We start from the raw sequence: 106,913 nt of genomic DNA, 5'->3' as shown, positions 1-106,913 counted from the left end.
GCCGACGACGGCGGCCTCTCGACCGACGCAAACGAGCGCCCGCCGGGCGCGGAGGACCGGGGCCACGGCGACGTCCAGGACGAACAGACGCACGACCCGCGCGGCGGGGACGACGTTCAGGACCCGGTTCCGGAGGAGCCACGCGACGCCGAGGAACTGAACCCCGAATCGGGCGCCGACCCCGAGGACCAGCCCTCGACGGGCGAGGCCGCCACCCGCGGGGCCGAGGAGGACGCCGACCTCGGCCGCGACGACGATTCCGACGATCGGAACTAGTCCCGGACGAACGTGACCGGGCAGGGCGCCGAGAGCATCACCTCCTGCGCGGTGCTCCCGAAGACGGCCTTGCCCGTGGGGCTCCGGCGTCGCCCGCCGACGATGACGCGGTCGGCGTCGACCGCCTTCGCGAGGTCGACGATCGCCTCGCCGCGGTCCCCGACGGACCCGCGGATCTCGTAGTCGACGTCGACGGCGTCGAGCGACTGGGCGACCGTCCGGGTCGTCACGTGCCGGGCGGCGACGTCGCTGGGGTCGGGGTTCTGACTCGGCTCGAAGTCGAGGCGGTCGATCACCTCGTCGAACTCCTGGTCGGTGAACACGTGCGAGAGCACGACGCGTGCCCCGGTCGGTTCCGCGATCTCGATCGCGGTCTCCGCGAGCCGTTTCGCCCGGTCCTCGTCCTCCTGGCCTACCGCCAGAACGATCGTTTCGATGGCCATGCCGGGCCGTACACGCCCCTCGGTTATAAACGTGGGTCGACATCGACAACGGCTATGGCGCGCTCGTCCCAACGGCGGGTATGATCGAACCCGACCTCGAGGGTCACACCGTCCTGATCACCGGCAGCGCGAGGGGGCTGGGCCGCGCGCTCACGCTCGCCTGCGCACGGCGGGGCGCGGACGTCGCCGTCCACTACCACACCAGCGGGGACGCCGCCCGCGAGGTCGCCGAGGACGCTCGACGAGAGGGCGTCGAGGCGACCACCGTCCGGGGCGACGTGACCGACCCCGAGGCCGTAGATGGGATCTTCGAGGGCGTCGAGACCGCGCTCGGCCCCGTCGACGTGCTGGTCAACAACGTCGGCGCGTTCGCGCCCGAACACTGGGAGGAGATGGCCGTCGAGACGTGGCAGCGCGTCATGGAGACCAACGTCACCGGCACGTACCTCTGCTCGAAGCGCGCGCTGCCGGGGATGCGCGAGGGTGGCTGGGGGCGGATCGTCAACGTCGGCTACGCCTCCGCCGAGAAGGGGCTGATCAACCCGAAGAACGCGCCGTACTTCATGGCCAAATCGAGCGTGCTGATGTTCACCCGGATGCTCGCCGCGGACACCAGCGAGGAGGGGATCACCGCCAACGCCGTCTCCCCCTACGTGATCGAGAACAGCGAGGTCTTCCCCGACGACCTCCCCCGCGGTCGGCCCGCGGGGTTCGCGGACGTCACCCAGGCCGTGTTCACCTTCCTCGAGGAGGGAAGCGACTACATCAGCGGCGCGAACGTCGAGGTCTCGGGGGGGTGGCTCCCCGAGGACGTGTGAGTTCCCGATGGCTCCCAACGAGTTATACCCGCGCCGGACGAAGGCGACGACGTATGGCTGTCACGCCGAGCGTGGGTCGGAACTCACGGGTATCGGGGGTGAGCCGCCGGTGGGCGATCTGACGGGGCTGTTCTCCCCCGACCGGGTCGCGGTGGTCGGGGCGACTCCCCGGGAGGGGTCGGTCGGCCACGCCATCACGACGAACCTGATCGAGGGCTTCGCGGGCGAGGTCGTCTGCGTCAACCCGAACTACGAGGAGGTGCTGGGGATCGACTGCGTCGGCTCGCTGACCGCGGCGGGCGACCCCGATCTGGCAGTGGTGGTCGTCCCGCCCGACGTCGCACTCGAGGTCGTTCGAGAGGCCGGCGAATGCGGGGTGAAAAACGTCGTCGTGATCACCGCCGGATTCGCCGAGACCGGCAGTGAAGGAGCGACCCGCGAGCGCGAACTCCGGGAGGTCGCCCGCGAGTACGGTCTGAACCTCGTCGGGCCCAACAGTCTGGGAGTGATGAGCACGCCCGTCGGACTGAACGCCACGTTCGGCCCCGATGACGCCCTCCCCGGGTCGCTGTCGTTCATGAGCCAGTCGGGCGCGTTCATCACGGCCGTCGTCGACTGGGCCAATGACCAGGGGATCGGCTTCACGGACGTCGTCTCGCTGGGGAACAAGGCGGTACTCGACGAGACCGACTTCGTCGAGGCGTGGAACGCGGACGACGAGACGGACGTGATCATCGGCTACCTCGAGGGGATCGAGGAGGGTCGGGCGTTCATCGAGGTGGCGAGGGAGGTGACCCGAGAAACGCCGGTCGTCCTCGTCAAGTCCGGACGGACCGACGCGGGCGCGCAGGCGGCCTCCTCGCACACGGGGACGATCGCGGGCTCCGAGCGCGCCTACGAGGCGGGCCTGGAACAGGCGGGCGTCATCCGCGCGGAGTCGGTTCAGGAGCTGTTCGACTCCGCGGGGATGCTCGCGAACCAGCCGCTTCCGGACTCCGAAACGGTCGCCGTCATCACCAACGCGGGCGGCCCCGGCGTGATGTCGACCGACGCGGTCGGGGACTCGCGCCTCTCGATGGCCTCCTTCGGGGAGGACACCCTCGAACGGTTCCGCGAGACCCTCCCCGCGGAGGGCAACGTCTACAACCCCGTCGACATCGTCGGCGACGCCGACGTCGAGCGCTTCGCGGGCGCGCTCGACGCGGCGCTCGCGGACCCGAACGTCGGGATGGCGCTCGTCCTCTCGGCGCCCACCGCGGTACTGGATTACGAGGAACTCGCCGAGTCGACCGTCGAGTTGCGCGAGGAACACGGCAAGCCGGTCGCGGCCTGCCTCATGGGTGGCGAGCGCGTCGCCCCGGCGGCCGAACGCCTCGGGGAGGCGGGCATCCCCAACTACTTCGATCCCGCCCGCGCGGTCGCCAGCCTCGACTCGCTCGCGGAGTATCGCGAAATCCGGGCGAGGGAGTACGACGACCCCACGGAGTTCGACGTCGACCGCGAGCGCGTGCGCGAACTGCTCGACCGGGCCGACGAGCGCGGGGACAACCGGATCGGCGTCGAAGCCATGGGGATACTGGAGGCGTACGGCATCCCCATTCCTGACGGCGAGGTCGTCACCGACCCCGCCGAGGCCGAACGCGTCGCCGAGTCGATCGGCGAGGCGGTCGTGATGAAGATCGTTTCGCCCGACATCATGCACAAGTCCGACATCGGCGGGGTGAAGATCGGCGTCGCGCGAGAGGACGTCCACGACGCCTACGAGGACCTCGTGACCCGGGCGCGCAACTACCAGCCCGACGCCGCGGTCCTGGGCGTACAGGTCCAGGAGACCGTGGATCTCGACAGGGGGGTCGAGACGATCGTCGGGATGAACCGCGACCCGCAGTTCGGCCCCCTGCTCCTCTTCGGTCTCGGCGGGATATTCGTCGAGACCCTCGAGGACGTGACCCTCCGGGTCGCGCCCGTCAGCGAACGCGAGGCGGCGGGGATGATCGACGAGATCGACGCCGCGCCCCTGTTGCGCGGCGCGCGCGGGCGAGAGCCCGTCGACGAAGGCGCCGTGATCGAGGCGGTCCAACGCCTCTCGCAGCTCGTGACCGACTTCCCCGAGATCGTGGAACTGGACATCAACCCGCTGGTCGCCACCCCCGACGGAGCCGTGGCGATCGACATCGCCCTCACTGTAGAGCAATGACCCGAACCGTACTCATCGCCGGCACCGAGGACAGCACAGGAAAGACCGCCATCGCGCTCGCGCTCGGCCAGCGTGCGGCCGACGCCGGCCTGAGCGTGGGCTACATGAAGCCGCGGGGTACGCGCCTCCAGAGCAACGTCGGCAAGACGATCGACGAGGACCCCATGCTCGCACGGGAGCTGCTCGGCCTCGACGCGGAGATGCACGAACTCGAGCCGATCGTCTACTCGCCGACGTTCGTCGAGGAGGCGATCCGCGGCCGGGAGGACCCCGACGAGCTTCGGGAAACCGTGAGGGAGAACTTCGAGGCGCTCTCCGAAGAGCGGGATCTGATGCTGATTGAGGGCGCGAGCAGCCTCGCGACGGGCGGGATCGTCGACCTCACGGACGCCGACGTCGCCGAGTTGCTCGACGCCGAGGTCGTGCTCGTCGCGCCCTACGAGAGCGCGGGCGACGTCGATACGGTCCTCGCGGCGGCCGACCGACTGGGCGATCGGCTCTCGGGGGTCGTCTTCAACGCCGTCGCCGACGCGAGTTTCGACTCGCTGGAGTCGGACGCCGTCCCCTTCCTCGAGGGCCGGGGGATCCCCGTCCTCGGCGCGCTTCCCCGCACCCGGGAACTGGCGGGCGTCACCGTGGCGGAACTCGCCGAGGAACTCGGCGCGGAACTGCTGACGGGTGCAGATACCGATGGATTCGTCGAGCGGTTCCTCGTCGGCGCGATGGGGGGGGACGCCGCGCTCAGGCACTTCCGGCGGGCCCGCAACGCCGCGTTGATCACCGGCGGCGATCGGGCCGACATCCAGACCGTCGCGCTCGAGGCCTCGGGCGTGACGTGTCTCGTCCTCACGGGCGGGTTGCGCCCCTCGAGCGCGGTGGTCGGCAAGGCCGAGGAGCGGGGCGTCCCGATCATGGTCGTTCGATCGGACACGCTCTCGACGATCGACCGCGCGGAGGACGTCGTCAGGCGGGGGCGGACCCGGAGCCCCGAGACGGTCGAGCGGATGGGCGAACTGCTCGACGAACACGCCGACGTCGAGGCGATCGTCGGCGGCGGGTAGGCCGTCGGATCCGTGCGACCCGCCCCTCGGGACGGGTGGCACGTGCAAGCGCACGGTAGATGTCGCTCGCCTCCGATGGTTCGATCATGGAGACGTCATCGCCCTCGCCCTACCCCGGTACCGGTTCGCTCCGGCTCATCACCCACGAGGACGGCGAACGCCTCGACCGCTGGACGTTCGTCCCCGAGGACCTCGACGCCGATCGGCGCTTTACCGCCTGGATCAGCGCCGACCCCTCGACGGTCGTCGACCTCGACGAGCACCGATAGTCACCGGGTCCCCCACGTCACGTGCGCCCACGCCCGCTCGTAGGCGTAGTACGTCCCCGTCTTCAGGAGGTTCGTCGCCACCCCGATGCTGAGCGCCTCGCTCGCCGCCCCGGTCACGAGGAACGCCACCGCCGCCGTGATGACGAACATGAACAGCCGATAGCAGACGGTCTTGACGAGCGCGCGCGACCGGGCCTGGTTGGATCGGCGCGAGAGCGCGGCCGCGGCCATACCCCCGGTGCGTGGACCGGCGCCTTGACTCTACCGGATCCGGTTACGTCTGCGGAGAGAGAAACCGGATTCGGTTACTCGGACCCCGCGGTTCGGTGTGCGCGCTCGACCGCCCCGAGCAGTTCCCCGTGCCCCTCGGCGTACGCCAGATGCGACGCACAGTCGCAATCGGAGGCCCCGAAGCCCGCGATCCCGGCGTCGGGGATCGCGCGGGCGACCGCACACTCGACGTCCCGCTCGGGGGTTCGGACGTCGGTCTCGATCGCCGCGGCGGGGTGGCCCAGCAGGTAGTCGACGTGCCAGTGGCGGGTCTCGCGCTCGCCGCGTGTGAGTTCTCGATGCCGGTCGATCCGCGAGAAGCCGCCGGGGCCGAACGCGCTGCCGGTGTAGGCGTACCACCCCTCCGGAAGGTCGTGAGGGCCGAGCGCGCCGACCTCGATCGTCGCGGGTTCGGAGAGCGAGATCACGAGCGTGTAGGTGCCGTTCATACGGGATCGTCGCCCGCCGCGGACAAGTACGCCCGGACCCGGAGCGCCTATCGGCGATCCGCCACGAACCGCTCGATCACGGCCCCCTCGGCCCGGTGGAGCGTCTCGCTCGCGGTCGACTTCGCGACGCCCAGGTCCTCGGCGAGGTCGGTGAGCGAACACCGCCGGGGCGTCTCGTAGTACCCGTTCTCGACGGCCGCGAGCAGGACCTCGCGCTGGCGATCCGAGAGCACCCGTTCGGCGTCGCCCTCCTCGCGGAGGTACTCGACCTCGAACTCGAGTCCGAACGCCCGCAACTGCTCGCCCAGTTTCGAGAGGCGCTCGCGCGAGGCGGTGACCTCGACGGTCGCCACCCCGCCGCGGATCTCGACGGGGGGTTCGATCGCTATTCCCGACTCGCGCGCCGAGAGCAACAGCAGCGGCTGGGTGGTCTCGAACTGGACGACGGCCCCCCGCTCGTCCCGGCGGAGCACCGACAGCGACGTGACGTCCGTCGCGGCGCGCATCCCTTCGACGATCGCGTCGGCGCCGGGCCCCTCGATCCGCACCAGCCCGAACCCGACCCGATCGTCGGGCATCGCCGCCAGCACCCGGACGGTCGCCTCCGGATGCTCGGTCGAGAGGTCCGCGATCCAGACCCCCTCGGGGAGGGTGATCGAGAGGCGCGCCTCCGTCATCGCCGCCCTCCCCGACCGCGCTCCCGCGGGCGAACGGCCCACGCTAACAGCAGAACATGAACGGGTAGAGCAGCCCCACCCGGTCGCCGTCGACGAGTTCGGTGTCCAACCCCTCGAAGTGCTCGTTGAACCGTCCGTTGATCGTGACGCGGGCGTACGCGCGGGTCTGCTCGCCCTCGGGGTTCTTCTTCCACGTGCCGGGCAGCCTCTCGGGCGGGGTCGCCCAGCCGTGGGCGGTCGCGTCGGCCTCGGTCTCGGCGATCAGCATGTCGGCGATGTCGTACTCGGCGAACAGTTCGTCGAGCAACTCCCTGAGTGTGGTCCCCTCGAACGCGTACGAGAACCGGTGTTTCCCGACCGCGTCGTAGACGTGGCCGGTGCAGACGACGGTGACGGTGGTTCGCGCTGCGCTCGCTCGGGGTTCGGATGTCGTGCTCACGTCGGATCGTAGGCCCCGGTCGACCGAAGCCTCGATCCCGAACATGTTCGGCCATCCGGCCGGGATCACGCGTGGGTCCCTCGGGAGGCATCGACTCCACGCCGGGTTCAGGCGTTCGTCGAGGAGGCGGACTCCTCCTCCTCGCGGTCGCGGGTGAAGAGGAAGACGGCGAACGCGAGCGGCGAGACCAGTCCCAGCAGGAGGACCGCCGCGATCAGGATCAGCGTTAGCTCCACGCGCCCACCCCCGGTCCGTGTGCTCCGACCATACCCGTGTGTCGACCGACCCCCGATATAAGTTTGCCCCTCTACAGCCCGAGATCCAGCGCGCGGTTCGCCAGGAGCGCGCAGACGACCACCGAGAGCAGGACGACGAACACCGAGAACGCGACGCCCCACGACGAGAGGTCGGCGACGGTTCCCACGACCGCGCTGCCGGTCGCGCTCACGATCATGTAGCTCGTCCGCACGAGACCGAAGCCCGCCCCCCGTTCCTCGGCCGAGAGGTGATCCATGAACCGGGGCAGGACCGCTGCGCCCCAACTCATCGCCGTCCCCACGAGCAGGACGGCGATACCGACGGCGACGAGGCCGGAGCCGACGACCAGCAGGCCGTAGCCGGCGATTCCGAGCAGGGCGCACGCCGCCGCCGCCCGGTCGCGGCCGAACCGGTCCGAGAGCGAGCCGATCGCGGGCTGGGTCAGCCCGTGAACCACGAAGTACGCCGAGAACAGCGCGCTCGCCAGCCCGATCGAGTAGCCGTGGTGGGCGACCAGGAACGTCGGCAGGAACGAGGCGGTCGCCTGCCAGACGAACTCACAGCAGATCGCGAGCAGCGCCGTGAAGGCGATACGCGGGCGGGTCAACAGCCCCACGACGGGGCCGAGCGCGACCCGCTCGCGCATGGGCTGGTTCGGGCGGGCGGGCTTCGTCTCGCGCACCCTCCACGCGAACAGGAGGAATATGGGGGCGGCGGTCACGGCCCCCAGCGCGATCGAGTAGCGCCAGCCGACCCAGCCGGCGACCGCCGCGGCGGCCAGCGGCGCGAGCAGGCCCGCCAGCGGCGCGCCCGAGTTGTGGATCCCGATGGCCGCGCCGATGTCGTCGAACTCCTTGGTCAGCAGCGTGGTGGCGACGCTGTAGTGGAGCCCCGCGACGCCGCCCAACAGGACCGTCAGGACGAGGAAGGCGTGGATCGACGGCGAGAGCGCGAGCGCCCCGCTCGCAAGCGCGGTCAGGCCCACCGCCGCGAGGATCACCCGGCGCTCGCCGAACCGGTCGGCGAGGATCCCCGAGGGGAACTGCGCGAGCGCGTAGGCCATCCACAGCCCCGAGAGGGCGACCCCGACGATCCCCGAGGAGACGCCGAACTCGTCGACGATCGCGGGGACGACCGGGCTGATGACGAGGCGGGCGACCATCGTCGCGAAGAACGCGAGCGTACACAGCGTGATGACCGTCGCCCGATAGCTCCACCGTCCCATCGGGCTAGGCTCGATGGCCCTCCCCGAAGTCCCCATCGGTCCCGGAAGCTATGGCGCCCCGTCCCCTACGGGGGGCATGAACGTCGTCACGCTGCTGCCCTCGGCCACGGAGATCGTCTCCGCGCTCGGCGTCACTCCCGTCGGGGTATCGCACAGCTGCGACCACCCGCCCGGGGTCCGCGACCTCCCGACGATCACCCGGTCGAGCGTCGACGCGAGCGCCGACAGCGCGACCATCGACGAGCAGGTACTCGAAGCCGAGCGGGCGGGCGGCGTCTACGAGATCGGGCTAGAGGAACTCGAACGCGCCGATCCCGACCTGATCGTCACCCAGGGGATCTGTGAGGTCTGTGCGGTCGACACGGTCCTCGTCCGGGAGGCGATCGAGCAACTGGGCCTCGACTGCGACGTGCTGACGACCGATCCCCACGGTCTGGAGGACGTGTTCTCCGATGTCGAACGGATCAGCCGGGCGCTCGGTCGGGAGGAGCGCGCTGGAGACCTGGTGGCCGAGTGCCGGGCGCGTGTCGAGCGGGTCCGCGAGCGCGTTCCCCACGGGAGGCGTCCCCGCGTCCTCGATATCGACTGGATGGATCCCGTGATGGTCGGCGGCCACTGGGTGCCCGAACTGGTCGAGTACGCCGGCGGGGAGTACGGGCTGGTCGAGGCCGGCGAGGCATCGACGCCCGTCGAGTTCGAGCGGGTACTCGAATACGACCCCGAGGCGCTCGTGGTCGCGCCCTGCGGGTTCAGGATCGAACAGACCACCGAGACCGTCGGGGACCTCGTAAACCGCGCGGGCTGGTCTAACCTGACCGCCGTCCGCGAGGGGCGGGTGTTCGTCCTCGACGGCTCGGCGCACCTGAACCGCCCGAGCCACCGGCTGGTCGACTCGCTCGAAGCGCTCGCGGGCGTCCTCCACCCCGAGCGCTTCGACGCCCCGCCGACGGACGCGGTCCGCCGGCTCGCCACCCCTCCGGCGGAGTGATCACCCGCGAAGGTGCTCGTAGAGCGGCGTTCCGACGAGGAGGAGGCCGACCACCGCGAGGACGAGGACGGCCCCGGCCGGCAAGGCGTCGAGCCCCTCGGTCGTGAGCGTCTCGAGTTGGGTGCCGACGAACACCAGTCCGAGCAGCCACGGCAGGTCCCCGAGGAGCGTCCCGAGCGCGAACGCCCCCGGTCGGACGTCGGAGACGCCCGCGCCGTAGGAGACGGCGTCGGCGGGCAGGGGCAACAGCCGCGCGCTCGCGACCGCCCGCGTCTGGCCGGTCGCCTCGGCGACGCGCTCGCCGACCTCGCCGAGCCGTCCGAACGCGCCCGAATCGCGGCGCAGGTACCGGCCGACCGCGAACGGGGGCAGGCTGGTCAGCGCGAGGCCGACGAACGCGACGACGGCTCCCCCGACGAACCCGAAGTAAAAGCCCGCGGCGACCGGAAACGGGCTGTGCGGCCAGCCGACGAAGGGACGCAGGAGGTACAGACAGAACAGGAGGGGGACGAGCCACGGCGACTCCCCGAGCGCGAGGAGGACGGCGACCGCCCGCTCCGGCCCGAGGAGGGCCGCCGCTGCGAGGATCGCCCCGAACAGCGCGATCCCGAGCGCCCCCTGGAGCCGCCGCCGCTCGATCACGCCCTCCCTACGCGAACGGGTCGGATGAAACCACTGGCCCTTCGAACCGGACCCTACCAGCGATCTGCCGTGACACGGGCGCGGCGTACGCCGCGCCGCGAACACCTCGCCGAGGACGGAGATGGACGCGGTCCCGCCCCTCTCGATGAGCGTCGCGAGCGAGAACGCTCCGACGGCTCCGAATCCCTTCACGCTAGTCGGAGGGAGAGCCGCGTTTCGCCCCCGTGATACCCGTCAGTGGCGGGCCGGATCCGAGCACGAACCGCCCGCCGAACCGTCGGGAGCTATCGGATCGATGGGGTGGGATCGACGCGACGGGGGAGCTGGCTGTCCGAGACGCCTCGTCGCGCCGTTGGATCGCCCGCCGCTCGCGGTCGGGTGGGTCCCGATCCGGCGTACCGCGGACGGGAGGTACGCCGCTTTCGCTACTCTGGTGCCTCTGACGTGCGTGTCGCAACGGACACGCCACTCGAACCCGACTACGGCTAGCCACGAAAGGGTAGGCTGCAACCCGTTGCGGGACGGCCGAGCCGCGATGCAACTGGTTGCACTCACTCGAGCAGCGCGTCGAACGTCGCCTGTTCGGCCGCCCGGAGCGTGCGGTGGAACGTCGAGCGGTTGACCCCGAGGCGTTCGGCGAGTTCCGCGCCCGTGATCCGCCGGGGCGTCTCGAAGTAGCCGCTGAGGTGGGCGATCTCGAGGATCTCCCGCTGGCGGTCGGTCAGCCCCTCCGTGGCCTCCACGCACCGCTCCTCGCGGGTTCGTGGCGGTCGCTCGCGGTCGCACCGCCGGACCAGTTCGGCGTCGTATCGCGATTCGAGCGCCTCCGAGAGCGCCCGCACGTCGGTCTCGGCGACCGCGGCGGTGAGGGTCACCTCGCCGCCGCTCGCCGTCAGATCGGCGATCGTCGCCCCGTGCTCGACGAACGGCGAGAGCAGACACGGCGGGTGGACGACGCACTCGATCAGCGTCGTTCCATCGGTGACGATCTCCTGGAAGCCCTCGACGCGCTCGGTTTCGGCCACCGTCTCGCGGACCCGCTCGACCGGGGCGTCGACCGCGACGAACCAGCGGATCGAACCGTCCGGCCGCGGGACGAGCCCCCGGTGTTCGAGGCGAGCGCCGGCCGCCAGCCTGGCGGGCAGCGCCTCCCGATCCGCGATCGAGAACCGGAGTTCGGTGACGCCGTCGCTCGCCAGCGCCGTTCGCGTCTCGACGGCGTCGATCGCGTAGCCGACCGTCCCGCCGAGTTCCGCGAACACCTCGCGTTCGTCCTCGCGGAAGGCGTCGTCCCGGTCGGCGTAGACGCTCAACACGCCGTAGGTCCGATCGCGGTAGGAGAGGGGGACCGCCGCCACCGACCGGTAGTCTTTCGAGAGGGCGTCGGCGCGCTGGTCGGGGTGGGCGGCGTCGAGCAGGTCCCCGTCGATGGCGGGTTCGCCGTCCTCCAGTGCGCGCGCCGCCGGCGGTTCGTAGCCCGATTCCGGGCGTTCGATCGCCGCGAGCGCCGACTCGGTGATGCCGGCGCACGCGGTCGGGGTCCCCGTCTCGTCGCCGATCCACGCGAACCGGTAGCGCTCGGCCGCCGCGAGGCGCTCACAGACCGTGGCGGCGATCTCCTCGCGCGAGGTCGCCCGGACGAGCGCCGCCGTCAGGTCGCGCACGAGGTCGTTGACGTCGTTGAGCCGTTCGAGTTCGGCGTTGGTCCGCCGGAGCGCCTCGCTCTGGGCGCGCAGGACGCCCTCGCGGTCGGTCCGGTCGAGGGCCGCCTCCGCGTTGTCACAGAGGACGCGCACGAGCGAGAGCGCCCCCTCGCTCCTCCCGACGAGGACGAGCACGCCGTGTGAGCCGAGCGCGATCGCCGTACACTCCCCGTCGCGCTCGACGCCCCCGCCGACGAACGCCTCCCAGATCGGCCCCCCGTCCTCGACCCGGTCGTGCTCCTCGACGAACCCCGCGGCCTCGGGGCTGTGGGCCACCGGTTCGAGCGCGTACCCGCCCGGATCGAGGCGGTAGCACGCGACCCGCGAGAACGGGAGGGAGTCGTCCACCGTCGAGACGGCGACCTCGTAGATCTCCGCGGGAGACTCCGCGCGCATCATCTCCCGCGAGGTCTCGTGGAGCGCCGACAGCGCCCGCTCGCGGCGCTTCCGCTCGGTGACGTCCTCGATGGCGAACACCGCGCCGTCGAACTCGGCGCCGTCGAAAAGCGGCGCGCCGTTGATGCTGAGCCACCGGAACTCCCCGCCGATCCACGCCGGATACTGCAGGTCGTAGACCGGTTCGCCGAGCTCCCTGACGAGGGCGAACGGCCGTCGATCCGGCGGTACCGCCGCCCAGTCGTCGGGCCAGGGCCGGTCGTCCGGGCTCCCCCCGGACGAGTCGTCGCTGCGCAGCAGTTCCCACGGGAACTCCTCGAAGGGCGTCCCGGCGATGTCCTCCACGCCGGCCATCGCCGTCGCCCGCTCGTTCGCGAACGTGATCGTCCGATCCGCGTCCATGACCAGCAACATCACCGGGGTCGTCTCGACGACCCGCTCGATGCGGTCGCGCTGGCGGCGAAGCTCGGATCCGATCCGCTTTCGCTCCGTGATGTCGGTGGCGATCCCGGCGACGTTGACGAGGTCCCCCGCCGAATCGCGGACGGGAAACCCCCGGTCGTGGATCCAGCGGACCTCGCCGTCGGGACGCTGGATCCGGTAGGTCTCGTCGAACTCGCCGCTCTCGTACTTCCGATCGATCGCCCGCTTCACCCGCGTTCTGTCCTCGGGGTGGATCGACTCGATCAGGACCCCGTGGTCCTCGTAGAACCGTTCGCATGGACGCCCCCAGACCTCCTCGAACGCCGGGTTGACGTAGACCGCGCCCTCCCGATCGGGATCGGCGATCCAGAACACCTCCGTGGCGTTCTCGGTGAGCCGTCGGAACGCCCGTTCGTGTTCGCGGAGGCGCTCTCGCTCGCGGGCCACCATCTCATACCCACTCCCTCGCCGTACGTCCGGGCATGATCGTCGCCACGGGCGACAGGTCCATAAGCGCTCCCCCGGGTTTTTGCCGATCCGGCCCCCACGTCACCCATGATCGAGGTTTCGGACGTCGACCACGTCGCGATCCGCGTCGGCGACGTCGAGGCGGCGCTCGCGTTCTACCACGACCTGCTCGGCCTCCCGATCCGGGACCGCGAGAAGTTCGAGAACGACGAACTCCCGTTCGTCGCGGTCGTCGCCGGGGGTCGCCACCTGCATCTCGTGCCGACCGACGAGGCCATCGACGTGGGCGGCGAACACGTCTGCCTCCTGCTTCGCTCGGACGATACGGACTCCCGGGGGGCGATCGAGGGCTACCTCGACGACCTGCGCGAGGCGGGCGTCGACGTCGAGGAGGGCGAACCCCGCGAGCGCCTCGGTGCCTACGGCCGCGACTGGGCGGCCTACGTCCGCGACCCCGACGGCCGGCGGGTCGAACTCAAGTTCCACTGAGATGGCTCCCGGCACCGAGACGCTGACGCGCGTCCCCCGCGAGGAGGTGATCCGGGCGTGGCTCGCCCGCGAGCGCGGCGGGTGCGCGGGGTCCCTCTCCGAGCGCGAGGCGTTCGACGCGCTCCTGGCCGAGAACCCCGGCGCGGCGGCCTTTCTCTGGCGCGACGCCCCCCTCGCCTGCTATCGGTTGCTCCTCTCGCGGGCGCGCTTCGACCGTCTGCACGTCGTCGAGGGGCCCGCGGAGTTGCGCTGGGGGGCGCTCTCGCCCGACGGCACGATCCGGGGCTGCGCCCGGCGGATCGATCGGGACGATCCCCGAGAACTGGCCCGCGAGACGGGCGTCGACGTCCCCCTGATCGAGCGTCTCGCGCGCGACCCCCCCGCCGCCGACCCACTGGTGCTCTCGACCCGGCGGGGGGCGGTGCCGTGGCACGTCGCCGACGGCAACCACCGGGCGGCCGCGACGGCGCTCGCCCTGGAGCGGGGCGCGACCTACGAACCGCTGCCGGCGTACCTCTGTGTCGGCGCGAACCCGGTGCTCGAACCGCTCGTTCAGCGCGTTCGCGGGCTGGCACGGCGCGTTCGCTCCCGGTGGGACGTTTCCGAAACGCAATAAGGTCCCGGGCCCAACGACCGTCATCGTGACGAGGACACAGATCACGCTGGTCCAGATCGACAACTACGGGCCGTGGACCGTCACCCCGGAGCCACGCCGGGAGGTCGATCTCCAGACGCTCCAGTCGCGGCTGTACGCCGACCTCTGTCAGCAGATCGGGCGCGAGGGCGGGTACGTCTTCTTCACCCGCTTCGACAACATGATCGCCGTCACCAACGGCCTCGACCGGGCGGACCATAGACTGATCCAGGAGTCGATCGCCAACCGCTACCCCGTCTCGGTCAGCATGGGGATCGGCAACGGGGCCAGCCCCCGAGAAGCGCTCGCCGACGCGACCGCGGTGCTCCAGACCGCCGGAAGCGCGCAGGACCACACGCGAACGGGGATCCTCGGCGGGGACCCCCTCGCCGCGGACGAACGCACCGACGAGGACGTCCAGATCGCCCACTTCGACGTGATCGACGTCACGGGCACCTACACCGATCGGGTCGACGCCTTCGAGACGTTCATCGCCATCGAGCAGGGCTACGCCGCGCTCATGCGCCACATGTACGCCGAACACGACTCGCTGTCCTTTTTCGTCGGCGGCGACAACGTCATCGCGACCTGTCCCGGTCTTCCCGAACCCTCCTACGAGGAGGCCATCACCCACGTCTCCGGCGAGGTCGGCGTCGACCTCCAGGTCGGGGTGGGTCGCGGCGCGAGCGCCCACGACGCCGGCATGGCCGCGAAACACGCCCTCGAGGAGTGTCGCCACAACGGCACCCGCGTCGAGCGGACGGCCGCCGCCGACGACTGATGAGGCCTGTTGTAACTGGTCACCGGTGATCGCTGACCCGCACGGGCGATCACCGGTCAGAGACGACAACAGTCCGTATGACCGCGCCCTCGCGGACGACCGATCGACCGACCCCCGACAGCCCCGGCTGCGTGCGATCCGACCCCGTACAACTCTTATTCGGATCGTAGTTAATCACCGAAACGACTAAGTCCCATGCGCTACTGTACCACACCATGAGCACCTACGAGACCCCCCGAACGGCGAGCGTCGAGGACCGCCTCGCGATCCTCGAGACGCTCAGCCGACAGAACAACGTCCGCTTCAGCGACCTCACCGAGCGCCTCTCGCTGGACGAGGCCGTTGCCTACGACGCGCTGACGGACCTCCGGAACGCGGATCTGGTCTCAACGTGCCCGCTGCGCGGCGAGGACGACTCGATCGTCGCGTCGCTCCCCCGACTGCGCGCCCAGGAGCGCACGAAGCTCCACCGCCTGCTGTACAACTGATCGAACCGCTCGGCGGCGACCGGGCGTCCCGGCTTCCCGCTCGTAGGCCCCGTCTTCGGATCCGGATCTCGATGGAGCCGAACTATTTACTCGCGGGGTCCGAACCCCGGCCCATGTACACCGTCACCGTCTCGACCGACTTCGTCGCCCAGCACTTCCTTACCGTGCCTGATCCCGGCCCCGAGGGCGAGGTCCACTCGCATCACTACGAACTCGCCGCCGAATGCGCGGGCCCCGAACTCAACGAGTACGGCTACCTGCTCGACATCGACGATCTGACGGCGGCGCTCGACGCGGTCGAGGCCCGGTATCACGACGAACTGCTGAACGACCTCGAGGAGTTCTCGGGGCTGAACCCGAGCGTCGAGCACTTCTGTCGGATCGTCGCAGACCGGCTGGCCGCCGACCTCGCTAGCGAGGTCGAGACTCTCCGGGTGACGATCCACGAGGACGAGATCGCGTGGGCGGCCTACGAGCGGGCCCTATGAACGTCGGGCTGGTCGTCTACGGCGACCTCGAACCCCGGTCGGGGGGCTATCGCTACGACCGCCGGCTCGTCGAGGGGCTCGGGGCGCGGGGCGACCGCGTCGAGGTGATCTCGCTGCCCGAGTCGAGCAGGGCGTGCAGTCTCGCGCACAACCTCTCGCGGCGGCTCGTCCGCGACCTCGACCGCCCGTTCGACGTGCTGTTGCAGGACGAACTCTGTCACCCCTCGTTGGTGGGACTCAATCGCCGTCTCGACCGCGAGTACCCGATCGTCTCGATCGTCCACCACCTCCGGGCGAGCGAGGTCTCGGGGATCGAGCGCCGCCTCTCGCGCGAACTCGAGCGGGCGTACCTCTCGACGGTCGACGCCGTCATCTGCAACAGCCGGGCCACACGGGCGGCGGTCGCCCGACTGACGGACGCGCCGGGGATCATCGCGTGGCCCGGCGCCGACCGATTCGAGGGGCTTCCGACCGAGGCCGAGATCGTCGAACGCGCCCGCCGTGACCCCTTCGAGGTCGTCTTCGTCGGCAACATCGTCCCGCGCAAGGGGCTCGACGCGCTGGTCCGCGGCCTCGCGCGCGTCGAGGGCGACTGGCACCTCACCGTCGTCGGCGGGGCGGACGACCCCGAGTACGCGAGCGCGGTCCGCGACCGCGTTCGCCGCGAGGGGCTCGCCGACCGCGTCGACTTTGCGGGCTGGCTCGACGACGACGCCCTCGCCGCGCGGCTCGAAGCGGCCCACCTCATGGCCGTGCCCTCGACCCACGAGGGCTTCGGCATCGTCTACCTGGAGGGGATGGCGTTCGGACTGCCCGCGCTCGCGGCCGCCTCGGGCGGGGCGAGCGACCTCGTGACCGAGGGGACGACCGGCCACCTCGTCGATCCGGGCGACGAGCGGGCCATCGCCCGCGCGATCGCGGGGCTCGCGGGCGACCGCGACCGGCTGGTCGGGATGAGCCTCGCCGCCCGCCGGCGGTACGAGCGCCACCCGACGTGGGACGAGACCGCGACACGGGTCCGGACGTTCCTCGAATCGAGGGTCCGGCGGTGACGCGCCTCGCCGTCGTCTGCGGGACGACCCACACCGCGGGGATCGAGGGGATCAGCGCGGCGGGCGCGAGCCCCGACCTGATGGCCCGGACGCCGGCCGCAGACGCCGAGATCCTCGTCTACGGCCGTCCGGCGGGGTCGATCACGCCCGTGAGCCCGACCGGCTGTCCGACGCCCGCGATCGTCACCCGGGCGGCCCGCGAGCGTCTCGGGTTCGACCCCCTGATCGTCGACGCGGGCATGGCCGCCGCGACCGCCGCCCCGACCGTCTCGGTCGGCGATCGACCGGGCGGGGACGTCCGCGAGGGGGCCGCCGTCCCGAACGCCCGGCGGGTCTTCGAACGCGCCCGCGAGTTCGGATCGCGCCTCCCGGACGAGGAGCTCTGGATCGGCGAGACGATCCCCGGGGGGACGACCACCGCGATGGCCGTGCTCCGCGCGCTCGGGGAGGACTGGGGCGTCTCCTCGTCGCTTCCCGACAACCCCGTGGCGCTGAAACGCCGGGTCGTCCGCGAGGGGCTGGCCGCGAGCGGCCTCGACGGGGGCACGAGCGATCCGCTGGCGGCGATCGAGGCGGTCGGCGATCCCGTCCTCGCGGGCGTCGTCGGCCTCGTCGCCGGGACGGTCGGGACCGACGCCCGGGTGACGCTCGCGGGCGGCACCCAACTGCTCGCGGCGGCCGCCTGCGTTCGCGGTCTCGGGATCGACGCCCCGCTGGCGCTGGCGACGACCTCGTTCGTCGCGCATGACACGCCCGCGATCCGCGAGCGCGCGCGGGCGCTCGAGTGCTCGCTCACCGTCACCGATCCCCGGTTTTCCGAGACGCACGTCGCCATGGAGCGCTATCTGGCGGGCGAGGCCAAGGAGGGCGTCGGCATGGGCGGGGCGCTCGCGCTGTTCGCCCGCGAGGGCGGCGAGTGGGAGCGCCTCCACGACCGGATCGAGGCCGTCTACGACCGCTGTGCGTAGGGAATCGGATCCTCGCTTCCCGCGCGCTCGAACGCCTCCCGCCGGTAGGTACACGAGTCACACGTCCCGCAGGCCGGTTCCTCCGTTCGATAACAGCTCCAGGTGTGCTCGTAGGGCACCCCGAGTTCGAGCCCGCGTTCGGCGATCTCGGTCTTGCTCCACTCGACGTAGGGCGCCTCGATCGCGACCTCTGTACCTGGTTTCGTTCCCGTATCGACGACGGTCTGGAACGCCTCGAAGAAGGCGGGCCGACAGTCCGGATAGCCCGCGAAGTCCTCCGAGTGCGCGCCGATGAACACGGCCTCGGCGCCCCGGGCCTCGGCGTAGGAGACCGCCATCGAGAGCAGGTTCGCGTTCCTGAACGGGACGTAGGTGTCGGGGATCTCGTCGCTCCCCGTGGCGTCGCCGATCTCGCGGTCGTCGTCGGTCAGGCTCGACCCGCCGATCGCTCGGAGGTGGTCGGTCTCGACGTGCAGGAAGTCAGTGGCGTTGAGATCGTCGGCGAGCCAGTGGGCACACTCGTACTCCTTTCCCTCGGTGCGCTGGCCGTAGGAGGTGTGCAGCGCCGCGATCCCGTAGCCTCTCTCCTTCGCCTCGTAGGCGGCGGTCGCGCTGTCCATGCCCCCCGAGAGGAGGACGACGGCTTCGCTCATGAACGGGTGGAGGTGTTGGGTATGGATAGACTCCTCGGAAGCGAATCCCGCATAGGATTACGTCGACGGCGGTCGTAGCGACCACGCATGATACGGGCGATCGTCGGTCTCGTCGGCGTCCTGACGGCGCTGTTTCCGGACGAAACGATCGCCGTCTTCGAAGCGGCCGCCGTCGAGCACCCCGCGGAGTACCGGCGGCGGTCGGGGATCGGGTCGGGGATACGGGCGGAGGGTCTCCTCGTGGCCGTGGCGAGTCTGGTCGGCGGGCGGGCGTACGGCCGGATGATGGACCTCACGGGGGCGTTCGGTGCCGTCCTCGTCCTGTTCCCGGAACTCTACCGCGAGGTCGCCGCCGCGCTTCTCTACGAGCGACCGGACGAGGTCGAGTGGCACGACCGATTCACCGACCGCGTGCGGTTCATCGGCGCCGTGTACGCCGTTCTGGCGGCGTGGGAGTTCGCCAAGCGGCGCGCGAACGACTGATCACGTCCCCGGCGCGTCGTTCCAGAGGTCGACGTGCAATCGGGGGGTGTAGCGAAACCCGTACTCCATCGCCAACTGGGCGACCGCGTTGCGGGTCTCGTCCAGCCGCTCGCGGGTCGCGCCCTCGGGCATCAACAGCACGTCCTCGTCCCGCACCGCGACCCGCTCGCGCAGGCGCGTGAGAAGGTCCGTGATCTCGGCCATATCGTCCGGGCCGGTGACGACGAACTTCAACTGGTGGTCGTAGCGCTCGCAGATCCGGGAGAGGGTGTCGAGGTCGATCCGTCGATCCTCGTGGCGTTCGGCCCACTCGCCGTCGCCCTTAGGATCCCGCTCGGGGGTGGGCGTGCTACTTTCAAGTTTCGGGCTGACGCTCGCCAGATCCACGGGCGCGTCGGGAACCACGGTGCCGTTGGTCTCGACGGTGGTGTGGTAGCCCCGCTCGGCGAGCCGTTCCAGTAGGACTTCACTCGCGTCGTGGATCAGCGGCTCCCCCCCGGTGAGGACGACGTGGTCCGCGCCGCGCTCGTCGACCTTCCCGACGATCGCCTCGACCCCCATCCAGTCGCCCGAGGGTTCCCACGAGGTGTGATACGAGTCGCAGAACCAACACCGGAGGTTACAGCCGCTCGTGCGCACGAACGTCGAGGGGGTGCCCGCCAAGCGCCCCTCGCCCTGCAGCGAGTAGAACAGTTCGTTGATCGGGAGCGCGGGTTCGTCCTCGGGTTCGGCTCCGGCGGCCTCCCGCGAGTTGCTCATACCCGGTCGAGGCACCCGGCGGGCGTGAGGGTTACGGCTCGGCCGGACCGCCTGCACTTTTAAGAACGTGACCGCTGTGGGTAGGAGTATGGCACTGATCGAGATCACCGTCGACCACCCGTCGCTGATCAGCACCGGCGACGACCAGCCACGCGCAGACGAGACCGCCGAACCGACGGACAGCGACGTCGAGAGCGACCCCCAGACCGGGTCCGAGACCCCCGACGACGGCCTCGGCGACACGCTGAAGACCGTCAGCACGATCCTCACCGCGGTGACGACGATCGCGGGCGTCCTCAAACGGCTCCGCTCCGAGGACGAGGAGGCGACCGAGGCCGACGCGGAGGACGCGGGCGAGGCGGAGGCCGAGTCCTTCGTCGAGAGCGTCGTCGGCGACGACGTGGACGCCGAGGAAGACGGGGAGGAACCCGAGGTCGACGAGGCAACGGAAGCGGAGGCCGCGGACGAGGACTCGGGGCGCGGACCGGGCATGAAGGTCGCGTTCGTGCTCGTGGTCGCCCTCATCGCGCTCGCGCTCTGGGCGCGCGGCGATGGCGAGGAGAGCGTCGAGGACGACTGGGACTGAGGGTCGGTTTTCGGTTCGTCACACCCTCGGATTCTCGTCGCCGGTCGTGTCTCACGAGTCACCGGTAGCGAGCAGTTCCGACGGATCGACCAGCAAATATCCCCCGTCCCCTCACGCACCCATCGATTCTCACGGCAAGCGGGCCGGATCCAGGATAGACTTAAAGCGCGGGGCGAACCACCGAGCGAGTATGGCCACCGAGGCGACGGTTACCGTCCCATCCGAGGCGTTTCCGCTCGGAACCGTGTTCGAAGCGCTCCCGGGCGTGGAGGTCGAGATCGAACGGATCGTCCCCGGCGTGGACGTGGTGATCCCCTATTTCTGGGTCCGGGGTGTCGCCACGGACAACATCCAGGAAGCGTTCTCAGCGCACCCCGGGGTGAAGGATCTCCGCCTGATCGACAGCGTCGAGGACGAGTACCTCCTCCGCGTGGAGTGGGAGCCGGAGTACGTCGGGATCCTCACGTCGCTCACCGAGACCGGCGTCCCGCTCGTCGGGGCGGTCGGAACCACCGAGCAGTGGACGTTCGATATCCGCGGGGACACCCGGGACGACATCGCTGCATTCGTGCGGCTGTGTCGGGAGCGGGATATCCCGATCACGCTGACGGCACTCCACGCACTCACGCCCGTCGAGACGGCGACGGAGTCGGCCCTCACGGACGCCCAACAGGAGGCACTGGAACTGGCCTACGAACGGGGGTACTTCGAGTCGCCACGCCAGGTGACGATGGAGGACCTCGGCGAGGATCTCGGCATCTCCCAGCAGGCGGTCGCCTCCCGACTCCGACGCGGAACCCGGGCCATCCTCGGACGGACGCTCTCGGCCCTGAACGGGGAGTCGTCGGGTACATAAACGGGTTGTATACCCAGAAGTCAGATTCACCGTTCTGTAACGAGATCCGTGATGTATGATGACGCCACAGGGACGCGCTTCCGGCCCCGAGAGTGGACCAGCACTCGAGACGGAGTTCAAGTGGATCTGCCCCTATTGTAGGAAATCGAGGATCGAACGATACGCGCAGGGGAGGAGAGGAGAAAAAGAGGCGATCGCGGCGCTGCGGTCACACATCGTCGACTCCGAGGGCGACGGCCACGGCCCGCGAAACGAGGCGCCTGTCGACACGGAACGAACGGTCTTCGAGTACGTCTGCCAGGTGGGCAGGACACGGTGAGTCAGTTTTCGCGGTCCATACCGATACACCTCCCAGCCTCCGATAAAGTCCCTGCCCCGGGCGTTCCTACCGGTCCTTTCGAGAGCGCTCGCGCCACCTCGCCTGCTGGTGTCGCTCGTGGAGGTGGGGCGTGCCCTCGGCGAGTTCCTCGCGGACGTCGCGCTCGAAGGCGGTGACCGCCGAGAGCATCCCGCTCTGGAACGCCTCGACGAGCTCGTAGGTCCACACCTCGTCGACCGCCCCCGCCGGCAGGTGCTCGTCGCGCAACTCGTCGGCCAGCGCGTCGTGGCCCAGCGCGCGCAGTTCCCGCTCGGCGACCGCGAAGCGGTCCATCGCGTGGCCGACCCCGTGGTGGAACGTCAGCAGGTTCCCGTACGCGCGGTAGAGGTACTCGATCGCGAGCTGACACTCGTGGAGCACGGCGAGCTCGCGCTCGTCCACATCCTCACGTTCGATCATGTCGGTTACTGGTGGGGCCGACGGAATAACCCTTTCCCGGCGGGGTCGCCCATGGCAGGGTTTATGCACGTCTCAGCCCGTAGGGGCTCCACAGATGGCCCCGCCCGCCCGCTTCCTGCTCCGGATCGATCTCGCCGCCGAGACGGTCTCACGGGAACCGATCCCCGAACGGTGGCTCCGGCGGTACGTCGGCGGGAAGGGGTTGGGCGCGCGCTACCTCTACGAGGAACTCGATCCGGGGACCGACCCGCTGGGTCCCGAGAACGCCCTGCTGTTCGTGGTCGGGCCGCTCACGGGCCGTGCCCCAGGCGAACCGCGCTACGCCGCGATCACCAAGTCCCCGTTGACGGGGGCGTTTCTCGACTCCTACAGCGGCGGCGAGTTCGCTGGCGCGCTCGCCGGCGCGCTCGACGACTGTCTCGCAGTCCTCGTCACGGGCCGGGCCGACGAGCCGATGTCCCTGACGATCGAGGACGGCGAGGCGACCCTCGAACCCACGGAGACGTGGGGCGACGACGCCGCCGTGACCGCAGAGGCGTTCGAGGGACACGTCGCCTGTATCGGTCCGGCGGGCGAGAACCGGGTGAGCTACGCGACGATCGCCGCCGACGGCGGCGACCACCACGCCGGCCGGGGCGGCGCGGGCGCGGTGATGGGCGCGAAGCGGCTGAAGGCCGTCGTCGCCCGCGGGGTGGTGCCCGAGGAGCGCTCGGATCTCCGGCGGATCTACGAGGAGCGCTTCGCCGACGACGACACCGGCCGCTGGCAGGCCGCGAGCGAGACGCTCGAATCGGTCGACTTCGCCGACGCGGTGGGCGCGCTCGCGACGCGGGGCTGGCAGGAAAACCGGTTCGACGGCGTCTCGGGGATCGGCATCGAGGCCGCCCGTGCCGCCGCGACGGGCCGCGAACACGAGGGCGCGATCCCGGGCGGGTTCGAGGTCAGCACCGAGGAAGGCGAGAGCGTCCCGCGGGGAGCGACCCCGATGACGCTCGGCGCGGGGCTGGGAATCGACGAGTTCGACGCCGTCGCGGCGCTCGGCGCGCGCTGTGATCGGCTGGGGATCGACGTGATCTCGGCGGGCAACGCCGTCGCGTGGGCGATCCGCGCGAGCGAGGCGGGGCTGATCGACCGAGCGCTCGCGTTCGGCGACCACGAGGCCGCCCGCGACCTGCTCGAGGAGATCGCGGCCCGGGAGACGGAGTTGGGGAACGCGCTGGCCGACGGGGTCGAGCGCGCTGCCGAGGAGTTCGGCGGCGAGGCGTTCGTCCCCGCGATCAAGGGGATGGAACTGCCCGCCTACGACCCGCGGGGCGCGCGCTCGATGGCGCTGGCCTACGCCACGAGCGACCGCGGGGGCTGTCACCGACGGGCCCGCCCCATCGAGGACGAACCCTTCAGTACCTGGACCGACGAGGAGCGCGTCCGGCGGGTGATCGCCGAACAGGACCGCCGAGCCGCCCTCTGGAGCCTGATCGTCGACGACTTCGTCGGCGAGTCGTTCGCCGACCTGGGCGCGGCGTGGCTCTCGGAACTGGGCTACGACCTCTCGTCCACTGACCTCGCGACCCTCGGCGAGCGCGTCTGGACGCTCACCCGCCTGTTCAACGTCCGCGAGGGGTTCGACAGGGGGGCCGACCGGGTGCCCGAGGCGCTCACCCGACCCTCGACGGCGGACGAGGCGATCGACCCCGGGGAGTTCTCGAGACTGCTCGATCGCTACTACGCCGCCCGCGGGTGGGACGAGCAGGGTCGACCCACCGCCGAGACGCTCGACCGACTGGACCTCGCCGAACTCGACACGCAATGACCGACAGCATCGACCTCGACGAGATCGAGACCGAATCGGAGGACGAACCCCACCCGAACCGCGGCGACTGGTTCTGGCGTGGCGAGGGCGATTTCGAGGAGGAGAACGAGACGCTCGGTACCGACGGGACGGCGACCGATTCGGAACCGAGGTCCGGCCCGGAACCGACGCCCGATCCCGGAGAGACAACACCCCACGTCCCCCACGAGAACCGGGACAAGCCGGTCGGGCTCCCCGAGACGCGGGGCGGGGCGGGCGGCACCTCGGCGCGCGAGGCGGCCGAAGGTCGGGAGACGGGCGGCGTCCCCGAGGAGGCCTCGGGGCCCCACGGCGGCGGGGCCGACGACATGACGATGGCACTCACCTACGAGGCGGCCAAACGCCTCGCGGACCCGGGGCTCGTCTTCGCGGGCGCGACGTTCGCCGACTGGATCGGCATCGTCGGCGAGGTCGACGCCCACGTCATCAACGCCTTCCAGCGCTCCCACGGCGTAGACGCCGACTTCTTCAACGGCACCGGAACGGGACCGGGGGAACGCCTCGCGGAGATCACGGAGATGTCGATGTTCTTCGCCGAGCGGATGGTCGTGCTCGGCTGCGAGGGCGAGGAATGGATCGCGGAGGAGGCCGGTTGGGAGTTCGTCCCGATCGAACTCGCCGCGGAGAAGGCCGGTTGGGAACTCGATTAGTCGTCCTTGTCCCTGCGGTCCTCGGGATCGAGGTCGAACGAGACCTCGCCGTCGACGACGCCGGTGTTGATGACGTGCGGACCGGTGTGCGACCACGTCGCGTGGCCGTCGATCTCCTCGATCGCCGGTCGGGTCTTCAGGTCGGTCTTCTCGATCTCGTGGCTCATACCTCGACAGTACCGCTCGACCGGCTTATACCCTGTCCCTACCCGTCGAGGAAGACCCGCGAAAAGAGGTTCACGTACAGTTCGAGGACCGTTTCCCGATCGATCCCCGCGGCGGCGGCCTGCTCGTCCAGAAACGCCGCGAGGTCCTCGCTCGGTTCGTACCGAATCGTTTCGCCCTCGACGACGAACTCGACCTCCGTTCGGCCGGAGACGAGGTGTTCGATCTCCAGGAGCGCCTGTTCGGCCTTCGTGTGGATCGCATCCTCCTCCTCGAGCATTCGGCGCTCGCCCCACTCGCGTGCGGCCTCGAGAAATCGCTCGCTCGGCTCGATCTCGATCGTTTCGAGACTCTCTTCGACCATCAGCGATCGGGGGGGAAGCTCTCGGGTGCGGGGTCGGATTCGGCGAGTTCGGCGTAGAGATAGACCAGCAGCACGCCGAGGACGAACAGCACCGCGAGCCCCACTACTCCGCCGGGTCCCGAGTGGCCGATCCACTCGGCGCCGGTCACGGACCCCATGCTCGAGGCGACGTTCAGCGTCGTGAGCGCGAGCCACCCGCCGAACAGCAGGAAGCCGATCGTGAGCACGGGGTTGTGCTCGAGCGCGGTCTTGAGCGCCATACTCGATTGGGAGCGTGTGTCACGACAAAAACGTTGTGCCTTCAGGCCATCTGGCCCGCGAGTTCGTACTCGAAGGCGACGACGCCCGAGAGGAGGCGGCCGACCGCCTCGTAGAACGCGCCGTCGGCGTACTCGACGATATCGCCCGCACAGTCGTCGATCCAGTGGGCCATGTGCTCCTCGAGGAAGACCCGCTCGTAGCCGAACGCCTCCGCCGCGCCGCGGCGCTGGCGCTCGATCAGGTGCCGGAGGAAGGCGAGTTCCACGGCGAGGAAGTCCGCCTCCTCGGGGTAGTCCTCGGGGGGGTTCCAGCCCGCCGCGGCGTAACTCGCCTCGACCTCGGCCTTTCCCTTCCCCAGGAAGTCCATCTCCTCGCGGTAGTAGCTCTCGTGGGCCATCACGGGGGGTCGCGGGCCGACGAACACGCGGGTGTACTCGCGGTTCAACTCCCGGTGGACCACCTCCGCGTCGCGACCCTCGTTTTCCTCGATGAAGGTCCGCAGTCTCTCGAAGCCCGCATCCAGATCCTCGCCGACGCTTTCTGGAACCCTGATCTCGCCCGACAGCAGGGTTCCGACGAACTCCTCGCTCGGAGTGTCCCACAGCGCCTCGATCAGGAAGTCGACCAGTTCGAGCCGGGCGGCGTAGATCTCCTCGTCGCTCATGCTAGTTCCCCCGGTCATACAGCAGGAAGGCCCGGCAGTCCGGACAGTACTCGAAGACGCTCCCCTCGGCGCTCGGGGCCAGCCCCGCCACGAGGTCGCCGACCTCCTCCTCGATCTTCGCCGCCGAGCGCTCGCTCGTGAAGGGGTCGCCACACCGAACACACTCGAGCATCTCGCCCTCGAACGTCCGGGTCCAGGCGGGATCTTCGCCTTCCTCGGTTTCCTCGGCGCGGTTCTCCGGCAACAACGAGAGGTCTAACCCATCTCTCATCGTGATCGCGCTCTCGGGACAGCCCTCCTCGCAGAGCCCGCAGTTGACGCACTTCTCGTGGTTGAACTCGAGGCCCGTGTCGGTCCGCCGAATGGCGTCGGTCGGACAGAGGTTCGAACACGTGGGGGTGAGCGTACACGCGTCCGAGACCTCCATCCGACCGAAGTCCTCTAGTCCACGAATCACCTCGCGTTCGGGTTCGGCGTAAGCGAGGATCGCCCGCACGCTCTCGAGGGTCCAGCCGTGGTTGTAGAACTCGGGGTTCTCGTGCTCGCTGTGGAGCAGGGTGCCGTCTGCGCGGTGGTCGCCCTCCGGCACCGGCGAGGGTTCGAGGGAGTCCTCGAACGCCGAGAGCGACTCGACGAACCCCTCGGGGTCGCCGGCCTCGGGCGCGAAGAAGCCCACGCGCTCGCCGAGTCCGAGATCCCGCGTCGCCCGATTGAGCCGCTCGACGAGGTCCTCCTTGGGGTCGGGTCCGGAGTGTCGGCAGTCACATCCGCATCCGAGGACCGCGACGCCCGCCGCGCCGCAGGCCAGCGCGTGAGCGACGTGCGATTCGCCCACGGTGTCCGCGCAGTTCACGCCCACGGGCAGGATCGGGGGGTACTCGATTTCTTCACCTGCGGCGGCGCGTTTGCCGTACTCCGAGAGGGCGTCGTCGGCGCGCTCGCCGCAGACGAAGGCGATTATCGGGTTCTCGATCCCCGCCGAGCCCCGCGAGAGCCAGCCGCCCTGATCCGCCCCCGTCGAGAGCAGCGCCTCCACCTCGCGGGCGATGCGTTCGTTCGAGGGCTCGCGCAGGCTCACCGCGCCGGTCGGACAGGCGCTGGTGCAGGCCCCGCAGTTCCGACACGCGATCGGATCGATCTCTACCTCGTCGGGCCGGGGTTTCGCGACCGCGTCGTGGGGGCAGGCGTCGTAGCAGGCCCGACAGCCCTCCTGGTTCGACTCGCCGGAGGCACAGACGTCCATCTCGAAGTCGAGGAAGTCGGGCTTCGTGATGCCTCCGAGAAGGCTCTCTGCGGCGGCCATCGTCGCCGGCCCGGCGTCGGTGTAGTAGCCGATCCGTCCGCCCCTCGCTTTGGGATCGCCGCCGGGGTGGATCACCTGATCGACCTCTACCTCCCTTTTGACGCCGTCCATCTCGATGGCGTCGGTCGGGCAGACCTCGGTCCACTCCCCATCGGGTGCGTCGGGGTCGATGTCGACCGGGCGGCGCGTGATCATCCCATCGGGACCCTCGTGGACGCACTTCATACACGAGATGCAGTCCTCCGTTACGCGGGCCTCGAGCCCGATTGAAAACTCGCCGAACTCGCCGGCGACGCCCGTGACCCGCCCGCGCTCGATGGTCACGTCATCCAAGCCGTCTACCCCGGCGAACTCCTCGCCGTTCGCGATCAGCGTCACCTCGGCGTCCTCGCTCAGGGTGGCGGCGGCCTCCGCGTCGCCGACGACCGCCACGCGCTTTCCGGCCTCCCGCGTTCTCGTGCGGGCGATCGCCTCCTCCTCGAGGCCGGCACGGTGGGCGTTGACCAGTCGGCAGGTCTTGTCGGTCGCCTCCGCCTCGGGGTGGACCCAGCCCGCGTCCTCGCGCTGGTCGACGAAGGAGACCGCGTCGGGGTGCAGGCCGTGCTCCTCCGCGACGCCCCCGAACTTCTCCTGGACGCCGGGTTCGGGACAGGTCACGAGCAGTTGGTCGAGGTCGTACTCCTCGATGACCTGCTCCATCGCCGGCAGCCCGTCCCCACAGAGCAGCTCGGAGCTGGCGGCGACGTCGACCCCTTCGACCCCCTCGCGGGCGGCCTCGAGGTCGACCTCACAGGTGCCAGCACACGAACAGACGAACGCACCGGTCTTCATTAGCGGGTCGGTAGTGGGGGGAACGCAAAGGTCTTGCGTCCGACCGAAACCTGCTTCCCTTGCCGGGTTTTTCGCTGACAAGCACAACGTTAATGTTGGTTTGCTCGTAGGCTTATGTCATGCGTGTATCTATCACGATTACGGGGCGATACCACGCCGTAAACGGCACCGCGAGGGGTGGTGTCGGCGGATGAGCGCCGAACCCGTCTCTCTGGATCTCGATCGGCGGTCGTTTCTGAAAGCCAGCGCCCTCGCGGGCGCGGTCGCCCTCGGCGGCGGTGCGGCGGGCCAGACCCTCGCACAGAACGACGAGGAGGAGAAGCCGGGAACTGGCCCCGACGCCGAGATGTCGAAGACGATCTGTAACTACTGTGCCGTGGGCTGTGGGTTCAGAGGTGTGAGGGACGGCGACTCCTTCGTCGGCATGGAGCCCTGGCACGAGAACCCGATCAACAACGGCTCGCTCTGTTCGAAGGGCGCGGGGATCCTCGAGACCGAACACTCGGATCGACGCCTGAAACACCCGATGCGCCGGGTCGACGGCGGGTGGGAGAAGATCTCGTGGTCCGCCGCCTACGACATCATCGAGGAGAAGTACGCCGAGATCGTCGAGGAGTACACCCCCGAGAGCGTCATGATGATGGGCAGCGCCCACTTCGCCAACGAGGAGGCCTACGCCTTCCGGAAGCTGGCGGCGTTCATGGGGACGAACAACTGCGATCACCAGGCGCGGATCTGTCACTCCCCGACCGTCACCGGGCTGGCGAACACGTGGGGCTACGGGGCGATGACCAACACGATCAACGACTACCGCAACTTCGATCTCCTCATCATCTGCGGGCAGAACCCCGCCGAGTCCCACCCGATCGCGATGCAACACATCCTCGAGGGGCAGGCCCGAGGGGGCACGATCGTCTCCATCGATCCGCGATACACGAAGACCTCCTCGCACGCGGACAACTACTACCGGATGCGCCCGGGCACCGACGTGGCGCTGCTGATGGGGCTGATGAACTACCTCCGACAGCAGGGCGAACTCGATCAGGAGATGCTCTCGGGGCGGGTCAACGGCTGGCCCGACGCCGAGGCCGAACTCGATCAGTACGACCTCGAGACGGTCGCCGACATCACCTGGATCGACGTCGAGCAGCTTCAGGAACTGGGCGACCTGATCATCGAGAACAAGCCACGCATCCAGATCGAGTGGGCGATGGGCGGCACCCAGCACAACAACGGCACCCAGAACATCCGCTCGTACGCGCTGCACTCGCTGGCGTCGGGCAGCGCTGCCCGCAGTGGCGGCGGCCTGCAGGTGATGCGCGGGCACGCGAACGTCCAGGGCGCGACCGACCTGGGCGTCGACAGCACCATCCTGCCGGGCTACTACTCCGTGGGGGCACCCGGCTCGTGGGTCCACTGGACGAACGTCTGGAACCAAAGCCCGTGGACGAGCGGTTCGACCGACTTCTGGGACCTCTACGACCGCTTCGCGCTGATGCCCGAGGACATCTGGCAGCAGCTCTCCGCTGGCGGGGGCGGCCCGCCCTCGGCCGGGGAACTCGAGTCCGCGGAGGCAGACCAGAGCGCCGCCGCCGACGACACCCACGAGGCCGAGGACACCGGGGCGGGCCCGAACTCCCAGTCCCCGACCGAGGCCGACTCCCAGGTGGGCGATCCCGCCGCCGAGGGCGGCTCCGGCCAGGACGGCGGGGGCGATCAGGGCGGCACCGAGGACGGCGGCTCCCAACGCGAGGTCGATCCGCGGACGATGATGCTCCAGGACGGGCTGTCGGTCGCCCGCTGGTACGAGGCCGCCCTCCAGCAGGAGGACCGCCTCCACGAGTCGAACCTCTACCAGCCCGACCCGCTGAAGATGGCGTTCTTCTGGGGCCACTCGGCCAACTCCATCACCGAGATGGACAAGATGAAGAAGGCGATGGAGGCGCTCGACCTGCTCGTGGTCGCCGACGTCTTCCCCGCGGTCGCGGGGACACTCGCGGACGCCGAGGCTGACAACGTCCTGTTGCTTCCGGCGTCGAGCCAGTACGAGCACCACCGCTCGGTGACCAACTCGCATCGATCGGTCCAGTGGAGCGAACCCGTCTCCCCGCCGGCCCACGACTCGAAGCCCGACCTGCAGATCATGCAGGAACTGGCCGACCGATTCGGGTTCGGCGAGCACTTCGACTGGGGGAGCGGCCCCGAACTCTACAACGGCAAGAGCACCTACGAGGACGCGCTGCGCGAGATCAACCTCGGGGTGCGGACGGTGGGCTACCAGCAGGACCCGGAGCGCCTCCAGCGACAGAAGGAGTACGACGACGCCTTCAGCACCGAGACGCTGCGCGCCGACAGCGAGGGGCTCCCGGTCAGCGGCGAGTTCTGGGGGCTGCCCTGGCCCTGCTGGGGCGACGGCCATCCGGGGACGCCGATCATCTGGCGCGACGACGTCCACCCCGCCGAGGGCGGCCACGACTTCCGCGCGAACTGGGGGATCGACGCCCCCACGCCCGAGGAGTGGGAGTCGACGGGCGTCGACAAGGAGTACCCGCTCGCCGAGACCGTCGCCCAGGAGGGCGAGGCGGGACTCGACATGCTTCGCGAGTCCTACCAGCCCGAGTGGTTCGACGGCGAGGTCATCGGCGTCCCCCAGTATCCGGGCTTCACGACGACGCTCCCGGAGGACCCGGCCGACGCCTCCTCGATGACGATCCCGATGGAGTACGCGCTGCGCGAGGACGTCTCGATCTACGACTGTGCGGTCGCGCTGAACGAACAGCGGGGCCACCAGCACGACCTGGAGTTCTACGAGCAGTACGACAACCCCCAGCCCGACCCGCCGACCGGGCGCGGCCGGGCGCGGGCGGTCGTCTGGAACTTCATCGATACGGTCCCGAGACACCGCGAGCCGATCCAGAGCCCGCGGCCCGATCTCGCCGAGCAGTGGCCCGCCAACGGCCAACAGACCAACTTCTTCCGGCTGGATCAGAACAACGCGGCGACCCAACAGGAGGCGACCCAGCGCGCCTACGACGAGGGGATGGACGTCATCCTCACCACCGGCCGGCAGGTCGAGCACCAGGGCGGCGGCGCCGAGACGCGGAACAACCCCTACACGGCCGATATCCAGCCCCACATGTACGCGGAGATCCACCCCGACATGGCCGAGGACCTCGACCTCGTCGGCGGCGAGGACCACGTCATCATCACCTCCGCGGACGCCGACAAGGGCTCGATCCTCGTGAAAGCGAAGGTCACCTACCGCCCGCAGGGCCCGGACGAGGTCTTCCTGCCCTATCACTGGGGCGGGGTCGCCCACGGAAAGAACATGAGCGAGAAGTATCCCGACGGCTCGAAACCGCTCGCGATCGGCGACAGCGCGAACTTCATCACGTCGAGCGGGTTCGACGCGGAGACGCAGATGCAGGAGACGAAGGCGGGGCTCGTCCGGGTCGAGAAGGCGACCGAACAGCGCATCGAGGAACTGAACATGGAGTTCATCGACTACCCACAGGACGAGGCCGGCATCGGCGACTCGTACCAGTGGGACGTCAGAAATCAGAGCATGCATCCACAGACGGGGGACGATTAGAATGTCAGCGAACGAATCGACGCGTGAGCGACTCAGTCAGGGCGTCATGAGCATCGGGGACGGGATGCGGATCTTCCCCGACGTCGAGGCGTGTATCGACTGTGGGGGCTGCGTGGTCGCCTGCAAGCGCACCTGGGACATTCCGGTCGACGACCAGCGCATCGACATCACGACGATGCTCGAGGGCGTCGAGGGCGAGAGCGGGTTCAACGGCCGACAGGTCAGCGCGATCGAGGAGGGGATGAACCCCGGCGAGACGAGCCTCCCGATGCAGTGTTACCACTGTGAGAACGCGCCCTGCGTGTCGGTCTGTCCGACCAACGCCCTCCAGAAGAAGGACAACGGCTTCGTCGAGGTCGTCGACGACCTCTGTATCGGCTGTCAGTACTGCCTGTCGGCCTGTCCGTTCGGCGCGCCGCAGTTCCCCGAGAGCAACGACGGGCTGAGCGCGGTCGTCGGCTCGGGCGGGGTCATGGACAAGTGTACCGGCTGTGAGGAGCGCCAGGACGTCGGGCAGGGGCCCGCGTGTGCCGAGGAGTGTGCGACCGACGCCATCCTCGTGGGTTCCTCCGGCGAGATCGCGGACGAGTTGGAGAAACGCGACAGCGGGGCGTTCTTCAACGACACCGCTCTGGAGATAATCTTCGGCGACGACGCGGGGATGTTCGACCGATGAGCGACGATTCCCAGCCGTCGGCCGAGCGGACCGACCGGTCGGGCCACGACGAGGGGGCGAGCGGGAACCGCGGGCTCTCGGATCGGGCCGCGTTCTGGACCAGTGCCGTCCTCGCGCTGGCGCTGGCGGCCGGGTCGGTCTGGCTGATCGGCGTCCGGGCGGTCCAGTTCGAGGCGCTCCAGCGCGTGCGCCCGACCGTCGAGGGCGGCGGCGTCGGCACGGGGTGGATCCAGGGCAACACGATGCCGGCCTTGGACTGGCTGATCACGCTCGTCCACTTCGCGGACGTGATCATGGGCGTGTTCATCCTCGTGATGGTGTTCGTCCACTGGATCACGTTTCGCCGCCTCGCCGCTCGGATGCGCCCGCCCGACGCCCCCCGCCGGAACGGCGAGGCCGTCGCGACCGACGGGAGCGGAAACGCCGGAGGTGACGCCGAATGACCACCCTCGACCACGGGAAGTTCTCCCGCGTGACGACGATGTTCCACTCGCTTCTGGCGCTGACGGTGTTCATGCTGTTTTTCACGGGCTACGCCGTCGCGTTCAACAACGAGCTGTGGTGGCTCGTCGAACTCATGGGCGGCAATACGGGCGTGCTCGCGGTCCACCGGGTCGCGGGCTTCGCGCTGATCTTCCTGACCGCCTTCTGGGTGCTCTACATGCTCCTTCGCCTGGGCGGTTCGGCCGGCCTCACCGATGTGTTACCGACGCCCGGCGACGTCGCCGCGTTCGTCCAGGACCTGAAGTTCGCCGCCGGCATGGCCGAGGAGCGCCACCCCAACGCCCGGCAGTTCGCCGGCTACTCGGCCGACGAGATCCCGCTGCTCTCGTACGTGGGCAAGGGCGTCATCGCCATCTTCACCGTCGAGTTGATCCTGCTGATGGTCTCGGGACTCCTGATCTGGCAGAAGACGGTGCTGATCGACTTCTACAACTCCCAGTCGGTCGTGATCGCCTTCGTCGGCTTCCACGGCCTGCTGGGCGTCATCATGATGATGGGGGTGATGTTCCACACGTTCGAACACACCGCCCATCCGGCGTTCTACCCCGTCGAGATGAAGGCGTTCCTCCCGAAGTCCGACACCCCCGAGTTCCACGGCGAGGCCGATGCCGACTCGGCCACGGGCATCGAGCGCCTCCGTCTCAAGCCGAGTTGGGGCTGGGTGACGAACGTGCTGGGCGTGCTCACGGTCATCGGGATCGTCAGCGTGCTGATCACGAGCATGGACTACGGCGGCTACCCGATCAGCGAGACGCTCGTCTTCGGCGAGGGCAGCCTCCTCCGGACGGTCGGCATCAACATCGGCGTTCTCGTCCTCTTCATCGGGCTGTTCCTCTCGATGTACGGCAACGTCCTCCGGGCGCGCTACATGCGCCAGCGCCGCCAGAAGGCCCGGACGACCGCGACGGACGGCGGTGAGCGATCCAACGGATCGCGATCCTCGTCGGATCGGTGATCCGGCGGCGGTGAGCGCGAGCAAAGCGAGCGCGAATCCCGTCGGGCCGCGGAGCGGCCCGATGTCGGTGAGAGAACCGTCGATTCCCGAACCTCGGAGGACGAGTAGCGCGAGCCGTCCGTATTCGTCGGTTTTCCCGAGCGTCGTAGCCACTCCGGAGGAGGCGTTTCGTCCCTGATGGCCCGGTACGGACCGGACAGCGATGCGGGAGCGGGTCCGTCGTCAGGCGCCGAGTTCCCGCTTGAGCAGCGAGACGTTCCACTTGTTCGCCTTCCAGACCGCGTCGAACAGCGTCCCGAGCACCGGGATCGAGCCGATGACGGCGTCCGCGGCGACCAGCCCGATCATGACCGCGAGCGTCGACTTCGAGACGCCGACGCGGGCGGCCTCCCCGATGATGTACAGCGAGATCACCGTCCCGATGGCGTCCCCGCCGACGGGAACGATCCCGAGGAGGGGATCGAGACCGACGCGGTAGTTCGTTCCCGGTATCGTGACCGCCTCGTCGAGCAGGTCGCCTACCCACTCGATGCGTTCGAGCGTCGCCTCGACGTCGCCCGACAGGGGGAGCTCCTCGAGGTTCCACTCGAACTGCCCGTTGTCGTTCCAATCCGATCCATCGTCGTTCGGCCCGCCACCCTCGTCTTCCATGCCCGCCCTATATGCGGCGCGGATAAAGGCCCTCGCCCCGCAGCAGCAAGCCGATCTCCGAACCCCCTCGACCCCGGTCACGGCCACGCGAAACGACGCGGCCGTTTCCCTACCCGACCAGTTCGGTCGACTCCTCGGAGAGGTCGACCATCACGTCGTTTCTCGTCCGGCCGTCGATCTGATCCAGATTGCGGGTCAGGACCTCGAGGACGTCCTTCGGTTCGGGGTATACCAACATATTGCCCTCGCCGTCCTCCATCACCAACTGGGTGTCCGCGAGGTTCACCCGGTTGCCCTCGATGCTGGCGACGATGGTCGGAAGGGCCTCCGCGCCGCCGGTATCGCCTTCCTCGACCATCGTGATGTAGAGGCTCTCGAGGCCGATGAGGTCCTTGTACTCGCGGACCTGTTTGGCACACTCGACCATGTCCCGCGTGACGGCCGTCTTCGACGGGTTGCCGTGCTCGCCGTCGAAGCAGTGTTTGCACACCCGCAGTTCCATTCGCATGGCCCGGGCTACTCGGTGAGGAGCCATTACGGTGTCGACGACGCTCGACCGACGCGGCCGAGCGTGGCCTCCCAAAGCGCTTAGTGGGGTCGCTCCGATGGCGCAGGTATGGCAGGACTGCTCAACCTCGTCTACGTCGCGCTGGTCCTCCTGGTGACCGTCGGGGGACTGCTCGCGCTCGCCGTTACGACCCGCGACATCCGCGGGGAGAGCGGGTTCGCCCTCGACCTCGCCTCGGCGCTCGTCATCGGCGCCTTCATCGTCGTGCTCGCGTGGACGACGGTACTCTGATCGTCTCGCCCACCTCTGGCGCGCTCGCGTCGTAGCCCGCCTCGCGGAGTTCGGCGGCGAACCCCCCACAGCGGTCGCCGTGGTTCACCAGTATCGGGGTGTCCTCGTACCCCGACAGGAACTCCAACAGTCCCTCGCGGTCGGCGTGTGCCGAGAAGTCGTAGGACTCGACACGTGCGGCGACGGGCATCACCCGTCCATCGATCTCCGCGCTCCCCGTTTCGAGCAGTTCGCGCCCCGGGGTGCCCTCGACCTGATAGCCGGTCATGGTGATCTTGTTGGCGGGATTTCTTCGGATCTCGGGGATGTACGTCATCGCCGGGCCGCCCGAGAGCATCCCGCTGGTGGTGACGACCGCCGCGTTCTGCTCTGCGATGCGCTTTCGCTGGCCGTCCCGACCGGTGACGAACCGCGCGTGGGACGTCGCCCGCCGAAGCGCCTCCGGATCGCGGACGAACTCGGGATACCTCCGAAGCATCCTCGTCACCCCCTTGCCCATCCCGTCGACGTAACACGGGATGTCGTGTTCCTCACAGACGAGCAACATCTCCTGTGTTCGCCCGATGGCGAACGCCGGGATCACTACCGTGCCGCCCTCCCAGAGCGTCGTCCTCACGCTCCGTACGAACCGCTGTTCGACCTCGGCGCGGGGGTCGTGGGTCACGTCCGAGTAGGTGCTCTCGCAGATCACGACGTCCGCGTCGGGGCGGGCGGTCGTCTCCGAGACGAGCCGTTGATCGTCGGTGTGGAAGTCACCCGTGTAGAGCAGGCGGGTTTCGCCGTCGTCGCCGGACTGCGTCCGGCCGCTGGCGGGACTCCGTCCCGCTTCGGTGACGAGGACGTGCGCGCTTCCGGGGATGTGGCCCGCGTTAGAGAACGTGACCTCGAAGCCGGCGGCCTCGAAGGGCTCTCGATACCCGTGGGTTCGTGAGACCTGCGTGAGGCGTGCGAGTTCGGTTTCGGTGAAGGGACACCGGTAGCTTCCCCCGTGGAGTTTCAGCGTATCGCGCGCGAGCGTCATCGCGAGCTCTTCTGTAGGACCAGTCCAGTGAACCGGTGGACGCGCCTCCCCCGAGAGCAACGCGGGCACCGCCCCGGCGTGGTCGAGGTGGCCGTGGGAGACCACGACCGCGTCGGGATCGCAGTCGAGCGGCAGGCGCGGGGGGTTGTCGGTGCTCATCCCGAAGTCAATGAGGAGGGTGTCGTCGTCGACGCCACTGACGAGGATCGCGCTGCGACCGATCTCCCCGGCCCCGCCGAGGAACTCGACGTCCATTACCTCCTCTCTGGGAGTCGGGCGGTTTGGTCCCGTCGATACGTCCGAACGCCGGTCGATTGGGTCGGTCCCGGTTCAACACCCTTTTTACCCGCGCCCGTCTGATTTCGGGCATGGCAGACTTCAAGGTCGTCGTCTCGGACCCCGAAACGGGTGCGACCTACCAGCGCGACGTGGATGGGCAGGACGCGAACCGGTTCCTCGGCATCGACCTCGGCGAGGAGGTCGACGGGGGCGCCGTCGGCCTCTCGGGCTACTCGCTCGAACTCACCGGCGGCTCGGACAACGCGGGCCGACCCCTCCGCTCGGACGTTGCGGGGCCGAACCTCAAGCAGGTGCTCCTGACCGGCGGGACGGGCTACAAGCCCAAACGCGACGGCGAGCGAAAGCGCGTTACCGTCCGCGGCCGGGAGATCAGCGAGGAGGTCGTCCAGATCAACGCCAAGATCAGCGCCTACGGCGACGAGAGCGTCGAGGACCTCTTCAGCGAGGGCGACGAGGACGCCGACGACGAGTAATCCCCTTCTCATGGACCGCATCTCGAGCGAGAACCCGGCAGTCGAGACGCTCCGCGCGCGCGTCGCCCGCCACGGCGCGCGCCGAAAGCGGATCGACCTCCCGGAGGACTCGCTGCCCGACGGCGAGGTCGTTCGACTCGTCATCGACGGCACCACGTATCACGCGCGAATCGAGGGCGGGTTCGCCGACGGCCCGCACGTAAGCGGCGCGTACGAGACGCCCGAGATGGCCCGCGAGGGCTCGGGACCGAACCGCCTCCAGACGTGGCTCGAGGAGGTAGAGCGCCCGGTCGGCGGCTCGGTGCTGCTGGACGTGATCGAACCCGACTTCGCCTACGGGCTTCGCGAGCCCGGCGAGGAGGCGGTCTACGAGGCCGTCGAGAAGCCCAATGAGAGCCTCGCCGAGATCGCCCGGAACCTGGAGGACTCGTGAGCCGCCGCGAGGGGTTCCTGGCGGGCGAGCGTCCCGAGGACGTCGCGATCTACCTCGCGGAGGACGTCGTCGACGACCTCGGCAAACTCGACGACTACGGCGAGGAAGTAGGGGAGGGGATCGTGCTGGTCGTCCCCGGCGAGAGCGGGCGCAACGCCTTCTCGAAAGTCGCCGGGCAGGACGCGATGGCGTTCGCCAAGGAGGCGATGGACGAGGAGGGCGAGATCGACGCCGACCTCGCCGGGGGGACTTGTCCCGCCTGCGGCGCCGACGATCTCGACTACGTCTTCGCGTTCGCCGAGGAGCGAAACGAGGAGGTCGGCGGCATCTACGCCGAGGGCGACGTGATCCACGCCTACGCCCGGTGTGGCTGTTCGGGCGCCTTCTCGGACCGCTGGGTCGCCGGCGAGCGCTGAGACCGTCGAGAAGCCTATTCGGCTCCGGCGGCTAGTTCGGCCATGTCCTACGAGACCGGCGGCGAGACGCGCCGCGGTCTGCTCCTCTCGGCCCGCGAGTGGAAGGCCGTGTTCGTCGCGACCGCGCTGGTGGTGCTGAACGTCGTATTGATGGCCGTTCTCGCGACCACGCCGCTCGCGGCGATCAACGCGGCGCTCTTTGCCGCGCCGATCCTCGGCGTGCTCGTCTACGGCGCGGCGCTGTTCGTCGGCCAGTGGGTCGCCGAACGCGGCGTCACGAACGGCAACGGCCCGCTGGCGTTCGTCGGGGTGGTGATCTTACAGGGCGCCTTCGGCACCTTCGGCGCGGGCGTCCTCTCGTTTGTGCCGCCCGACCTTCGAGTGCCTGCGCTTGCGATCACCGCCGCCGTCACCGGCGCCCTCACCTTCCTCGTCGCACTCTATGTCCACGCTCGCTCGAAGTCCTTCGCCCGCTGGTCGACGTTTTCTACTGTTTCGTTCCTGCTCGGGATCGTGGCCATCGCCGTCGGCACGTTCGTCGCACCCGTGCTGTTGCTCGCGGGGTTCGTTCTGGTCTTCGCGGGCTTTCTCTTCCGACTCGGCTGGGAGATCTGGCGCGTACGCGAACGCCGGGACCTCTCTACCATTCTCGCCGGGGTTGGGATCTACATCGCCGTGATGGGCGTGTTCGTCCACGTCCTCCAGATCATTCTTCGAATCCTCGCCCGCCGCGAGTGAGCGCGAGGTTTTTCGTCCGCCGTTTCGAGGGACGGGTATGACGCCGACGCTTCGGCCCGCGACCCCCGACGACGCGCCCGCGGTCCGCCGGATCTACGCCCCGTTCGTCGAGGACACGGCGATCTCCTTCGAGACCCGCCCGCCGACGAGAGCGGAGGTCGAATCCCGGATCGCGACGACGACCGAACGCCACCCGTGGCTCGTCTGCGCGCTCGACGAAATCGTCGGTTACGCCTACGCCACCTCCCACCGAGAGCGCGAGGCCTACCGCTGGTCGGTCGACGTCTCGGTCTACGTCGACCCCGCCCACCACCGCCGCGGAATCGCCCGCGCGCTCTACGCCGCGCTGTTCGCGTTGCTGAAAAAACAGGGCCTGTTCAACGCCTACGCGGGGATCGCGCTGCCGAACCCCGCGAGCATCGGCTTCCACGAGTCGATGGGGTTCGAGCCGGTCGGCACGTATCACGCCGTCGGCCACAAGGACGGGGAGTGGCACGACGTCCGGTGGTACGAACGCGCGCTCGACGAGCGACCGGCGGATCCCGAGGTGCCGATCGCGTTCCCCGATCTCGAGGCCCCGACCATCGAGCGCGCGCTCGACGCCGGCGCGTCACTCCTCGAGGACTGATTCGTCCCCTTCGGTCCCGGCGTCTTCCTCCTCGGCGAGCGTCCGAAAGGCGTCGAGGATCACCTGTTTGGTCGTCGCGCCGCGACTCGTCCAGTGGTGCGCGTAATCGAGCATGTCGTCGTAGATGTCGGGCTTACAGCCCGCCGCCTTGGGGTGGCCGCCGCCGTTTACCTGCCCGGCGACCTCGTGACACCGCTCGAAGTTCTCCGTACCGCGAATGGAGGCCGACCCGGCGGGCTTGACGATCACCGAGGCGTCCGCGCCCTGCTCGCGCATGGCTTCGGCGACCTCGTTCTGGGAGCATCGCCCGTAGGTGACGCCCACGTTCCACGGGCCGATCTCCTTGGTCTCGCCGCGTTTGACCGCCAACTCGATCAGCGCCTCCTTCTCGACGCGCCTCTCCGCGAGGAACTCCTGTACCTCCGTGGGCAGGTCCGCGCCGTGTTCGGCGACGGTTTCTACATAGTCTTCGGGTTCGGACCAGTACGAGAAGTCCGCGAGATCGTCGCTTCGGGGGTCCTCGCGGATCCAGAGGTCGTGATCGCGCGTCACGGCGGCGAGTTCGACGAGGTGGCGCGGGATCTCGGCGTCGAGCGCCCTGATCGCCACGTCCGCGGTACACTCCTCGTCTGAGTCGCCGACGACGAGGTCCGCGCCGGCCTCGCGGACGCTCGCGGCCACGTCGTCGTCCCACTGGTGGTGGTCGAACCAGCGGGTCTCGCTCGCGGTCTCGACCGCGGCGTCGAGTTCCGACTCGACGTACTCGTACCTGTCCGGACAGAGGTCACAGACGAACAGTCGGAGGCCGTCCTCGCCGTACTCCGCCACCCGTTCGAGGGAGTCCTCGATCTCGTGGGGGCCGGTCGGGAGCAGCGCGGCCGTACCGTACACTTCCCGGAGGATCGCGACGCAGGCCAGGCCGTCGGCGTCGGGATCGGCGATCACCGCGCAATCGACGCCTGCGAGCGCCTCCTCCGCGGCGGCGTCCTCGGCGGCCTCCTCGAACTCGTCGGGGTAGAAGAAGCCCGCGCCCGGCAACACGGATTTCCGGGACAGCGGGAGGGTTTCGTCGTCGATGAGGGTCTCGTCCATACGACGACGAGCGCGCGCGAGGGGAAAGGGTCCCCGGTTCCGCCTCAGGCGTCGGCCCCGGTCGCGCCGTCTTCGAGTTGGCGGACGGTCAGTACGGGCACGGGGCAGGTTCGGACGACGCCCTCGGCGACGCTCCCGAGGAGCAGGCGGTTCTCGCCGTGGCGCCCCCGAGTGCCGGTGGCGACGGCGTCGACGTCGTGTTCGCGCGCGTACGCACAGATCTCGCCGACGGGCCGGCCCTCGCGGACGCTCGTTATCACCTCGCCGCCGGCGGCCTCGCGGACGCCCTCCAGCGCGCGCTCGCCCTGTTTTTCGAGGGCGTCGTGCAGGTCCTCCCTGAGCCCTTCCGGCGAGGCGTCGACCTCGGCGGAGTCGACGACGTACAGCGCGTGGACGGTCGCCCCGAAGCGCGCGGCGAAATCGAGCGCTACGTCGACCGCTCGCTGGCCGCTCTCGGAGCCGTCGGTGGCGATGACGACGCTATCGAACATGGCGGCGATACTGTCCCCGCGAGAATAAAACCATCCGTTGAGAGGTGGGTTTTTGACGCGGGGTGACACAGGGATACCTATGAGCGAGCCACTCACCGTCGAGACCGTCCTCGTCCCGGTCGACGGCAGCGACGAGTCGGTCACCGCGATCGAGTACGCCGTCGCGATCGCCGAGCAGTACGGCGCGTCGATCCACGTCGTCTACGTGCTGGGCGAGGAGATCGTCCGCGGGATCGAGACGGACACCCTCGACCGCGAGGCGGTCGCCAGCGAGGCCGAGTCGTTCGTCGAGACCGCGACGGGGATCGCCGACGAGGCGGGCGTGACGGTCACGAGTTCGACCGCCTACGGCTTCTCGACCACGCAGAAGATCCGCCACCCCGGCAGCGCCGTCCTCGACTGTGCCGACGAGGTCGACGCCGACTTCCTCGTCATCCCCCGCGAACCCTCGACCGACGGCCCCGGTGACGTCCTCGAACGCGCCGCCGAGTACGTCCTGCTCTACGCGAGCCAGCCGGTCCTCTCGACCTAGTTCAGCCGGAGCGTCATCTCGAGTTCGAAGCTCTCGACGCTGCTGGCCTCGAATCCGACCGCCTCGTAGAGGTTGACCGCCGGGTGGTTCCAGCGCTCGACGGTGAGCCAGACCTTCTCGACGCCCTCCTGAGCGCCGTAGCCCAACAGCGCCCGGATGAGCCGCGAGCCGATGCCCGCGCCCTGGTAGTCCTGGTGGACGAAGATCGCGAGTTCGACCGCGTCGTCGCCGTCGGGGACGAGCGTCGCGTGGCCGACGACCCGCTCGGCGTCGGTATCACCGGACGTATCCGCTTCCGGTTGATCTCCGGGTGCGTCGCTCCCGGAGATATCGACCGCGACCACGTCCTGGCCCTCCTCTAAGATCACGTCGAGCCAACTGCGAACGCGCTCCTCGCGGGCCGGCGGGATCCCCTGTGCGCGATCCGCGGGGTCGAACGTGTCGTACATCTTACACAGCGCCTCGAAGTCGGCCTCGTCGTAGACGCGGATCTCTATCGGGCGACCCTCGCGGTCCTCGAACTCGATTGGGGGTGCCTCGAACGGGCCCGCGGCCTCCTCGGGGTAGTCGTAGTCGGCCATCTATCTCACGAGGGTGACGCTGGTTTCGGCGTTCAACACGACGAACTCCGCGACCTGTCCCACCCTGATCTTTCCCATCGGGCTTCGTTGACCGCCGCCGAGAACGATCTGGTCGTAGCCCTCGCCGTCGCCGATCTCGACGAGCATCGCGCCGGGGTCGCCCTCGACGTGGCGCACGTCGGCCTCGAGGTCGTACTCGGCGAGGGTTTTGTCGACCTTCGACTCGATCTCGTCGGGCGTCATCTCCGAGTCGGGGTTCTCGAGGATCGCCACCGTGAGCGAGTCACCCGCGTTGGCGGCGCGCTCCGCAGTTCGCGAGAGCGCCCGCCAGGAGTCGTCGCTCCCGCCGATTCCCAGCAACAGTTTCATGGGCGGCACTTCGGCGCCTCCTCGCAAAAGCCTACCGGGCGATACGCTTTTTCCCCCGGATCCGAAAGCCACCCCATGCCCGATCCCTCGCCCTCCGATCCCGAGACGACCGACGACGAGCCTCGCGACGCCGGAGCGAACGCCGACGGGCCCGGCGGCAGCCCGGGTTCCGACCCGGCCGCGAGCGCGGACGAGGAGGCGCCCGAGATCCCGGCAGACGTCCGCCGGTACGCCCGCTTTACGAAGATGGACGGGGCGGCATACGACCGGGTCAACGGCTTCCTGCGGGACCGGACCTACATCACCGCCCGCGAGTGGGCCATCGCCCGCCTGTGTGCGGACTTCCGGACCGAGACCGGCGTCGAGATGACCAAGATCGGCGAGAACCTCCCCGAACTCGTCCCGTTCATGACCGACACCTACTCGCCCCAGGCCGTGAACCAGGCCCGCGCCTCGTTCGAGGAGAAGGTCACGAAATCCGGCGCGACGTTCCTCTACGGGGCGATGTCGGGCTTCTTCACCGCCGAGGAACTCGACGACCTGATGTACGAGGTCACGGAGGTCGCCAAATTCCTGCTGGAGGTCGAGGGAGCGGACCTCGCCGCGAACGAGGAACTCGACGTCGAGGACCGCATCTCGGAGGTGATGCGCGACGTGCGGCGCTCCAGCGAGCGCTTTCGTGCAGAGGAGACCGGCCACGACCACGAGGTCTGCCCGCACTGCGGGGAGGAACTGGAATAGAATCAATACGTTTTGACGACGAGTTCCGGTATTCGCTCGAAATCGCTCGTGTTCCGGGTGAGCACCGGCTCGTCGAAAACTAGGCCGGTCGCACCGATGGCGGCATCCCCCTTTCCGAGCGTCAGATCCTCGGTTCGCAACCGACCGATGATCCGTCCGGCCCGCATTGCGATCGTCTCGTTCATCTCGACTTTCGGCAGCGAGTCGACGACGCGCCGGACCTGTCGCTCTTCCTCGCTCGTCTCCGCAACCTTCTCGACGCCGATGTAGAGTTCCAGCAGGACCATCGCTGGCACTCTCAAGACAATCCCCCCCTCTTCGATCGTTCGTGCCTTTTCGATCGCACCCGGGTCCCCGTCGATCAGGTCGATGACGAACGCGGTATCGAGGATCATTCGAACCGCGAGGCGATCTCCTCTACCTCCTCGCGATCGCGCTCATCGCTTTCCTCGACCGCCTCGCGTAGCTCCTCGACTTGTTCGTCCGAGAAGGCGCCGACGAGATCGAGCAACGACGGCCCACCGACCAGCCGGTCGATCGCCTCCGAGAACGTCTCGTCCTCGCGCTTGTGTGCGCTGATCCGCTCGTAGACGTCCTCCCGGAGCCGGACGGTTCTCGTTCCCATGTGTGTACGGACGTATACGATCGGCTTCAGCGTTTCGGGCCTTCAGGGGCGGAATATCGCGGGATCGTCGTGGCTGAAGACGACGGTCTCGCCGTTCAGCTTTCGGAGGTAGGTGTTCAACTCCCCTTCCTCCCGTGCTCGCTCGAACACCCCTTCGCTTTCCGCTCGGCCGTAGTACGCCGGGAAGACCACCACCTTTTCGGCGTCGGGGTCGCGCATGACCACGACCAGCAGGACGACCTCACCCTCCTCCCGACAGTAGACCTCCGAGCGCGGGAATTCGACTCCGTCCGCTACCCACTCGGCGAGGGGGTCGTACTGGTTTCCGGGGACCAGCACGTCGAGCCCGCAGCGATCGCGCTCGGAAACCGGTGTGACGGTTCCGGACTGAACGACGAGCGTCTCCCAGCCCTCGTCCTCGAACTCAGCCGCGAGCGCCCGGCTTTCCTCCAGTAGCGTCTCCCAGTGCGCGCCTGCGACCCGCGTCGCCCGGTCGGCCCCTCTCATTGCCCGAACGCGGGCGTGCGAGCGGGAAAAGCGGTTCGCTATCCTCTGACGTTCCTCCCGACGGCCTCGCCGAACTCCCCGTCTCCGTCTCCGCGCTCGTACACCACCGTCCCGCGGACCAGCGTCAGTTCGGGAAAGACCCCCTCGAACCCCTCGAACGGCGTCCACCCCGCCTTCGAGTGGAGGTCCTTCCCACGGATCGTCACGATCCGGCCGGGGTCGTAGAGCGCCAGGTCCGCGTCCATCCCTTCCCTGACTTCCCCTTTCCGCGGCAGGTCGAAGACCCGCGCGGGGTTCGTCGCCGTGAGGTCACGGACGCGCTCGCGGGCCAGTTCGCCGCGTTCGGCCGCCGCGAGCAGGAGCGGAACCATCGTCTCGACGCCGGGCACGCCGCTGGGGGCCTCCCGCACCCCCGCATCCTTCTCCTCGCGCGTGTGGGGCGCGTGATCCGTCGCGACGATGTCGACGGTGCCGTCCCGGACCCGCTCCGCCACCGCCGCCCTCCGTTCCTCGCTCCTGAGCGGCGGATTCATCCGTCCGAACGTACCGAGATGGCCGAGGTCGTCGCGCGAGAGGAACAGGTGGTGGGGACAGACCTCGCAGGTCGCGCCCGCGTCGGCGGCGATATCGATCCCCTCGGGCGTGGAGGTGTGGGCGACGTGGATCTCGGCGTCGCTCTGAGTGCCGACCTCGCAGGCGCGCTCTATGGCCGCGGCTTCGGCCTCGGCGGTCCGGTAGGCGCTCCAGGCGTCGGCGTCCGCCTCGCGGCCGACCCCCTCGCCCGCGTCGTCGAGCGCGTCCTCGTCGAACAGCGTGGCGTCCTCGGCGTGGACGGTCACGACCACGTCCTCTCTCGTGGCTCGCTCGACCGCCTCCTCGAACAGTTCAGTACTGATCCCCATCCCGCCCGTCGAGTCCGCGAGGAAGACCTCCCCCAGGGCGAACAGCGGGCGCTCGAACAGTTCGTCGGGCTTCCATCCCTCCACTACGCCGCCGTTGATCCCGTAGTCGACGAGCGATTTTCGAGCTAGTTCGGCCTTCTCGTCGAACCCCGTCCCGTCGATCGTCGTCGGGTCGGTGTTGGGCTGGTCGGCGACGGTGGTGACCCCGCCCGCGGCGGCGCTCCTCGAACCCGTCTCCCACGTCTCCTTGTGGGGGAAGCCGGGTTCGCGGAAGTGGACGTGGGCGTCGATCGCGCCCGGCATGAGGAGTTTGCCGGCCGCATCCACGTCGGGATCACCCCCCAGGGAACCGACGGCGGCGATCCGTTCGCCCTCGACCCGCACGTCGACCGTCCGCCCGTCCGCGAGCGTGGCGTTCGCGATGAGCATACTCCCCCTCTCGCCCGCCACGGCCTACGGCTTTCGGTCGACCCGCTCGATCTCCGTCCGGGCGTCGCCGACCAGTTCCCCCTCGATCGCGCGGGCGACCGGTTCGGGATCGCTCTGCCCGCCCGCGCGGGCGACGCTACCCACCGAACGGGGATCGAAGGGAATCGAAAGGGCATCGTAGACGGGTCCGAGAACGCCCGCGATCGTCCCGTGATCGGCGACGACGACGATCCCGGAGACGAGCGCGGCTCTACTGGTAACGCGCTGGGCGATCCCGACGACCTTTCCGTCGCTCGACAGCGAGTGTGTCCCCGGACAGAAACTGTCGGGGGGCTCCCCGGGTGTGACGTCGACCCCGATGTCGGAAAGCGCCCGCCGAACCCGCTCGCTCGCCCCGTCGTACCGGGCGTTCAGCCCCTCTCGGGGGTCCTCGATGGGAATCGCGTGGGCGAACGCGAGCGTCCGCCCGGTGTAGGCGACCGCCCGCCCGCCGACGCTTCGCTCGACTGGCGGAAACCCCCGCTCCGCGGCGACCCGGCGCGCCCTTCGGTAGCCCGCCTCGTTCGAATCCCGCCGGCCAAACGCGAGTTGTCTGTGGGGGGTCCAGACCCGAACCGCGGGTTCGCGCTCCTCGCCCGCCGTATCGAGCATCCCCGCCGTCACCTGCCGGTCGGCCTCGATCGACGCCGCCCGCCCCCGGAGCACGCGCATGGGGCGGGTTGGAGCCGACGAGGCTAAACCCCCGCGCCCGAACCCCCGGTCATGGCCGTCACCCTTCCCGGAGCGCTCCTCGCGCGCTACCCCCGGTTTTCCCTCTATAACTCGCCGTACCCCGCCCACGACCGGGGCCGCGCGATCGACCTCTATCCGAGCGAGGGCGCGCCGAGTCCCGTCGCGGGCGAGGTCCTCGACGTCCGGACCGTGCGCGCGCCGCCGAAACCCTACTCGCCCGAACACGACCACCTGATTCTGGTGGACTGCGGGGAGTACGTCGCCCGGATCCTCCACGTCGATCCCGCCGTCTCGCCGGGCGACGACGTCGAAATCGGCGATCCGCTCGGGACCACGATCAGGGCGGGCTTTTTCGCGCCGTGGGTCGACGACCACATCCACCTGGGATTCCGCGCGCCCGACGCGAACCCGTATCGGGCCTCCGGATCGGCTCCCGTCGAACTCGACTGCGACGTGACACCGGTCGCGTGGGACGGCACCGGGCGCGTCAACGCGGTCGGCGAGACGTTCGTCGTCCTCGACTCGCCCGCCCACCCCGAACCCGGCGAGCGCTTCGCGGGGATCGCCGACGACACGGGCGGGACGGCGCTCGACGGCGGCCTCCCCCACTACGCGGGGGGCGGGGCGTTCGCGGGGGCGTCGGGACCGCTCTCGGTGCTGGGCGAGCGCGTCGGCACCGCGACGGGGCACGACGTCGAGTGGGACCCCATCGAGGTGTGTGCGAACGGCGAACCGATCACGGGGATCTCGCTTTTCGCCGGGCGCGAGACGCTGGGCGCGAAGCTCGTCCGTCCGGGCCACGACTTCGCGATCGGCGAGCGGATCGAGGTCTCCATCCGTCCCGTCGACGCCGAGTGACTCGGATGAGCGCGGCCATCGCCCCGTGACGGTTGCATCCTCCGCGCCCCGGTCGACTCCCACCGACCGAGTTATGTGGCGGTATGCGGTTACGTACCGTGATAATGGTCGTCATCGTTCGTTTTTACGTTCCGGCGGACGCGTTCGAACTCGGGGGGATGATACCGACGGGGGAGGGGACGACCGTCGAACTCGAATCGCTGGTCCCCAGCGGTGGCCGGGCGGTTTCGCTCCTCTGGGTGGTCACGCCCGACCGCGCACGGTTTATCGCCGCCGTCCGGGACTACCCGGGGGTGACGGCGGTCGCGGAAGTGGAGTCGTTCGAGGATCGCTCCCTGATCGCGCTCGAGTGGGACATCGAGTCCGACCGCCTGTTCCGTGGGATCGCCGCGGCCAACGCGCACGTCCTGCGTGCGGTGGGGGCAGACGGATCGTGGCTGTTCTCCGTTCGGTTCCCCACCCGGGAGTACCTCGCGGGGTTCCGACGCCACTGCGAGGGGGAGGGAATCGACTTCGAGGTGGAGACGGTGTTCTCCGCGACCCGGCCCGATGTCGGGTCCGGATACGGCGTGACCGCCCGTCAGCGCGAGGCGCTCTTGCTCGCGGTCGAACGGGGCTACTACGCCATCCCGCGCGAGACCGGTACCGCCGACCTCGCCGTCCGGTTGGGGATCTCGAAACAGTCGGTGACCGAGCGACTCCGCCGGGGGACCGCGAACCTCGTCAGGAACACGCTCGGCGGGTCCGAGTACGACCGCTGACATGAGTCAACCCTGACCCGTCAGGTCCTATGGCTATGACGTTACCCCGCGTCCTCCCTACTGGAAGCGATACGAGGGGGCTACCGGGGGGTAGCAGCAATCGGATCGGCTTCGAGAGGCACAACTCATGAAACAGTATCAACTATCCGAGGAGCACGGCAACCTGGCGGACTTCGGGATCACCCGCCGGAACGTCCTGAAGGCGGTCGGTGTGACGGCGGTCGCGGGCGGCGCGTTCGCCGGGTCGGCGGCGGCCTACCACAACGAACAGAACCCGTGTCCCGAGTACGTAGAGATCATGGAGGCGAATCCGGGGTGTACCGACTACAACCACATCGACGTGGAAGACGGGACGCTGTCGATCGACGAGGACGGTGTGAGCCTCTCGCTCGATCCCGACGACCCGTCGGCCGTCCTCATCAGCGGGGACGGCGTCAGGGCGATCGCCCTCAAGTCGGCTCGGAACTGCTACGTCTTCGAGAACCCCGGCGACCGGGTCAGCACGGAGAGCGGACAGGACGTCAGCCACGTTCACGTCCTCATCTGTGAGGCGGAACCGGGCTGTGAGTGCCCCGAGGGGCTCGACGGCGTCAAGTTCGAGTTCGAGGACGGCGCGTTCCTCGCCGAGGACGGGTCGACCCCCGAGGAGTACGGACTGACCCTGGAGGTCGTGGGCGACCCCACCGACCCCAAGGAGGTCCGCGTCCTGAGCACGCAGGAGGACTGCGAGTTCGACCTCGTGGCAAGCGTCAAGGCGGGCAACGCCGACGAGAAGCAGGACGTCACCACCGGCGGCTCGATCTACGGGATCGAGATCACGAATCCCCGGGGCAAGTCGGTCGTCAACGCGATCAGCCACGTCACTTTCGAGTGCAAATGACGACGCGCTGACTCGCGTGACTTCCGATTTCGAGACGACGGGCGCGCTGCGGGACGGTAGCTCTACCGTTCTCGGTATTTTCGAAGACAGATCCAATGACCCATTTCACCACACACATCGACCCGATCCGAAAGCCCGAGTACACCGGGGAGAACCGCTGTACCCTCTGTACCGTCGCGAACGTCCTCATGGCTGTCGCCGCGAGCGCCCTCCTCGCCCTCGCCTCGCCGCTGCTCGGGGTCGGTACGCTCCCGGTGTTCCTCGGGCTGATCTACGCTCGGGGCTACCTGGTTCCGGAGACGCCCCGCCTCACGAAGCGGTACTTCCCCGACTGGCTGCTCCAACGGTTCGAAAAGGGCACGACGTCGATAGCGGACGACGGAGCGGTGGTGCCGGGCGTTTCGATCGATCCCGAGGTCGTACTGCTTGCAGCCGATGCGATAGAGGAGTGCGAGTCGGGCGACGATCACCGTTTGACCGACGGGTTCCGCGCGGCGTGGCTCCGCCGAATCGAGCGCCTCCGCGGGACGGCAGACTCGCCGCGGGAGCTAGCGCGATCGTTCGTGAGTCCGTCCGAAGAGCCCACCGTGATCCGATACGGCGACGCGTTCACCGTGGCGGTCGACGGAGAGCGAGTCGGCCGGTGGGAGTCGCTCGCCGTCGCCCTCGCAGACGCAGCGGCGGCCGCCGAACTCCACGAGCGGTCCGAGGGGTGGCGGACGATGTCCGCTCCAGAGCGGAGTACCGTCCTTCGGGGCCTGCGCGTCTTCCTCGACCGCTGTCCGGCCTGCGACGGGCCGATAACGGCGAGCAAGCGAACCGTCGAGTCGTGCTGTCGTTCCCGGACGGTCCTCGGGGTGGGGTGTTCGGGCTGCGACGTCCGGCTCCTCGAGTTCGATCCGACCACGGTCAGGTCGTAGCCGTCCTTTTCTCGCCATCCGGCGACCCGGTAGCCGGCCGCCGCCCGGACCGGTGCGTACAAACCGCCGCCCGTCCACGTTCGATCATGGCGGATCAGTTCCCCGTCGACGACGGCTCGTTCCTCCAGGCGTACATCGACGACCACCACGACTTCCTCTCGTGGCTCGGTACCCGCGTCGCCTCGCTCGAACGGGGCCGGATCGTCATGTCGGTCCCCTACGACGACAAGCTCACCAACACCCACCCTGGCGGGAGCGAGGGTCGCCCGGAGATCCACGGCGGGGTCGCCGCGACCCTGATCGACACCGCGGGCGGGCTGGCGCTTCGAACCACCCTCGACGAGCCCTTCGAGGGCGGCGTGGCGACGATCAACCTCAACGTCAACTACCTCCAGCGCGCCACGAACGACCTCACCGCCACCGCCGAGGTCGTCCGCGCCGGTGGGTCCGTGGGCGTCAGCGAGATCACGGTCGAGAGCGAGACCGAAGAGGGCACGCGGCCGGTGGCCACCGGACAGGGTGCCTACCGGCTGTTTCGCGGCGACTGAACCCTCTCAGGCCTCGCTCTCGCCGCTCTCGAGGTCGTACTCCCAGGCGTCGTAGCCCCCTTCCATGCTCGCGACCCGCTCGGCGTCCTCGACGCCCTCGTAGCTCCCGATGAGTTTCGCGGCCTGCACGGAGCTCTTGCCGATCGGGCAGGCGACGACGACCTCCCCGTCCCAGTCGTGCTGGTCGATCTCGCTCGGGAGTCGGTTCATCGGGACGTTGATCGCGCCGGGGATGTGCCCCCGCTCGAACTCGCGTTCGGGTCGGATGTCGACGACGCGAACCTCCTCGTTCTCAACCTTCTCCTTTACCTCCTCGGGGGTGAGTTCCTCGACCATGGATGTCCTCCGGGATCGAGCCCCGTTAGGCTATCGCTCCCGTGGGATCACACGGACGGTCTCGCCCTCGAACCCGGCCTCGCCGTTCCAGCGCCACGCGCCGACGAACGGCTCGCCGTCGAGCGCGACGATCACGTAGCTCTTTCCCGGCCACGCCGCCCGCTCGGCGTCGGTCTCGCTCGGCCCGGTCGGCCCCGCCGGGTGCGAGTGATAGAACCCCACGAGGTCCTCTCCTTCTTCGATCCTTTCGATCAGTTCGATCGCCTCCGCGGGGTCGATGGCGTAGCGCGTTTCGGGATCCTCGGCGGCGTTCTCCGCCCGACGAACCGTCCGCACGCGAGAGCGCCCCCCGCCGCACTCGCCGCCGAGAACGCCACAGACCTCGTTGGGGGCCCCCTCGCGGGCGTGTCGGACGACCGCGTCGTAGGCGTCGCGCTCGAACTCGATCACGCCTCGAACTCGATCCCCCCTCTCGTCGTCGCCTCGCCGAACAGCCATTCCGAGTGCTCGACGGCGTACTCCAGATGGCCCTCCTCGATGTAGCCCAGCGCGTCCTCGATCACGACGGGCCGGAAGTCCCGCAGGCCGGCGCTGGCGGCGGTGTGGAACACGCAGACGTTGGCGAGGGTGCCACAGATGAGCAGGTCGTCGATCCCGCGGGCGCGCAGCCATCCCTCCAACTCGGTGTTGTAGAACGCGTCGTAGGTGTGTTTCTCGACGACGTGGTCCTCCTCCTCGGGGGCCAGTTCCTCGACGATCTCCGCCCCCCACGAGCCCTCGACGACGTGTTCGCCCCAGCGCTCGAACTCGTCGTAGTAGTGGGCGTCCTCGAACTGCTCGGGCGGGTGGACGTCCCGCGTGTAGACGATCCGCGCGCCGGCCTCGCGTGCGGTCTCGATGGTCTCGCCGACGGGCTCGATCACGTCCGCGCTCGCGGGCGCGTGGAGGCTCCCCTCCGGGTGACAGAAGCCGTTCTGCATGTCGACGACGACCAGCGCCGTCGTCTCCGGGTCGAAGCGCATACCCGTAGTTTGGCCTCCGAATACAATAACCCTGCACGTCGGCGGGTCGTTTTTTACCCCGGTCGCGCCTACCGTGGACCATGCGTCGTCTCGCGGTGTTCTCGCTCGTCGTGCTGGTCGTCCTCTCCGGGGTCGGACCGGCCGCGATCGGCCCCAGTACGCCCGTCGAGGCGCAGACACAGCCCGAGTCGGGGGCCGACTGGCGACAGTACGACGCCGACGAGGAACTCGACGTCGACGCCTCGGACGGGCTGGACGAGGCGGAACTCGAGGCGGTCGTCTCGCGGGCGATGGTCCGCGTCGAGGAGGTGCGGGGGGTCGAGTTCGATGAGCGCCCGCCGGTCCGCGTCGTCACGCGCGAGGAGTTCCGCTCCGAGCGGGCCGATCGCGGCGGTCCGGGCGAGGAGGCCGCGGCCTTCCGGAACGGCAAGTACCAGGCGCTGTTCCTGGTCGGCGACGACGAGGACGCGACCGCGGTTCAGGCGGAGAACATGGACGCCGCGGTCGCCGGCTTCTACGAACCCGCGACGGGCGAGATCGTCGTCGTCTCGAACGAGGCCGAACCCCGGCTGAACGAGCTCACCCTCGCACACGAACTCGTCCACGCCTATCAGGACCAGCGCTGGGGGCTCGCGAACTACGACGCCCGAACGCAGGACGGCTCCGGGGGACAACTCGGGCTGATCGAGGGCGACGCCGTCTACGTCGAGACGCGCTACGAGGAGCGCTGTGGGACCGACTGGGAGTGCGTCACCCCCGGCGGGAACTCCAACGAGGACCCCGGCGAGCAGGGGCCAGGACGACCCGCGAACTTTGGCGTCCTGATCCTCGACTTCCTGCCCTACGACGCCGGCCCCGCGTTCGTCGAGGCGGTCCACGGGGCGGGCGGCTGGGAGGCCGTCGACGCCGTGTACGACGACCCGCCCCGGAGCACCGAACAGGTCGTCGTCCCCGAGCGCTACCCGGACGACGACCCCCGCGAGGTGTCCATCGAGGACTCCCAGTCCGAGGGTTGGGAGCGCCTCGACCCCGAGGGCGGGCCGGATCACGACCGGCTGGGAATGGGCGCGATCACGACGATGTTCGTCAACCCGCTGTACGACAGCAACGGCCGGGAGTGGGTGGTCCCCGCCGACGACTGGTTCGCCTACGAGGGCGACGAGCCGCCTCCCTACGGTATGTTCGACTACGGGAGCGAGTACGCCGCCGGCTGGGACGGCGACCGACTGCACGTCTACGAGAACGGCGACGAACTGGGCTACGTCTGGAAGCTGGCGTACGAGTCGCCCGCCGACGCCGAGACCTTCGCGGGCGGCTTCGACGACCTCCTCGCCTACTGGGGGGCCGAACGCGTCGAGAGCGACACCTACGTCATCGAGGAGGGCGGCTACGACGGGGCGTACCACGTGAGCGTGGAGAACGACACGGTGACGATCACCCACGCGCCCGACGTCGCCGCCCTCACCGCGGTCTCCGCGGACGCCCGGCCCGGAACGACCGAGGGCGCCCCCGGAAACGATGGGAGCGCGGACGGGGGATCGGGCGAGGACGCGGAGGACCTGCCCGGCCTCGGGATCGCCGTGGCGCTCGCGGCGCTCGTCGCGGCGGCGTACCTGCTGGTTCGGCGGCGCTAACCACGTGATCACAACACATAATTTGTACTAAATGTGTAGCATTTATTGATATTTGTAGACATATCTACGATTCATGTCTGAATTCTAATGAATCTACTTTACTTTCATCCGGTCTATGCAATGTAAAATACCACCTACAGACTCCTTTTGTACATTTCTTAGAGCAGTATCTGCTGTCCTCATGAAGTCTCTCCACACGACATCATCTTCATTGAAGATAGGATAATCACGAATATCGTGTATTGATTCTTTTATCTCATATTCCACTCCACCATAGGTGTTTGATCTAGAACTATTTGATTTAGTGGAAAAATATTCTTCCGCCTCGCGCTTTTCTATTTCCTCACACTTCTCTCGTGCGTTTTGAAGGGCCATCCTCGCATAACCAAAATCCAAGCGTACATCAAGGCCTACGGGAAGATCATCGTCTAATGCCCAATTTATCGCTGTTTCAAGATCTGAAACTCCTACCGTGAAAGAAAAGTCATCTAGTTCACTATAAGAAGGGAATGGCCCATTATAGGTATAGAATGTCGATGGAACTCTCCTAATAAATACGTCAATATCAGTATTGTTGTATCTGAAATGTGATTTCAGTTCATTACTGTACACTATTGGAGACTCTCGATATCCTTCAGCGAAGGAATACCTAGCGCCAATAACGTACAATAACATTGTCCTATATGGATCCGGCCCAGGCTCGTCCAATATCCGTATTATGTTATTCTCAAGAACAGAAACATAGTCGTTTATTCGGCCCACTTGCTCTTTGAGAATTTCTTCATTTGACTTTCCTATAGAATACTTACTGTTCTGACGTTTATTCATCTCAGAAATAGCGCTATCTGACTGAGAATCTATATCTATGTATTTGTTGTTATCTTCCCATTCTATGTTTTCTTCGTCAGATTCATTTTCTGTACTCACGTTCTCCTTGCTGATAGTCGAATTGTCAACATCTCTATCAGTCACCAATTTCATCCCTAATCCAAATCTAATTGCTACAGATATTGAGACAGTTGGCCAATATGGAAATCCAAAAATTCCTGATATTGTGTTTCCAATAGCACCCCCAATTATTACAAATAACATCGTAGATATTGAGTATTTAACAAGATTGCTAATCTCAATCATTTATGTCATAGATCTTGTTCGTGGCTTATAAATTCATGCTGATCTGGAAAATACGAACATAGTGTTTTAGCCGTAGAGGACATAAGGGAGTGCCGCAGTGTCTCTAGGGATAAATACGAGGTATATAACCTCAGATAATACTATGTGAGTTTCCTTGTACACTTGTTAGAAGCACCTCCTGAGAAAGAAAACAGGTTGCCCCAACGAGTGCCACGGATTCCCGAGAACCACGTGGTTTTTTCGAGGTCGCCCCCCGAATCCGGCACATGGACAACCCCTTCGAGACGCTCTCGCCGGAGGCGATCCGCGAGGGCACCGCGACCGACGCCTACTTCCTGCGGACCGAGACGACGCTCGAGTATGCGGATAAAAACCCCCGCGTCGTCGCGGAGGTGACCGCAGACCAGTTTCCCACGGGGACCTTCGAGGCGTTCGGCGGCGTGAAGGACGTCGCCCACCTGCTGTCGGGGCGTGACCTCACGGTCCACGCGCTCCGCGAGGGACGGCTGTTCGACGGCGGGCCGGTCGTGCGGATCGAGGGGCCCTACCTGGAGTTCGCGCGCTTCGAGACCTCCATCCTCGGGTTCCTCTCGCAGGCCAGCGCCTTCCTCAGCGCGGCGCTGGACGTCCGGCGGGCGGCCCCCGACTCGCAGGTACTCTCCTTCGGCGCGCGCCACCTCCACCCGATGCTCGCGCCGACCGTTGAGCGGGCGGCGCTGGTCGCCGGCCTCGACGGCTTCTCCCACGTGGCCGCCGGCGAGGTTCTGGGGAGAGAGGCCGGCGGGACGATGCCCCACGCGCTGCTGCTCTGTTACGGCCGGGGCAATCAGGGCGACGCCTTCAGGGCGTTCGACGAGGCGGTCCCCGACGCGGTCCCCCGGATCGCGCTCTGTGACACCTTCTCCGACGAGATCGAGGAGGTGCTCGGCGCGATCGAGGCGCTCGGCGACGACCTCGACAGCGTGCGCATCGACACCACCGGCTCCCGGCGCGGCGATTTCGAGCACATTCTCAAGGAGCTTCGCTGGCACCTCGACTCGCGGGGCTACGACGACGTGGGGATCTTCGCCTCGGGCGGCCTCGGTCCCGCTGACCTGCGCGAACTCCGGGACGTCGCCGAGGGGTTCGGCGTCGGCGGCGCGATCACGAGCGCCGACCCCGTCGACTTCGCGCTCGACATCGTCGAGATCGAGGGCGAGGCGATCTCGAAGCGGGGAAAGCTCCCCGGCGTCAAGGAGGTCTACAGGACGGCCGAGGGCGGCCACCACGTCGCCCTCGCGGATCGGGAGGGTGCGGACGGGGAGGCGCTGTTGGAACCGCTGATCGCCGAGGGCGAGATCGTCCGCGAGTTCGACATCGGCGCGGCGGAAGAACGGCTGCGAGAGGACGCTGCGGACGTGTTATAGGTTCGAGAGGTGCTCGACCGAGCCGTTGGGTTCGCGCTCGCGGAACACCTCGCCGCCGAAGAGGACGACCATCGCGTCGTCGTCCCGCCAGGCGGTCGGCGCCAACCCGGCCTTCCGGCAGGTGCGATCGAGGTACTCGTTGGCGCTCCAGTCGTTCTCGACGGGGATCGTCGGATAGAGCCAGCCGCCCCGGTTGCCGGCGTCGATCGCGACCCCGTGCCGGCCGAGTTCGAGGTCGGCGAGCGGGTCGTCGGTGAGGAGGACCTCGCGGACGATGCAGGCCGAGACCGCCACGCTGCCGAGTTCGGCGGCGTTGAGTTCCGACCCACACGAGTCCTCGCTGGCGGCGGCGATCGCGGAATCGACGATGACGTGGCCCAACTGATCGCTCGACTGATACGACCCGGCACAGCCCCGCAGGCTACCCCGCCCGCGGGTCGATTCGATGCGCACCAGCGCCCCGGTCCGCTGGTAGAACGCCTCGCGCATGCTGCCCGGCTGTTCGCGCTGGCCGTGACGGACGTAGGACTCGATCGCTTCGCGCGCCAGCTCGACGGCTCGAAGGCCGTCCTCGTAACTGAGGCGTACGGTCTGGGCCTCGGACATATCCCGTATGTGGGGTGTGTCCGCCTTCAAGCCTTCTGTTTGGGACAGAGCGTCTGACACCCTCGGGCGAACGACTTATCCCCCGCAACCGAGTAGGGAAAACCGGCAGAGGGAGCCCGGCCACCGTGTCGTGCCCTGCGGGCACGCAAACGAGGAAAGTCCCCCCACCGTCCGGGCAGGCGACCGGGCGCAAGCCCGGGGCGGGAGACCGCCGGCACTGGAACAGAAACGAGACCCCTCCCCCCGAGCGATGAGGTCCGCGAACCCGGCCCGAGAGGGCGGGGAGTCACCGACCGAGCGTCGACGGGGGAGAACGGATGGAACGGCCACCCTCGCCGGTGCAAGCCCGCGCCCCGACGCGAGAGCGTCGTATGGTAGCCCGGACGCTACCGAGCACGGCTCGGTACGCCCCCGGATGTGATCCGGGGACACGGGCGCGGGCGCTCAGCCGAATGCCGGGCCGAACAGAAGGGGGCTTACTCCCCTCAGTCACGTTCTCACCGCCGTAGCGACGGCGTTCGTCGGGACCGGACGCGGAGTCCCAGCCGAGGGTTCGACAGCGGTAGACTTAGGGTTTCGGCGCGTCTAATACGGTCGATGATGCTCAGCGCCGTCATGGAGGACTACCTCAAGGCCATCTACCAGCTCCAACACGAGGGGGATGGCGAGCGAGTGCGGACCTCGGCGATCGCGGAGCACCTCGACGTGACGCCGCCGACCGTGACGAGCATGCTCTCGAAGCTCGAGGAACGGGGGCTCGCCGACCGCGAGAAGTACAAGGGCGTCAGCCTCACCCCGGAGGGCGAGCGCGTCGCCCTCGAGGTGATCCGCCACCACCGCCTGCTGGAGGCCTACCTCACCGAACACCTCGACTTCGCGTGGAGCGAGGTCCACGACGAGGCCGACAGGCTCGAACACCACATCAGCGAGGCCTTCGAGGAGCGCGTCGCCGCGACGCTGGAGGACCCGACGGTCGACCCCCACGGCGCGCCGATCCCGAACGCGGACCTCGAACCGCCCGCCGAACCCGTCGGCGACGCGCTCGCCGAGTACGACGCGGGGACGACCGTCGAGGTACGGGAGGTGAACGACCGGGACCCCGAGATCCTCGAGTACCTCTCGGAGCGCGGGGTCAACCCCGGCGTCTCCCTCGCCATCGAGGAGGTCGCCCCCTTCGGAATGGTGACCGTCCGGCCGGAGGAGGGCGAGCCCGTCTCGCTCCCCGAGGACGTCGCCCGACACGTCCGGGTGGCGCCGGTCCCCGAAGCGGCCCCGTAGACTCGCCCGACGATTCCTCTCGTAAGGCATTTATTTTAGACCCGTCTAATCAGAGCAAATGATTCGTCTAACTTCAGGTCACTCGGTGGAGGGCGACTGATGGGATCGGTTGACCTCTCCGCGGTCGACCCGCCGCGGTGGCTGCTCGCGGTCGGGCCCGTCGTCGTCCTCGCATGCGCGGTCGGGACGCTGTTTCTCGCCTCGCCGTTCGGGGATCGGGCGGCGATCGCCGACGCGAGTTCGCTCGAGGTGTTCTGGTCGCTTTCGGTGATCGGCTTCTTCGCCGGCGTCCTCCCCGTCGTCATCGGGATGCTCTGGTTCCCCTACATCAGGACCCTCGACGGTCACCTGGTCCACGGGGTGCTCGCGCTCTCGGCGGGGATCCTGACGTTCGTCGGAGTCGAAATCGTCGCCGAACTGTTCGGGTTCGTCGCGAGCGTCGAGACCGCGTATCTCGGCGAGGCCGTTGCTCTCGTGGCCTTCCTCGGCACCTTCCTCGCGATGTACGCCGTCGGCGTCTGGCGACGTCGAACCGTCGCCGCGGGCGGGTCGGGCGACGGCCTGCACGTCGCGTATCTGGTCGCCGTCGCGCTGGGACTCCACAGCCTCGGCGAGGGGCTGGCCATCGGCAGCGCCTTCGCGCTCGGGCAGGATGGTCTCCTGACGCTGCTGGTGATCGGCTTCCTGCTGCACAACGTCACCGAGGGACCGACGATCATCGCCGCCGTCGCCCGCGACGCCGAGGCCCCGCCGATTCGCCACTTCGCGCTCATGGGCACCCTCGCGGGCGGGACGGTGATCGTCGGGGGCTGGGTCGGTTCGCTCCTCGTCTCCCCGATCGTGGCGACGGTCTTCTTCGCCGTCGCGCTCGGCGCGATCGCACAGGTGATCCTCGAGGTCGCCCAGCTCGTCCGGGAGGACGCCGGGCGGGTTCTGACGCGGCTCAACGCCGCGACGTTCGCGCTCGGGGTCGGCCTGATGTTCCTGCTGGAGGACGTGATCGTCGGTGGACTCCTCCTCTGATTCATGGAGATTATCGTAGAGACCCATCGACCGTCTGCCCGGTAAGCGACCGCAGTAGGCGCTGTGGCCTGAAAACGCCATCCCGTTGGCTACGATGATCCCTCTCAGATCTGGCGGATCCAGACCCCGTCGTCGTCGACGCGCTCGATCGCCGCGTCGCCCAGTTCGTGGGAGCCGTCGTCGTCGTCCCAGCCGAGTTTCTCCTTGATCGCGTCGGTGATCCCCTCGTCCTCCTCGACGCTCGCCCGGCCGTCCCGGACGTCCGAGACGGTTCCGACTCGCTCGCCGTCGACGACTCTCACTGGCTTGTCGCGGTCCTCGTCGGTGAACTCGTGTGCCATGTGCGCGACGAGACGTCGTGACCCCGTTTGACTGTGGTCGGCGATCGCAAGCCCGTTTTCACCCGTTGGCCGTCATCCCTCGAACCCGTCCTCCCAGCGGAACACCCCGTTTCTCTGAACGACCTCGCCGTCGACTTCCATCACTCCGTCGCTCATGTCGGTGATCAGGTCGACGTGGACCGCCGACTGGTTGCCCGCCTCGCCCTCGGGCAGACAGGCGTCGTAGGCCCGCCCGAGGGCCAGATGCACGGTATCGCCCATCTTCTCGTCGAAGAGGACGTTGTCGGTGAAGCGGTCGATCCCGCGGTTCATGCCGATCCCTAGCTCCCCGAGACGGCGCGCGCCCTCGTCGGTGTCGAGGACCGTTTCGAGTTCGTCCTCGTTGGCTTCCGCCGAGAAGTCGACGACCTCGCCGTTCTCGAAGGTCAACGAGACGTCCCGCAGGCGCTTACCGTTGACCGTTATCGGAACGTCGAAGAGGACCTCGCCCTCCGTCGCGTGGGGCGCGGTGAACACCTCGCCCGAGGGCAGGTTGTGCGAGTCGTACCTGACGGACGCGGCGGAGTTGACCGCCGTCCGGTTTTCGATCGACATCGCCAGATCCGTCCGCTCCCTCTCGATGCGGACCTCGCTGCCCGCGTCGAGGACCTCTTTCATCTCGGCCATCTCCCCGGCGAGCGACTCCCAGTCCCTGAGAACGGCGTCGTAGACGAACTCCCGGTACTCCTCGTAGGCCATCCCCGCCTGCTGGGCGAGCGAGCGGGTGGGGTGGACGGTCGAAACCCAGTCGGTTTCCATGCGGGCCTCCCGGAGCGGCGCGGTCGCCCTACTGTGGGCCTGGCGAGCCTCGCCGGGCACGTCCGCGAGCGCGCTGGTGTTTCGCCCGCCGCCGAGCCGGAGGTAGACGTCCGCGTTCTCGACCATCGCGAGTTCGTGCTCTCCCGTGCTGAACTCCCCGTCGTGGGCGGCGAGATACGCCCGGCTCACCTCGTCGGAGTCGTAGGTCACGAGGGGGTTCGCGCCGCGCTCTCCCAACTTCTCTGCGACGGCCACCGCTAGGCCGTGGGCGCCCTCCGCCACGGAGACGACCACGTCGTCGCCCGCCTCGACGCGCGCGCTCCAGTCGACCAGCACCTCGGCGTGGTCGTGAACTCGTCGGTCCATGCCGGGAAAGCGGGCGATGGCGGGAAAAGCGCGGCGGTCGGCGGGCTATCGCTCGTCCGGCGAGTAGCCCGGCGACTGGGCCTCGATGACCTTCGCGGCCTCCTCCAACTGTTCGGCGCTCGTCGCGATCAGGTCGTCGAGCGAGACGATCCCCGCTAGCTTCCCCCCGTCGTCGACGACCGGGAGCCGCCGCACCTTCGCCTCGCCGAACCGCACGGCGAGATCGTAGGCCTCGGTGTCCGCCTCGACGGTCTCGGGGTCCTCGCTCATCAGGTCCTCGGCGGTCTGGCTCGCCGGATCGTCCTCCTGCCCGACGGACAGCCCGATCGTCCGGTCGGTGACGATCCCCACCGGTTCGTCGTCCTCGACGACGACGACCGAACCGACCCGCTCGTCGTCCATGGTTCGAGCGATCTCGGATACCTCGGTGTCCCGCTCGACCGTTACGACGTCCTCCTGTGCGAGATTTTTGACGGGCATTGCACTCCGGGGTACGACGACTCGATCGGTAAACGGCGGGGTTGCAGACGCTATGGCTTTAGGAGGCGATCGACCGTGCCCGGTCCGAAACGGGTCCCCGCGAGCGTCGCGACTCAGGGGAAGACGAGCACGGTCGCCCGCTCGGTTTCGAGCACCGCGACCTCCTCGCCGCTTCCGGCGCGGTGCTCCTCGCGCACGGAGACGGCCTCGGGCGCGAGCGTGACGGTCTCTCCCTCTACCTCGAGTTCGATCTCGCCGGTCTCCTTTTGAGCCTTGACGACGGCGGGGTCGGCCTCCGAGAGCGCGCCCAGCACCGCGCCCGCCCGGTCGCGGAACTCGGGGCCGATGACGCTCCGGTCGGGGTCGACCTCGACGGGGACGAGTTCGACGTCCGGCCGGCCCGCCTCGATGTAGACGGGGGCGTTGACCGTCCCGCTCAGGTCGTAGGTGTCGAGCCCTTCGATGTCGTCGGCGTAGAGTTCGACCCGATCGAGGTCGGCGTTGAGCGCCAGCCCCGACTCCGACTTCCACCCGCGGATCGTGCTCGCGACGTCGGCGATGAGTTTTCCCTCCCTGATGGCCTCCTCGGGATCCCAGTCGACGTCGACCGCGGGCCAGTCGGCGACGTGGATGCTCCCCTCGGTGCCCGGAAGTTCCCGGTAGATCTCCTCGGTGAAGAACGGCGAGAACGGCGCGAGCATCCGCAGCGAGGCCGACAGCGCGACGTACAGCGCGTGGCGGGCGGCGTTTCGCTCGCCCGGACGGCCCTCGTAGAGCCGACCCTTGATCAGTTCGAGGTAGTCGTCGGCGAGGTCGTGCCAGACGAACTCCCTGATCCCCCTGAGGGCGGCGTCGAACCGATACGCCTCCATGTCGCGTTCGACCTCCCGCAGCACCGAATCGAGTTCGGTGAGGATCCACCGGTCGGCGTCGCGGTACGCGGGCGCGTCAACCTCGGGCGTGCGCTCGTCGAGGTGGTTGTCCGCGAACCGACTGATGTTCCAGAGCTTGGTGAGGAATCGGGAGGCGCTCGTGACCTCCTTCGACTGGAACTGGATGTCGCTTCCCGGCTGGCCGCCGAGCGCGATCGCCTGTCGGAACGCGTCGGCGCCGTGGTCCTCGACGACCTCCTCGGGCTGGACGAAGTTGCCCCGCGACTTCGACATCTTGTGGCCGTCCTCGCCGAAGACCATCCCGTTGATCAGCGCCTGCTCCCACGGGATCTCGTCCTCGAGGGCGGCGGTCCGGAGGATGGTGTAAAAGGCCCACGTCCGGATGATGTCGTGGCCCTGCTCGCGCAACTGGACGGGCGAGAACTCCTCGTCGGGCCAGCCCGCGACGTGCAGCGCCGAGATCGAGGAGTCCATCCACGTGTCCATTACATCAGTTTCGCCGCGCCAGTCCTCGGCACCGCACTCCGGACACGCCGTCTCGGGCGACTCGCTCGTGGGTTTGACCGGCAGGTCCTCGACGCTCGCGACGTGGACGTACTCACACTCCCCGCAGAACCACGCCGGGATCGGGGTGGCGAAGACGCGCTGGCGGCTGATCACCCAGTCCCACTCCATTCCCTCGGTCCACTCCCGGAGCCGAGAATACATGTGCTCGGGGATCCACTCAACCTCCCGAGCTTTCTCGAGGATCTCCTCCCCATCCACGCGGATGAACCACTGCTCCTTCGAGAGGATCTCGATGGGCGTATCACACCGCCAGCAGGTCCCCACCGACTGCTCGACCGGCTCCTCGTCCTGGAGGTTCCCGCTTTTCTGGAGCGCCGAGGCGATCCTGTCTTTGGCCTCGTCGACGGTCAGCCCCTCGAACTCGCCGGCGCGCTCGTTCAGCCGGCCGTCCTCGGTCAACACGGTTCTGAGAGGGAGGTCGTACTCCGCCCACCAGTTCACGTCCTGTTTGTCGCCGAACGTACAGATCATCACCGCGCCGGTCCCGAACTCCGAGTCGACGTCCTCGTCGGCGATGAGGTCGACCTCCTGGCCGAAGATCGGCACCTCGAACGTCTCGCCGACCCGGTCCTCGAATCGGTCGTCGTCGGGGTCGACCGCGACCGCGACGCAGGCCGCGAGCAGTTCGGGGCGCGTGGTCGCGATCTCGATCGGGTCGTTCTCGACGCCCGCAAAGCGGATCGTAAAGAGGGTCCCCGTCCGGTCCTCGTTTTCGACCTCGGCGTCCGCGATCGCCGTCTCGCAGCGCGGACACCAGTTGACCGGGTGTTCGTCGCGGTAGACGTACTCGCTCGCATGCATCTCGACGAACGAGCGCTGGGTCTTGCCCCAGTAGGCGGGGTCCATCGTGCGGAACTCGTGGTCCCAGTCCTGGGAAAATCCCAGAAGGCCCATCGTCTCCTTCATCGCGTCGATCTGGGATTCCGTGTGTTCGACACACAGTTCGCGGAACTCCTCGCGGGAGACGTCGGTGCGGTGGATGCCGTGGTTCTCCTCGACTTTCACTTCAGTAGGTAAACCGTGACAGTCCCAGCCCTGCGGGTAGAGCACGTCCTCGCCCTGCAGACGGTGAAAGCGGGCGGCGAAGTCCATGTAACACCAGCCAAGGGCGTTGCCGATGTGGAGGTTGCCCGTCGGGTACGGCGGGGGCGTGTCGATGACGTAGTCGGGTCGCTCCTCGTCCCCCTCGTAGCGATACACGTCCTCGTCTGCCCAGCGCTCGCGCCAGCGCGCCTCGATCGCGCCGGGGTCGTAACTGTCGTCCATGTCGTGAGTCTCTCCAGTGAGCGTAAGTGGATTGCGTTGTCGAAGCGAGAACTACCGACGTACTACCGACGACGCCACGCTCATACTCGAACGGAGCGACCGGGTTTTGATAAAGCTTCGCGTCCCGATCGCCCCGTCGAACCGCAACCGGTATGCCCGCGCCCTCTCGACGACCCACCATGCAACTGGGCGTCGTCGGACTCGGACGGATGGGGCTGATCGTCGCGGACCGCCTCCTCGAGGGAGGCCACGACGTGGTGGCTTACGACCTCGACAGCGAGGCGGTCGAGCGCGCCGCCGAGGCGGGAGTTACCCCCGCCGACTCGGTCGAGGATCTCGCGGGAAAACTGGGCGACGAAAAGCGGATCTGGCTCATGGTCCCGGCGGGCGCGGCCGTCGACACCACCCTCGCCGATCTGGATCCCCACCTCGGGAACGACGACGTCGTCGTCGACGGGGGCAACTCGCACTTCCAGCGCTCGGTCGAACGCGCCGAAGCGACCGACGCGGCCTATCTCGACTGCGGGACCTCCGGCGGGCCCGCGAGCGCCGATGCGGGCTTCTCGCTGATGGTCGGCGGGCCCGAGTGGGCCTACGACGACCTCGTCCCGGCGTTCGATGCCGTCGCCACCGGGCCGGCGGGCCACGACCGGATGGGGCCCGCCGGGTCGGGCCACTACGTGAAGATGGTCCACAACGGCGTCGAGTACGCGCTCATGCAGGCGTATGGGGAAGGGTTCGAACTGCTCCACGAGGGTCGCTACGACCTCGACCTCGAAGCCGTCGCCCGGACCTGGAACAACGGCGCGGTGATCCGGTCGTGGTTGCTCGAACTCTGCGAGGAGGCCTTCCGAGAGGAAGGGACGGACCTGGGCGATGTCGACGACTACGTCGCCGGCGGCTCGACCGGCACGTGGACCGTTCAGGAGGCCCTCGAACAGGAGATCGCGCTCCCGTTGATCTACCAGGCGCTCTCGGAGCGGTTCGGCTCGCGCGCCCCCGAGGAAGGGCGGTTCTCCCGACGATTGGCGAACCGGCTCCGCTACGGCTTCGGTCGCCACGAGGTCGCTCGACGCGAGAAGTAGCTACGCACGGTAGACCTCGCCGCGCTCGTACTCCAGGGTCGTCGCCACCGTTCCGGCGAGTTCCTCGCCGATCTCCCGTTCGACGAGCCACAGCGCCAGATCGATCCCCGAGGTGACGCCGCCCGCCGTCAGTACGTCGCCGTCGTCGACGACGCGAGGCATCGCCTCGCTCGTGCGGCCAGAGGAACCGCGTTCCTCGCCGTCCACGACGCGGGGCACGGTCCCATCGGTAGTCCCGATCACTTCGGCGTCCGTCTCGCGCAGGTCGCCCAGCGCGCTCGCGTGCGTGATCGCAGGCCGTCCGTCGAGCAGTCCCGCCCGTTCGAGCAGCATCGCGCCGGTACAGACCGAGGCGACGGTCGCCCCCCGGTCGTATCGCTCGGCGATCAGCGGCGGGAGGTCGTTTCGCTCGTACTCGCCCCACGTTCCGCGCTCGTTTCTGGAACTCCACCCGCCGCCGGGCACCACGAGCAGGTCGGGTTCGCCGAGAACGCCGTCGGGTTCGACCCGCAGGCCGTGGCTCGCCGTGACCCGCTCCGCGGGGTCGGGGGTGACGAGCGAGGCCGAGAGGTCGCCGCCGGCCTCGGCCGCGGTTCGAAAGACCTCGTAGGGGCCGATCGCGTCGAGTTCGTCGAACCCCTCGTACAGCAGGATCTCTACCTTCATACGCGGGGTTCGCCGAGAACCGCCATAGCCGTTTCCCGAACGAAACGCCGAAACCCCTTCATATCACACCCCTCGGACGTGAACGATTCGCCCTCCAGACCGTTCGTCGGCGGCCACGGTCGGCTGCTCTCGGTCCTCTCGGCCGGCGTCGTGACGCTGCTGGCCGGCCAGCTGGTGGTCGCGCCCGCGCTCCCCGCGATCATCGCGGAGTTCGACATCGCCCCCTCGACCGCGGGCGGGGGGCTGACGCTGATGTGGGCGTGTGCCGCCCTCGCGATGTACCCCGGCGGGCGCTCGTCCGACCTGCTCTCGCGAAAGACGGTGCTCGTCTCGAGCATCGCGGTGCTCGTGGTCGGCTTCCTCGTCGTGGCGAGCGCCCCGACGTTCCTCGCCTTCCTCGTCGGGCTGGCGGTCGTCGGCGTCGGCGTGGGGCTGTACGAACCGACGAACATGGCGCTGGTCTTCGAGTCGTTCGGGAGCCGGCGCGGCCGGGCGCTCGGCGTCATCGCCTCCGCCTACAGCTTCGGCAGCGCGCTCGCCGGCGGGCTGGCGGTCGCGGCCACCGCGATCGCGAGTTGGCGCGTCGCCTTCCTCCCCGTCGTCGGTGCGCTCGCGCTCGTCGGCGCGTCCCTCCACCGCTGGGGCGGGGAGCCCTACGTGTTCTCGCTGGCACGCCTCGACGGCCGGCGGACGGCGAGCCGGCTGTTCGACTCCGCGGAGGTCCGCCGCCTGCTGGCGCTGTTCTGCCTGTACATGCTCGTCTGGCAGGCCTCCGTCGGCTTCCTGCCGACGTTTCTGCGGCTCTCGAAGGGGCTCTCGCCGGCCGCGGCCAACGGCGCGTTCGTGGCCGTCTTTCTCGTGGGCCTCGCCATCGGCCCGACGATCGGCGGCCTCGGCGATCGGTTCGGCCACCGTCGCGTGGGCGCGAGCGCCCCCCTGATCGGCGCGGTCGGCCTCTCGGCACTCGTCGTCGGCCAGGATCCGTTGGTCGTGGCGGCGGGGATCGGCCTCTTCGCCGTCGGGCTGATGAGCTTCTGGCCCGTGATGAACGCGTACCTGATGGCTCGCCTCGCCCCCGACTCGCTCGGCGGCGACTACGGGCTGAGTCGGGCGGTCTTCTTCGGCGTCGGCAGCCTCGGCCCGCTGTACACCGGTCTCGTCGCCGACTACGCGAGCTACCGGGCGGCCTACGCCGGACTGGTCGGGTGTTTTCTCGCCAGCGCCGTCCTCGTGCGGTTCGTCGAGTAGCCCGGCTGGATCACAATATCCTTAACCCATCCCTCCGTAGCCCCGCGCATATGGTAGACGTATTCGCCTTCTCGATCGGAGCCTTTCTGACGCTCGTGGTGGTCGCGCTCCACTTCGCGAAGGGCACCGAACGACCCGCCGCCGACGACATCGTGGAGGAGGTCCTCGAGCGGCGTGCGGCGACCGTTCCCGAGACCGACTTCCCCGAGCCGATGAACCGGGCGATCGGCGGTGGCGGCGGGGCCGCCGCGGCCGTCGCCGGCGGCGGCGAAGCCGAGGGCGAACTCGAGGAGGGCGGCACGGAGGAGGCCGCGGGACCGGGCGACATCCCCGAGGACGAGATCGAGTACTACGAGGTCGAGTTCGTCAAGGAGGGCGAGACGATCGAACTCGCGAACAACGAGCCGATACTCGATCAGGGCGAGGACCACGGCTGGGACCTGCCCTACGCGTGCCGGCAGGGCCAGTGCGTCTCGTGTGGCGCGCGCATCACCGACGGCCCCTCCGAGGACTACGTCGTCCACGACAACCAGCAGATGCTCGACGACAACGAACTCGAGGAGGGCTACACCCTGACCTGCGTCGCCTACCCCCGCGGGGAGTTCTCCATCGAGACCAACGAGACGCCCTGACCGATTCCAGAGTCTACTTAGCGCTCCCCTTCGTTTCGAAACGCAGTGGCAGACTCGTCGAGTTCACTCACCAGCGGCGGGCTGATCCGCCCAATGGTCCGGCTGGCCTGGCCAATCGTCGTCTTTCAGGTGCTCCAGGTCGCCTACAACCTCGCCGATACCCTCTGGCTCGGCCAGCTGTCGGCGGACGCCGTCGGCGCGATCAGCCTCGCCTTTCCGCTGGTCTTCCTGTTGATCGCCATCGCCGCCGGCTTCACCACCGCCGGGAGCATCCTCGTCGCCCAGTACACCGGCGCCGAAAGCGACGCCTCGGCGGGGCTGTTCGCCGGCCAGACGCTCGCGTTCGTCGGCCTGCTCGCGACCGTGCTGGGTGTTCTCGGGTACTTCTACACCGATCCCGCCCTCTCCCTGCTCCCGAGCGATCCCCAAACTACCGCGCGGGTGATCCCGCTCGCGGCCGACTACATGCGGGTGTTCTTTCTCGGCCTGCCCTTCCTGTTCGGGTTCTACGTCTTCGAGGCGCTGATGCGCGGGTCGGGCGACACCCGGCTCCCGATGCGGCTCATGTTCGTCAGCGTCGTCCTCAACGTCGCCCTCGACCCCTTCCTGATCTTCGGGTTCGACGGCAACCCCCTGTTCGCGTGGCTCTCGCTGTCCTCCGCCGAGGCCCTGCTGTTCTCGCTGACCGGATTTTCGGGCTACGGCATCGAGGGGGCGGCCGTCGCGACGGTGTTCTCGCGCGGCGTCGCGAGCCTCCTCGCGTTCTACGTCCTCTTTCGGACCCCCTCCGGTCCCGACGTTCGACTCGAACACCTCCGGTTGGACCCCGCGAACGTCTGGGAGATCACCCGACTGGGGGTGCCGACCTCGCTCGAACAGTCGGCGAACGCGCTGGCGCTCGTGGTCCTGACCGCGATGGTTGTCTCGTTCGCCCCGCCCGTCGTGGCCGCCTACGGGCTCGGGAATCGCCTCATCTCGCTGGTCTTCCTGCCCGCGCTCGGGCTCTCGAAGGCCACCGAGACGATCGTCGGCCAGAACCTCGGGGCCGAGAAGCCCGAGCGCGCCGAGCGGGCGGTTCGGCTCGCGGCGGGCGTCGGCGGCGGGGTGATGATCGGCGTCGCCGCCGTCGCGGTGGTCTTCGCCCGCCCGATCAACGCCGTCTTCCTCGGCTCCGACGTGCCCGGCGCGGCCGAGACGATCGCGCTCGCGACCGACTACCTGCGGATCCGCGCCGCGGAGTTCGCGTTCATCGGCGTGATGCAGGTCGTGCTGGGCGCGTTTCGCGGCGCGGGAAACACGAAGACCGCGATGGCGCTGTCGTGGCTCAACCTCTGGGGCGTGCGGGTTCCGGCCGTCTACCTGCTCGCCTTCACCGCCGGGTGGGGCGCGACGGGAATCTGGGTCGGGATGACGATGGGTCACATCGTCGGGGCGGTGCTCGCCGGGACGTGGTTCCTGCGCGGGACGTGGAAGGAGTCGGTGATCGAGGAGTCCGCCGGCCCGACCCCGGCCGTCGAGAAGTGATCGCGGTTCACAACGGTTAAACGACCGCCGCCAGTACTCCGGGTGAGGGCGCGTAGCTCAGTGGACAGAGTCCTTGGTTCCGGACCAAGATGCCGCGGGTTCAAATCCCGTCGCGCCCGCTCGAAATAATGTCGCACACCATCCGATAGGCCGCGTCGGGGTGGTTATAAGGAGCGCACTATTCGACCGTTTGCGCTCGTTTTCGGTTCGAACGGGGGTCGGCGTCGTCATGCGGTTCGCTAGGAGCTAAATCATCTGATAGGAATATAACCATTTTGGTGGCTATATCAGGTAGCTAAATATTTAGTTCACATCCATCTCTAGGCTTACTTGGTTAAGTTGACTCTCAGATAGCAGGCGACTCGGGAATGGCCACGCTGTGATAATCTATTAAAAGTGGTACTTTTTTCTGGAAACGTGTCGCGCGAGTTGGTGATTGACAGGCTGACGGGTATTCGAACAACCGATAGAATCGCTCGTCGAGAAGTTTCGTCTCAGTCAGTGGGATATTCCCTTTAGGGAGTGTGCCTACGGGCACAAAAAATACGCTCCTAGTGCTCGCGATCTCTTCGGGTTAACCCTACCCGTCAATCGGATTAAAACTGTCGTTACATTGTTATTATAATTACGGTAAGAAACGTCATGATATACTCAAGGTACCCTTAGATCATCGACTGACGACTTGTCGTAATGGAAGATTATTCTCTTCTCTATTTTCTCTACGTACATTACACAAGGTCACCGCAATATCTCTGAGTGACGCGTACTCACTCCTAAGCGTCACCCGCTCGTGACTATCGATCATGTCTTCCTACCAAATCTATGCACTATGATTGAATTAGAAGGTACGACCACTGAGCTACCCATCACAGAGAGCTCATTTTGAAAGTGGCCACCACTCTATGGAAGCATTTCGTTCACGTATCCGATCTTCCGAGAGGTATACGTCTTCCGGAAGATCAAGCTTCTTTCCATCTCTTTCGAGTAGAGTTCGTCGAAGCCAAGAGTCGTTGGCCTTGAACGCGGGATTTACTCGGAGACGTAGATCGGTATCAAGGGTAAAAATCCCGCTGTCGAATGCAACATGATGGGTCCAGTTCAGGAGCATGACATTTGTAATATCCTCTGCATATCCAATTTCGTCACTTCTTGGTACAATGTGAGACAGTGTTACGAGCGGGCTTTCTTCGATTTCGGTAAGAACACATTTGTTTTCATATAACTCAAAGGCCCTCCGCCGGAAGGCATCGCTGACCTGTATTTGAGTGACTTGGTATTCGTATATCGTTCCCTTATAATCATTCTCTCGTCCGGTATTATCGGGTTGTATATCAGATCCAATTCTACGGCGACGCTCGATTTGGCCTGTCAACTTCCATTTCTCCCAAACATCTGGATGATAAGTATCGATCCCTTCCGCAACTCGACCATGAATCCATTCCAGAGGAACAGTGTCGGTATCCATGATGGCGAGATGAAAGAGATAGTTCGGCGTCCAGACCTGAGTATTCTCGAATGATTGTTTGTATTTGTCCCGACTCACATTCTCAAGTACGCAGAGGCCGCGGAACCGGACATAGCCGGATCTCTCTTTTTGAAAAAATAAGATGGGTGCTGTCTGTTCGAACCTTTCTTCTTCGACTTTTTCACCTTCTGGCAGAAGATGCTTGTTACCGTAAAATTCGTCAATCGCAATCTCCTCGTCAGGCTCTTGTCGCTTCGCATCACCCCAGTATCTTATTTCTCCTTGGTCGAGCTCTAGCTGGTCTGGATACACCTTGTCCCTGTTATCTGATACAAGGATGAAGGCCGCTAATCTCCGATTTTGCTTGAGTCAGAATAGGTCCGGAGGGGCTTCATGGCCTTCATCGGAATAAAGGCGGGTTCCCCCTGCGGGACTGGTTCAGTCAGCCACGATTGAAACTGATCTCCGGACTCCGTCTTGTATTTTACACCGTTATCCCTGTATTCCGTACCAACCTCAAACGATCGGGACATAGTCTATTAGCATCATTGGCCCATCATAAAGTACCACGATGGATCTGATTCTACACCTGTTCTTCGCTTTTTCTTTCTGCAAAATAGATGCAGCAGCTGTTCAACGGACATAGTTCACACTCTGGCCGAGAAGTGGTACATATGATCGCACCCAGATCGATCAGTGCAAGATTAAACGCTCGGGCAAGATCGGAATCGGTCGGGACAAGACATTCCATCAGTTTGTACACTTGGTCGCTCTTGTGAGGTTGAGTAGGCATATTGTAATCAACAACACGCTCGATGATCCGTGCGATATTCGAATCAACAAGGGCCAGTGGATCACCGAATGCAAATACAAGACAGGCACGAGCAGAATATGGCCCAACACGCCAAGGACGTTTTAACTCCTCGAGATTATGAGGGACGTTTCCGCAGTGATCTCGGTGGCACATCTCTGCAACTTCTCGCAAAGTTCTAGTGCGTTGATTACCGAAACCAAGATTATCGACGCCAATTCCCCCAATCCCGTCTATCGATTTTCTCCACCCTTCTCGTCACCCCAATTTCACCCCAATATACTCACTCCGTCTTGCGATTTCAGCCGGAGACCTCACCCCAATCCCAATTAATTGGACAAGTTATATACTAGGTCCTGTACTGGGCGGCCATGTCCCCTGATAGGACAAAGGCGGTCGCAACCCGCCTGCCAGCAGAGAAAGCAGCCCTCCTTGAACAGGTCGTCGACGATCATGACGTCACGACTGCAGCGGCGTTCGAAGAGCGATATCGCACTATATCGAGACCAACCCCGACAGAATTCGAGCGTTCTATCCTGACGACTCGCTCGCGGCGTTCGTGGAGGAGTTGTACTGATGTCCGGATCGATCGACCCCTCGGAACTACCGGTCGACGAGCGGATGACGAAAGCCCTCCAGGAGTTACTCGACGAGGTCAGTCCCGATCTCGAATCAATTGAGCCGGAGCGCGCCCTCGAACTCTACCTCGACGATAAGGCACGGGAGTGCCGGAAGTCCACCATTAGCTCCCACAAATCACGCCTTGGATCCTTCATCGATTGGTGTCGCGACCAGGGCCTCGACGATCTCACGGAGGTATCGACACGCGATGTCCGGAAGTTCCAACTTCATCGTCGCGAGGAGGTCGGCGTGAACACCGAGAAGACCCTGATGGATACCCTCCACGTGTTCCTCCGGTGGTGCGAGCGAATCGACGCGGTACAACCCGGCCTCTGGAAGTGCGCCAATCCCCCGAACGTTCCCGACGAGAAGAAGGCCAGTGACCGGGTACTACACCGAGAGGAGGCCCTGCCGATTCTCGATCACCTCGCCAAGTACGAGTACGCTAGCATCGAGCACGTCGCTTGGCTCCTACTCGTTGAGACCGGCGTTCGCCTTGGTGCGCTTCGAGCGCTCGACGTCAAGGATTACCAAAGCGACTGTGAACCGTCATACGTGGAGATCGTCCACCGACCCGAGACCGGCACTCCGATCAAGAACGGATCCGAGGGTGAACGGTGGATCGGGCTCTCCGAAGAGGCGTGTGAGATCGTCGACGACTATCTGGCACACCAACGTCCGGACGTGACCGACTCGTACGATCGCGAGCCGCTGCTCGCGACCGCACAGGGTCGGGTCGCGAAGACGACGATCCGCAAGTACATCTACAAGTGGTCCCGACCGTGTGAGATCGGCCTCGAGTGTCCATACGATCGCGTTCCAGAGGAGTGCACCGCCGCTACCGACGTCGATCGAGCGTCGAAGTGCCCGTCGAGTTTGACGCCTCATCCCATCCGCCGCGGGTACATCACCTACCTGCTCCGATCAGGCGTTCCGATAGCGGTCGTTAGCGAGCGGTGTAACGTCTCACCAGCCATTATCGAGCAGCACTATGACGTTCAATCCGAGGAGGACAAAATGCGCCAGCGTCAGGACATTCTACACGAGATCTTGAACCAACCAGTAATTACTCGATCCGTTCCGGATATCCGCGATACGGATCTACAATAATAACCTCTCGGCCGACTATGCTGGTACCAACTAAGCAGTAACACCTAACTCAAACGTCTAATCACGCACACCTAACCTTCAAGATCTGTCTGTCTGATTTTGGGTGGTAATGGATGAGCCAGCAACGTACACAGGTGAACTCGCAGAGCTGTTTGCAGATATTATCTCCGACGTTGACGAGACGATTGGCGAGAACAAAGATTATGGTACAGGGATCGGCCCCCATGACGAAAATGATCAGATTGATGCGCTTGTTAACGAGGTAAATGCTCAGGATACATTTAACGGAATAATCTATACGGCAAAGTCTAATCCAGCAAATGTTCGGTATTCAGGTGGTCAATCTTGTGATCTGGTTATCGAGGCATATAACACAATGGAATACTGCGAAGCCAAGTTGTTTCGTTTTCAGAGAGCTGATCAATGCTCTTCGCCACAAGGTTTCAGCAAAGTATTCAATCCATATCAGGATCGTAATCCGCGATCATTCCTACACGACGTCAACAAACTTGCCACAGCTGATGTTCGGGTGACGAAAACGTTCCTCGGCATTTACTATCGACCGGTTGCTGGTGCTGGTACGGAAATTACGAGCGAAGACATTGCTACAAAGTTCACCAACGAAGTAGGCCAATGGACTGAACACATAATCAACGTGGATACGATCGCTCCTTTTTCGGGTCTTCGACACGATGTGCATTGCCGAGGCGCGATACTCGTGTGGTCCTTAGACGAGCAACCGAAACAATACTTCTGAGTTAACGCTCCCTGATAGGACGAAATACCTCCTGGAGATCAGTTAGGAACGTTCGATTCAGCCACGGTGACGGCTCCTTGATTTTCATTTTACTTACCGACACACCCCTCGTACCGAGTGAGAAACCGAACCTGCGATTCCTATCGTGTAACCTCACTCGGTACAAGGGGTAGCGTCAATTGGAGATCGGATTTATTCGCCGTTTAGCGCACCGAGGACGATATCGGGATCTCGAATCAACCGATGCTTGAGATAGCTGCCCTCGCCGGGGCCGCCTCCCGTATGTTCGCTTTCCGTGATCCCCAGAAACGACTGCTCTTTGAGAAGACGAGCAACGCGGTCGTACGATAACGGATCCGTCTCTTCCGTCTCCGCGATTCGCTCGTAGAGGTCGTAGATCTCCGCTGTTTTGAACCGGCTTTGTTGTTTGTCCTCGGTAAGCAATGCCAGCGCCCGGAGGATGTGCTTGACGTGAGGGGTCTGGCCGCTGACGAGGCGTTCGAACCGGTTGACCTCCGCTTGGGTGATGGCATCGTCCACGTAGTCGACCGTCACTCTCGATGCATTCGCCTTCTCGGCGAGACGCCCGGCTTCGTAGAACGTCTCGACGGCTTTGCGTGCGTCCCCGTGTTCTCGAGCCGCTAGAGCGGCCGTCTTCGGAATCACGTCGTCGTCGAGGACATCCTCTTTGAAGGCGTCCTTTCGATGCTCGAGAATGTCCTGTAGCTCCCCCGCATCGTAAGGATCGAAGATCAGTTCGTTGTCCTGCAGGCTAGAGTCTACCCGCTCGTTCAGCCGCTCGCGGTACGCGATTTTGTTGCTGATGCAGATGACGCCGATGAACGTATCTGACTTCCCACTCTCTCGTGCTCGGGAGAGACTGCGAAGCAACTGATCGTCGCTGAGTTTGTCGATCTCATCGAGGATTACGACGAACGAGTCGACGGCGTACTTCTCGAGGAGCTCCCACGTGATGTCCCGATAATCCGCAGCGCTGATTCCCGTTCGAGGAACTGACTCATCCGTTCCGAGGTGCGATATGAGCTCACGAGCCATCTCGCGGCTCGCCTGCGTTTCCGACTGATAGTCAGAACAGTCCACGTACGCGTACTGCAGCGATACGTCGTTTTCCTCTGCCCGACGATTAGCCTCCCGAGTGACGCATCGGGAAACGAGCGACTTTCCCGTGCCCGTCTTCCCGTAGATGATCGTCGTCTCCGGGGGTCCGCCGCGAGTCGCTGGACCGAGCGCGCCTCCGACTTCGTTGATCTCGTCGTCGCGACCGACGACGCGACCGAGCTCGGGTACGTGTCCAACCCGTACCAGCTCGCGGTTGGCAAAGATATCCCCGCTTTCGAAGATGTCGTGCGATCGCGAAGACGATTGTTCGGACATATCGTGTGAGATCTTTAGCCTGTCTATTAATTCTATCGAACCCCGTACGGAGTGAGATGCTGAATACAGGCTCAATATACCTCACATAGTGGGAATAGATCGATATTTTAAGGAATATCGATAGAACACCCACTCCCTGTACCGAGTGACGAGTATTAGTCTGTATTCTCTTCTCGTGATCGATTATTCTTTCTCCGTTCACTCGGTATGAGGGGTGTCTCCCGAGACAGAATCTCAACTCCTCCTTCGTGTTTGTCACTCGGTACGAGGGGTGTGGTGGACATATAATCTGTTCAGATATGTATTCTTCAAATCGGTGCTTACCGATGAGCCGCCTCACTCGGTATGAGGGGTGTCTGGATTATTCGAATGATCCAGGGCAGTCATCTCTTCGGCCTTTGAAAATGGCTAATCCCTATAGAAAATAGATCGATCTGGAACTAGGAGAGTTCTATCCCTAACAACACGTATGACAACGACTTCCCGTGTGAATCAATACGGAGCGACGTCGTTACACCACCGGCAAGCGCGTTGTAGAGAACGAAGTTGAAGGATTGTAGCTCTGGGAGAGTGTATCGCTCTACTGTCCCTGAGATCAATGGATCAAACGTTTCCTCGACTATCTCCGCTGTGAGCTCTTCTTCCAGTCGTTCGAACGCCTCCTGATTATTTGCGAAAACAGCAATGTTGAGTGTATCACCCTTATCACCAGCTCGGGCGTGCGCCAATTCACGTACTTGAGTCATGTTGAATCCCCGATGATTTTGGGAGCTACCCTCTCTCGCGGAATCGTTGTCGAGACGATGCCGACGATTTGGGAAGTGTTCATCGTCGCTCCTCCTCCTCCAGCGGGTCCGTTCGTATACAGGGTCTGGACTTCACGTCCGATCCATTTCGCTTCGTCCCGGGTCGAGCATTTTCCGGCGACGCGCACTCGCACCTCGTATGGAGATTCGGAGTGATCAACGCCGATTTCCCCATGAAGTGAGTCTCGACCGATCAGGTCTATCCGTATCTCTCGGAGCTCGATATCACGTGATTCGAGTCGGGATTGGACGATATCCGCAGCCAACTCCGCTCGTTCTTCCGCCCCCGGGCCTGCATACGATATTTGCCCTTCTCCTTGATAGCTCTCTACGTAGCCGATATTGACCTTCAGCGTCTCTGGAGGCGGTGCGGCCACTGCTCCTGTTACGGTTACTACGTCTTCCTCCTCTTGGGTAAACGAGACACCGGTAAAATCAGCGATCCCGTCTGGAGTGATGTACCGGCTTGGATCATGAATCTCGTACAGCAGTTGCTCTTTGCAGGTTCGGATGCTTACCTCACCGCCCGTCTCGGGGAGCTTCGTAATCCGAACATCCCCGCTTGGGCTCGCCTCCGCGATCGGGAAACCCAATTCATCGAGGCCATCGATGTCCTTGTAGCCGGGATCAGCGAAGTAGCCGCCGGTGATTTGGCCAGCACACTCCATCAGATGGCCGAGAACGATTCCCTGGCCGAGATACTTCTCGTGATCTGCGTCCCGTTTCCAATCGAACTCGTGAAGCAATGGTCCGAGATAGAGGGACACGTCCGCGACTCGACCCGTAACGACGATATCGGCACCTTTAGCTAACGCATCGACGATCCTCCCGCAGCCGATGTAGGCGTTCGCCGAAACCGCACTCGATCGATATTCGCTGATCGATTCCCCATCGAACGACTCCTCCTCGAAGTGATCGAACTCGTCTACCACGTCACACCCGACAACACCTGCGACCGATAGTTCGAGGTCCAACTCCGAGACGATCTGTGTCGTCTTTTCGACCGCTGCGGGCACATTTGCAGCACCCATGTTCGTGACGATCCTCGTCCCGTTTTCGGCACAATGAGGCAAGACTGCGTGAAATCGTTCCTCTAACAGGGAATTGTAACCGCGATCCGTGTCCTCTAACTTCTCCATCTGGGCGAGTGCGGTCGTTCGTTCGGCCAGTCCCTCGAAAATCAAGTAATCGAGTTCACCGTTCCGAGCGAGTTGTACTGCTGGCTCGATCCGATCACCTCCGTATCCTGCTCCAGCCCCTAATCGAATAGTTTGAGTACTTACCATATAGTTGATCGTGCCTATATCGGTCTTAGATGGGAGATCATCAATAAACTATCTCCCAGAAAGATAGGGGATCGTATCCGGCTTCAAAGTCGGGAGCTCAAAGGTTGAGATAACGCCTAAATGAGCGGAATGGCGCCCGTGAGGATCGCTACGACCAACATCACCAGTGAGACGAGCCAGGCCCACAGGAACGTGAATTTGATGTGTTCACCCAAGTCGACGTCTGCGAGGCCGATCAACAGGTACGTTGCGCCGGTTAACGGTGAGATTGGGAACCCAACCGTCATCTGACCGATGAGCGATGCACGAGCAACGGCTACTCCAGGGATTCCGAACGCCTCGGCAGTCTCGGCTAATACCGGAAGAACCCCGAAATAATACGCATCAGGGCTGAAGAGGAGGCTCATTGGTGCTGCGATGAGCCCTACGAGAACGGGAATATACGACCCCATCCACTCGGGAATGAGGAGAAGGAGGATGTTCGCCATTTCGGTGATCATGCCTGATTCACCTAATACGCCGAGGAGAATGCCCGCTGCGAAGAGGATCCCGACGTACGTCATCACGTCCGATGAGTACTCCTCAAGGATATCCCGCTGCCGGTCGTAGTCCCGAACGTTCACCAAGATTCCGACGACCAACCCGACCATAAACACGACCGCTGGACTGGTAATGTCCGCGATTAATGCGGCCACGATCACGAGAGTGAAGAGGAAGTTGAAGTACCATTTGGCATCTATCGTCACTTCATCCCCACTGATGGCCTCTTGAACGAGTTCTGTCCGTCTTTCTGCGCTGATCTCCTGCTCCTGCTCGATACGCTGGCTGAAATAATAGGCTATGGCAAAGACGGTAACAAGGCCGGCTATTTGTGCGGGGATAAGGGGATTGTAGACGTTCGCGATAGTCGCCTCGTCGAGCGAAGCGACTGCTCGAACCGTAACTCCGCCCCACGGCACTAAGTTCATCGTACCGGCTCCCAGAGCTGCTAGAGCAGCCAGTATCTTCGTGTTTACGTCGAGCGCGAGATAGAGCGGTAAGAGTGCTGGAATCGTGATGAGAAACGTAGTTGCGCCCGTTCCATCGAGATGGGTCGCGCACGCCAATACCACCGTGCCGATCGTGAGGAAGGCGGGACGACCCAGTACGGTGTTGATGACCCGTTTGACCAGTGGATCGAATAGGCCGTAGTCTCGCATGATCGCAAAATACCAAACGGCGAACGCGAACATGGCCGTGATTTCGACGATTCCACCCAATCCCTCCGCTGCAAACTCTCCTATCTCACCTGGACCGAATCCAGCTACTAACGCACCAAGAACTGGAACAATGATGAGAGTCGGAATCACATAGATCAGCTTTCCGATGATGAAGATGAGTATCAGTGCGATTACGATATATCCAATAATCCCGAGTGTGATTCCTTCTACCTGCATCGGCAACGCACTCGACAATTGTGTGATGTTAGCTAACACGGCAATAATGGGCTTCTGTTGTGCCCCTATTAGCATTAACGATCATCGAGATTAAACGATGATTTTTGATGAGATAAGGAAAGAAAACAGGCTGACACAATGACAAATATTAGCGCTTGCGTTCTTCAGATGTTGTTGAGGTACTTTCGACGCTGTTGCATCTTGTCTCGCTTCGATCGCTGGTCGTAGTGCTGGTCGAGCACCTCTTTGCTGACGTTCGCTCGATCACTGACCGCGGTCTCCGGCACGTCGCTGTTCAGGTAGTGCGTGATCGATCCACGTCGAAACGCGTGCGGACTGACGCTTGAGGGACACTGTGAGGCGTTATCCGGTTCATTCGCGTCGCAGTCGTCCGGATTCCGATCGTGCGGGCATCCGTCGCCATAGACGCACGGACGCGTACATTGATAGCAGTACTTTCGGATCGTCGTCTTGGCAACCCGACCCTGGGCAGTCGCGAGCAGTGGCTCGCGATCGTACGAGTCGGTCACATCGGGTCGTCGGTCCCTGAGCCAGTCATCGAGCAACAGACACAGCTCGCCGGAGAGGGCGACCAGTCGCTCCCCATGTTTCTTGTTCTTGATTGGTGTCCCGGTCTCAGGGCGATGTCTGAGCTCAAGGCATTGATCCTCCGGATCGTAGTCCTCGACGTCGAGGGCGCGGGCCGCACCCAGCCGCATCATCGTGTGCCAGAGGAGCGATACCGTCACGTGCGGGAGCGACGCGTACTCGTACCGGCTGTAGTACTCGAGCATCGGCTTCGCGTCGTCCGCGTCGAGCATCACCTCTCGAGTGTTCTCGTCCGCGGTGACGTTCGGCGATCGGACCTTGAGGTGGAGGTCCTGTTCGACGGCGTCGATGGACTCGAGCCACCGAACGAAGACCCGAACGGTATCCATCTGAGTCTTCTCGCCGGCCTTCGAGAGCTCGCCGACGTTGCGTCGCCACAGCCGAAACTCGTGGAGACGTCGGCCGGTCAGTTCGTTCAGATTCTCGATGCCGCGTTCGTCACACCACCGGAGGAAGAAGCCGAGTCGCGATCGATGTGAGTCGATCGTCGCCTTCGCCGCTTCGGTCTCCTTCTCCGCCAGGTACAGTTCGAGTGCAGTCTCGGGATCGATTGGTTCGAGGTTCATGGTTCGCTCTGTGGCGAACCGCATGACGATGCCGATCGGTCGATCGAGGCGAGTCCCGTGATCGCGAAACCCCCGAAATCGGCGTTGCTTCCCAATTTTCTCCGGGCTCCGCCGTGCTCCCGTCGCGCCCGTGAGTTCTGCCGAGCGAAGCGAGGCGAACGGGCGCTCCTGAGTCCCGTTCGCTGTCGCTCACTGGACTCCCGTCGCGCCCGCTGCTTTTACGACGTCATCGGACTGCTGAGCAGTCCGATCGGCAAACAGGATCGCATAGCGATCCTGTGACGAACGGGTGTGTGGAGCGAAGGCGCCAGTGCTCGTCGATATCGGGTTCGTCCCTCGAAATCCGCGATCGGCCGCGAAAAGAATCCCGCAGGCGCTCGGCCGCGATTATTCGAGGTCGAAGCGGTCGAGGTGCATCACTTCGCCCCACGCGTCCACGAAGTCTCGCACGAACTTCTCCTCACCGTCGTCGGCCGCGTAGACGTCCGCGATTGCCCGGAGCCGGGCGTTCGACCCGAAGACGAGGTCGAAACGGGTCGCCGTCCACTCGAGTTCGCCCGTTTCGCGGTCGCGGATCTCGTAGACGGCCTGGGCGTCCGAGGGCGCTTCCCACCCCATGATGTCCTGGGATTCGTCGGACGCCACCCACTCGTAGTCCATGTCGAGCAGGTTCACGAAGAAGTCGTTGGTCAGCGTCCCCGGCCGGTCGGTGAGGACGCCGAGGTCCGAGTCGTCGTAGTTCGCGGAAAGCGCGCGCATGCCGCCGACCAGCGCCGTCATCTCGGGGGCCGTCAGGTTCAGGAGGTCGGCCCTGTCGACCAGCAGTTCCTCCGCCGGTTCGTCGTGGCCGGTCCCGAGGTAGTTGCGGAACCCATCCACTTCCGGTTCGAGCACCTCGAACGACTCGACGTCGGTCTGTTCCTGCGAGGCATCCGTCCGATCGGGTTCGAACGGGACCTCGACGTCGTAGCCGGCCTCGGCCGCCGCCTGCTCGACGGCCGCGTTGCCGCCCAGCACGATCAGGTCCGCGAGCGAGACGCGCACGTCGTCGGACCGCGAGGCGTTGAACTCCTCTCTGATCTCCTCTAGGGTGTCGAGTACGGTCGCCAGCTTTTCGGGCTCGTTTACCTCCCAGTCCCGCTGGGGGCGAAGGCGGATCCGGGCCCCGTTCGCGCCGCCGCGCTTGTCGCTGTCGCGGTAGGTGGAGGCCGACGCCCAGGCGGTCTTCACGAGTTGAGGGACCGACAGGTCCGACTTGAGGATCTTCCCCTTGAGATCGGCGATTTCCTCCTCGCCGACGAGTTCGTAGTCGGCGTCGGGGAGGGGGTCCTGCCAGAGCATCTCCTCGTCCGGGACCTCCGGGCCGACGAGCCGGGACGGCGGGCCCATGTCGCGGTGGATCAGCTTGTACCACGCCTTCGCGAACGTCTCCCGGAACTCCTCGGGGTCCTCCCGGAAGCGCTCGATGATCTCGCGGTACTCCGGATCACGCTTCAGCGCGACGTCCGTCGTCAGCATCATCACGTCCTCCTTTTCGGCGGGGTTCTCGGTGCCCGGCGCGACGCCGTCGAGCGAGCCGTCCGTCGTGGTCCACTGCCACGCGCCGCCGGGACCCCTCTCGGGCTCCCACTCGTGGTCGAGCAGGTTGTCGAGGTAGCCCATGTCCCACTGGGTCGGCGTGGCGTTCCACGGGCCCTCGATGCCGCTGGTGATCGTGTCGGCGCCCTTGCCGGAGCCGTGGCTGCTCTCCCAGCCGAGGCCCTGCTGCTCGATGGGGGCCGCCTCGGGCTCGGGCCCCATGTGCTCGTCGGGGTTTTCGGCGCCGTGGACCTTCCCGAAGGTGTGGCCGCCGGCGATGAGCGCGGCCGTCTCCTCGTCGTTCATCGCCATCTGGCCGAACGACTCCCGAATCCGTTCCGCCGACCACTCCGGATCCGGATTGCCGTCCGGCCCCTCCGGGTTCACGTAGATGAGCCCCATCACGGTGGCGGCGAGCCCGCCCTCGAGCGTGTCCTCCTCGTCGAAGCGCTCGGAGGCCTCCCACTCGTCCTCGGGCCCCCAGTCGACGGCCTCGTCGGGCTCGAAGTCGTCCTCGCGCCCGCCGGCGAAGCCGAACGTCTCGAAGCCCATCGACTCCAGGGCGACGTTCCCGCTCAGGACGATCAGGTCGGCCCACGAGAGCCTGCGGCCGTACTTCTGCTTGACCGGCCAGAGCAGCCGGCGGGCCTTGTCGAGGTTCGCGTTGTCGGGCCAGCTGTTCAGCGGCGCGAAGCGCTGCGTGCCGCCCGAGGCGCCGCCGCGGCCGTCGCTGGTGCGGTACGTGCCGGCGCTGTGCCACGCCATCCGGATGAACAGCGGCCCGTAGTGGCCGTAGTCGGCCGGCCACCACTCCTGGGACGTCGTCATCACCTCCTCGATGTCCGACTTCACCTCCTCGAGGTCGAGTTTCTGGAACTCCTCGGCGTAGTCGAACTCCTCGTCCATCGGGTCGACCGGACGGGAGTTCTGGTCGAGGATCTTCAGGTTCAACTGGTTCGGCCACCAGTCCTGGTTGGACCTACTCATGATCGGGGAGTTGTCGTTCTCGTATGTTAAAATTATCCATTTGTAATGAAGTCTTCGCTGCAGCCCAAGAAATTCATCGAATTCATGAATTTCATCGGTGCTGGATTCGCGTCCCGTTCAACACGGGTTTGCGGTCCTCTCGGTGACGAGGTTTCACCGAGGCTCGAAGAGGTAAGCCAGCGGTTATCGAAGTGTTGCCGCTCTCCGGATGGCGATCTCGTCGAGCGAGTGTGGCTCCCGTATGGGAATCGAAGTCCGCCGATACCACGTCTCACGGGCCGATTCGTTAGCAGCGTGAGCGAGCGCCCGCCGCGCCCGCTCGCGTTCTCCGGGCCCCTTCTTTAGGTCCCCGCCGTCCTGTCGGTTCCCATGACGGTCGCCTTCAAACCCGGCAACGCCTCCGAGGGGGTCGACTGCTTCGACTTCCGGGAGTATGCGGGATCGTCCTGCGCAACGAGGACGGCTACAACATCGGCTACGTGCCCCACGAGATCCTCAGCCACGTCGAACCCCATCCCGAGGAGGTCTCCGTCGAGAGCGACGGCAACGGGAACCCCGAGTAGCCCCCGACCTACAGGCGCCGGTACCGCGTCTCGTCCCCGTCGCCCTCGACCCAGATGGCTCCCGTCGTCCCTCGACGGAGGACCTCGTCGGCCTCGTCGGTCACGTAGATCCCGTAGCCGTCGATCTGGGAGTGAAACGTGTTCAGGAGTCGGGCGCGCTCCTCCCGGGACAGCGACTCGCACAGGGCGCTGTAGGAGTCGACGAGCAGGTGGATCCGCTGTGCGGGCGACGTCGACAGCGCCTCGACCAGTTCGGTGATCGACAGCGCGGTCCGTTCGATGTCGCTGTCGGCGGCCGTGTAGTGGATCGGGCGCTCCCGATAGACGTCCTCGACATACTGGCCCGCCGAGCGCGTGTCGACGATCCCGATTCCCGCCCGTTTCCCGGCCGCGGGCTCCGTGTACGCCCGGAGGATCTCGGTCGCGCTTCGCTCGGTCGTGAGGACGATCACCCCGTCGACCGGCGGCGTGTTCCGGTAGACGGCCCGGAGGAACCGATTCACCCCGTCGGCGGACGGACCGCTCGCCGTGACGGTCTGGCCCTCCCGGTACACCGCCGGCGGGAGGACCGCGTGGCTTCGTGCTCCGTCCTCGTCCGACGGGCCGTCGCTCGTGGTCCCGCCGTCGGATGGGTCGGGCTTGGACGCCCGTGGGGCGTGGTCGTCGGCCCCGTATCGCTGTCGACCGCCGCGAGTGGTCGCCCCCGGCGTGGTCCTCTCTCCGGTGGTCGTCGGTGCGTTTCTACAGTCGATTGAGTGGGAGGGTGGGTCGTGAGTCATATGGTCCTCTGGTCGGGAACCGTCTTCGCGGTCCCCCACCCGGAAACTCCGGACTGGGGCTCGAACGAAGCGTGTCCCGCGTCGGTGTATCCGTTGAGAACGCCGTCGGTACACCGCAGTACCCACGCCGCTTGTCACGCCAGCGGCATGAATCTTGTCCTGTCGTCCGCCGGTCGGATCGACGGGATCGTGTCCGCGTCGGACGAATCCGGACCGCTCTCCCGGTGAACACGTCGCGGACCCCGTCCACAACATACAAGCGCTCCTGTTCCGTACGCCCTCACGAGTCGGCCCGATGAGACCGGCGTGGTCGAGGGCGATCCGAAACGAGGCCGCGTCCGGGGACCGCCCGGAGTACTGGACCTGCTTTTGCTGGCGGCGCTCGGACGCCGTCCCTCCGTCGCGGATCGTGACCCGTCGGAACCCGACGCCTGCTCTCCGCGAGCGCGGCGTCCCGTAGACGTCCCCGGTGGCGACGCTGGAAACGTTTTTCAGGACACTCGGTATATCGCTCGCATGGACGACCGGCTCGTGGCGCTCGCCAGCGGCACGCTGGCAACGGCCGTGATGGTGCTGGTGCTGTACGCGATCGACGCCGGTAGCGACTACCAGTTCCTGGCGTACGAGTCCCTCGCGTCGCTGTTCGGTACCTCGGCGACCGTCGGGTTGGTACTGTTCGTCGCGAGCGGCGTCGTCGTCTGGCCGCTCGTCTTCCTCGTGATCGGGCAGCACCTCGCACCCGACTCGGAGGTGGTGCGCGGGATCGTCCTGACGGAACTGCTCTGGATCGCCTTTCTCGTCGCGTTCATCCCGATCGCCGACGTCTGGAACATGCTGTACTTCGTCGTCGCCAGCGTGATCTCGCACCTCGTCTACGGGGCGGTCCTCGGGTTCGCCTTCGGACGACTCGGCGGCAGCCACCGGGAGGTTCGTCGCCACTGGCCGGGCTGATCGCTCGCGTTCGCGGGGCGTAGCTTTATTTCTCCGGCCGGTCCCGTACCGGGTATGGGAAGCGTCGACGACCTCGACGAGATGAAGAGCTACCTGACGCCGCGCGAGGAGAACGAGGCGACCGCGAGCTACCAGAACACGACGGCCATCGCGTGTCCGGTGTGCGAGGAGTCGTTCGACTACCTCGTGGTCTGCAAGCACGACGAGACCAGCCTCTCGCTGGGCAAGGTGATGAACCTCTGTACCGTCACGAACGACGACGGGCGGCTGTTCCTGTTCACCCACGAGTAGCCGGTAGCGTCCGCTCTCGACCGCGGTTTCCTCCTCTCTCGCTCAGACTGTCGGTCATAGCGACGTGGGTCGACTCTCGCCGAGACGGGCAAGAACCGGGCCGTTGCCCGTCGCGTCGTGCCACCGCAGGTCGTGCTCCCACGACCGACGGTATCAGTAGTCGTCGCGCTCGTCGTCTATCGTCCGCGGCTCGTACCCCGGGGTCTGTAACCGGCGGAACTCGATCACGAACCCGCGAACGAACGCGTAGAGCACGTACGCGAGCGCGGGAACGACGAGCGCCAGCACGACCACGAGTATCGGCAGCTGAAACATCGTTTGCTGATCCCCCGATACCTCGTTCACCGTCCTCCGTGATGAACGTACCGTATCACTGACATTCTAGATAACTCAACCCTCGATCTGCTCGTATTCTCCACCCGGTTCGGCGATCCGTCCTCCGGCGGGTTCGACGGCTGGCATCGGGTGGGCGCTCGCGTCACCGTCGACGCACGATCGCGGTCCACGTCGGCTGGCACTCCGGTTGGACCCTCCCCTTGGCCGTCGAGCGGTATGAATCTGCGGCCGGTTCGATCGCACCTACCCCGAATCACTCACGGCTCTCGATGCGTTCGGGAATCGCACCGAGTTGTTTCAGGAGGCTGTAGACGTCGTCCATCGCCCAGGCCTCGACGAGCCGCCCGTCGTCGACCCTGAAGACGACGATACCGGCGGTCTCGACCGCCCTGCCGGTCGCCGGTACGGAAAGGACCGGCCCCGTCTGGGTCCCGGTAAAGCGGTATCGGACGACGACCCTATCGCCGGCTGCGATCACGTCCTCGATCTCGTTTCGGGCGTCCGGAAACGCCTCGTGCCAGTCGGCCCACGCCGTCCGGAGGTCGTCGACCGAGTAGGTCGCGTCCGTCCCGTGGTGGAGCACGTACCCGTCGCTCACCGCGTCGGTGTCGAACGCTCCGAGGTCCCTTCCGTTCCAGACGGCCTCGAAGTATCCCCGGACGACCCCCTCGTTTCGCCAGGTGGTCGCCCCCTCTGGAGCGCCGTCGTCCGGCGGGAGTCGCCCCATCAGGCGCTCGGGCGTGGCGCGACGTTCGCGTTCGACCGAAAGAGGTTCTCCGGGTCGTATCTCGACTTGATCTCGGCCAGCCGCTCGTAGTTGTCGCCGAAGAGCGCCCTCGCGGGGTCCTCGTTCATCCCCGGGAAGTTGCCGTACCGGCCCGAGGCGACCGAGAGGTCCTGCGTCTCGGCGATCCCGTCGCGCGCCCAGTCCACGTTGGCGTCGTCGTCGGCCGGGTCCTCCCAGTTGGCCTCGAAGGTGATCATGTAGGGCTTGTCCCGGTGCCAGAACGCGGTCGCGTCCCGGGGAATCTCCGAAACCGCGCCGTCGAGGTGCCAGAGGTCGACCGTCGAGAGGGGCGAGGGTGCCGACCCGTTGTACCTGAGCAGGAGGTCGACGACCTCGTCGGTGATCGCCGTCAGGTAGACCGACTTCCAGTAGTAGCGCAATCCATCGGGATAGTCCTCGTCGAGCATCGACTGTAACTCCGTGTACGCCATCGACCCGCTGAAGTCGACGAGGGGCGTCAGACCCTCGACCAGCGGTCCGAAGACTGCCCCGGCGTCGTCGAGGTCGCCGCGATAGGAGCCGAGCATGGCCACCGTGGGTTCGCCCCAGTGCTCCTCGGGGAACTCCTCGAGGTCGGGGACGTGCGCGGCGAACGCGAGCACGCCCGCCTCCCGCGGGGCGGTCGCGGTCCATTCACGGTAGCGATCCATGGCTTCCCTCGAGTCGTCGGCGTGGAACCAGACGAACAGCGCGTACACCTCGGGGCCGACCTCGTGGAGCGCGTACTCGAAGGAGGTGACCACGCCGAAGTTCCCGCCCCCGCCGCGCACCGCCCAGAACAGGTCGGCGTTCTCCGCTTCGCTCGCGGTCCGGACCGTCCCGTCCGCGGTGACGACGTCGACGCTGCGCAGGTTGTCGAGCGCCAGCCCGTACTGCCGGCTGAGGTGGCCGTAGCCGCCGTTGAGCGTCAGGCCCGCGATCCCCGTCTGCGAGACCGCGCCGAGGGCCGTCGCGAGGCCGAACAGCTGCGTCTCGCGGTCGACGTCGCCCAGCGTGGCCCCGCCCTCGGCGCGCACCGTCCGGGCCTCGGGGTCGACGCGCACGCCGGTCATCGCCGAGAGGTCGACGACGATGCCGCCGTCCGCGACGGCCGTCCCGGCGACGTTGTGGCCGCCGCCGCGCACTGCCACCGGCAGGCCGTGTTCGCGTCCGAACCCCACCGCTTCGACGACGTCCGCGACGCCCGAACACCGCGCGACGATCGCGGGATGCCGGTCGATCATCCCGTTCCAGACCGCCCGTGCCTCCTCGTAGCCCTCGTCCTGCGGGAACAGTAGCTCGCCGTGGAACCCCGCCTCGAGCGATTCGAGCGCCTCGCTCGATAGCCCGGCGATCGCCTCCTCACCCGGTGACCGACCTATCGTGGCCATGCCGGATAGCTACGCTTCCCGTGGGCAAGAACGTTTAGTCGTGTTAACATACCTGTCGGACCCCCGGCAGCCGGGTTCCGAGTACCGGGACCGCCACGGGCGGTCGATCCCCCCGTTTGCGCGTCCTTCGGGAACGCCCCCGGCTCGCTTTGCTGCGCGCGACTGGTAGGGTTCAGAACCTCGCTCGTCCATTTTCGTCGCTCACAGCGTTCGCGTCGAAAATGGGCCCGCTCGGATTTGAACCAAGGACGAGTCGGTTATGAGCCGACCTCTCTAACCGGACTGAGATACGGGCCCTCGCCTCGGGATACTGAATCGCCGACCAAAGTTCTGCCGGATGCCGCCGTCCGGTTCGACGCTGATCAGGAGAACAGCCGAACGAACCGGTTGGTCCCGTGGTCGGTGCCGGCGATGACCAGTTCGTCGCCCGGACGCAGGCGGAACTCCGGGCCGATCTCGGTGAGGACGGCCCCGTTTCGCTCGACGGCGACCACCGTACAGCCGGTCCGCTCGCGGATCCGGGCGTCCCCGAGCGTCCGCCCGTCGAGGGCGGGCGCCGTCGTCCGGACGATCTCGAGTTGGGTGTCCACCGAGAGGATGTCCTCGGTGTCGAGGACCGTCCCCGCGATCGCCCGGCCGCTCACCGTATCGAGCGACAGCACGTACTCCGCGCCCGCCCGGTAGGTCTTGGTCGCTGCCTGTTCGGTCTCGGCCCGGGCGCTGATCACGGCGCTGTCGTTGAGGTCGCGGGCGATCAGCGTCGTGAACTCCGTGGCCGTGTCGTCGGGCAGCGTGAGCACGACCGATTGGGCGCTCGCGACCCCCGCCTCCCGCAACACGTCCGGATCGGTCGCGTCGCCGACGACGTCGACGCCGTCGACCGACCGCTTATCGACGACCGTGTACTGGTAGCCCGAGTCGTCGAGTTCGTCCGTCACGGTCTTGCCGACCTCGCCGTACCCGACGACGACCGTCTCGCCGCGGCCGAACGGCCGAACCGTCGACTGGGTCCCCCTCCTGAGCCGATCGATCTGGTCGGCTCCACCCGTGACCAGGAGGACGGTCCCGCTGTCGAGCACCCGATCGGGCGCCGGTCCGGCCTCGAACCGGCCGCGGTGCCACACCCCGACGATGTTCACGCCGTAGCGCTGGCCGATCCCGCTCTCGGCGAGCGTCAGCCCCGCCAGTTCGCTCCCGTGATCGACCGGCACCTCGACGAGGTCGAGTTCGTCGCCGAGCCCGACCGTCCCCCCGAGGTCCGTTCGGACGGTCGTCGTCTTCTGGGCGAGCCCGTGGCCGAGCAACTGCCGCGGCGAGAGGACGACGTCCGCCCCCGCGAGCCGGTGGTACGGTTCGAGCCCGGCGTCCTCGACGATGCTGACGATCCGGACGCTCTCGCTGACCTCCCGCGCCGCGAGGACGATGCTCGCGTCGACCGTGTCGGAGACGTCCGCGACGAGGGCCCGCGCGCTCTCGAGGTGGAGCGATTCGAGATCGGTCACCGCCTCCGGATCGGCGTGGACGACGGGGTAGTGCTCCCGGAGTTCGAGCGCCCGCTGTTCGTCGGGTTCGACGAGGACGTAGTCGACCCCGTTCGACTCCAGTTCCGCGATCAGCGCCTCCGAGCGCGGCGTGTACGTACAGATGACGACGTGATCGTCGAGGTTCCCGTCGACGGACGTGGGCGCCGTCGGCGCGATGGCCTCCCGGAGCAACGGGAAGAAGACCGCCGGCAGCGCGAGGAAGAACAGGCCGACGCCGATGACGTCCAGAAGCATCACCAACAGGTTCATCTCGGCGCTCGCCCACGGCGAATCCGATCCGTAGCCGGTCGCCGTGAACGTCTCGACGACGACCTGCATCGAGTGAAGCATCGACACCTCGGTACCCTCCGGCGGGTACGGCCCCGGCTCGAAGGTCCGCATCCCGACGTCGTAGACGACCGTCGACAGCGCGATCAGCACCACGATGAAGACGAGGTAGGCCGCCGCCCGCCTCCGTACGCTCCACATGGCCGTGGCTCGTCGCGCTCGCGGGATCACTCTACTGGTTTACGAGCCACCACGACGGGTCGATTCGGGGGCCGCGACGGTCGCAGAACGGTCACGCCGCCGCCAGGACTCGTACTCGGTCGTTTCGTTCACCGACGCCCACTACACCCGCACGTCCCCGTCGGATGGCGTGTTTGGTGCTCACGGACGACTCGCTACACTCGTCGTCGGATTCGCAGAAATCGACGCCGCTGCCGAAACGCTTGCGTTCCGGTTGCGCGTGAATTTCTACAGAAATTCACGCCGTCGCGGAACTCGACGAGATCCCGCGGACCGTAAAATCCTACGCCGCCGCCAGGACTCGAACCTGGGACAACCTGGGTAACAACCAGGTGCTCTACCAACTGAGCTACGGCGGCTTCACTCCCACCTAACCGCACTCGTCAAATAGGGCTTTCGTTTCCGACCGACCCATCGACACCCTTTCGCCCGCTCCGGCGGAACCCCCGGCAATGACCGACGCCCTCACTTCCGTTCTCGCGACCGTCCGCGAGCGGACGACCCCCTCGGCGGACGAACGCGAGCGCCTCGCGGACGCGACCGACCGTCTCGTCTCGCGCACCGAGTCCGCGGCCGCCGACCTCCCCGTCGAGACCGACGTCGTTCGCGTGGGATCCACCGCCCGGGGAACGTGGCTCCCCGGCGACCAGGACGTCGACCTGTTCGTCCGGTTCCCCCCCGGCCTCCCGCGCGAGGACCTCGAATCGATGGGGCTGGAGGTCGGCCGCGCGGTCCTGCCCGACGGCCGCGCGGAGTACGCCGAACACCCCTACACGACGGGCGAATTCGACGGCTACGACGTGGATCTCGTCCCCTGTTTCCGGGTCGAGTCCGCGACCGAGGCCCGCTCGGCGGTCGACCGAACCCCCTTTCACACCGAGTACGTCGAGCGCGAACTCACGCCCGACCTCGCAGCGGACGTGCGCGTCCTCAAGCGGTTTCTCACCGCCCGCGGGGTCTACGGAAGCGACCTGCGCACCGAGGGGTTCTCGGGCTATCTGACCGAACTCCTCGTGATCGAGTTCGGCGGCTTCCGCCCGCTGATCGAGGCGGTCGCCGACTGGCACCCCCCCGTGGAACTCGACCCCGAGAGCCACGGAGCCCGGGATTTCGACGACCCGCTGGTCGTGATCGACCCCACCGACCCCGAGCGAAACGTCGCGGCGGTCCTCTCGACCACCAACCTCGCGCGCTTCCAGCACCACGCCCGCGCCCTGCTCGACGACCCTACCGAAGAACCGTTCGCTCCCGACGACCCCGATCCGCTCTCCCACGGCGATCTGGAGACCCACCTCGCGCGCCGCGGGACGACGCCGCTCGCGCTCCGGTTTTCGGCCCCCGATATAGTCGACGACCAGCTCTACCCCCAACTCGAGAAGTCCCGCTCGAACCTCGCCGACGAACTGGACCGCCACGGCTTTTCGCCCCTTCGCTCGGCGGCGTTCGCCGCCGACCACGCGCTCGTGTTGATCGAACCCGAACGCGACTCGCTCCCCGCCGTCGAACGCCACGCCGGCCCGCCGGTCCACGTCCGTGACCACGCCGACGCCTTCTACGAGAAGTACGCCGAGGGCGACGCCTACGGGCCGTTCGTCGACGAGGGTCGCTACGTCGTCGAACGCGAGCGCGAGTACACGTCGGCGGCCGGGTGTCTGGAGGGCGAACTGTTTTCGGTGGCGCTCGGCCCGGCCGTCGAGCGCGCGCTCGAATCGGGGTACGACCTGCTCGTCGGCGACGAACTGCTCGATCTCCTTCCGGAGTTCGGGGTCGAACTCGCGCGCTACTACGGGCCCAGTCCGTGACGCTCGCGGAGGTCGGCGACGATCCCCTCGACCTCCTCGTCGGGTTCCGACTCCGTCTCGACGGGGACGTGACCGTCGAAGACCTCGTGGACCATCGCCACGCCCTCCGAGAGGGTGTCCAGCCCGTACCCGCCCTCGAGGACGAACGCGATCGGCGCCTCGACGTCGTCTGCGATCTCCCGGAGCGCGATCGTGAGGTGGCCGAAGCCGTCGGTCGAGACGCGCATCCGCGAGATGGGATCGTGGCGGTGGGCGTCGAAGCCGGCGCTCACGAGGAGGAGGCCGGGGTCGAACCGCTCGATGGTCGGCGCGAGGACCTCCTCGACGGCGTACAGATACCCGCCGTCGTCGGTTCCGGCGGGGAGGGGAACGTTGCAGGTCGTCCCCTCGCCCTCACCGGTCCCGATCTCCTCGGCGTCGCCCGTCCCCGGGTACAGTCCGTCCTCGTGGAGCGAGGCGTAGAGGACGTCCGACCGGTCCTCGAAGATCTCCTGGGTGCCGTTGCCGTGGTGGACGTCCCAGTCGACGATCGCCACCCGGTCGACCCGATCGAGTGCCGTCTGGGCGGCGACCGCCGCGTTGTTGAAGAAACAAAAGCCCATCGCGTCGTCCGACAGGGCGTGGTGGCCCGGCGGCCGGCCGATCGAGAAGGGCGTCTCGCGCCCCTGGTTCCCGTCGAGGGCAGCCGTAGCGGCCCACTGGGCGAGGCCGGCGCTCTCGAGGGCCGCGTCCCACGTCTCCTCGACGGCGACGGTGTCTGGGTCCCAGTTGCCCCCGCCGGAGGCACAGAACTCCTCGACGGCCGCGACGTACTCGGGGTCGTGGATCGCCTCGACGGCCGCGACGCTCGCCGGATCGGCCTCGACGTACTCGACGCCGTGTTTCCGGGTGAGCCCGCGTTTGATCGCCCGGAGTCGGTCCGGCGTCTCCGGGTGGCGTCCCCCCGTGTCGTGTTCGAGACAGGTGTCGCTGTAGCCGAATTTCATGTCAGTTCCCCGCTCCCGCAGCGTTCATTCGACCAGTTCGGTGTACGTTCGGATGTCCTCGGCCTTCACCGTCCGGCGGTCGGCGTGACGCGCGAGCGTCGTCGCCGCCTCCGCGATGTCGTCGGCGTAGGCCTCCAGTAGCTGTGCCAGCGCGATCCGCGCGTCCATCGAGACCCGGTAGCGGTCGTCGATGTCGAGGCGGGCGATCCGGTCGACCGGCGCGATCGGCAGTTCGAGCGCGTCGGGATCGACCACCTCGCTCACGCCGAAGTCGCCGGGCATCAGGGTCTTTCTCCCCTCGGCGTCGGCGCGCTCGGTCGCCCCCGCCGCGAGGGCCGCCCCTCGGCGCTGGATCAGTTCCGCGAGTTCTTCGGCCGCCTCGGCACTGACGCGCAACCCGCCGGCGTTGCGCCGGATGATCGTGTCCACCGGCGCGAACGGCAACTCGACGCTCATACTCCAAACCGTTCTCAGGGACGCTTAAGCGTTTTCGTCGTTTCGACCGAACGCCACTTCGATCGCCTCCCCGAGCGCGTCGACGCCCGCGGCGATCTCCTCGCGGCCCGCACACAGCGGCGGCGCGCAGATGACCTGCGTCGCCGGCCGGCCGGTCCCGACGAGGACGTTTCGCTTCGCGGCCTCCTCGACGACCGTCTCGACGGGGTTCTCGGCGTCGGGGTCGACCCACGGGTCGACGAACGGCTCGTCGCCCTCCCTGAACGTGACCCCCCAGAGGAACCCTCGACCGCGCACGTCCGCGACGGCGTCGTACTGCTCTAGATCGCGGAGTTCGCGCTCGAACGTCGGCGCGAGGTCGCGGACGTTCTCGAGGAGGCCGTCGCGGTAGACCTTGAGGGCGCCGAGCCCCGCGGCACACGAGACGGGGTGGCCCCCGAACGTCTGGCCCAGGTCGTACCCGCCCTCGCGGACGTTCCGGGCGATCTCGGGGCCGACGAGCACGCCCGCCAGCGGGGCGTACGCGCTCGTGACCCCCTTCGCGAACGTGAGCACGTCCGGCTCGACCCCCTCCGTCTGGATCCCGAACCACTCGCCACACCGCCCGAAGCCGGTGATCACCTCGTCGGCGATCAACAGGATCCCGTACTCGTCACAGATCTCGCGCACCCGCTCGAAGTAGCCCTCGGGGGCGGGATAGGCGCCGCTGGTGCCGCCGACCGGCTCCATCAGCACCGCGGCGACCGTTTCCATCCCTTCGTTTCGGATCACGTACTCCAGGTGATTCGCCGCCCGCTCGGCCAACTCCTCGCCCTCGGCGTCGAACACCTCGGGAAGCGGCGGGAGGAATTTTCCAGTCGAAGTCCCGCCGTAGGGTTCGAGCGCCGCTCTGGTGGAGGGGTCGCCCGTCAGGTTCCCCGCTCCGTAGGTGCCGCCGTGGTACGACTGATACCGGGTCAGCACCTTCGGCGCGCCGGTGTACTCGCGGGCGATCTGGACCGCCGCCTCGTTGGCCTCGCTGCCGGAGATCGAAAAGAACGTGTTCGAGAGCCGTCCCGGCGCGATCCCGGCGAGCTCGTTCGCCAACTCCTCGCGGGTGTCGTTGTGCTTCGCCGAGGAGACGTACGCGACCCTCGAGAGCTGCTGTTCGATGGCCTCGTTGATCCGCTCGTTTCCGTGGCCGGCGTTGACGCAGTAGAGCTGCGCGATGAAATCGAGGTACTCCTCGTCCTCGTCGTCCGTGACGTAACAGCCCTCGCCCTCGACGATCGTCGGCGGGTCGCCGTCGGGGCTCGACCAGTGAGCGAGCGCCGCACTCGACGCCTCCACGCGCTGTCGTGACATACCGGACCATCGGACCCGGCGGTCAAAAAGGGTTCTAAACGACGTCCTCGGCGTCGATCCGCCCCTCGCGAATCGGTCCCCGCACCGTGACCTCCTCGCCCAGCGAGAGCTTCTCGCTCGTGAGGACGGTGACGGTCTCCTCGCCGTCGTCGAGTTTCGCCGGATCGCCCGGCTGGACCACCGTCCCGGTGAACTCGACGACCTTACCGTCGCCGCCGGTATCGGACCCGGCCGATCCGGTCGCCTCCGGCGCTCCCTCGGACTTCGACGGTTCCTCGGCGTCGGTGGCCGGCCCGTCGCCGCCGAACGACGAGAGGTCGGCCGAACCCGAGTCGCCTCCGCCGGCCGCCGGGCCCGAAGTGGGGGCGGGCCCGGAGCCGGCGTCGGTGACCGTCACCGTCGAGCGCCAGCCCGCCGAGGCCTCGATGTCGTCCTGCCAGCCGTCCTGGATCTCCACGTCGGCGAACTGGACGGTGTCTCCGGGACCCAGGTCGATGTCGGCCTTCTCGCCCCACAAAGCGACACGGATATCGCCGGTCTCGTCCTGGATCCGGACGTTTCTCACTTGCCCGTCCGAGCCGTCGTCGCGGTCGAACGTCCGCTTGGGATCCGCCGATCGGACCACGCCGCCGATGTCCGCGACGTCCTCGATCTCGAGGTCCTCGATCGGCGTCGTCTCGGGGACGTACTCGATCTCCTCGTCTATCCCCTCGATCGCGCCCCGATTGCCGACGTGGAGTTCGAGGTCGTCGTTTCGCTCCCGGACGTAGCCGTCGACGACCTCGACGGACTGGTTGGGAGACAGTTCCTCGACGGCCGCGGTGCGCTCGTCCCAGAGGGTCACGCGGATCCGCCCGGTCTCGTCGCCGAGCGTGAGGTTCGCCACCCTCCCTTCGGAGCCGTCGTCCCGGTCGAAGGTGCGGATCGAGTCGGTCGCGAGCACCTTTCCCCGGACGTCGACGTCCGACAGCCCCATCGAGAGGTCCTCGATCCGGTAGGTGTCCTGAATCTGGACGTCGACCTCGGCGTCGGGGTCCTCCTCGGCCTGGGTGACGCTCACCTCGAGTCCGTTGTACCCCTCCTTGGGGCGGCCCTTCACCCGGAGGATGGTGCCCGGCTCCATGCCCTCCTCCTCGATCGCCTTCGCCTGTTCGTCCCAGAACGCCAGCCTGACCGAACCGGTCGCGTCCGCGGCCTCGACGTTGATCACCATGCCGTCCTCGTCGTCGTCGCGCTCGAAGGTGCGCAGCTCGCCGACGCCCGTGACCTTCGCGAGGAACTTCGCTTCGTCCATGCCGGGTTCGACGTCCGCGATCCCCTCGACCTCCTCGTCGCGCAGTTCGTGGGCGATCAGCATCGCCGCGGTCTCCTCGTCGGCGAGCCCGCCCATCTGCTCGACCTTCGCCTCGACGGCCTCCTCGAACTCCTCGAGGGAGACGTCCGTCTCGAGGTCCGAATACACGTCCTCTATCGCGCCCATTCTCGTGAAAACGGTGTCGTGGCGCGCGCATAAGCGTTGTCGTTGCCCCGCGAACCCGGTCTAGTCGGCCGGTTTCGCTCCTATCTGACGACGGTGACGGGAACGGGCGAGCGACGGGTGACCGTCTCGGCGACGCTCCCCAGGAGGACCCGCGAGGCCCCCGACCGGCCGTGCGACCCCATGACGATCGAGTCGATCGGGTTCTCCTCGGCGTACTCGACGATCTCGTCGGAGGGTCTCCCCTCGCTGCTGACGGTCTCGAGCGCGACGCCGTGTTCCGCGGCGAGTTCCTCGGCGTGGGCGAACAGTTGCTCGACCTCGTCGTCGGCCTTCTCGTCGCGCTCGCGCCACGCGAACCCCTCGCCGTAGACGGGTTCGTGGACGTGTAACGCGACGAAGGTGGCGTCCTGGTTCCGGTCGAAGGCGAACTCCATCGCTTCCGTCGATCGGTCCGAGTCGTCGATCGGGACGAGTATCCTCTCTGCCATGCCGGTAGCTACGAGGGCCCACGGCAAAAGCGCGGGGGCTGTCGGGAGCGGTGCGGTGGCCGGCGCGAGTGCGGGCGGCACGTTCGGCGGCCGCACTCGCGGGGCGGGGGAGGGCAGGTCCCCTGAGAGCAGCCGCTCGATCGAGCGGCTGCGGTGCGGGCCTGGCGGTCATAGAAAATCGGAGATTTTCTTGATCTCGCGGGAACGTAGTTCCCGCGGACCTCGCGATGGCTCCGCCATCGCTCAGCCCGAAAAGACCGCTCTGCGGTCTTTTCTTGGACATGCAAAGGGCGAACGAGGCGCGCCAGCGCCGAGTGAGGGCTTTCCTTTTCAGAGCAGGAGCAGCGGCGAGACGCCCACCAGCACGACCCCGAGGACGATCCGAAGCAGGTGGGGATCGACCAGGTGGGCGACCTTCCAGCCGGCGACGACGCCCACGAGCTGTGGGACCCCGACCACGAGCGCGACGGGGATCGACACCGCGCCCGAGAGCGCGTAGCCGACGGTCGCGAACGACGAGATGAAGATCGACTGGACCTGCGCGACGGCGACCGCGACGAGCATGGGCACGCCCAGGACCACCAGCACCGGCACGGCGACGACGGGACCGCCGACGCCGAGCAGACCGCCGAGCACGCCGATTCCGAGGCCGACCCCGCCGACGAGTATCCGGCGCTGGCGGTCGGGGACGACGTCGAGCCGGTTCGAGGGCTTCAGTCCGACCCGCTCGCGGTAGACGATCACCGCGCCGATGGTGGCGACGAACAGCGACAGGAGGTAGCCGAAGACGCGCTCGGGCAAGAGGAGGTTGAGCTGCGAGCCCGCGAGCGCCCCGACGATGCTCGTCGCGCTCAGGACGATCGCCATCTCGCGGGCGTACCCCTGTGCGAACTCGCCGGACTGGAAATAGACGAGGCTCCCCAGCAGGCCGGTCGCGACGAACGTCGCGCTCGCGGTGCCCGCGACCTCTGCCGCCGAGAGGGGCGCGAGCGCGAACAGCGCGATCGTCACGAAGACGCCGCCGGGTCCGATCGCGGTGATGCCGACGCCCGCGAACAGGGCGATCAGCGCGAGGAGCGCGGCGAGTTCTAGCGACACTATCGGGCGAAAACCGCCGGGGATCGTAAGTCTGCTGATCGACGCCGACGCGTGTGGCGCTCGCGGTTCGCGACGTCTCGGACCCGAATCGACGGCAGGCGGCGGCCTACAGCCCGCCGCCGAAGAGCATGCCGATGAAGTCCCGGATGGAGAGGGCCGCGAGCACGACCGCGAGCAACACGAGCGTCGCGTTGACGAGGTTGAGCTTCAGGGTGTTGGTGTACTCGCCCATGGTCCCGCGGTCGTTGACGGCCCAGAACAGGAGCACCGCCGCCAGCGGCAGCGCGAAGATGCCGTTGTAGGTCGGAAAGAGGATCACCATGTCGACGACCGAGAGGCCGAGCGCCGCCGAGATGACCGGCGAGAGCACGCCCAGTCCCGTCCCGGCCGCGAAGACGAGTCTGAACAGCCGCCCGTCCTTGGTCGGTTCGTGGCCGAGCGCCTGCGGGACGATGTAGGCGGGCGTCCACATGATCGGGATGATGCTGTTGAACGCCGCCGCCGCGGCCCCGGCGATGAAGAGAACCATCGCCCACGCGCCGAACACCTCGACGAGCGCCTCGCCGGGCGTCATGAACGTATCGAGCGCCGTGTAGCCGAGCGCGGGCAGGATCGCCGCCGAGACGATCAGGATCGCCATCGTCGTGACCCCGCCGACGGCGTAGCCGACCGCGAGGTCCTTTCGCATCGTCGGGAGGTCCGACTCGTCGGTCCAGCCCTTGTTCTCGACGAGGATCGACTCGAGGAAGAAGTTGGGCCACAGCGCCGTGGTCCCCAGCAATCCCGCCGCGACCGTCAGCGCCGCGGCGTTCTCGACGCTCGGGACGAACCCCGCCGCGACCGCCGTCGGGTCCGCGCCGCTCGGGAGCATGACGACCAGGTAGATCACCATCAGCGCGAGCATCATGGCGATCATGACGTTCTCGACCATCTCGTAGTCGAGGAGGCCGACGCCGATCGCGACGAACGTCGTGGCGACCGCGACGGGCTGCCAGGCGATCGCCCCGCCCGAGAGGAACTGCACGCCGGCACCGACGGCGGCGACCAGCCCGAGCGTCCAGGCGACACACCCGATCGAGAGGAACAGCGCGACCGCCGTCGCGCCGCCGCGTCCGAGTTTCGCCCTGATGAACTTCATCAGCGAGGTGCCGTGGATCCCCAGTCGGGCGCTCATGTCCTGGGCCATGAAGCCCAGCAGCGCCGCGCCGACGACCGCCCACAACAGCGTGTAGCCGTGGGCGACGCCCGCCTGGCTCGCGATGAACACCGATCCCGACCCGAAGTAACTCGCGACCATCACGAACGCCAACCCGTACTCTTTGATCGCTTCCGATACCTCGGCTAGCCTGCTCCGTCGTGCGTGATCTGTTGCCATCTATATCGACGTTCCGCATCCGTAACCGTCCCAAAACTCGTCCGAATGATGCGTCGATCACACCTATGGGAATCGGAGAAATAAACCCTCTGCTTGCCCGGCCCGTTCGGTCGATCGGGGCGCTCGACGGCCGAGGAGTGGTCGTTTCGACCGGCTACTGGGGGTCACAGCCGCGAACTACGGGCCGTTCGTCTCGGGGCGATCGCGTCGGCTGGCCCGCCCGCGCCGAACCGCGTAACTCGCGCCGATCGCGCCGAGGGCGGCCGTCCCGCCCACGCCGGTCGCGAGGGCCGCCCCTCCGTCGTCGATCGTCACCTCGTAGCGTTCGGTCTCGCCCGCCGCGATCGAACCCTCGATCGTCTCGTCGAGGAACTCGTGATGCTCGCTGCCGGCGTAGACGTCGAGGGCGTACTCGCCGCCGTCCTGGCCGGTCAGCGCGATCGTGTAGGTGCCGGTGGACGCCCCGTAACGGTAGTGAAGCGGTTCGGGGCCGGTGGTGTGTTCGAGTCGCCGCCCCGTCGGATCGACGACGCTCGTCCCGACTGCGGGATCCGCCGCGACGAACAGCGTCGTCCCGAACACGCGGTCGTAGAGCGCTCCCCCGTCGGCGAGCGGTCCGGAGGGGTCGCGTCGGGCCCGGATCATCCGGTCGTACTCGTTGTGAATGAACTGGTCGTAGCGCGGTCCGTACTCGACCGGCAGGGGGACCGGACTCGGGCCTCGGGTATCGATCTCGACGGTGTAGGTGAACTCCTCGTAGCTCTCGGCGGTGTAGTTCGGGTTGTACGCGCGCAGGACGACCCGACCGGGCCGGCGCTCGTAGTCGTAGACGAGCACCTGGTGCGAGCGGGCCGTCTGCTCGGAGAACAGCGTGATGGCGGCGGTGCCGAACGCGTCGACGGCCGCCAGCAGGTCGGCGAGTTGGGCGTCGTAGTCGATCAGCGAGGCATCGAGCAGGGCGTACCGGCCGAGCCACGCGTGGGGATCGGTGTACTGTGCGGTCTGGTACTCGACGAGGTCGTCGAGGATCGGCGTCCCCTCGACGGACTGGGGTGCGTTCGGGTGGGTGATCCCGCTCGCCGTCTCGAAGTCGGCGGGGATCGTCTCCGGGCGTTCGAAGTACCGCTGGGCGGCGAAGATCATCCCGTAACAGTAGCCGTTGGTCCGGACCGCCTCGAGCAGTCCCTCGCGGGCGTGCCGGGAGAGCCCCTCGACGAACCCCTCGGGGAGGTCCGACAGCGGTCGATCGAACGCACGCTCGAACGCCTCTCGCCACCCGTCGTCGACGGTTTCGGTGCGCGTCCCGGGGTACGGCCCCTCGCTGACGCGCCAGTTATAAAACCCGAAGCCGTGGCGGGTCGGATCGAACGCTCGCTCTGCGTCCGTCGATCCGATCGTACCCGTCCTCGACCCGCCCAGCGCCGGGGTGATCGCCGTGGCGGCCACCGAGACGGCGGCCAGAACCGACCGGCGTGTCACACCACGACCATCCTCGGTGGGAGGAGTACACCGTCCCGGCTCAGGACCGCTCACGATCGATCACGGCAGAAACAAAACGGAATTAATATATAAAATTACGATAACTTATGGGTTAGTCCGGGCGGTCACGCCGTGGTAAGACGGGGTCGGATCGTAACCCCTTTAACCGGAACCGGCATACGTCGGGATGAGTCCTGGTAGGGTAGTGGACCATCCTACGGGCTTGCGGAGCCTGTGACCGGAGTTCAAATCTCCGTCAGGACGCTCACTTCGTTCGGTCCTGACGTGCCTCACACTCGCTACGCTCGTGTGAGACTCCGTCAGGACGTTCATTTCATCCGTGGCCTGACTTGCACCACACTCGCTTCGTCACCGGCGGCTTCGCCGCCGGTCGTCGGCGGGACGTTCGGTTCTGTACGGTTCGCGACCGGACGCACGTTCCTCACGAGGTCGCCTCTCACTTCATCGAACACGTTTCGGGCCACGAGGGGGCGGGCGACACGGGTAGCCCCCTCTTGACGGGGTCCGATCCACGCTAGGACGGTCTTACCGGGATAGGGGAGCGTTCCTCTCGAACGCGGGTTCGGACGCCACGACGACCGCGCGAGCGACCGCGTCTCGACCCGCTCATGTCAGTTTCGTCAAGTAAAACATTTACCGTGGTAACGCTAGACACATGTGTATGCAAGAGCACTACTGTGGGTGGTGTGGAGCGAAGACCATCGGGTCATACGATGGGGAGACGTGGACCTGCGGTATCTGCCACGGCGCGGACCACATCCCCGGACGATCGGGTCACTACAGCCTCTCGTAACCCCTGTGGGGCCGGCGCCTCACAGGAGGAACGAGACGACCGCCAGGACCAGAAACGCGATGACCAGCCACTTGGCGATCGTCATCGACATTCCTGCGATCCCGCCGGCACCGAGAGCCCCGGCGACGATCGCGAGGATGAAGAACAGGATCGCGAGTTCAAGCATGACTCACACCTTCCCGTTCGTTCGCGACGCTCGTCCGTACGTGCGCCGTCTGTCGACCGACATGAGTGATGTTCATGCCACCACTATCAAATACGACATATCGGAGATAGGCGGCGCTTGCTAGTGCAGGCCGGTTATACCGGGACCGACCGACAGACGCTACTCGGCGCGGGGCGAACGAGTCGTATGGACCGACCGCTGCGAGCGGGGATCGCCCTCTACAACGCCGGCTTCCATCACGCCGCTCACGACGCGTGGGAACCCGTCTGGCTCGACTGCCCCGAGGGCGACGACGAGCGCCTGCTCCACGGACTGATCCAGTACACCGCCGCGATCCATCACGCCCGGACCCGCAACTGGGCGGGTGCGACCGGACTCGCCGAGAGCGCCCGCGGGTACCTCGCCGGCCTCCCCGACGACTACCGCGGCGTCGACCTGGTTTCCGTCCGGAGGGCGCTCGCCGCCCTCGGAGACGACCCCGAGTGGATCGAACGGGCGCGCCCGCCGCGACTCGTCCACCGGGGAAACGTCGTGTCGCTCCCGGACCTCGATAGCGAGGAGTGTCTGCTCGTCGCGCCGATCCTGGCGTCGGCCGGGGGCTACGACGCGTCGCTCGTCGAACGGGCCCGCGAGTACGCGAGCGAGGCGCTCGAGGCCGGCGAATCGAGCCCATTTCTCGCGCTCTGTGTCGATTTCGTCCGGGAGCCGACCCATCGCGATCTGGTCTACGGGCGACTCGCGGATCGCGTCTCCCGACGGCGGTCGCGCGAGCGCGACGTCGAGGGGCTGTTCGATCCCGGCAGGTGACGGCAACACGCCGAAACGGATCCGGCCCCAATCCAGGGGTATGCGCTACAGCACGGCGGACGGCGACGAGATCCGCGTCTTCACGACGGTCGGGGAGATCGACGACGACCCCGACCGGCGCGTCGAGTTCGAGGAGGTGACGGTCTCGGTCAGTCAGAACGAGATCGAGGGGCGACTCCGGAGTCGGACCGACGAGGAGGCGGTCGCCGACCTCGCCCGGAGCGACCGGCCGGCCCGGATCGAGATCGAACCCCACGACGGTGCCGAGACGCGGGTGATCGAGGCCCGCGTCAGGAACCCGGCGGGCGAACTCGAGATCACCGGCGTTCAGTCGGTGTAGTCGGCGGAGTTGTCCCGCGGGTCGTAGCCGAGCACCTCGCGGGCGCGCTCGATCGAGTAGTACTTGCGGTCGTTGTCGGAGATGCCGTAGACGATCTCGTAGTCGTACTCGGCCTCGAGACAGCGCTCGAACAGGTGGGCACAGTCCCTGTGTGAGAGCCACATCGCCTGGCCGCGCTCGTAGTCCTTCGGCGGGTGGCCCTTCGTGAGGTTGCCGATCCGAACGCAGACGACGCTGAGGCCGTGTTCGTCGTGGAAGAACCGCCCGAGGGTCTCGCCGGTGGCCTTCGAGACGCCGTAGCGGTTGCCGGGCCGGGGGAGTTCGCGGCCGTCGAGGAGGAACTCGTCGTCCGGGCGGTAGATCTCGGGTGTGCGCGCCTCGGTCTCGTAGGCCCCGACCGCGTGGTTCGAGGAGGCGAAGGCGAACTTCTCGACGCCGGCGTCGACCGCCGCCTGCATCACCGTGTGGGTGCCGTCGATGTTGTTCCGCAGGACGCTGTCCCACGGCGCTTCCGGGCGGGGGTCGCCCGCCAGGTGGATCACCGCGCCGACGCCCTCCATCGCCCCGCGAACGTCCTCGTAGTCGAGGATGTCGGCGACGAAGAACTCGCCGGCGGGGTCCTCGTCCGGCGGTTCGCGGTCGAGCAAGCGCCACTCGTAGGCGTCGGAGAGCCCATCGAGAATCGCGCGGCCGACCCGTCCCTCCGAACCGGTCAGCAAGACGGGAGCGTCCATTCACGCTGAGAGTCGCCTCCGAACCCTATGAAACGTGCGATTTACGCCGCGATCAGTCGATTCGGCGGCAACGGGGTGAACGTAAGGGCTACTGGGAGACCCGCGCGAACGCGAGGTTGCCGCTGATGTTCTCGATGTAGATCGTCACCACGTCGCCCTCGCTCGCGCCGGGGACGAAGATGGTGTACTTCCCGCGCTCGGCGACGCCGTCGCCCTTCCGGCCCGTGCCGGTGATCTTGACCTCGTAGGTCTGGCCCTCCTCGACGGCCTCTCGCTGCTGGGTCTGGGAGGTCTGGCGGCGCTTCGTGACCGGGCGGAACGCCCCACACGCGTCACACCGGAGCATGGGCGTGCGGTCCTCGCGGACGAGTCGCGTGTCGGGCAGGCCACACTCGGAACACCGGACGTACTCCTCGACGTAGCTCGAGACGGCGGCGTCGAACTCCTCGCCGCCGAAGTTGCCGTTGTACCGCCCGCGGCCGTTCTCGAACTTCCCGCTGGTGCCGAGTTCGCGCTGGATGAACCGGTGGAGGTGTTCCGCCTCCCGGTTGAGGGTGTCGGCGATCTCACCGAGGTTCGTGAGTCGGGTGAACGCGCCGTCCTTCTGGGCCTGAGCGTCGGGGATCGAGAGCCGTTCGCTCTTGCCTTTGATGTCGGGGACCTCGTCCATCGCCCTGTCGAGGCTCGCGCTGTAGTCCATACCGGAAAAACGAACCGAGCGCCTATAGGGGCTTCGTGACACCGTGGCCCACCCGCGCACCGAAAGCGCCTTTCCCCGACCCCACCACGCTCCGGTATGCCGACCGACAGCGAGGTCGCCTGTTTCGAGGCCGGGATCAAGTTCGGCACGCTCTATCACCAGTTCACCGGCACGCCCGTCGACCGCGAGAGCGCTCCCGGCCTCGAACGCGCCATGGAGGAGGCCATCGAGAACCAGCCCCACTGCGTCGAGGCCTCGGTGACGATCCGCGAGGACCGACTCGACGACGCCATCGACCCCGCGATCGGCTACACCGAACTCCGGGGCCCGTTGATGGACGCCGAGATCACGGTGGTCTACGAGGGGATCACGGCCCGCACGAGGATGGAACTCGAGGAGGGCTACCCCCGGATGCGCGTCGAACGCGTCGAGCGCGAGTGAGTTTCACTTCCGCCTCGCGGTCGGGTCACTCTTAAAACAGTTCGGGTCGAACCCACCGCCATGAGCCAGTCGACGCTCGACGACGACGAACTGCTCGGCGAGGCCGCGAGCGAGATCCGCGCGGACGTCGAGGAGAACGTGGCGGCCGCCCGCAGCGAACTCCCCGCGGCCGACGCGATCTGGGAGACCGGCGCCGAGAACACCCTCGGCGTGCTCAACTCGCTCAAGTCCTCGCTCGACGTGGGCGAGGCCGCCGACCATCTGCGCGACGCCCGCAAGTGGTTCATGGTCGGCGAGCGCGCCGACGCCTTCGAGGACCCGGACGCCTTGGAGGAGGAACTCGACGACCTCGCAGAACTCATCGAGACGGTCGAGGCCGCCCGCGAGCAGGTCGGCGAGCTCGCACGCACCGTCCCCGAACTCCGCGGCGAACTGGAGGAGACGGGGACCGGCGAAGGGGGGGATGGCGACGAGAGCGAAGCCGACGAGGACGGAGACGACGAGACCGAGGAGTGATCAGCGTCCCAGCGCGCCGAGATCGCGTGCCTCGATCGCCTCCAGGAGTTCGACGAGCGCCGCGCTCGCGAGCGCGAGCAGTTCCTCGCCGCGTTCTCTCGACCCCTCCCCGGGATCGCCGACGACGCCGTTCTCGGTGAACTCCGCCGAGTCGACCGCGAGGTTCACCCGCGAGACCCACTCGCCCCAGCGCGGGGCGGCGCCTTCCCGAGCGTCCTCGATCCGGTCCTCGCGAACGAGGTCGGGCGCGACGTGGCGCAACAGCGCCGTCTCGAGCGGGCCGCCGTGGCCCATATCGCTCCTGTGCTCGCCGACGCCCTCGAACCAGGTGAAGGGAACGGCGTAGGCCGCGTCGTGGCGGCTGATCGTCTCACAGACCTCGCCCAACGCGGGGACGTTGCCGCCGTGGCCGTTGACGACGACGACGCGATCCCAGCCGTGAGAGGCGAGGCTCGCGACCGTCTCGCGGACGTAGGAGCGAAAAGTGTCGGGGCTCACCCACAGCGTCCCCGAGAACTGGCGGTGTTCCTCCGCGATCCCCACGGGGATCGAGGGTGCGACGACCACCTCGCCGTCGTAGGCGTCGCCCGCGGCGTCGGCGACCGCCTTCGCCGTCTCCACGTCGGTCCCCAGCGGGGCGTGGGGGCCGTGCTGTTCGGTGCTGCCGACGGGCAGCAGGGCCAGGTCCGTCTCCGCGTCGGCGGCGTCGGTCCACGTGGCCTCCGAGAGGTGCATGAGGACGGATCGCGGGGCGGCGAGTTAGTTCCGGCGGTAGCTGCAGGAGGAACCGTTTTGTGTGCGGGCATCGACGTTCGAGTGCTATGAGCGACGACGATTCCAGAGAGCAGGGCGTCGAGTTCGGCGAATTCGAGGAAACCATGGAGGAGATCGACTACCCGATCGACAACGACGAACTCCTCGAGCAGTACGGCGACGCCGAACTCGAACTCTCGGGCGAGCCGACGACCCTGTCGGAGGTCCTCGAACCCGTACAGGACGAGGAACAGACCTACGAGAGCGAGGAGGACTTGGAGACGATGATCATGAACATGGTCGGCGACGACGCGGTCGGCCGCGAGGGCTACAGCGACCGGGGCGGCTCGGCCGAATCCGAGGGAATGGACGAGGAGCGCGACGGACAGGAGTCGTTCTAGTCGTCGCCCGCCTCGGTTCGGGCCTGGCGTTTCGCCGCCCGTTCGATGAACTCCTGCGGGAGTTCGTCGATCTCGCCCGCTTGAACGCCCCAGAGGTGGGCGTACAGACCGCCGTTCTCGAGGAGTTCGTCGTGGGTGCCGCGCTCGACGATCCGGCCGTCCTCGAGGACGACGATCCCCTCGGCGTCCTTGATCGTCGAGAGCCGGTGGGCGATCGCGAACGTCGTGCGGTCCTCGGTCAACTCGTCGAGACTGCGCTGGATCAGCATCTCGGTCTCGGTGTCGACGTCGCTGGTCGCCTCGTCGAGGACGAGGATCGCGGGGTCCTTGAGGATCGCCCGCGCGATCGAGATCCGCTGGCGCTGGCCCCCCGAGAGTTTGACCCCGCGCTCGCCGACCATCGTGTCGTAGCCCTCGGGCAGGTCGGCGATGAACTCGTGTGCCTCGGCGGCCTTCGCCGCCTCGACGATCGCCTCGTCGTCGGCGGTGAACGTCCCGTAGGCGATGTTCTCCCGCACCGTGCCGTAGAAGAGGAACGTGTCCTGGCTCACGTAGCCGATCGACTGGCGCAGGCTCCTGAGCGAGACCTCGCGGACGTCCTGGCCGTCGATCCGGATGGTCCCCTCGTCGACGTCGTACATCCGGAGCAGGAGTTTCAGAACCGTGGATTTCCCTGCCCCGGTGGGACCGACCAGCGCGGCGGTCTCGCCGGGTTCGACGGTGAAGTCGATCCCCTCGACGATGGGTTCCTCGTCGTAGCCGAAGGTCACGCCGTCGTACTCGACGCGCCCCTCCTCGACGACGAGGTCGGTGTCGGCGTCCTCGGCGAGCACGCCGGGTTCGTCCATCAGCCCGAAGATCCGGGCGCTCGAGGCGTCGGCGCGCTGGTACATATTGATGATCTGTCCGAACTGAGCCATCGGCCAGATGAGCTGCTGGGTCAGCGTGATGAAGACGACGAAGTCGCCCACCGAGAGCGTGCCCGAGAGCGGGCCGGGCGCGCCCGCGAAGATCCAGTAGCCCCCGACGAGGAAGGTGAGGACGAACCCGATGCCCGAGATCGCCTGCAGGGTGGGGAAGAACTTGATCCGCGTCCAGATGGCGTCCCAGTTGGCGTCGTAGTACTCCATCGAGGCGTCGTCGACACGGTCGTCCTCGTAGCGCTCGGTGTTGCTCGATTTGATGACCTGAATCCCGCCGAGGTTGTTCTCGAGACGGGAGTTGAGCGCGCCGACCGTCGCGCGCATCTTCGCGTACTTCGGGCGGATGATCGTGACGAAGGCGTAGGTGAACGCGGCGATCAGCGGGACGGGCACGAGCGCGACCAGCGCGAGTTGGGGGTTGAGCGTGAAGAGGATGGCCGCGATCGCGACGACCATGACGAGCAATCGGGAGGCGGAGTTCAGCCCGTCGTTGAGGAAGCGCTCGAGCTGGTTGACGTCGTTCGAGAGGATGCTCATGAGTTCGCCGGTCTGCTTATCGGAGAAGAACTCCATGCCGAGGCGCTGCATCTTGTCGTAGGTGTCGACCCGGATCTCGTGGGTGACGTTCTGGGCGGCGGCGTTCCACCCCCAGTTGCGAAGCCAGTGGAAGACGGCACCGAGGAGGAACGACC

At 66.9% G+C, this 106,913-nt stretch carries 120 protein-coding genes, 4 tRNA genes, 1 other RNA gene and 2 pseudogenes (2 of these 127 running past the window's edge); 60 read left to right on the top strand and 67 right to left on the bottom strand.

Annotated features, from left to right (window positions below):
- Nucleotides 1-276: the 3' portion of a DUF2171 domain-containing protein gene (locus QRT08_RS09245; protein ID WP_286045647.1), read on the top strand. 597 nt of this gene lie to the left of the window's left edge; 276 of the gene's 873 nt are visible here — the last part of the coding sequence; its start codon lies off the left edge, out of view; it ends in the stop codon at nucleotides 274-276.
- Here QRT08_RS09245 and QRT08_RS09240 read toward each other — a convergent pair.
- Nucleotides 273-719, bottom strand: coding sequence for a universal stress protein (locus tag QRT08_RS09240; RefSeq protein ID WP_286045646.1), 447 nt, complete (start codon nucleotides 717-719; stop codon nucleotides 273-275). The genes QRT08_RS09245 and QRT08_RS09240 overlap by 4 nt on opposite strands.
- Before the next feature lie 80 nt (nucleotides 720-799).
- Between QRT08_RS09240 and QRT08_RS09235 the strand changes: the two genes are divergently transcribed.
- The 4 genes from QRT08_RS09235 to QRT08_RS09220 all read left to right on the top strand — a co-directional run bounded on the left by QRT08_RS09235 (nucleotide 800) and on the right by QRT08_RS09220 (nucleotide 5,064).
- Entirely contained in the window at nucleotides 800-1,537 is a 738-nt protein-coding gene (locus QRT08_RS09235; protein ID WP_286045645.1) for an SDR family NAD(P)-dependent oxidoreductase, read from the top strand.
- A gap of 109 nt (nucleotides 1,538-1,646) precedes the next feature.
- Nucleotides 1,647-3,734, top strand: coding sequence for an acetate--CoA ligase family protein (locus tag QRT08_RS09230; RefSeq protein WP_286045672.1), 2,088 nt, complete (start codon nucleotides 1,647-1,649; stop codon nucleotides 3,732-3,734).
- Nucleotides 3,731-4,795, top strand: coding sequence for a phosphotransacetylase family protein (locus tag QRT08_RS09225; RefSeq protein ID WP_286045644.1), 1,065 nt, complete (start codon nucleotides 3,731-3,733; stop codon nucleotides 4,793-4,795). Before QRT08_RS09230 ends, QRT08_RS09225 begins: the two co-directional genes overlap by 4 nt.
- 86 nt (nucleotides 4,796-4,881) lie before the next feature.
- Nucleotides 4,882-5,064 carry a DUF7511 domain-containing protein gene (locus tag QRT08_RS09220; protein WP_286045643.1) on the top strand — a complete coding sequence of 61 codons (183 nt, stop codon included), beginning with the start codon at nucleotides 4,882-4,884 and terminating at the stop codon, nucleotides 5,062-5,064.
- On the opposite strand, the gene QRT08_RS09215 is transcribed toward QRT08_RS09220, so the two are convergent.
- From QRT08_RS09215 to QRT08_RS09190, 6 genes are all read right to left on the bottom strand, one after another.
- Nucleotides 5,065-5,295, bottom strand: a complete 231-nt coding sequence (locus tag QRT08_RS09215) for a DUF2061 domain-containing protein (protein ID WP_286045642.1) — start codon at nucleotides 5,293-5,295, stop codon at nucleotides 5,065-5,067. It lies immediately after the preceding gene.
- A gap of 74 nt (nucleotides 5,296-5,369) precedes the next feature.
- Entirely contained in the window at nucleotides 5,370-5,783 is a 414-nt protein-coding gene (locus tag QRT08_RS09210) for a GIY-YIG nuclease family protein (RefSeq protein ID WP_286045641.1), read from the bottom strand.
- 47 nt (nucleotides 5,784-5,830) lie between these two features.
- Nucleotides 5,831-6,460, bottom strand: a complete 630-nt coding sequence (locus QRT08_RS09205; RefSeq protein ID WP_286045640.1) for a helix-turn-helix domain-containing protein — start codon at nucleotides 6,458-6,460, stop codon at nucleotides 5,831-5,833.
- A 43-nt stretch (nucleotides 6,461-6,503) separates the two neighbouring features.
- Complete coding sequence (locus tag QRT08_RS09200) at nucleotides 6,504-6,944, bottom strand: MoaD/ThiS family protein (RefSeq protein ID WP_303650248.1); 441 nt, start codon at nucleotides 6,942-6,944, stop codon at nucleotides 6,504-6,506.
- Nucleotides 6,945-7,006: 62 nt separating this feature from the next.
- Nucleotides 7,007-7,135, bottom strand: a complete 129-nt coding sequence (locus tag QRT08_RS09195) for a hypothetical protein (RefSeq protein ID WP_286045638.1) — start codon at nucleotides 7,133-7,135, stop codon at nucleotides 7,007-7,009.
- Nucleotides 7,136-7,206: 71 nt separating this feature from the next.
- Nucleotides 7,207-8,382 carry an MFS transporter gene (locus tag QRT08_RS09190; protein ID WP_286045637.1) on the bottom strand — a complete coding sequence of 392 codons (1,176 nt, stop codon included), beginning with the start codon at nucleotides 8,380-8,382 and terminating at the stop codon, nucleotides 7,207-7,209.
- Between the two features lie 76 nt (nucleotides 8,383-8,458).
- Here QRT08_RS09190 and QRT08_RS09185 point away from each other — a divergent pair, with 76 nt between their 5' ends.
- Entirely contained in the window at nucleotides 8,459-9,370 is a 912-nt protein-coding gene (locus QRT08_RS09185; RefSeq protein ID WP_286045636.1) for an ABC transporter substrate-binding protein, read from the top strand.
- On the opposite strand, the gene QRT08_RS18800 is transcribed toward QRT08_RS09185, so the two are convergent.
- A complete protein-coding gene (locus tag QRT08_RS18800; RefSeq protein ID WP_286045635.1) occupies nucleotides 9,371-10,204 on the bottom strand; it encodes a TVP38/TMEM64 family protein in 834 nt (277 codons plus the stop codon).
- A gap of 359 nt (nucleotides 10,205-10,563) precedes the next feature.
- Complete coding sequence (locus tag QRT08_RS09175) at nucleotides 10,564-12,984, bottom strand: bacterio-opsin activator domain-containing protein (RefSeq protein ID WP_286045634.1); 2,421 nt, start codon at nucleotides 12,982-12,984, stop codon at nucleotides 10,564-10,566.
- Nucleotides 12,985-13,089: 105 nt separating this feature from the next.
- Between QRT08_RS09175 and QRT08_RS09170 the strand changes: the two genes are divergently transcribed.
- The 7 genes from QRT08_RS09170 to QRT08_RS09140 all read left to right on the top strand — a co-directional run bounded on the left by QRT08_RS09170 (nucleotide 13,090) and on the right by QRT08_RS09140 (nucleotide 17,902).
- Nucleotides 13,090-13,491, top strand: a complete 402-nt coding sequence (locus QRT08_RS09170) for a VOC family protein (RefSeq protein WP_286045633.1) — start codon at nucleotides 13,090-13,092, stop codon at nucleotides 13,489-13,491.
- A 1-nt stretch (nucleotide 13,492) separates the two neighbouring features.
- Nucleotides 13,493-14,107 carry a hypothetical protein gene (locus tag QRT08_RS09165; protein ID WP_286045632.1) on the top strand — a complete coding sequence of 205 codons (615 nt, stop codon included), beginning with the start codon at nucleotides 13,493-13,495 and terminating at the stop codon, nucleotides 14,105-14,107.
- A 25-nt stretch (nucleotides 14,108-14,132) separates the two neighbouring features.
- On the top strand, nucleotides 14,133-14,906 hold the full coding sequence (locus QRT08_RS09160; protein WP_286045631.1) for a GTP cyclohydrolase III: 774 nt from the start codon (nucleotides 14,133-14,135) through the stop codon (nucleotides 14,904-14,906).
- Nucleotides 14,907-15,121: 215 nt separating this feature from the next.
- Nucleotides 15,122-15,394, top strand: coding sequence for a hypothetical protein (locus tag QRT08_RS09155; protein WP_286045630.1), 273 nt, complete (start codon nucleotides 15,122-15,124; stop codon nucleotides 15,392-15,394).
- A gap of 113 nt (nucleotides 15,395-15,507) precedes the next feature.
- Complete coding sequence (locus tag QRT08_RS09150) at nucleotides 15,508-15,882, top strand: 6-pyruvoyl trahydropterin synthase family protein (protein WP_286045629.1); 375 nt, start codon at nucleotides 15,508-15,510, stop codon at nucleotides 15,880-15,882.
- A complete protein-coding gene (locus tag QRT08_RS09145; RefSeq protein WP_286045628.1) occupies nucleotides 15,879-16,934 on the top strand; it encodes a glycosyltransferase family 4 protein in 1,056 nt (351 codons plus the stop codon). Before QRT08_RS09150 ends, QRT08_RS09145 begins: the two co-directional genes overlap by 4 nt.
- Nucleotides 16,931-17,902: a nicotinate-nucleotide--dimethylbenzimidazole phosphoribosyltransferase gene (locus QRT08_RS09140; protein ID WP_286045627.1), complete on the top strand. Its 972-nt coding sequence runs from the start codon at nucleotides 16,931-16,933 to the stop codon at nucleotides 17,900-17,902. Before QRT08_RS09145 ends, QRT08_RS09140 begins: the two co-directional genes overlap by 4 nt.
- Here the strand turns inward: QRT08_RS09140 and queC are convergent.
- Nucleotides 17,884-18,555, bottom strand: a complete 672-nt coding sequence (gene queC, locus QRT08_RS09135; protein WP_286045626.1) for a 7-cyano-7-deazaguanine synthase QueC — start codon at nucleotides 18,553-18,555, stop codon at nucleotides 17,884-17,886. The two genes, QRT08_RS09140 and queC, sit on opposite strands and share 19 nt — an antisense overlap.
- Nucleotides 18,556-18,642: 87 nt before the next feature.
- On the opposite strand from queC, the gene QRT08_RS09130 reads away from it, so the two are divergent.
- Nucleotides 18,643-19,038 (top strand): hypothetical protein, encoded by a 396-nt coding sequence (locus tag QRT08_RS09130; protein ID WP_286045625.1) that lies wholly within the window; start codon nucleotides 18,643-18,645, stop codon nucleotides 19,036-19,038.
- Here QRT08_RS09130 and QRT08_RS09125 read toward each other — a convergent pair whose 3' ends face one another.
- Entirely contained in the window at nucleotides 19,039-19,797 is a 759-nt protein-coding gene (locus QRT08_RS09125; protein ID WP_286045624.1) for a 7-carboxy-7-deazaguanine synthase QueE, read from the bottom strand.
- 88 nt (nucleotides 19,798-19,885) lie between these two features.
- Between QRT08_RS09125 and QRT08_RS09120 the strand changes: the two genes are divergently transcribed.
- The 3 genes from QRT08_RS09120 to QRT08_RS09110 all read left to right on the top strand — a co-directional run bounded on the left by QRT08_RS09120 (nucleotide 19,886) and on the right by QRT08_RS09110 (nucleotide 21,558).
- A complete protein-coding gene (locus tag QRT08_RS09120) occupies nucleotides 19,886-20,383 on the top strand; it encodes a hypothetical protein (protein WP_286045623.1) in 498 nt (165 codons plus the stop codon).
- 190 nt (nucleotides 20,384-20,573) lie between these two features.
- The gene (locus QRT08_RS09115; RefSeq protein WP_286045622.1) at nucleotides 20,574-21,239 is read left to right on the top strand and encodes a helix-turn-helix domain-containing protein; all 666 of its coding nucleotides are present in this window, start codon (nucleotides 20,574-20,576) and stop codon (nucleotides 21,237-21,239) included.
- A 55-nt stretch (nucleotides 21,240-21,294) separates the two neighbouring features.
- Nucleotides 21,295-21,558, top strand: a complete 264-nt coding sequence (locus QRT08_RS09110) for a hypothetical protein (RefSeq protein WP_286045621.1) — start codon at nucleotides 21,295-21,297, stop codon at nucleotides 21,556-21,558.
- A gap of 66 nt (nucleotides 21,559-21,624) precedes the next feature.
- On the opposite strand, the gene QRT08_RS09105 is transcribed toward QRT08_RS09110, so the two are convergent.
- Entirely contained in the window at nucleotides 21,625-22,017 is a 393-nt protein-coding gene (locus QRT08_RS09105) for a hypothetical protein (protein WP_286045620.1), read from the bottom strand.
- Nucleotides 22,018-22,111: 94 nt separating this feature from the next.
- Between QRT08_RS09105 and QRT08_RS09100 the strand changes: the two genes are divergently transcribed.
- Nucleotides 22,112-23,827 carry an aldehyde ferredoxin oxidoreductase family protein gene (locus QRT08_RS09100; protein WP_286045619.1) on the top strand — a complete coding sequence of 572 codons (1,716 nt, stop codon included), beginning with the start codon at nucleotides 22,112-22,114 and terminating at the stop codon, nucleotides 23,825-23,827.
- A complete protein-coding gene (locus tag QRT08_RS09095) occupies nucleotides 23,824-24,516 on the top strand; it encodes a DUF7124 domain-containing protein (protein WP_286045618.1) in 693 nt (230 codons plus the stop codon). Before QRT08_RS09100 ends, QRT08_RS09095 begins: the two co-directional genes overlap by 4 nt.
- Here QRT08_RS09095 and QRT08_RS09090 read toward each other — a convergent pair.
- The 5 genes from QRT08_RS09090 to QRT08_RS09070 are packed head-to-tail and all read right to left on the bottom strand — an operon-like array spanning nucleotide 24,513 to nucleotide 28,104.
- Nucleotides 24,513-24,683 carry a hypothetical protein gene (locus tag QRT08_RS09090; protein WP_286045617.1) on the bottom strand — a complete coding sequence of 57 codons (171 nt, stop codon included), beginning with the start codon at nucleotides 24,681-24,683 and terminating at the stop codon, nucleotides 24,513-24,515. The genes QRT08_RS09095 and QRT08_RS09090 overlap by 4 nt on opposite strands.
- A 38-nt stretch (nucleotides 24,684-24,721) precedes the next feature.
- The gene (locus QRT08_RS09085) at nucleotides 24,722-25,045 is read right to left on the bottom strand and encodes a hypothetical protein (RefSeq protein ID WP_286045616.1); all 324 of its coding nucleotides are present in this window, start codon (nucleotides 25,043-25,045) and stop codon (nucleotides 24,722-24,724) included.
- On the bottom strand, nucleotides 25,045-25,305 hold the full coding sequence (locus QRT08_RS09080) for a hypothetical protein (RefSeq protein WP_286045615.1): 261 nt from the start codon (nucleotides 25,303-25,305) through the stop codon (nucleotides 25,045-25,047). Before QRT08_RS09080 ends, QRT08_RS09085 begins: the two co-directional genes overlap by 1 nt.
- A gap of 41 nt (nucleotides 25,306-25,346) precedes the next feature.
- Nucleotides 25,347-25,970: a TorD/DmsD family molecular chaperone gene (locus QRT08_RS09075; RefSeq protein ID WP_286045614.1), complete on the bottom strand. Its 624-nt coding sequence runs from the start codon at nucleotides 25,968-25,970 to the stop codon at nucleotides 25,347-25,349.
- A 1-nt stretch (nucleotide 25,971) separates the two neighbouring features.
- A complete protein-coding gene (locus QRT08_RS09070; protein ID WP_286045613.1) occupies nucleotides 25,972-28,104 on the bottom strand; it encodes a 4Fe-4S dicluster domain-containing protein in 2,133 nt (710 codons plus the stop codon).
- A 190-nt stretch (nucleotides 28,105-28,294) separates the two neighbouring features.
- Here QRT08_RS09070 and QRT08_RS09065 point away from each other — a divergent pair, with 190 nt between their 5' ends.
- Genes QRT08_RS09065 through QRT08_RS09050 form a run of 4 tightly spaced genes read left to right on the top strand, consistent with a single transcriptional unit; the run spans nucleotide 28,295 to nucleotide 33,831 of the window.
- Entirely contained in the window at nucleotides 28,295-31,696 is a 3,402-nt protein-coding gene (locus QRT08_RS09065; RefSeq protein ID WP_286045612.1) for a formate dehydrogenase subunit alpha, read from the top strand.
- A gap of 1 nt (nucleotide 31,697) precedes the next feature.
- Nucleotides 31,698-32,372 carry a 4Fe-4S dicluster domain-containing protein gene (locus QRT08_RS09060; RefSeq protein WP_286045611.1) on the top strand — a complete coding sequence of 225 codons (675 nt, stop codon included), beginning with the start codon at nucleotides 31,698-31,700 and terminating at the stop codon, nucleotides 32,370-32,372.
- Nucleotides 32,369-32,815, top strand: coding sequence for a hypothetical protein (locus tag QRT08_RS09055; protein WP_286045610.1), 447 nt, complete (start codon nucleotides 32,369-32,371; stop codon nucleotides 32,813-32,815). Before QRT08_RS09060 ends, QRT08_RS09055 begins: the two co-directional genes overlap by 4 nt.
- Complete coding sequence (locus tag QRT08_RS09050; protein ID WP_286045609.1) at nucleotides 32,812-33,831, top strand: cytochrome b/b6 domain-containing protein; 1,020 nt, start codon at nucleotides 32,812-32,814, stop codon at nucleotides 33,829-33,831. Before QRT08_RS09055 ends, QRT08_RS09050 begins: the two co-directional genes overlap by 4 nt.
- Nucleotides 33,832-34,053: 222 nt before the next feature.
- Here the strand turns inward: QRT08_RS09050 and QRT08_RS09045 are convergent, their stop codons facing one another.
- A complete protein-coding gene (locus tag QRT08_RS09045) occupies nucleotides 34,054-34,482 on the bottom strand; it encodes a DUF4112 domain-containing protein (protein WP_286045608.1) in 429 nt (142 codons plus the stop codon).
- A gap of 109 nt (nucleotides 34,483-34,591) precedes the next feature.
- Nucleotides 34,592-34,990 carry a hypothetical protein gene (locus tag QRT08_RS09040; protein WP_286045607.1) on the bottom strand — a complete coding sequence of 133 codons (399 nt, stop codon included), beginning with the start codon at nucleotides 34,988-34,990 and terminating at the stop codon, nucleotides 34,592-34,594.
- Between the two features lie 108 nt (nucleotides 34,991-35,098).
- Here QRT08_RS09040 and QRT08_RS09035 point away from each other — a divergent pair, with 108 nt between their 5' ends.
- On the top strand, nucleotides 35,099-35,281 hold the full coding sequence (locus QRT08_RS09035; protein ID WP_286045606.1) for a hypothetical protein: 183 nt from the start codon (nucleotides 35,099-35,101) through the stop codon (nucleotides 35,279-35,281).
- On the opposite strand, the gene QRT08_RS09030 is transcribed toward QRT08_RS09035, so the two are convergent.
- A complete protein-coding gene (locus QRT08_RS09030) occupies nucleotides 35,247-36,557 on the bottom strand; it encodes an MBL fold metallo-hydrolase (protein WP_286045605.1) in 1,311 nt (436 codons plus the stop codon). The genes QRT08_RS09035 and QRT08_RS09030 overlap by 35 nt on opposite strands.
- A 113-nt stretch (nucleotides 36,558-36,670) precedes the next feature.
- On the opposite strand from QRT08_RS09030, the gene QRT08_RS09025 reads away from it, so the two are divergent.
- From QRT08_RS09025 to QRT08_RS09005, 5 genes are read left to right on the top strand one after another with little or no spacing between them, the layout of a single operon-like run.
- Nucleotides 36,671-37,075 carry a 30S ribosomal protein S6e gene (locus QRT08_RS09025; RefSeq protein ID WP_286045604.1) on the top strand — a complete coding sequence of 135 codons (405 nt, stop codon included), beginning with the start codon at nucleotides 36,671-36,673 and terminating at the stop codon, nucleotides 37,073-37,075.
- A gap of 10 nt (nucleotides 37,076-37,085) precedes the next feature.
- Nucleotides 37,086-37,508: a DUF7112 family protein gene (locus tag QRT08_RS09020; RefSeq protein ID WP_286045603.1), complete on the top strand. Its 423-nt coding sequence runs from the start codon at nucleotides 37,086-37,088 to the stop codon at nucleotides 37,506-37,508.
- Nucleotides 37,505-37,924, top strand: coding sequence for a DUF5807 family protein (locus QRT08_RS09015; RefSeq protein WP_286045602.1), 420 nt, complete (start codon nucleotides 37,505-37,507; stop codon nucleotides 37,922-37,924). Before QRT08_RS09020 ends, QRT08_RS09015 begins: the two co-directional genes overlap by 4 nt.
- A gap of 42 nt (nucleotides 37,925-37,966) precedes the next feature.
- Nucleotides 37,967-38,662, top strand: coding sequence for a Bax inhibitor 1 family protein (locus QRT08_RS09010; RefSeq protein WP_286045601.1), 696 nt, complete (start codon nucleotides 37,967-37,969; stop codon nucleotides 38,660-38,662).
- 37 nt (nucleotides 38,663-38,699) lie between these two features.
- Nucleotides 38,700-39,290 (top strand): arsinothricin resistance N-acetyltransferase ArsN1 family B, encoded by a 591-nt coding sequence (locus QRT08_RS09005; protein WP_286045599.1) that lies wholly within the window; start codon nucleotides 38,700-38,702, stop codon nucleotides 39,288-39,290.
- On the opposite strand, the gene QRT08_RS09000 is transcribed toward QRT08_RS09005, so the two are convergent.
- Nucleotides 39,273-40,382 carry a DHH family phosphoesterase gene (locus tag QRT08_RS09000; protein WP_286045598.1) on the bottom strand — a complete coding sequence of 370 codons (1,110 nt, stop codon included), beginning with the start codon at nucleotides 40,380-40,382 and terminating at the stop codon, nucleotides 39,273-39,275. The genes QRT08_RS09005 and QRT08_RS09000 overlap by 18 nt on opposite strands.
- Before the next feature lie 44 nt (nucleotides 40,383-40,426).
- Nucleotides 40,427-40,873 (bottom strand): universal stress protein, encoded by a 447-nt coding sequence (locus tag QRT08_RS08995; protein WP_286045597.1) that lies wholly within the window; start codon nucleotides 40,871-40,873, stop codon nucleotides 40,427-40,429.
- 79 nt (nucleotides 40,874-40,952) lie between these two features.
- On the opposite strand from QRT08_RS08995, the gene QRT08_RS08990 reads away from it, so the two are divergent.
- Nucleotides 40,953-41,405: a universal stress protein gene (locus QRT08_RS08990; protein WP_286045596.1), complete on the top strand. Its 453-nt coding sequence runs from the start codon at nucleotides 40,953-40,955 to the stop codon at nucleotides 41,403-41,405.
- Here QRT08_RS08990 and QRT08_RS08985 read toward each other — a convergent pair.
- Nucleotides 41,402-41,986 (bottom strand): GNAT family N-acetyltransferase, encoded by a 585-nt coding sequence (locus tag QRT08_RS08985; protein WP_286045595.1) that lies wholly within the window; start codon nucleotides 41,984-41,986, stop codon nucleotides 41,402-41,404. The two genes, QRT08_RS08990 and QRT08_RS08985, sit on opposite strands and share 4 nt — an antisense overlap.
- Nucleotides 41,987-42,355 carry a universal stress protein gene (locus tag QRT08_RS08980; protein WP_286045594.1) on the bottom strand — a complete coding sequence of 123 codons (369 nt, stop codon included), beginning with the start codon at nucleotides 42,353-42,355 and terminating at the stop codon, nucleotides 41,987-41,989. It abuts the gene before it with no gap.
- Between the two features lie 75 nt (nucleotides 42,356-42,430).
- On the opposite strand from QRT08_RS08980, the gene QRT08_RS08975 reads away from it, so the two are divergent.
- Nucleotides 42,431-43,096, top strand: a complete 666-nt coding sequence (locus tag QRT08_RS08975; protein WP_286045593.1) for a DUF5806 family protein — start codon at nucleotides 42,431-42,433, stop codon at nucleotides 43,094-43,096.
- 2 nt (nucleotides 43,097-43,098) lie between these two features.
- Here QRT08_RS08975 and QRT08_RS08970 read toward each other — a convergent pair whose 3' ends face one another.
- Genes QRT08_RS08970 through QRT08_RS08950 form a run of 5 tightly spaced genes read right to left on the bottom strand, consistent with a single transcriptional unit; the run spans nucleotide 43,099 to nucleotide 46,270 of the window.
- Nucleotides 43,099-43,491 carry a PIN domain-containing protein gene (locus QRT08_RS08970; RefSeq protein ID WP_286045592.1) on the bottom strand — a complete coding sequence of 131 codons (393 nt, stop codon included), beginning with the start codon at nucleotides 43,489-43,491 and terminating at the stop codon, nucleotides 43,099-43,101.
- Nucleotides 43,488-43,721 carry an antitoxin VapB family protein gene (locus QRT08_RS08965; RefSeq protein ID WP_286045591.1) on the bottom strand — a complete coding sequence of 78 codons (234 nt, stop codon included), beginning with the start codon at nucleotides 43,719-43,721 and terminating at the stop codon, nucleotides 43,488-43,490. The genes QRT08_RS08970 and QRT08_RS08965 overlap by 4 nt, the downstream gene beginning before the upstream one ends.
- A 42-nt stretch (nucleotides 43,722-43,763) precedes the next feature.
- The gene (locus QRT08_RS08960) at nucleotides 43,764-44,228 is read right to left on the bottom strand and encodes a DUF7529 family protein (protein WP_286045590.1); all 465 of its coding nucleotides are present in this window, start codon (nucleotides 44,226-44,228) and stop codon (nucleotides 43,764-43,766) included.
- A gap of 38 nt (nucleotides 44,229-44,266) precedes the next feature.
- Nucleotides 44,267-45,559, bottom strand: a complete 1,293-nt coding sequence (locus QRT08_RS08955) for a dihydroorotase (RefSeq protein WP_286045589.1) — start codon at nucleotides 45,557-45,559, stop codon at nucleotides 44,267-44,269.
- A 24-nt stretch (nucleotides 45,560-45,583) separates the two neighbouring features.
- On the bottom strand, nucleotides 45,584-46,270 hold the full coding sequence (locus QRT08_RS08950; RefSeq protein ID WP_286045588.1) for a lipoyl protein ligase domain-containing protein: 687 nt from the start codon (nucleotides 46,268-46,270) through the stop codon (nucleotides 45,584-45,586).
- A gap of 51 nt (nucleotides 46,271-46,321) precedes the next feature.
- Here QRT08_RS08950 and QRT08_RS08945 point away from each other — a divergent pair, with 51 nt between their 5' ends.
- From QRT08_RS08945 to QRT08_RS08925, 5 genes are all read left to right on the top strand, one after another.
- The gene (locus QRT08_RS08945) at nucleotides 46,322-47,149 is read left to right on the top strand and encodes a DUF8155 domain-containing protein (RefSeq protein WP_286045587.1); all 828 of its coding nucleotides are present in this window, start codon (nucleotides 46,322-46,324) and stop codon (nucleotides 47,147-47,149) included.
- 104 nt (nucleotides 47,150-47,253) lie between these two features.
- Nucleotides 47,254-47,910 carry a helix-turn-helix domain-containing protein gene (locus QRT08_RS08940; protein ID WP_286045586.1) on the top strand — a complete coding sequence of 219 codons (657 nt, stop codon included), beginning with the start codon at nucleotides 47,254-47,256 and terminating at the stop codon, nucleotides 47,908-47,910.
- A gap of 127 nt (nucleotides 47,911-48,037) precedes the next feature.
- Nucleotides 48,038-48,790 carry a hypothetical protein gene (locus tag QRT08_RS08935; protein WP_286045585.1) on the top strand — a complete coding sequence of 251 codons (753 nt, stop codon included), beginning with the start codon at nucleotides 48,038-48,040 and terminating at the stop codon, nucleotides 48,788-48,790.
- Nucleotides 48,791-48,885: 95 nt separating this feature from the next.
- On the top strand, nucleotides 48,886-49,710 hold the full coding sequence (locus QRT08_RS08930; protein WP_286045584.1) for a DUF8054 domain-containing protein: 825 nt from the start codon (nucleotides 48,886-48,888) through the stop codon (nucleotides 49,708-49,710).
- Between the two features lie 86 nt (nucleotides 49,711-49,796).
- A complete protein-coding gene (locus QRT08_RS08925; RefSeq protein WP_286045583.1) occupies nucleotides 49,797-50,258 on the top strand; it encodes a PaaI family thioesterase in 462 nt (153 codons plus the stop codon).
- 6 nt (nucleotides 50,259-50,264) lie between these two features.
- Here QRT08_RS08925 and QRT08_RS08920 read toward each other — a convergent pair whose 3' ends face one another.
- Genes QRT08_RS08920 through QRT08_RS08910 form a run of 3 tightly spaced genes read right to left on the bottom strand, consistent with a single transcriptional unit; the run spans nucleotide 50,265 to nucleotide 51,616 of the window.
- Nucleotides 50,265-50,594, bottom strand: a complete 330-nt coding sequence (locus tag QRT08_RS08920) for a rhodanese-like domain-containing protein (protein ID WP_286045582.1) — start codon at nucleotides 50,592-50,594, stop codon at nucleotides 50,265-50,267.
- Nucleotides 50,595-50,624: 30 nt separating this feature from the next.
- Entirely contained in the window at nucleotides 50,625-51,044 is a 420-nt protein-coding gene (locus QRT08_RS08915) for a desampylase (protein ID WP_286045581.1), read from the bottom strand.
- The gene (locus tag QRT08_RS08910; protein WP_286045580.1) at nucleotides 51,041-51,616 is read right to left on the bottom strand and encodes a cysteine hydrolase family protein; all 576 of its coding nucleotides are present in this window, start codon (nucleotides 51,614-51,616) and stop codon (nucleotides 51,041-51,043) included. The genes QRT08_RS08915 and QRT08_RS08910 overlap by 4 nt, the downstream gene beginning before the upstream one ends.
- 80 nt (nucleotides 51,617-51,696) lie before the next feature.
- On the opposite strand from QRT08_RS08910, the gene QRT08_RS08905 reads away from it, so the two are divergent.
- Entirely contained in the window at nucleotides 51,697-53,250 is a 1,554-nt protein-coding gene (locus QRT08_RS08905; RefSeq protein ID WP_286045579.1) for an Hvo_1808 family surface protein, read from the top strand.
- Between the two features lie 93 nt (nucleotides 53,251-53,343).
- Here the strand turns inward: QRT08_RS08905 and QRT08_RS08900 are convergent, their stop codons facing one another.
- Nucleotides 53,344-54,384 (bottom strand): hypothetical protein, encoded by a 1,041-nt coding sequence (locus QRT08_RS08900; RefSeq protein ID WP_286045578.1) that lies wholly within the window; start codon nucleotides 54,382-54,384, stop codon nucleotides 53,344-53,346.
- Between the two features lie 266 nt (nucleotides 54,385-54,650).
- On the opposite strand from QRT08_RS08900, the gene QRT08_RS08895 reads away from it, so the two are divergent.
- Nucleotides 54,651-55,790 (top strand): nicotinate phosphoribosyltransferase, encoded by a 1,140-nt coding sequence (locus QRT08_RS08895; RefSeq protein ID WP_286045577.1) that lies wholly within the window; start codon nucleotides 54,651-54,653, stop codon nucleotides 55,788-55,790.
- On the opposite strand, the gene QRT08_RS08890 is transcribed toward QRT08_RS08895, so the two are convergent.
- Nucleotides 55,785-56,396 (bottom strand): TIGR00296 family protein, encoded by a 612-nt coding sequence (locus tag QRT08_RS08890; RefSeq protein WP_286045576.1) that lies wholly within the window; start codon nucleotides 56,394-56,396, stop codon nucleotides 55,785-55,787. The genes QRT08_RS08895 and QRT08_RS08890 overlap by 6 nt on opposite strands.
- 104 nt (nucleotides 56,397-56,500) lie before the next feature.
- On the opposite strand from QRT08_RS08890, the gene rnpB reads away from it, so the two are divergent.
- From rnpB to QRT08_RS08875, 3 genes are all read left to right on the top strand, one after another.
- Nucleotides 56,501-56,887: RNase P RNA component (gene rnpB, locus QRT08_RS08885), an RNA gene on the top strand.
- 106 nt (nucleotides 56,888-56,993) lie between these two features.
- Nucleotides 56,994-57,674, top strand: a complete 681-nt coding sequence (locus QRT08_RS08880) for a metal-dependent transcriptional regulator (RefSeq protein ID WP_369684824.1) — start codon at nucleotides 56,994-56,996, stop codon at nucleotides 57,672-57,674.
- Nucleotides 57,675-57,773: 99 nt separating this feature from the next.
- Nucleotides 57,774-58,697, top strand: a complete 924-nt coding sequence (locus QRT08_RS08875) for a ZIP family metal transporter (protein ID WP_286045575.1) — start codon at nucleotides 57,774-57,776, stop codon at nucleotides 58,695-58,697.
- 104 nt (nucleotides 58,698-58,801) lie between these two features.
- Here the strand turns inward: QRT08_RS08875 and QRT08_RS08870 are convergent, their stop codons facing one another.
- The 4 genes from QRT08_RS08870 to QRT08_RS08855 form a co-directional block, all read right to left on the bottom strand.
- Nucleotides 58,802-59,038: a hypothetical protein gene (locus QRT08_RS08870; protein WP_286045574.1), complete on the bottom strand. Its 237-nt coding sequence runs from the start codon at nucleotides 59,036-59,038 to the stop codon at nucleotides 58,802-58,804.
- Between the two features lie 72 nt (nucleotides 59,039-59,110).
- Nucleotides 59,111-60,202 (bottom strand): aminopeptidase, encoded by a 1,092-nt coding sequence (locus QRT08_RS08865; RefSeq protein WP_286045573.1) that lies wholly within the window; start codon nucleotides 60,200-60,202, stop codon nucleotides 59,111-59,113.
- A gap of 45 nt (nucleotides 60,203-60,247) precedes the next feature.
- On the bottom strand, nucleotides 60,248-60,682 hold the full coding sequence (locus QRT08_RS08860; RefSeq protein ID WP_286045572.1) for a CBS domain-containing protein: 435 nt from the start codon (nucleotides 60,680-60,682) through the stop codon (nucleotides 60,248-60,250).
- 113 nt (nucleotides 60,683-60,795) lie between these two features.
- Entirely contained in the window at nucleotides 60,796-63,408 is a 2,613-nt protein-coding gene (locus QRT08_RS08855; protein WP_286045571.1) for a valine--tRNA ligase, read from the bottom strand.
- 179 nt (nucleotides 63,409-63,587) lie between these two features.
- Here QRT08_RS08855 and QRT08_RS08850 point away from each other — a divergent pair, with 179 nt between their 5' ends.
- A complete protein-coding gene (locus tag QRT08_RS08850; RefSeq protein WP_286045570.1) occupies nucleotides 63,588-64,493 on the top strand; it encodes a decarboxylating 6-phosphogluconate dehydrogenase in 906 nt (301 codons plus the stop codon).
- On the opposite strand, the gene QRT08_RS08845 is transcribed toward QRT08_RS08850, so the two are convergent.
- Nucleotides 64,494-65,159, bottom strand: coding sequence for a DJ-1/PfpI family protein (locus tag QRT08_RS08845; RefSeq protein ID WP_286045569.1), 666 nt, complete (start codon nucleotides 65,157-65,159; stop codon nucleotides 64,494-64,496).
- 78 nt (nucleotides 65,160-65,237) lie between these two features.
- Between QRT08_RS08845 and QRT08_RS08840 the strand changes: the two genes are divergently transcribed.
- From QRT08_RS08840 to QRT08_RS08825, 4 genes are all read left to right on the top strand, one after another.
- The gene (locus tag QRT08_RS08840) at nucleotides 65,238-66,407 is read left to right on the top strand and encodes an MFS transporter (RefSeq protein WP_286045568.1); all 1,170 of its coding nucleotides are present in this window, start codon (nucleotides 65,238-65,240) and stop codon (nucleotides 66,405-66,407) included.
- Between the two features lie 50 nt (nucleotides 66,408-66,457).
- Nucleotides 66,458-67,039, top strand: a complete 582-nt coding sequence (locus QRT08_RS08835; protein ID WP_286045567.1) for a 2Fe-2S iron-sulfur cluster-binding protein — start codon at nucleotides 66,458-66,460, stop codon at nucleotides 67,037-67,039.
- 45 nt (nucleotides 67,040-67,084) lie between these two features.
- The gene (locus tag QRT08_RS08830) at nucleotides 67,085-68,563 is read left to right on the top strand and encodes an MATE family efflux transporter (protein WP_369684823.1); all 1,479 of its coding nucleotides are present in this window, start codon (nucleotides 67,085-67,087) and stop codon (nucleotides 68,561-68,563) included.
- Nucleotides 68,564-68,609: 46 nt separating this feature from the next.
- Nucleotides 68,610-68,682 (top strand) — tRNA-Arg (locus QRT08_RS08825).
- A gap of 758 nt (nucleotides 68,683-69,440) precedes the next feature.
- Here the strand turns inward: QRT08_RS08825 and QRT08_RS08820 are convergent.
- Together QRT08_RS08820 and QRT08_RS08815 are read right to left on the bottom strand one after the other, a co-directional pair.
- The gene (locus tag QRT08_RS08820; RefSeq protein WP_286045669.1) at nucleotides 69,441-69,935 is read right to left on the bottom strand and encodes an HNH endonuclease; all 495 of its coding nucleotides are present in this window, start codon (nucleotides 69,933-69,935) and stop codon (nucleotides 69,441-69,443) included.
- Nucleotides 69,936-69,938: 3 nt separating this feature from the next.
- Nucleotides 69,939-70,373: pseudogene (locus QRT08_RS08815) on the bottom strand (hypothetical protein); the annotation flags it as partial.
- 1,042 nt (nucleotides 70,374-71,415) lie between these two features.
- On the opposite strand from QRT08_RS08815, the gene QRT08_RS08810 reads away from it, so the two are divergent.
- On the top strand, nucleotides 71,416-72,570 hold the full coding sequence (locus tag QRT08_RS08810) for a tyrosine-type recombinase/integrase (RefSeq protein ID WP_286045566.1): 1,155 nt from the start codon (nucleotides 71,416-71,418) through the stop codon (nucleotides 72,568-72,570).
- Between the two features lie 109 nt (nucleotides 72,571-72,679).
- Nucleotides 72,680-73,327 carry a hypothetical protein gene (locus tag QRT08_RS08805; protein ID WP_286045565.1) on the top strand — a complete coding sequence of 216 codons (648 nt, stop codon included), beginning with the start codon at nucleotides 72,680-72,682 and terminating at the stop codon, nucleotides 73,325-73,327.
- Between the two features lie 192 nt (nucleotides 73,328-73,519).
- Here QRT08_RS08805 and QRT08_RS08800 read toward each other — a convergent pair whose 3' ends face one another.
- The 6 genes from QRT08_RS08800 to katG form a co-directional block, all read right to left on the bottom strand.
- The gene (locus tag QRT08_RS08800) at nucleotides 73,520-74,722 is read right to left on the bottom strand and encodes a Cdc6/Cdc18 family protein (protein WP_286045564.1); all 1,203 of its coding nucleotides are present in this window, start codon (nucleotides 74,720-74,722) and stop codon (nucleotides 73,520-73,522) included.
- Between the two features lie 440 nt (nucleotides 74,723-75,162).
- A complete protein-coding gene (locus QRT08_RS08795) occupies nucleotides 75,163-75,468 on the bottom strand; it encodes an AtuA-related protein (RefSeq protein ID WP_286045563.1) in 306 nt (101 codons plus the stop codon).
- The gene (locus QRT08_RS08790) at nucleotides 75,465-76,814 is read right to left on the bottom strand and encodes an acyclic terpene utilization AtuA family protein (protein ID WP_286045562.1); all 1,350 of its coding nucleotides are present in this window, start codon (nucleotides 76,812-76,814) and stop codon (nucleotides 75,465-75,467) included. The genes QRT08_RS08795 and QRT08_RS08790 overlap by 4 nt, the downstream gene beginning before the upstream one ends.
- 116 nt (nucleotides 76,815-76,930) lie before the next feature.
- Nucleotides 76,931-78,250 (bottom strand): CitMHS family transporter, encoded by a 1,320-nt coding sequence (locus QRT08_RS08785; RefSeq protein WP_286045561.1) that lies wholly within the window; start codon nucleotides 78,248-78,250, stop codon nucleotides 76,931-76,933.
- Between the two features lie 164 nt (nucleotides 78,251-78,414).
- Nucleotides 78,415-79,425, bottom strand: a complete 1,011-nt coding sequence (locus tag QRT08_RS08780; RefSeq protein ID WP_286045560.1) for a tyrosine-type recombinase/integrase — start codon at nucleotides 79,423-79,425, stop codon at nucleotides 78,415-78,417.
- 387 nt (nucleotides 79,426-79,812) lie between these two features.
- On the bottom strand, nucleotides 79,813-81,990 hold the full coding sequence (gene katG / locus QRT08_RS08775) for a catalase/peroxidase HPI (RefSeq protein ID WP_286045559.1): 2,178 nt from the start codon (nucleotides 81,988-81,990) through the stop codon (nucleotides 79,813-79,815).
- A gap of 369 nt (nucleotides 81,991-82,359) precedes the next feature.
- On the opposite strand from katG, the pseudogene QRT08_RS18795 reads away from it, so the two are divergent.
- Nucleotides 82,360-82,553, top strand: a pseudogene (locus QRT08_RS18795) (hypothetical protein).
- 8 nt (nucleotides 82,554-82,561) lie between these two features.
- Here QRT08_RS18795 and QRT08_RS08770 read toward each other — a convergent pair.
- Nucleotides 82,562-83,332, bottom strand: a complete 771-nt coding sequence (locus tag QRT08_RS08770) for a DUF7504 family protein (RefSeq protein ID WP_286045557.1) — start codon at nucleotides 83,330-83,332, stop codon at nucleotides 82,562-82,564.
- A 516-nt stretch (nucleotides 83,333-83,848) separates the two neighbouring features.
- Here QRT08_RS08770 and QRT08_RS08765 point away from each other — a divergent pair.
- Nucleotides 83,849-84,283 carry a DUF6789 family protein gene (locus QRT08_RS08765; protein ID WP_286045556.1) on the top strand — a complete coding sequence of 145 codons (435 nt, stop codon included), beginning with the start codon at nucleotides 83,849-83,851 and terminating at the stop codon, nucleotides 84,281-84,283.
- Nucleotides 84,284-84,337: 54 nt separating this feature from the next.
- Entirely contained in the window at nucleotides 84,338-84,574 is a 237-nt protein-coding gene (locus tag QRT08_RS08760; protein WP_286045555.1) for a DUF7385 family protein, read from the top strand.
- Between the two features lie 153 nt (nucleotides 84,575-84,727).
- On the opposite strand, the gene QRT08_RS08755 is transcribed toward QRT08_RS08760, so the two are convergent.
- The 6 genes from QRT08_RS08755 to QRT08_RS08730 all read right to left on the bottom strand — a co-directional run bounded on the left by QRT08_RS08755 (nucleotide 84,728) and on the right by QRT08_RS08730 (nucleotide 89,477).
- Nucleotides 84,728-84,889, bottom strand: coding sequence for a hypothetical protein (locus QRT08_RS08755; RefSeq protein ID WP_286045554.1), 162 nt, complete (start codon nucleotides 84,887-84,889; stop codon nucleotides 84,728-84,730).
- A 274-nt stretch (nucleotides 84,890-85,163) separates the two neighbouring features.
- On the bottom strand, nucleotides 85,164-85,637 hold the full coding sequence (locus QRT08_RS08750) for an ester cyclase (RefSeq protein WP_286045553.1): 474 nt from the start codon (nucleotides 85,635-85,637) through the stop codon (nucleotides 85,164-85,166).
- On the bottom strand, nucleotides 85,637-87,067 hold the full coding sequence (locus QRT08_RS08745; protein WP_286045552.1) for an FAD-binding oxidoreductase: 1,431 nt from the start codon (nucleotides 87,065-87,067) through the stop codon (nucleotides 85,637-85,639). Before QRT08_RS08745 ends, QRT08_RS08750 begins: the two co-directional genes overlap by 1 nt.
- Before the next feature lie 222 nt (nucleotides 87,068-87,289).
- Nucleotides 87,290-87,364 (bottom strand) — tRNA-Ile (locus QRT08_RS08740).
- 65 nt (nucleotides 87,365-87,429) lie between these two features.
- Complete coding sequence (locus QRT08_RS08735) at nucleotides 87,430-89,079, bottom strand: potassium channel family protein (protein WP_286045551.1); 1,650 nt, start codon at nucleotides 89,077-89,079, stop codon at nucleotides 87,430-87,432.
- A gap of 325 nt (nucleotides 89,080-89,404) precedes the next feature.
- A tRNA-Asn gene (locus QRT08_RS08730) sits at nucleotides 89,405-89,477 on the bottom strand.
- A gap of 93 nt (nucleotides 89,478-89,570) precedes the next feature.
- On the opposite strand from QRT08_RS08730, the gene cca reads away from it, so the two are divergent.
- Complete coding sequence (gene cca / locus QRT08_RS08725; protein WP_286045550.1) at nucleotides 89,571-90,920, top strand: CCA tRNA nucleotidyltransferase; 1,350 nt, start codon at nucleotides 89,571-89,573, stop codon at nucleotides 90,918-90,920.
- Here cca and QRT08_RS08720 read toward each other — a convergent pair.
- From QRT08_RS08720 to QRT08_RS08685, 8 genes are all read right to left on the bottom strand, one after another.
- Complete coding sequence (locus QRT08_RS08720; protein ID WP_286045549.1) at nucleotides 90,902-91,906, bottom strand: histone deacetylase family protein; 1,005 nt, start codon at nucleotides 91,904-91,906, stop codon at nucleotides 90,902-90,904. The two genes, cca and QRT08_RS08720, sit on opposite strands and share 19 nt — an antisense overlap.
- A 24-nt stretch (nucleotides 91,907-91,930) precedes the next feature.
- Nucleotides 91,931-92,362 (bottom strand): histone family protein, encoded by a 432-nt coding sequence (locus QRT08_RS08715; RefSeq protein ID WP_286045548.1) that lies wholly within the window; start codon nucleotides 92,360-92,362, stop codon nucleotides 91,931-91,933.
- Nucleotides 92,363-92,386: 24 nt separating this feature from the next.
- Entirely contained in the window at nucleotides 92,387-93,706 is a 1,320-nt protein-coding gene (locus QRT08_RS08710; RefSeq protein WP_286045547.1) for an aminotransferase family protein, read from the bottom strand.
- A gap of 34 nt (nucleotides 93,707-93,740) precedes the next feature.
- The gene (locus QRT08_RS08705; RefSeq protein WP_286045546.1) at nucleotides 93,741-95,186 is read right to left on the bottom strand and encodes a single-stranded DNA binding protein; all 1,446 of its coding nucleotides are present in this window, start codon (nucleotides 95,184-95,186) and stop codon (nucleotides 93,741-93,743) included.
- An 80-nt stretch (nucleotides 95,187-95,266) separates the two neighbouring features.
- On the bottom strand, nucleotides 95,267-95,674 hold the full coding sequence (locus QRT08_RS08700) for a universal stress protein (protein WP_286045545.1): 408 nt from the start codon (nucleotides 95,672-95,674) through the stop codon (nucleotides 95,267-95,269).
- Between the two features lie 330 nt (nucleotides 95,675-96,004).
- Nucleotides 96,005-96,772: a sulfite exporter TauE/SafE family protein gene (locus QRT08_RS08695; protein ID WP_286045544.1), complete on the bottom strand. Its 768-nt coding sequence runs from the start codon at nucleotides 96,770-96,772 to the stop codon at nucleotides 96,005-96,007.
- 106 nt (nucleotides 96,773-96,878) lie between these two features.
- Nucleotides 96,879-98,147, bottom strand: a complete 1,269-nt coding sequence (locus QRT08_RS08690) for an NRAMP family divalent metal transporter (protein WP_286045543.1) — start codon at nucleotides 98,145-98,147, stop codon at nucleotides 96,879-96,881.
- A 177-nt stretch (nucleotides 98,148-98,324) separates the two neighbouring features.
- Nucleotides 98,325-99,626 (bottom strand): hypothetical protein, encoded by a 1,302-nt coding sequence (locus QRT08_RS08685; RefSeq protein ID WP_286045542.1) that lies wholly within the window; start codon nucleotides 99,624-99,626, stop codon nucleotides 98,325-98,327.
- A 191-nt stretch (nucleotides 99,627-99,817) separates the two neighbouring features.
- Here QRT08_RS08685 and QRT08_RS08680 point away from each other — a divergent pair.
- From QRT08_RS08680 to QRT08_RS08670, 3 genes are all read left to right on the top strand, one after another.
- Nucleotides 99,818-99,890 (top strand) — tRNA-Arg (locus QRT08_RS08680).
- Nucleotides 99,891-99,976: 86 nt separating this feature from the next.
- Nucleotides 99,977-100,165, top strand: coding sequence for a hypothetical protein (locus QRT08_RS08675; RefSeq protein ID WP_286045541.1), 189 nt, complete (start codon nucleotides 99,977-99,979; stop codon nucleotides 100,163-100,165).
- A gap of 143 nt (nucleotides 100,166-100,308) precedes the next feature.
- Nucleotides 100,309-100,440, top strand: a complete 132-nt coding sequence (locus tag QRT08_RS08670; protein WP_286045540.1) for a hypothetical protein — start codon at nucleotides 100,309-100,311, stop codon at nucleotides 100,438-100,440.
- 19 nt (nucleotides 100,441-100,459) lie between these two features.
- On the opposite strand, the gene QRT08_RS08665 is transcribed toward QRT08_RS08670, so the two are convergent.
- Nucleotides 100,460-100,606 carry a DUF1328 family protein gene (locus QRT08_RS08665; protein ID WP_286045539.1) on the bottom strand — a complete coding sequence of 49 codons (147 nt, stop codon included), beginning with the start codon at nucleotides 100,604-100,606 and terminating at the stop codon, nucleotides 100,460-100,462.
- Between the two features lie 186 nt (nucleotides 100,607-100,792).
- Between QRT08_RS08665 and QRT08_RS08660 the strand changes: the two genes are divergently transcribed.
- Nucleotides 100,793-101,413: a DUF309 domain-containing protein gene (locus tag QRT08_RS08660; protein WP_286045538.1), complete on the top strand. Its 621-nt coding sequence runs from the start codon at nucleotides 100,793-100,795 to the stop codon at nucleotides 101,411-101,413.
- Between the two features lie 40 nt (nucleotides 101,414-101,453).
- Complete coding sequence (locus QRT08_RS08655) at nucleotides 101,454-101,753, top strand: hypothetical protein (protein WP_286045537.1); 300 nt, start codon at nucleotides 101,454-101,456, stop codon at nucleotides 101,751-101,753.
- Here the strand turns inward: QRT08_RS08655 and azf are convergent.
- Together azf and QRT08_RS08645 are read right to left on the bottom strand one after the other, a co-directional pair.
- Nucleotides 101,741-102,487 carry an NAD-dependent glucose-6-phosphate dehydrogenase Azf gene (gene azf / locus QRT08_RS08650; protein ID WP_286045536.1) on the bottom strand — a complete coding sequence of 249 codons (747 nt, stop codon included), beginning with the start codon at nucleotides 102,485-102,487 and terminating at the stop codon, nucleotides 101,741-101,743. The two genes, QRT08_RS08655 and azf, sit on opposite strands and share 13 nt — an antisense overlap.
- Before the next feature lie 88 nt (nucleotides 102,488-102,575).
- Nucleotides 102,576-103,187: a translation initiation factor IF-2 subunit beta gene (locus QRT08_RS08645; protein WP_286045535.1), complete on the bottom strand. Its 612-nt coding sequence runs from the start codon at nucleotides 103,185-103,187 to the stop codon at nucleotides 102,576-102,578.
- Nucleotides 103,188-103,283: 96 nt separating this feature from the next.
- Between QRT08_RS08645 and QRT08_RS08640 the strand changes: the two genes are divergently transcribed.
- Both QRT08_RS08640 and QRT08_RS08635 read left to right on the top strand, forming a co-directional pair.
- A complete protein-coding gene (locus tag QRT08_RS08640; RefSeq protein ID WP_286045534.1) occupies nucleotides 103,284-103,628 on the top strand; it encodes a dihydroneopterin aldolase family protein in 345 nt (114 codons plus the stop codon).
- Between the two features lie 60 nt (nucleotides 103,629-103,688).
- Nucleotides 103,689-104,144, top strand: coding sequence for a DUF5790 family protein (locus QRT08_RS08635; RefSeq protein WP_286045533.1), 456 nt, complete (start codon nucleotides 103,689-103,691; stop codon nucleotides 104,142-104,144).
- On the opposite strand, the gene QRT08_RS08630 is transcribed toward QRT08_RS08635, so the two are convergent.
- Nucleotides 104,145-104,879 (bottom strand): creatininase family protein, encoded by a 735-nt coding sequence (locus QRT08_RS08630; protein ID WP_286045532.1) that lies wholly within the window; start codon nucleotides 104,877-104,879, stop codon nucleotides 104,145-104,147.
- A gap of 86 nt (nucleotides 104,880-104,965) precedes the next feature.
- Between QRT08_RS08630 and QRT08_RS08625 the strand changes: the two genes are divergently transcribed.
- Nucleotides 104,966-105,298: a DUF5789 family protein gene (locus QRT08_RS08625; protein WP_286045531.1), complete on the top strand. Its 333-nt coding sequence runs from the start codon at nucleotides 104,966-104,968 to the stop codon at nucleotides 105,296-105,298.
- Here QRT08_RS08625 and QRT08_RS08620 read toward each other — a convergent pair.
- Nucleotides 105,295-106,913, bottom strand: partial view of an ABC transporter ATP-binding protein gene (locus QRT08_RS08620; RefSeq protein WP_286045530.1) — the 3' portion only. It continues 295 nt past the right edge of the window; only the last 1,619 of its 1,914 coding nucleotides appear in the window; its start codon lies beyond the right edge, outside the window; its stop codon occupies nucleotides 105,295-105,297. The two genes, QRT08_RS08625 and QRT08_RS08620, sit on opposite strands and share 4 nt — an antisense overlap.

The sequence above is a fragment of the Halalkalicoccus sp. NIPERK01 genome (assembly GCF_030287405.1).
Lineage (GTDB): Archaea > Halobacteriota > Halobacteria > Halobacteriales > Halalkalicoccaceae > Halalkalicoccus.
Note: the sequence above shows the minus strand (reverse complement) of the source record. Positions and strands in the feature narration are given on the sequence as shown.

What these genes read in the sequence shown, in the direction of transcription:
- QRT08_RS09240 (WP_286045646.1), bottom strand. Translation starts at nt 719, where the DNA reads ATGGCCATCGAAACGATCGTTCTGGCGGTAGGCCAGGAGGACGAGGAC.
- QRT08_RS09235 (WP_286045645.1), top strand. Translation starts at nt 800, where the DNA reads ATGATCGAACCCGACCTCGAGGGTCACACCGTCCTGATCACCGGCAGC.
- QRT08_RS09225 (WP_286045644.1), top strand. Translation starts at nt 3,731, where the DNA reads ATGACCCGAACCGTACTCATCGCCGGCACCGAGGACAGCACAGGAAAG.
- QRT08_RS09220 (WP_286045643.1), top strand. Translation starts at nt 4,882, where the DNA reads ATGGAGACGTCATCGCCCTCGCCCTACCCCGGTACCGGTTCGCTCCGG.
- QRT08_RS09215 (WP_286045642.1), bottom strand. Translation starts at nt 5,295, where the DNA reads ATGGCCGCGGCCGCGCTCTCGCGCCGATCCAACCAGGCCCGGTCGCGC.
- QRT08_RS09210 (WP_286045641.1), bottom strand. Translation starts at nt 5,783, where the DNA reads ATGAACGGCACCTACACGCTCGTGATCTCGCTCTCCGAACCCGCGACG.
- QRT08_RS09205 (WP_286045640.1), bottom strand. Translation starts at nt 6,460, where the DNA reads ATGACGGAGGCGCGCCTCTCGATCACCCTCCCCGAGGGGGTCTGGATC.
- QRT08_RS09200 (WP_303650248.1), bottom strand. Translation starts at nt 6,944, where the DNA reads ATGTTCGGGATCGAGGCTTCGGTCGACCGGGGCCTACGATCCGACGTG.
- QRT08_RS09190 (WP_286045637.1), bottom strand. Translation starts at nt 8,382, where the DNA reads ATGGGACGGTGGAGCTATCGGGCGACGGTCATCACGCTGTGTACGCTC.
- QRT08_RS09185 (WP_286045636.1), top strand. Translation starts at nt 8,459, where the DNA reads ATGAACGTCGTCACGCTGCTGCCCTCGGCCACGGAGATCGTCTCCGCG.
- QRT08_RS09175 (WP_286045634.1), bottom strand. Translation starts at nt 12,984, where the DNA reads ATGGTGGCCCGCGAGCGAGAGCGCCTCCGCGAACACGAACGGGCGTTC.
- QRT08_RS09170 (WP_286045633.1), top strand. Translation starts at nt 13,090, where the DNA reads ATGATCGAGGTTTCGGACGTCGACCACGTCGCGATCCGCGTCGGCGAC.
- QRT08_RS09165 (WP_286045632.1), top strand. Translation starts at nt 13,493, where the DNA reads ATGGCTCCCGGCACCGAGACGCTGACGCGCGTCCCCCGCGAGGAGGTG.
- QRT08_RS09155 (WP_286045630.1), top strand. Translation starts at nt 15,122, where the DNA reads ATGAGCACCTACGAGACCCCCCGAACGGCGAGCGTCGAGGACCGCCTC.
- QRT08_RS09150 (WP_286045629.1), top strand. Translation starts at nt 15,508, where the DNA reads ATGTACACCGTCACCGTCTCGACCGACTTCGTCGCCCAGCACTTCCTT.
- QRT08_RS09145 (WP_286045628.1), top strand. Translation starts at nt 15,879, where the DNA reads ATGAACGTCGGGCTGGTCGTCTACGGCGACCTCGAACCCCGGTCGGGG.
- queC (WP_286045626.1), bottom strand. Translation starts at nt 18,555, where the DNA reads ATGAGCGAAGCCGTCGTCCTCCTCTCGGGGGGCATGGACAGCGCGACC.
- QRT08_RS09130 (WP_286045625.1), top strand. Translation starts at nt 18,643, where the DNA reads ATGATACGGGCGATCGTCGGTCTCGTCGGCGTCCTGACGGCGCTGTTT.
- QRT08_RS09125 (WP_286045624.1), bottom strand. Translation starts at nt 19,797, where the DNA reads ATGAGCAACTCGCGGGAGGCCGCCGGAGCCGAACCCGAGGACGAACCC.
- QRT08_RS09120 (WP_286045623.1), top strand. Translation starts at nt 19,886, where the DNA reads ATGGCACTGATCGAGATCACCGTCGACCACCCGTCGCTGATCAGCACC.
- QRT08_RS09115 (WP_286045622.1), top strand. Translation starts at nt 20,574, where the DNA reads ATGGCCACCGAGGCGACGGTTACCGTCCCATCCGAGGCGTTTCCGCTC.
- QRT08_RS09110 (WP_286045621.1), top strand. Translation starts at nt 21,295, where the DNA reads ATGATGACGCCACAGGGACGCGCTTCCGGCCCCGAGAGTGGACCAGCA.
- QRT08_RS09105 (WP_286045620.1), bottom strand. Translation starts at nt 22,017, where the DNA reads ATGATCGAACGTGAGGATGTGGACGAGCGCGAGCTCGCCGTGCTCCAC.
- QRT08_RS09100 (WP_286045619.1), top strand. Translation starts at nt 22,112, where the DNA reads ATGGCCCCGCCCGCCCGCTTCCTGCTCCGGATCGATCTCGCCGCCGAG.
- QRT08_RS09095 (WP_286045618.1), top strand. Translation starts at nt 23,824, where the DNA reads ATGACCGACAGCATCGACCTCGACGAGATCGAGACCGAATCGGAGGAC.
- QRT08_RS09090 (WP_286045617.1), bottom strand. Translation starts at nt 24,683, where the DNA reads ATGAGCCACGAGATCGAGAAGACCGACCTGAAGACCCGACCGGCGATC.
- QRT08_RS09085 (WP_286045616.1), bottom strand. Translation starts at nt 25,045, where the DNA reads ATGGTCGAAGAGAGTCTCGAAACGATCGAGATCGAGCCGAGCGAGCGA.
- QRT08_RS09080 (WP_286045615.1), bottom strand. Translation starts at nt 25,305, where the DNA reads ATGGCGCTCAAGACCGCGCTCGAGCACAACCCCGTGCTCACGATCGGC.
- QRT08_RS09075 (WP_286045614.1), bottom strand. Translation starts at nt 25,970, where the DNA reads ATGAGCGACGAGGAGATCTACGCCGCCCGGCTCGAACTGGTCGACTTC.
- QRT08_RS09070 (WP_286045613.1), bottom strand. Translation starts at nt 28,104, where the DNA reads ATGAAGACCGGTGCGTTCGTCTGTTCGTGTGCTGGCACCTGTGAGGTC.
- QRT08_RS09065 (WP_286045612.1), top strand. Translation starts at nt 28,295, where the DNA reads ATGAGCGCCGAACCCGTCTCTCTGGATCTCGATCGGCGGTCGTTTCTG.
- QRT08_RS09060 (WP_286045611.1), top strand. Translation starts at nt 31,698, where the DNA reads ATGTCAGCGAACGAATCGACGCGTGAGCGACTCAGTCAGGGCGTCATG.
- QRT08_RS09055 (WP_286045610.1), top strand. Translation starts at nt 32,369, where the DNA reads ATGAGCGACGATTCCCAGCCGTCGGCCGAGCGGACCGACCGGTCGGGC.
- QRT08_RS09050 (WP_286045609.1), top strand. Translation starts at nt 32,812, where the DNA reads ATGACCACCCTCGACCACGGGAAGTTCTCCCGCGTGACGACGATGTTC.
- QRT08_RS09045 (WP_286045608.1), bottom strand. Translation starts at nt 34,482, where the DNA reads ATGGAAGACGAGGGTGGCGGGCCGAACGACGATGGATCGGATTGGAAC.
- QRT08_RS09040 (WP_286045607.1), bottom strand. Translation starts at nt 34,990, where the DNA reads ATGCGAATGGAACTGCGGGTGTGCAAACACTGCTTCGACGGCGAGCAC.
- QRT08_RS09035 (WP_286045606.1), top strand. Translation starts at nt 35,099, where the DNA reads ATGGCAGGACTGCTCAACCTCGTCTACGTCGCGCTGGTCCTCCTGGTG.
- QRT08_RS09030 (WP_286045605.1), bottom strand. Translation starts at nt 36,557, where the DNA reads ATGGACGTCGAGTTCCTCGGCGGGGCCGGGGAGATCGGTCGCAGCGCG.
- QRT08_RS09025 (WP_286045604.1), top strand. Translation starts at nt 36,671, where the DNA reads ATGGCAGACTTCAAGGTCGTCGTCTCGGACCCCGAAACGGGTGCGACC.
- QRT08_RS09020 (WP_286045603.1), top strand. Translation starts at nt 37,086, where the DNA reads ATGGACCGCATCTCGAGCGAGAACCCGGCAGTCGAGACGCTCCGCGCG.
- QRT08_RS09010 (WP_286045601.1), top strand. Translation starts at nt 37,967, where the DNA reads ATGTCCTACGAGACCGGCGGCGAGACGCGCCGCGGTCTGCTCCTCTCG.
- QRT08_RS09005 (WP_286045599.1), top strand. Translation starts at nt 38,700, where the DNA reads ATGACGCCGACGCTTCGGCCCGCGACCCCCGACGACGCGCCCGCGGTC.
- QRT08_RS09000 (WP_286045598.1), bottom strand. Translation starts at nt 40,382, where the DNA reads ATGGACGAGACCCTCATCGACGACGAAACCCTCCCGCTGTCCCGGAAA.
- QRT08_RS08995 (WP_286045597.1), bottom strand. Translation starts at nt 40,873, where the DNA reads ATGTTCGATAGCGTCGTCATCGCCACCGACGGCTCCGAGAGCGGCCAG.
- QRT08_RS08990 (WP_286045596.1), top strand. Translation starts at nt 40,953, where the DNA reads ATGAGCGAGCCACTCACCGTCGAGACCGTCCTCGTCCCGGTCGACGGC.
- QRT08_RS08985 (WP_286045595.1), bottom strand. Translation starts at nt 41,986, where the DNA reads ATGGCCGACTACGACTACCCCGAGGAGGCCGCGGGCCCGTTCGAGGCA.
- QRT08_RS08980 (WP_286045594.1), bottom strand. Translation starts at nt 42,355, where the DNA reads ATGAAACTGTTGCTGGGAATCGGCGGGAGCGACGACTCCTGGCGGGCG.
- QRT08_RS08975 (WP_286045593.1), top strand. Translation starts at nt 42,431, where the DNA reads ATGCCCGATCCCTCGCCCTCCGATCCCGAGACGACCGACGACGAGCCT.
- QRT08_RS08970 (WP_286045592.1), bottom strand. Translation starts at nt 43,491, where the DNA reads ATGATCCTCGATACCGCGTTCGTCATCGACCTGATCGACGGGGACCCG.
- QRT08_RS08965 (WP_286045591.1), bottom strand. Translation starts at nt 43,721, where the DNA reads ATGGGAACGAGAACCGTCCGGCTCCGGGAGGACGTCTACGAGCGGATC.
- QRT08_RS08960 (WP_286045590.1), bottom strand. Translation starts at nt 44,228, where the DNA reads ATGAGAGGGGCCGACCGGGCGACGCGGGTCGCAGGCGCGCACTGGGAG.
- QRT08_RS08955 (WP_286045589.1), bottom strand. Translation starts at nt 45,559, where the DNA reads ATGCTCATCGCGAACGCCACGCTCGCGGACGGGCGGACGGTCGACGTG.
- QRT08_RS08950 (WP_286045588.1), bottom strand. Translation starts at nt 46,270, where the DNA reads ATGCGCGTGCTCCGGGGGCGGGCGGCGTCGATCGAGGCCGACCGGCAG.
- QRT08_RS08945 (WP_286045587.1), top strand. Translation starts at nt 46,322, where the DNA reads ATGGCCGTCACCCTTCCCGGAGCGCTCCTCGCGCGCTACCCCCGGTTT.
- QRT08_RS08940 (WP_286045586.1), top strand. Translation starts at nt 47,254, where the DNA reads ATGGTCGTCATCGTTCGTTTTTACGTTCCGGCGGACGCGTTCGAACTC.
- QRT08_RS08935 (WP_286045585.1), top strand. Translation starts at nt 48,038, where the DNA reads ATGAAACAGTATCAACTATCCGAGGAGCACGGCAACCTGGCGGACTTC.
- QRT08_RS08930 (WP_286045584.1), top strand. Translation starts at nt 48,886, where the DNA reads ATGACCCATTTCACCACACACATCGACCCGATCCGAAAGCCCGAGTAC.
- QRT08_RS08925 (WP_286045583.1), top strand. Translation starts at nt 49,797, where the DNA reads ATGGCGGATCAGTTCCCCGTCGACGACGGCTCGTTCCTCCAGGCGTAC.
- QRT08_RS08920 (WP_286045582.1), bottom strand. Translation starts at nt 50,594, where the DNA reads ATGGTCGAGGAACTCACCCCCGAGGAGGTAAAGGAGAAGGTTGAGAAC.
- QRT08_RS08910 (WP_286045580.1), bottom strand. Translation starts at nt 51,616, where the DNA reads ATGCGCTTCGACCCGGAGACGACGGCGCTGGTCGTCGTCGACATGCAG.
- QRT08_RS08905 (WP_286045579.1), top strand. Translation starts at nt 51,697, where the DNA reads ATGCGTCGTCTCGCGGTGTTCTCGCTCGTCGTGCTGGTCGTCCTCTCC.
- QRT08_RS08900 (WP_286045578.1), bottom strand. Translation starts at nt 54,384, where the DNA reads ATGATTGAGATTAGCAATCTTGTTAAATACTCAATATCTACGATGTTA.
- QRT08_RS08895 (WP_286045577.1), top strand. Translation starts at nt 54,651, where the DNA reads ATGGACAACCCCTTCGAGACGCTCTCGCCGGAGGCGATCCGCGAGGGC.
- QRT08_RS08890 (WP_286045576.1), bottom strand. Translation starts at nt 56,396, where the DNA reads ATGTCCGAGGCCCAGACCGTACGCCTCAGTTACGAGGACGGCCTTCGA.
- QRT08_RS08880 (WP_369684824.1), top strand. Translation starts at nt 56,994, where the DNA reads ATGATGCTCAGCGCCGTCATGGAGGACTACCTCAAGGCCATCTACCAG.
- QRT08_RS08875 (WP_286045575.1), top strand. Translation starts at nt 57,774, where the DNA reads ATGGGATCGGTTGACCTCTCCGCGGTCGACCCGCCGCGGTGGCTGCTC.
- QRT08_RS08870 (WP_286045574.1), bottom strand. Translation starts at nt 59,038, where the DNA reads ATGGCACACGAGTTCACCGACGAGGACCGCGACAAGCCAGTGAGAGTC.
- QRT08_RS08865 (WP_286045573.1), bottom strand. Translation starts at nt 60,202, where the DNA reads ATGGACCGACGAGTTCACGACCACGCCGAGGTGCTGGTCGACTGGAGC.
- QRT08_RS08860 (WP_286045572.1), bottom strand. Translation starts at nt 60,682, where the DNA reads ATGCCCGTCAAAAATCTCGCACAGGAGGACGTCGTAACGGTCGAGCGG.
- QRT08_RS08855 (WP_286045571.1), bottom strand. Translation starts at nt 63,408, where the DNA reads ATGGACGACAGTTACGACCCCGGCGCGATCGAGGCGCGCTGGCGCGAG.
- QRT08_RS08850 (WP_286045570.1), top strand. Translation starts at nt 63,588, where the DNA reads ATGCAACTGGGCGTCGTCGGACTCGGACGGATGGGGCTGATCGTCGCG.
- QRT08_RS08845 (WP_286045569.1), bottom strand. Translation starts at nt 65,159, where the DNA reads ATGAAGGTAGAGATCCTGCTGTACGAGGGGTTCGACGAACTCGACGCG.
- QRT08_RS08835 (WP_286045567.1), top strand. Translation starts at nt 66,458, where the DNA reads ATGGTAGACGTATTCGCCTTCTCGATCGGAGCCTTTCTGACGCTCGTG.
- QRT08_RS08810 (WP_286045566.1), top strand. Translation starts at nt 71,416, where the DNA reads ATGTCCGGATCGATCGACCCCTCGGAACTACCGGTCGACGAGCGGATG.
- QRT08_RS08805 (WP_286045565.1), top strand. Translation starts at nt 72,680, where the DNA reads ATGGATGAGCCAGCAACGTACACAGGTGAACTCGCAGAGCTGTTTGCA.
- QRT08_RS08800 (WP_286045564.1), bottom strand. Translation starts at nt 74,722, where the DNA reads ATGTCCGAACAATCGTCTTCGCGATCGCACGACATCTTCGAAAGCGGG.
- QRT08_RS08795 (WP_286045563.1), bottom strand. Translation starts at nt 75,468, where the DNA reads ATGACTCAAGTACGTGAATTGGCGCACGCCCGAGCTGGTGATAAGGGT.
- QRT08_RS08790 (WP_286045562.1), bottom strand. Translation starts at nt 76,814, where the DNA reads ATGGTAAGTACTCAAACTATTCGATTAGGGGCTGGAGCAGGATACGGA.
- QRT08_RS08785 (WP_286045561.1), bottom strand. Translation starts at nt 78,250, where the DNA reads ATGCAGGTAGAAGGAATCACACTCGGGATTATTGGATATATCGTAATC.
- QRT08_RS08780 (WP_286045560.1), bottom strand. Translation starts at nt 79,425, where the DNA reads ATGAACCTCGAACCAATCGATCCCGAGACTGCACTCGAACTGTACCTG.
- katG (WP_286045559.1), bottom strand. Translation starts at nt 81,990, where the DNA reads ATGAGTAGGTCCAACCAGGACTGGTGGCCGAACCAGTTGAACCTGAAG.
- QRT08_RS08770 (WP_286045557.1), bottom strand. Translation starts at nt 83,332, where the DNA reads ATGACTCACGACCCACCCTCCCACTCAATCGACTGTAGAAACGCACCG.
- QRT08_RS08765 (WP_286045556.1), top strand. Translation starts at nt 83,849, where the DNA reads ATGGACGACCGGCTCGTGGCGCTCGCCAGCGGCACGCTGGCAACGGCC.
- QRT08_RS08760 (WP_286045555.1), top strand. Translation starts at nt 84,338, where the DNA reads ATGGGAAGCGTCGACGACCTCGACGAGATGAAGAGCTACCTGACGCCG.
- QRT08_RS08755 (WP_286045554.1), bottom strand. Translation starts at nt 84,889, where the DNA reads ATGTTTCAGCTGCCGATACTCGTGGTCGTGCTGGCGCTCGTCGTTCCC.
- QRT08_RS08750 (WP_286045553.1), bottom strand. Translation starts at nt 85,637, where the DNA reads ATGGGGCGACTCCCGCCGGACGACGGCGCTCCAGAGGGGGCGACCACC.
- QRT08_RS08745 (WP_286045552.1), bottom strand. Translation starts at nt 87,067, where the DNA reads ATGGCCACGATAGGTCGGTCACCGGGTGAGGAGGCGATCGCCGGGCTA.
- QRT08_RS08735 (WP_286045551.1), bottom strand. Translation starts at nt 89,079, where the DNA reads ATGTGGAGCGTACGGAGGCGGGCGGCGGCCTACCTCGTCTTCATCGTG.
- cca (WP_286045550.1), top strand. Translation starts at nt 89,571, where the DNA reads ATGACCGACGCCCTCACTTCCGTTCTCGCGACCGTCCGCGAGCGGACG.
- QRT08_RS08720 (WP_286045549.1), bottom strand. Translation starts at nt 91,906, where the DNA reads ATGAAATTCGGCTACAGCGACACCTGTCTCGAACACGACACGGGGGGA.
- QRT08_RS08715 (WP_286045548.1), bottom strand. Translation starts at nt 92,362, where the DNA reads ATGAGCGTCGAGTTGCCGTTCGCGCCGGTGGACACGATCATCCGGCGC.
- QRT08_RS08710 (WP_286045547.1), bottom strand. Translation starts at nt 93,706, where the DNA reads ATGTCACGACAGCGCGTGGAGGCGTCGAGTGCGGCGCTCGCTCACTGG.
- QRT08_RS08705 (WP_286045546.1), bottom strand. Translation starts at nt 95,186, where the DNA reads ATGGGCGCGATAGAGGACGTGTATTCGGACCTCGAGACGGACGTCTCC.
- QRT08_RS08700 (WP_286045545.1), bottom strand. Translation starts at nt 95,674, where the DNA reads ATGGCAGAGAGGATACTCGTCCCGATCGACGACTCGGACCGATCGACG.
- QRT08_RS08690 (WP_286045543.1), bottom strand. Translation starts at nt 98,147, where the DNA reads ATGGCAACAGATCACGCACGACGGAGCAGGCTAGCCGAGGTATCGGAA.
- QRT08_RS08670 (WP_286045540.1), top strand. Translation starts at nt 100,309, where the DNA reads ATGCAAGAGCACTACTGTGGGTGGTGTGGAGCGAAGACCATCGGGTCA.
- QRT08_RS08665 (WP_286045539.1), bottom strand. Translation starts at nt 100,606, where the DNA reads ATGCTTGAACTCGCGATCCTGTTCTTCATCCTCGCGATCGTCGCCGGG.
- QRT08_RS08660 (WP_286045538.1), top strand. Translation starts at nt 100,793, where the DNA reads ATGGACCGACCGCTGCGAGCGGGGATCGCCCTCTACAACGCCGGCTTC.
- QRT08_RS08655 (WP_286045537.1), top strand. Translation starts at nt 101,454, where the DNA reads ATGCGCTACAGCACGGCGGACGGCGACGAGATCCGCGTCTTCACGACG.
- azf (WP_286045536.1), bottom strand. Translation starts at nt 102,487, where the DNA reads ATGGACGCTCCCGTCTTGCTGACCGGTTCGGAGGGACGGGTCGGCCGC.
- QRT08_RS08645 (WP_286045535.1), bottom strand. Translation starts at nt 103,187, where the DNA reads ATGGACTACAGCGCGAGCCTCGACAGGGCGATGGACGAGGTCCCCGAC.
- QRT08_RS08640 (WP_286045534.1), top strand. Translation starts at nt 103,284, where the DNA reads ATGCCGACCGACAGCGAGGTCGCCTGTTTCGAGGCCGGGATCAAGTTC.
- QRT08_RS08635 (WP_286045533.1), top strand. Translation starts at nt 103,689, where the DNA reads ATGAGCCAGTCGACGCTCGACGACGACGAACTGCTCGGCGAGGCCGCG.
- QRT08_RS08630 (WP_286045532.1), bottom strand. Translation starts at nt 104,879, where the DNA reads ATGCACCTCTCGGAGGCCACGTGGACCGACGCCGCCGACGCGGAGACG.
- QRT08_RS08625 (WP_286045531.1), top strand. Translation starts at nt 104,966, where the DNA reads ATGAGCGACGACGATTCCAGAGAGCAGGGCGTCGAGTTCGGCGAATTC.